The organism is Flavobacterium glycogeni, from assembly GCF_048286775.1.
Taxonomy (GTDB): domain Bacteria; phylum Bacteroidota; class Bacteroidia; order Flavobacteriales; family Flavobacteriaceae; genus Flavobacterium.
On sequence record NZ_JBLVPV010000016.1, the window covers coordinates 1 to 86,255 of the forward strand.

At 36.9% G+C, this 86,255-nt stretch carries 60 protein-coding genes; 48 read left to right on the forward strand and 12 right to left on the reverse strand.

From position 1 onward, the window contains the following. Positions 1-244: 244 nt before the first annotated feature. From ACNQGX_RS12780 to ACNQGX_RS12815, 8 genes are all read right to left on the reverse strand, one after another. Positions 245-2,233, reverse strand: coding sequence for a heavy metal translocating P-type ATPase (locus ACNQGX_RS12780; RefSeq protein WP_417976804.1), 1,989 nt, complete (start codon positions 2,231-2,233; stop codon positions 245-247). Between the two features lie 35 nt (positions 2,234-2,268). Continuing rightward, positions 2,269-2,622 (reverse strand): hypothetical protein, encoded by a 354-nt coding sequence (locus ACNQGX_RS12785; RefSeq protein ID WP_417976806.1) that lies wholly within the window; start codon positions 2,620-2,622, stop codon positions 2,269-2,271. Positions 2,623-2,645: 23 nt separating this feature from the next. Next, the gene (locus tag ACNQGX_RS12790; RefSeq protein ID WP_417976808.1) at positions 2,646-3,863 is read right to left on the reverse strand and encodes an efflux RND transporter periplasmic adaptor subunit; all 1,218 of its coding nucleotides are present in this window, start codon (positions 3,861-3,863) and stop codon (positions 2,646-2,648) included. A gap of 11 nt (positions 3,864-3,874) precedes the next feature. Then, positions 3,875-5,197 carry a TolC family protein gene (locus ACNQGX_RS12795; RefSeq protein WP_417976810.1) on the reverse strand — a complete coding sequence of 441 codons (1,323 nt, stop codon included), beginning with the start codon at positions 5,195-5,197 and terminating at the stop codon, positions 3,875-3,877. Between the two features lie 3 nt (positions 5,198-5,200). Next, a complete protein-coding gene (locus tag ACNQGX_RS12800) occupies positions 5,201-5,566 on the reverse strand; it encodes a four helix bundle protein (RefSeq protein ID WP_417976812.1) in 366 nt (121 codons plus the stop codon). Positions 5,567-5,642: 76 nt separating this feature from the next. Further along, on the reverse strand, positions 5,643-8,867 hold the full coding sequence (locus ACNQGX_RS12805; protein ID WP_417976814.1) for an efflux RND transporter permease subunit: 3,225 nt from the start codon (positions 8,865-8,867) through the stop codon (positions 5,643-5,645). A 107-nt stretch (positions 8,868-8,974) separates the two neighbouring features. Then, positions 8,975-9,301: a DUF6660 family protein gene (locus tag ACNQGX_RS12810; RefSeq protein WP_417976816.1), complete on the reverse strand. Its 327-nt coding sequence runs from the start codon at positions 9,299-9,301 to the stop codon at positions 8,975-8,977. A gap of 242 nt (positions 9,302-9,543) precedes the next feature. After that, entirely contained in the window at positions 9,544-10,410 is an 867-nt protein-coding gene (locus tag ACNQGX_RS12815; RefSeq protein WP_417976818.1) for an AraC family transcriptional regulator, read from the reverse strand. A gap of 102 nt (positions 10,411-10,512) precedes the next feature. Between ACNQGX_RS12815 and fucP the strand changes: the two genes are divergently transcribed. From fucP to ACNQGX_RS12950, 27 genes are all read left to right on the forward strand, one after another. Next, the gene (gene fucP / locus ACNQGX_RS12820; protein ID WP_417976919.1) at positions 10,513-11,811 is read left to right on the forward strand and encodes an L-fucose:H+ symporter permease; all 1,299 of its coding nucleotides are present in this window, start codon (positions 10,513-10,515) and stop codon (positions 11,809-11,811) included. A 15-nt stretch (positions 11,812-11,826) separates the two neighbouring features. Continuing rightward, a complete protein-coding gene (locus ACNQGX_RS12825; protein ID WP_417976820.1) occupies positions 11,827-13,482 on the forward strand; it encodes a UxaA family hydrolase in 1,656 nt (551 codons plus the stop codon). A gap of 128 nt (positions 13,483-13,610) precedes the next feature. Next, entirely contained in the window at positions 13,611-14,375 is a 765-nt protein-coding gene (locus ACNQGX_RS12830; protein WP_417976822.1) for an SDR family NAD(P)-dependent oxidoreductase, read from the forward strand. Then, on the forward strand, positions 14,375-15,112 hold the full coding sequence (locus ACNQGX_RS12835; RefSeq protein ID WP_417976824.1) for a (Fe-S)-binding protein: 738 nt from the start codon (positions 14,375-14,377) through the stop codon (positions 15,110-15,112). Before ACNQGX_RS12830 ends, ACNQGX_RS12835 begins: the two co-directional genes overlap by 1 nt. Positions 15,113-15,224: 112 nt before the next feature. After that, positions 15,225-16,601: a lactate utilization protein B gene (locus ACNQGX_RS12840; RefSeq protein ID WP_417976826.1), complete on the forward strand. Its 1,377-nt coding sequence runs from the start codon at positions 15,225-15,227 to the stop codon at positions 16,599-16,601. Positions 16,602-16,615: 14 nt separating this feature from the next. Beyond that, positions 16,616-17,200, forward strand: a complete 585-nt coding sequence (locus ACNQGX_RS12845; RefSeq protein ID WP_417976828.1) for a LutC/YkgG family protein — start codon at positions 16,616-16,618, stop codon at positions 17,198-17,200. A 35-nt stretch (positions 17,201-17,235) separates the two neighbouring features. Beyond that, positions 17,236-18,738, forward strand: a complete 1,503-nt coding sequence (locus ACNQGX_RS12850; protein ID WP_417976829.1) for an alpha-L-fucosidase — start codon at positions 17,236-17,238, stop codon at positions 18,736-18,738. 2 nt (positions 18,739-18,740) lie between these two features. Beyond that, positions 18,741-21,128 carry a family 20 glycosylhydrolase gene (locus ACNQGX_RS12855; RefSeq protein WP_417976831.1) on the forward strand — a complete coding sequence of 796 codons (2,388 nt, stop codon included), beginning with the start codon at positions 18,741-18,743 and terminating at the stop codon, positions 21,126-21,128. Positions 21,129-21,179: 51 nt separating this feature from the next. Continuing rightward, a complete protein-coding gene (locus ACNQGX_RS12860; RefSeq protein ID WP_417976833.1) occupies positions 21,180-22,691 on the forward strand; it encodes an alpha-L-fucosidase in 1,512 nt (503 codons plus the stop codon). Between the two features lie 152 nt (positions 22,692-22,843). After that, the gene (locus ACNQGX_RS12865) at positions 22,844-24,175 is read left to right on the forward strand and encodes an alpha-L-fucosidase (protein ID WP_417976835.1); all 1,332 of its coding nucleotides are present in this window, start codon (positions 22,844-22,846) and stop codon (positions 24,173-24,175) included. Between the two features lie 17 nt (positions 24,176-24,192). Next, a complete protein-coding gene (locus ACNQGX_RS12870; RefSeq protein ID WP_417976836.1) occupies positions 24,193-25,644 on the forward strand; it encodes an alpha-L-fucosidase in 1,452 nt (483 codons plus the stop codon). A 90-nt stretch (positions 25,645-25,734) separates the two neighbouring features. Further along, positions 25,735-26,589 (forward strand): fumarylacetoacetate hydrolase family protein, encoded by an 855-nt coding sequence (locus ACNQGX_RS12875; protein ID WP_417976838.1) that lies wholly within the window; start codon positions 25,735-25,737, stop codon positions 26,587-26,589. Between the two features lie 3 nt (positions 26,590-26,592). Beyond that, a complete protein-coding gene (locus tag ACNQGX_RS12880; RefSeq protein ID WP_417976840.1) occupies positions 26,593-26,937 on the forward strand; it encodes an L-rhamnose mutarotase in 345 nt (114 codons plus the stop codon). Further along, complete coding sequence (locus ACNQGX_RS12885; protein WP_417976842.1) at positions 26,928-27,755, forward strand: amidohydrolase family protein; 828 nt, start codon at positions 26,928-26,930, stop codon at positions 27,753-27,755. The genes ACNQGX_RS12880 and ACNQGX_RS12885 overlap by 10 nt, the downstream gene beginning before the upstream one ends. Before the next feature lie 10 nt (positions 27,756-27,765). Then, positions 27,766-28,545 carry an SDR family oxidoreductase gene (locus tag ACNQGX_RS12890; protein ID WP_417976844.1) on the forward strand — a complete coding sequence of 260 codons (780 nt, stop codon included), beginning with the start codon at positions 27,766-27,768 and terminating at the stop codon, positions 28,543-28,545. 25 nt (positions 28,546-28,570) lie between these two features. Next, positions 28,571-29,614, forward strand: a complete 1,044-nt coding sequence (locus ACNQGX_RS12895; RefSeq protein ID WP_417976846.1) for an alpha-L-fucosidase — start codon at positions 28,571-28,573, stop codon at positions 29,612-29,614. 107 nt (positions 29,615-29,721) lie between these two features. Then, positions 29,722-31,542 (forward strand): right-handed parallel beta-helix repeat-containing protein, encoded by a 1,821-nt coding sequence (locus ACNQGX_RS12900; RefSeq protein WP_417976848.1) that lies wholly within the window; start codon positions 29,722-29,724, stop codon positions 31,540-31,542. Positions 31,543-31,549: 7 nt separating this feature from the next. Next, positions 31,550-33,010, forward strand: coding sequence for an alpha-L-fucosidase (locus tag ACNQGX_RS12905; RefSeq protein ID WP_417976850.1), 1,461 nt, complete (start codon positions 31,550-31,552; stop codon positions 33,008-33,010). A 32-nt stretch (positions 33,011-33,042) separates the two neighbouring features. After that, positions 33,043-34,488, forward strand: coding sequence for an alpha-L-fucosidase (locus ACNQGX_RS12910; RefSeq protein WP_417976852.1), 1,446 nt, complete (start codon positions 33,043-33,045; stop codon positions 34,486-34,488). Between the two features lie 177 nt (positions 34,489-34,665). Further along, the gene (gene galB / locus ACNQGX_RS12915) at positions 34,666-37,116 is read left to right on the forward strand and encodes a beta-galactosidase GalB (protein WP_417976854.1); all 2,451 of its coding nucleotides are present in this window, start codon (positions 34,666-34,668) and stop codon (positions 37,114-37,116) included. A gap of 167 nt (positions 37,117-37,283) precedes the next feature. Beyond that, a complete protein-coding gene (locus ACNQGX_RS12920) occupies positions 37,284-38,024 on the forward strand; it encodes a GntR family transcriptional regulator (RefSeq protein ID WP_417976856.1) in 741 nt (246 codons plus the stop codon). Positions 38,025-38,027: 3 nt separating this feature from the next. Then, positions 38,028-40,700 (forward strand): ROK family protein, encoded by a 2,673-nt coding sequence (locus tag ACNQGX_RS12925; protein WP_417976858.1) that lies wholly within the window; start codon positions 38,028-38,030, stop codon positions 40,698-40,700. Positions 40,701-40,757: 57 nt separating this feature from the next. After that, complete coding sequence (locus ACNQGX_RS12930) at positions 40,758-42,152, forward strand: sugar porter family MFS transporter (RefSeq protein ID WP_417976860.1); 1,395 nt, start codon at positions 40,758-40,760, stop codon at positions 42,150-42,152. A gap of 22 nt (positions 42,153-42,174) precedes the next feature. Next, a complete protein-coding gene (locus tag ACNQGX_RS12935; protein WP_417976862.1) occupies positions 42,175-45,525 on the forward strand; it encodes a glycoside hydrolase family 38 N-terminal domain-containing protein in 3,351 nt (1,116 codons plus the stop codon). A gap of 143 nt (positions 45,526-45,668) precedes the next feature. Continuing rightward, on the forward strand, positions 45,669-47,921 hold the full coding sequence (locus ACNQGX_RS12940) for a DUF4838 domain-containing protein (RefSeq protein ID WP_417976864.1): 2,253 nt from the start codon (positions 45,669-45,671) through the stop codon (positions 47,919-47,921). 104 nt (positions 47,922-48,025) lie between these two features. After that, positions 48,026-50,692 carry a glycoside hydrolase family 3 C-terminal domain-containing protein gene (locus ACNQGX_RS12945; RefSeq protein ID WP_417976866.1) on the forward strand — a complete coding sequence of 889 codons (2,667 nt, stop codon included), beginning with the start codon at positions 48,026-48,028 and terminating at the stop codon, positions 50,690-50,692. A 279-nt stretch (positions 50,693-50,971) separates the two neighbouring features. After that, positions 50,972-51,877, forward strand: a complete 906-nt coding sequence (locus ACNQGX_RS12950) for a metallophosphoesterase family protein (RefSeq protein ID WP_417976868.1) — start codon at positions 50,972-50,974, stop codon at positions 51,875-51,877. A 65-nt stretch (positions 51,878-51,942) separates the two neighbouring features. Here the strand turns inward: ACNQGX_RS12950 and ACNQGX_RS12955 are convergent, their stop codons facing one another. Further along, the gene (locus ACNQGX_RS12955) at positions 51,943-52,872 is read right to left on the reverse strand and encodes an AraC family transcriptional regulator (RefSeq protein WP_417976870.1); all 930 of its coding nucleotides are present in this window, start codon (positions 52,870-52,872) and stop codon (positions 51,943-51,945) included. Between the two features lie 324 nt (positions 52,873-53,196). On the opposite strand from ACNQGX_RS12955, the gene ACNQGX_RS12960 reads away from it, so the two are divergent. From ACNQGX_RS12960 to ACNQGX_RS13045, 18 genes are all read left to right on the forward strand, one after another. Then, the gene (locus tag ACNQGX_RS12960) at positions 53,197-54,540 is read left to right on the forward strand and encodes a sugar porter family MFS transporter (RefSeq protein ID WP_417976872.1); all 1,344 of its coding nucleotides are present in this window, start codon (positions 53,197-53,199) and stop codon (positions 54,538-54,540) included. Positions 54,541-54,624: 84 nt separating this feature from the next. Beyond that, complete coding sequence (locus tag ACNQGX_RS12965; RefSeq protein ID WP_417976874.1) at positions 54,625-57,834, forward strand: glycoside hydrolase family 2 TIM barrel-domain containing protein; 3,210 nt, start codon at positions 54,625-54,627, stop codon at positions 57,832-57,834. A gap of 62 nt (positions 57,835-57,896) precedes the next feature. Continuing rightward, positions 57,897-61,235 (forward strand): DUF5107 domain-containing protein, encoded by a 3,339-nt coding sequence (locus ACNQGX_RS12970; protein WP_417976876.1) that lies wholly within the window; start codon positions 57,897-57,899, stop codon positions 61,233-61,235. Between the two features lie 239 nt (positions 61,236-61,474). Continuing rightward, entirely contained in the window at positions 61,475-63,826 is a 2,352-nt protein-coding gene (locus ACNQGX_RS12975; protein ID WP_417976877.1) for a beta-galactosidase, read from the forward strand. Positions 63,827-64,043: 217 nt separating this feature from the next. Continuing rightward, positions 64,044-65,381, forward strand: coding sequence for an alpha-L-fucosidase (locus tag ACNQGX_RS12980; RefSeq protein ID WP_417976879.1), 1,338 nt, complete (start codon positions 64,044-64,046; stop codon positions 65,379-65,381). Positions 65,382-65,593: 212 nt separating this feature from the next. After that, positions 65,594-67,228 (forward strand): beta-N-acetylhexosaminidase, encoded by a 1,635-nt coding sequence (locus ACNQGX_RS12985; RefSeq protein WP_417976881.1) that lies wholly within the window; start codon positions 65,594-65,596, stop codon positions 67,226-67,228. Positions 67,229-67,838: 610 nt separating this feature from the next. After that, positions 67,839-68,027: a hypothetical protein gene (locus ACNQGX_RS12990; protein WP_417976883.1), complete on the forward strand. Its 189-nt coding sequence runs from the start codon at positions 67,839-67,841 to the stop codon at positions 68,025-68,027. A 196-nt stretch (positions 68,028-68,223) separates the two neighbouring features. Beyond that, a complete protein-coding gene (locus ACNQGX_RS12995) occupies positions 68,224-70,113 on the forward strand; it encodes an endonuclease/exonuclease/phosphatase family protein (RefSeq protein WP_417976885.1) in 1,890 nt (629 codons plus the stop codon). An 82-nt stretch (positions 70,114-70,195) separates the two neighbouring features. After that, positions 70,196-71,974, forward strand: coding sequence for a BNR-repeat neuraminidase N-terminal domain-containing protein (locus tag ACNQGX_RS13000; RefSeq protein ID WP_417976887.1), 1,779 nt, complete (start codon positions 70,196-70,198; stop codon positions 71,972-71,974). A 45-nt stretch (positions 71,975-72,019) separates the two neighbouring features. Beyond that, complete coding sequence (locus ACNQGX_RS13005) at positions 72,020-72,493, forward strand: endonuclease/exonuclease/phosphatase family protein (RefSeq protein ID WP_417976889.1); 474 nt, start codon at positions 72,020-72,022, stop codon at positions 72,491-72,493. Positions 72,494-72,634: 141 nt separating this feature from the next. Beyond that, a complete protein-coding gene (locus tag ACNQGX_RS13010; RefSeq protein ID WP_417976891.1) occupies positions 72,635-73,132 on the forward strand; it encodes a c-type cytochrome in 498 nt (165 codons plus the stop codon). A 162-nt stretch (positions 73,133-73,294) separates the two neighbouring features. Next, on the forward strand, positions 73,295-75,274 hold the full coding sequence (nosZ, locus tag ACNQGX_RS13015) for a Sec-dependent nitrous-oxide reductase (protein ID WP_417976893.1): 1,980 nt from the start codon (positions 73,295-73,297) through the stop codon (positions 75,272-75,274). A 61-nt stretch (positions 75,275-75,335) separates the two neighbouring features. Next, complete coding sequence (locus ACNQGX_RS13020; protein ID WP_417976895.1) at positions 75,336-76,355, forward strand: nitrous oxide reductase accessory protein NosL; 1,020 nt, start codon at positions 75,336-75,338, stop codon at positions 76,353-76,355. A gap of 36 nt (positions 76,356-76,391) precedes the next feature. After that, the gene (locus ACNQGX_RS13025) at positions 76,392-77,621 is read left to right on the forward strand and encodes a nitrous oxide reductase family maturation protein NosD (RefSeq protein WP_417976897.1); all 1,230 of its coding nucleotides are present in this window, start codon (positions 76,392-76,394) and stop codon (positions 77,619-77,621) included. Then, on the forward strand, positions 77,618-78,331 hold the full coding sequence (locus ACNQGX_RS13030; RefSeq protein ID WP_417976899.1) for an ABC transporter ATP-binding protein: 714 nt from the start codon (positions 77,618-77,620) through the stop codon (positions 78,329-78,331). The genes ACNQGX_RS13025 and ACNQGX_RS13030 overlap by 4 nt, the downstream gene beginning before the upstream one ends. Beyond that, positions 78,324-79,091 carry an ABC transporter permease subunit gene (locus ACNQGX_RS13035; protein ID WP_417976901.1) on the forward strand — a complete coding sequence of 256 codons (768 nt, stop codon included), beginning with the start codon at positions 78,324-78,326 and terminating at the stop codon, positions 79,089-79,091. Before ACNQGX_RS13030 ends, ACNQGX_RS13035 begins: the two co-directional genes overlap by 8 nt. Beyond that, entirely contained in the window at positions 79,091-79,384 is a 294-nt protein-coding gene (locus tag ACNQGX_RS13040) for a cupin domain-containing protein (RefSeq protein ID WP_417976903.1), read from the forward strand. Before ACNQGX_RS13035 ends, ACNQGX_RS13040 begins: the two co-directional genes overlap by 1 nt. A 9-nt stretch (positions 79,385-79,393) precedes the next feature. Continuing rightward, positions 79,394-79,765 (forward strand): group III truncated hemoglobin, encoded by a 372-nt coding sequence (locus tag ACNQGX_RS13045; RefSeq protein WP_417976905.1) that lies wholly within the window; start codon positions 79,394-79,396, stop codon positions 79,763-79,765. 74 nt (positions 79,766-79,839) lie between these two features. Here the strand turns inward: ACNQGX_RS13045 and ACNQGX_RS13050 are convergent, their stop codons facing one another. The 3 genes from ACNQGX_RS13050 to ACNQGX_RS13060 form a co-directional block, all read right to left on the reverse strand. Next, a complete protein-coding gene (locus ACNQGX_RS13050) occupies positions 79,840-80,394 on the reverse strand; it encodes a fasciclin domain-containing protein (protein WP_417976907.1) in 555 nt (184 codons plus the stop codon). A gap of 66 nt (positions 80,395-80,460) precedes the next feature. Beyond that, a complete protein-coding gene (locus tag ACNQGX_RS13055) occupies positions 80,461-81,693 on the reverse strand; it encodes a hypothetical protein (protein WP_417976909.1) in 1,233 nt (410 codons plus the stop codon). Between the two features lies 1 nt (position 81,694). Continuing rightward, positions 81,695-82,288, reverse strand: coding sequence for a Crp/Fnr family transcriptional regulator (locus tag ACNQGX_RS13060; RefSeq protein ID WP_417976911.1), 594 nt, complete (start codon positions 82,286-82,288; stop codon positions 81,695-81,697). Positions 82,289-82,429: 141 nt separating this feature from the next. Between ACNQGX_RS13060 and ACNQGX_RS13065 the strand changes: the two genes are divergently transcribed. From ACNQGX_RS13065 to ACNQGX_RS13075, 3 genes are all read left to right on the forward strand, one after another. Continuing rightward, positions 82,430-82,804 (forward strand): hypothetical protein, encoded by a 375-nt coding sequence (locus ACNQGX_RS13065; protein WP_417976913.1) that lies wholly within the window; start codon positions 82,430-82,432, stop codon positions 82,802-82,804. A 124-nt stretch (positions 82,805-82,928) separates the two neighbouring features. Further along, a complete protein-coding gene (locus ACNQGX_RS13070) occupies positions 82,929-83,780 on the forward strand; it encodes a hypothetical protein (RefSeq protein WP_417976915.1) in 852 nt (283 codons plus the stop codon). Positions 83,781-83,988: 208 nt separating this feature from the next. Further along, positions 83,989-85,986, forward strand: coding sequence for a TonB-copper family protein (locus ACNQGX_RS13075; protein WP_417976917.1), 1,998 nt, complete (start codon positions 83,989-83,991; stop codon positions 85,984-85,986). Positions 85,987-86,255: the final 269 nt, after the last annotated feature.

The window sequence follows — 86,255 nt, forward strand, 5'->3', positions numbered from 1 at the left end:
AAGGCTATGGAGAAAGCCAATTGGTAAATACATGTTCTGATGGTGAGAAATGCAGTGAAGCAGAACACCAAGCCAACAGACGCAGCGAATTTGTTGTTGTTTCGATGGAATAAATAACCAGTTTGACTATGAAATAGTCTTTCCTTATGGAGAGGCTGTTTTTAGTTAACACAATAATTCGTTTCTTTGGATAAGACCAACAATCTTCCGAAGGACTTCAAGTACTCCCAATAATATCTCAGATTTAAAACTTCATTCGCTGTATTCTCACCGCATTCAAAATCGCCAATAAAGCTACACCAACATCGGCAAAGACGGCTTCCCACATGGTGGCTAATCCTCCGGCTCCAAGAATTAAAACAATGCCTTTAACCACAAATGCCATTGTAATGTTTTGCCACACTATTTTCTTGGTTTGTTTTCCAATGTTTATGGCTGTGAAAATCTTTACAGGCTGGTCGTTTTGAATGACAATGTCCGCAGTTTCAATAGTGGCGTCACTTCCTAAACCGCCCATTGCAATTCCGGCATCGGCAAGGGCAACTACTGGTGCATCGTTTACACCATCGCCAACAAATGCAATTTTTAGGTTTTGTAATTTCAATTCCTCGACTTTCTCTACCTTGTTTTCGGGTAATAAATCACCATAAGCTTGGTCAATGTCTAATTCTTTTGCCACTGCATCTACAACGGCTTGTTTATCGCCTGAAAGCATTACAGTTTTTACGTTTATTTTATGCAAACTCTGAATCGCTTCTTTTGCATCTTCTTTGATTTCATCGGCAATTAAAAAATACCCTGCATATTTTTGATTGATTGCAATGACGATAATCGTGAAAGGTGAATTATTGATTTCGACATCATAACTGATATTGAATTTTTTCATCAATTTGACGTTTCCTGCCAAGATTTCATTTCCGTCCACTTTTCCTTTAAGACCATGACCTGCAATTTCTTCTACATCAGTAACGGTTGCATTTTTCTCTGCCCCTTTTGCATATTCAATAATAGCATTCCCAACGGGATGGGTCGATTTGGTTTCGAGCGCGGCTGTGTATTTTACTAAGTCGGCTTCCGGAATATCCACAGCAACCACTTTTTGAACTTTGAAAACACCTTTGGTCAGCGTTCCTGTTTTGTCCATAACCACCACTTGAATGGATGCCATTAGATCCAGAAAATTAGATCCTTTGAATAAAATCCCATTTTTACTCGCTGCGCCAATTCCGCCAAAATAGCCTAATGGAATAGAAATAACCAAGGCGCAAGGGCAGGAGATAACCAGAAAAATTAAGGCTCTGTACAACCAATCATTGAAATTGTAGTTTTCGACAAATAGCATTGGAAGCAAACAAATTCCGATTGCCAGAAACACGACTACTGGCGTATATATTTTAGCAAATTTTCTAATGAATAATTCGGTTGGTGCTTTTTTGGCTGTTGCTTCCTGCACCATTTCTAAAATTTTAGATAATTTACTATCGGTGTAGGCAGTTGTCACTTCGACCAGAACAACCGTATTCAGATTAATCATTCCGGCAAGAACGGTTTCGTCTTTTTGTTTGGTATCTGGTTTGCTTTCTCCTGTTAGCGCTGCGGTGTTGAACGAAGCCGTATCAGAAAGTAGTTTTCCGTCTAATGCTAATTTTTCTCCTGGTTTTAATTGAATAATTTCTCCAATGGTGATTTCGGATGCTTTTTTTATAGTCGCATTTTCTCCATTCATTACTGTTGCTTCATCAGGTCTTTGGTCTAATAATAATTTGATGTTTGTTTTTGCTCTTTGAACTGCCAAGGTTTGAAACACTTCTCCAACGGCATAAAAAAGCATAACCGCAACACCTTCAGGATATTCGCCAATAGCGAATGCGCCAATGGTAGCAATACTCATCAATAAAAATTCCGAAAACACTTCTCCTTTGCGAATGCTTTCCAATGCTTCTTTTAAAACAGGGAAGCCTACCGGAAAATAGGCAACTACATACCAAATTATCCTTGTCCAACCTGTAAACCAAGTTTGCGCTAAATAGTTGTCGAATGCAATCGCTATAAGTAATAAAGCAAAGCTTATTAGTGCCGGAAGAAACATTTTGAAAGTACTTTCATTTCCGCTTGAATGGTCGTGGTCGTGACCGTCATCGTGGGAATGATTTTCATTTTTTTGATTAATTTTTTCCTCTAATGTGCAACACAGTTGTTTACCTTCGTTATCGTATTTATGCTGATGTTCCATATTCTTTGCTATTTAATTCGTTTACACTTTCATTTTTAGGCTTTACAACAGTCGTCTAATTTTTCATATCCTGCAGGATCTGCTTTTACTTCGTCGGCATCATAGCCTAATTTTGAAATGGCCACTTTTATGGTTTGCAAAGTGGTCTTTTTAGGATTAAAATATACTGTAAATGCCATTGCTTTATCATCGAGTTCATACATTTTCACCCCTTTGATTTTCAGCATTTCTGTTTTGAATTTTAAGCCGCAAGTTTCACATTCCTTGCAATGATCGCAATTCAAAACTGTTTTTATCACCGCTTTTTGATTGTTTTTTTGGGCCACAGCCGTATTTGAAATAAAGAATACGGCGATTAGCAGGATTGTTGTTTTTAATAATTTTCTCATTTTTAGTGTTTTTAAAATTTATGTTAATGTTCGTGTCCGCCTCCGCCTTTCATAGCAGATAATAGATAGAATGCTCCTTTTACCACAATTTTTGCATCGGCAGGAATTTCCGCTACAAATTTGACTTCGGTGTAGCCTAAATCAGTTGTGCCCGGTATTACTTCAATGGCTTTAAAATGTATTTCGTTGTGCTCTTCTTCCCCTTCTTCTTTGTCAATTGCCTTTTGCTTATTGCTTTTTGATTCTTCGTGATTTTCTTCCTGAATAAAGATAAAATATTTATCACCATTTTTTACAATTGCCTCTTTTGGCAAGGAAGGAACCGTTGTATTGTGAATGTTGATATTAGCCGAAACATACATTCCGGAAATTAAACCCTTGGCATCGCCCGGATTAATTTTAGCATGCACCGCTACGGTTTTACTCTCATTAGAAAACGATTTATTGATGCCGAATATTTTTCCTTTGATCGATTTATTCGATTGGTTGGTTAAAACAAAATCTATTTCCTGACCTACTGAAATAGTACCTAAATCTTTTTCATATACATTCAAATCCAAGTGCATTTGGCTGTTATCGACTACTTCAAAAAGTGTAATTCCAGTAGCAGCAAATGCTCCTTTTGATATGTTGATTTTTCCGACGTAACCGCTAATTGGCGATACAATTGGCACTAAAGAACTGCTGTTGTTTGGGCTTACATTCAATGCGGCTAATTTGGTTTTAGCGGCTTGCGCTCTGGCTCTCTCAACAGCTAATTTTGATTTTACTTCTTGAAATACTTTTCGGGGATTTACGTTTTCATCGCTTAATGTTTTTTGACGATTGAACTCTAATTGCAAATATTCTATAGTGGCTGTTGCCGATTTATAATCTTCCTGCATTTCAACAATATCAAGATTTTGTATGGTGGCGAGTACTTTTCCTTTGTTTACAAAAGTGCCTTCCAGTATATAAATATCTTTTACAACACCACTAATTAAGGTTGAAATATTAGCTGCATTCTGTGGCGGAACTGTAGTATAGCCGTTGGCTTTTATGACTGTATTTAAATTGCGATTTTCCACAATACCATATTGAACGCCGACTGTTTTGAATTGTGTTGCTGTTAAAGCGACTTCATTTTCGGATTTTTCTTCTTCTTTTGTTTCTTCCGTTTTTTTATCGTTACAAGAGGTTACTATTAAGCAGAAGGCAATAAGCAATAGGCAATAAGCAAATATTTTTTTTATATTTTTCATTTTTTAGATTATTAATTGTTAGAAATGGATGGGAATTGCAGCTGAATAGCACTTTGATTGAATGAGTTTAGCGTTTCAGCATGTTGCTTTTTAATATCAATTGCCTGGTTTAGAAAACTAATGTAAGTCCAATACGTCATATCACCGTTGGCATAACTTTTTTGAGCCGTTGTAATAATTTGTTCGGCATACTGCAGACCTTCATTCTGGTAATATTCTAATCCTTTTTGTTGCTTTTCAAACTCGTTTTGCAATTCCTGCATTTGTAATCGTAACGAAAGTTTGTTTTTATCTAATTCTAATTGCGATTGCGAAATACTAATTGCTGATGCTTTGGCTTTAGCGGTATTCACACCACCAAACAATGGAATTTGTAAACCTGCCGTAAATCCTTGAAAATAGGATTTTGTATCAATTGTTTGCGCAAAATAACCCAATCCTAATTTTGGCGTTCTTTGTGCTTTAAATGTATTTGCTTCTTTTTGGTACACCGAAATTTGTTGTTGATAATACTCGGTCACTAAACTTTCGGCTTTTGATTTATTCGTATCCGTTAGGGATGAAAACTGGACTGGTGTTCCACTGTCCGGAATAATATTTAGTTCCGTTTGAACAAAAAACTGTAATTGTTTTTGATAAATAGCCAAGTTATATTCTAATTGTACTTTTTGGGTTTCAATTTCTTTAACCTTTGCTTTTGCACTAATGACCTCGATATTTCCACTTTCGCCAGTATTGAAACGAAGGGTTGCATTTTTGAGGAATTTGGTATAAATAACGTTCAATTCATTGTTTAATTTTTGAATTGAAACACCAAATAAATATTGATAATAGGATAGTGTTACGGCTTTCTCTATTTCATATTCCGATAATGCTTTACGCTTTTCGGCCAATTTGACCAATTCTTCCTGTAGTTGTCGATTGGCTTTGGTAATTTTTCCGACAGGAAAATATTGTTGTACCGAAATATTATGGTCGTAGTCCTTGCTGTTAAACTGTCCACCTTGATACTGAATCTGTAAAGGATCAGCTTGAAAAGCAGTTTTTTTGAGAACGGTCTGTTTTTCAATTGCTGCATCGGCAATTTTTAAATCGATATTGTTTGATTTAGCCATTTCGATAGCCTTTTCTAAAGAAATAGGCAATTGGCAATAAGCAAAATTGCAAGTTAAAAACAATAGACAATAAGCAAATTTGCTTCGCAAGGAATTAGCAATAAGCAAATTTACTTTGCAAGAAATGGGCAATGGGTAATTAGCAAATCTTCTTCGGGGGTAATTGGCAATTTTGCACATTGCATATTGCCAATTGCCAGTTTTTTTATATTTTTTCATTGCTTAATATTTTTCAGGATTGTTTATCATATGAAATAATAATTTTCCAACTTCTTCATTTTGAGAAATAAGATTTTGTTTTATTTCAACATTTATATACTCACACGCAAATGCAAACTCAATCCAAACTCCTGTTTCAGAATTTTTAGCATCGCAATCGGTTAATTTTGATATGAAATGTGCCGGATATCTTTTTTTGCGGTAGGCTTCAGCAAGGTTTGCAGATACACTTCTTGAACTTCGATGTACTTGGTCAGTTAAAGAATATTTTTCTTCTTTTGGAAATAATTTACTTATTTCAAAAACTTGCATTGCTAACGAAAACGATTTTTTAAAAACTGTTGTCTCTTTAAAACTATATACACTCATTTTTTTATTGTTTTTTTTAATTATAATAACCCTTGGAATCTCTATCAGTAAAAACTAATTATTTATTCCAAATTGCTTATTTCAAATTGCTTGTTTCAAATTGCTTATTGCTAAATTTTTCAAATAATAAATACAAAATCGGTAAAACAATTAGCGTTAATAATGTTGCCGAAAATAATCCGCCAATAACAACAGTGGCTAATGGTTTTTGGACTTCGGCACCGCCACTGGTGGATAAAGCCATAGGTAAAAATCCTAACGAGGCAACCGCAGCAGTCATTAAAACAGGTCGAAGTCTTACTTTTGTTCCTATTAAAACACGTTGTAAGGGGTCGGTTATTCCTTCCGCTTTAAGTTGGTTGAAATAAGAAATCAATACAATTCCGTTTAATACTGCGATTCCAAACAAAGCAATAAAGCCAATTCCTGCCGAAATACTAAATGGCATGCCTCGCAACCACAAAGCAAATACGCCACCAATAGCTGATAATGGAATGGCTGTAAAAATTAATCCTGCTTGTTTGAAACTATTGAAGGTAAAAAATAACAATACTAAAATTAATCCCAAAGCAATAGGTAAGGCTACTGAGAGTCTTTTTGTTGCTTCAATCAAGTTTTCGAACTGACCACCATAAGTAACATAATAACCCGCAGGAAGCTTAAAATCTGTATCTAGTTTTTGTTGAATTTCTTCGACTACACTTTTGATATCACGACCACGAACATTTAATCCAATTGTAATTCTTCGTTTACCATCTTCACGGCTCACTTGCACCGGACCTTGTTCATAATCGATTGTGGCTACTTGTGAAAGCGGTACTTGTTGCCCGTTTGGCAACGGAATAAATAAATTGCTAACATCGGTAATATCCGTTCTGTTGGCTGCATCCATGCGAACGACTATATCAAATCGCTTGCTTTCTTCATAAATTTTTCCGGCTGTTTCCCCTGCAAAAGAAGAACGAATAATTTGGTTTATATCCGAAATGTTTAGACCATATAAAGCGATTTTGCTGTAATCATATTTTACCGTTATTTGAGGTAACCCCGTTACTTTATCCGCTTTCAAATCCCCAATACCTTCTATACTATTAACTTTCGAAATAAGTTCCGTCGCCTTTGTATCTAAAACTTCCAAGTCATCTCCAAAAATCTTAATAGCAATATCACTTCGGCTTCCTGTCATTAATTCATTGAAACGCATTTGAATGGGTTGCGAAATTTCTATTGTTGCACCAGGAATGGCTTCCATTGCTGACTTCATCAAATTGGCTAAATCTTCCCAATTGTCGGCAGAAGTCCATTCGCTTTTGTCTTTAAGCACAATAATTAAATCACCACTTTCAATAGGCATTGGATCGGTTGGGATTTCCCCACTACCAATTTTTGTTACTATTGTTTTTATTTCGGGGAATTTTGCTTTTAGGATTTTTTCGTATTCCGTAGTGGTTTTTACCATTTGCGAAAGCGAACTTCCAGTCATAATAGTGGCATTAATGGCTAAATCACCTTCTTCGATGGTGGGGATAAATTCGCCTCCCATATTTTGAAAGATAACAATAGCCAGTACAAACAGCCCTAAAGCAATCGCTAAAACGGCTTTCTTAAATTGTAACGCTTTATCTAAAAATGGAGCGTATATTTTTTCAAACCAAGCCATCATTTTGTCACTAAAATTGGGTTCATGTTCGGTGTTTTTTGATAAAAACATCGCGCTCATCATTGGCACATAAGTCAATGACAAAATAAATGCTCCAATTACTGCAAAGCCTACGGTCATTGCCATCGGTTTGAACATTTTTCCTTCGGTACCCACTAATGCTAAAATGGGCAGGTAAACGATCAAAATTATAATTTCTCCAAAAGCGGCACTGTTCCTGATTTTTGAAGCCGATTTATAAACTTCGCTATCCATTTGCTTCTGAGAATATTTTGAATTGACAATAGGCAAAGTTCTTTCAGAAGCAATTGGTAATTTTCCTTCATTGCCAATTGCCAATTGTCCATTGCTAATTTCTAATTTATCATTATTTTTTTTCTTATACAAATGATGCATCGTTGCTTCGACAATGATTACCGCGCCGTCGACAATGATCCCAAAATCGATGGCGCCCAAACTCATCAGGTTTCCGCTTACGCCAAAATAATTCATCAGTATCACTGCAAAAAGCATTGCTAACGGAATTACAGAAGCAACAATTAATCCGGCACGAAGATTTCCAAGAAATAAGATCAATACAAAAATCACTATTAAGGCCCCTTCGAGCAAGTTTTTAGTAACGGTACCGATGGCACTATTGACTAATTTTCCTCTGTCGATAAAAGCTTCGGCAACCACCCCTTCGGGTAATGTTTTGTTAATCTGGATCATTTTTTCATTAATCCGATCGACTACAGCACTAGAGTTTTCTCCTTTGAGCATTAAAGCTAAACCACAAACAATTTCGCCTTTTCCGTCTTTTGTGGCAGCTCCGTATCTTAATGATATTCCTTCATTTACGGTGGCTACATCTCTCACGAGTACTGGCGAACCATTTCGGTTTTTGACTACCACATTTTCTAAATCTCTAATGCCGGTAGCCATACCAACACCTCGAATAAAATAGGCATATTGGTCTTTTTCTATGTATGCACCTCCGGTATTTTGATTGTTTTTTTCTAAGGCATCAAAAATTTCAGTTATGGTTACGCCCAGACTATTTAAAGTGTTGGGATTTACCGCAATTTCATATTGTTTTAGTTTTCCACCCCATGTACTGACTTCTGCAATGCCTTCAATCCCTTGCAATTGAGGTATGATAATCCAGTCCTGAATGGTTCTTAATTGGACTGCATCATATTTATCTTCATAGCCTTTTTTGGCATATACGTCGTATTGATATATTTCTCCAAGTCCGGTTGTTATAGGTGCTAATTCTGGTGAACCTGCATATTTTGGGATGTTTTCTTCAGCTTGCTTTAGACGTTGAAAAATTTGTTCTCTTGCCCAATAAATATCCACTTCATCTTTAAAAACAACTGTAACTACTGAAAGTCCGAAACGAGAAATACTACAAAGCTCTATTACTTTTGGAATTGTTTTGACAGCTTGTTCCAGTGGATACGTAATTAATTGTTCTACTTCCTGACTGGCCAATGTAGGGGCGGTAGTAATGATTTGTACCTGATTGTTAGTTACATCGGGTAGTGCGTCCAGCGGTAAATTTTTAAGGGAATAACTGCCCCAAGCTATAAGTACAAGGGTAAATAAAAGTATAATGAACTTGTTCTTTATACTAAATTGTATGATTTTATCTAACATTTTTATATTATAATGAATGAGAAAAAGGGACAACTAATTGTCCTTTAAATACTGTGGAAAAACCACAACTTTTTAACCCGAATCCCGAAGTGTCGGGACGGACATCATTATGCTATTTGTGGCGGTTGCCAAATGCTTCCGTAGAAACTGGAAGCAAAAACGGATTTGTAAGTAGGTAGTTGTATTGTAATGACAGCCGAAACTACTGAAAAACTAAAAGAAATGCTTGGCTGATAACTTAATATTTGTGCGCCACAACAATTGCAAAAACAAAAGGGTGAACAAGAATCTTTCTCTTTATCGTGGGAATGTTCCTCATTATTTGACGTAAGTTCTGTCAAAGCATGTGCAGGACTATTTACTTCCATATCTGCGCAAGGCAAACAAGAAAGTGCTATTAGGTAAATTGATACTATAGTTGTAATCCATTTCACGAATGTAAAAGTAGGAATAAAAATTAAATGATTTTAATACTTTAAAAGTAAAAAAGTTGTAATCAAAAAAAATTGAAGTTATGGCTGTCGAACTCCTAATTACATTAAAATTAAATACTTTAAAGGTAGCTTTAAAAAGCTAGCATCTTAACTTGTTCTCTAATATGACCCTTACAGGAAATTTACAAATCATTTCATACAAGATTTGAATTTTAAGACACTTACTAAGTAACCTTGAATACTTAGTTTCCTGAATTTTTCTTGTATTCTTTTGGAGTGGTTCCAGTTAATTTTTTGAATAGTTTATTGAAATTGGAAGCGGTTTTGTAACCACATTCATAAGCGATTTCAGACATGCCCATATCGGTTTCAATAAGAAATTTGCAGGCATTGGAAACTCGAATTTCGTTGAGGTATTCCACAAAATGTTTTTTGGTTTTTAATTTAAACATTCTGCAAAACGAAGTTGGAGTAAGATTGGCAATTTTTGCAATTGCAATAAGTGAAATGTCTTCCTTATAATTTTCTTTTACATATTCAAAAACGTCCGAAAGACGATCCTTTTTGGTTTGATCATTTACCGTGGTATAAGCCTCATTGTTTACAAAAGAGAGATCGGTACTTTCTGAAAGAATAGACAATATCTCGAAAAGACCAATGATAATTTCGAAGTCCTTTTTTTTAACTAGTTTCTCTAGTTTTTTTGCAATAAGTTCATTCGTTTTCCCGGATATAGACAAACCTCTAACGCCTTGGTTGAAAAGAGTATTTATTTTTTGGGTTTCTTTCAATTCATAAAAAGTAGGTCCAAATAAATCTTTATTAAAATAAACTACTATGGCTTTTGCTTTTAACTTATTGATCCCTTGGTAATAGATTTCGTCATTAAGCCATACATGAGGGATATCTGAACCCAAAAAAACCATATCGCCAGACTCAAAAGGTTCTACAGAATTTCCGACAATTCTTTTGCCGTGACTTTCTTTAATGTAGACTAATTCAAGTTCAGGATGGGAATGGAATGGGGATTGAAAAAACGATTCTTCACGAGAAATAACAGAAATGGAACTGTTTAGGTAGGATGTTATTTTTGTTTTTTCAATTTTCATTTATGTGTAAAGATAATTAATAATTAAACAAAGATAATAATGAATTAATAAATATACTTTAGTCATTATATCTTTCGAATTCCAAAACAGTATAAATTTAATATAATAAGTATGGCATTAACATCTGAGTCGGTTTTGCAAAATAAAGCATTTTCTAATGAAAAAAAAAGCTGGGTATTACCATTTATATTGGTTACAAGTTTATTTTTTTTCTGGGGATTCGTGCACAATCTGGATCCTATTCTGATTCCTCATTTGAGAAAAGCATTCAATCTTTCGGATTTACAATCGTCCTTGATTGACTCTTCTGTTTTTATAGCTTATTTCGTTATGGCTTTGCCTGCGGGTTATATCATGCGGAAGTATGGTTATAAATCGGGGATCATGATTGGATTGGTCTTGTTTGGTATCGGATCCATTTTATTTGTGCCTGCGGCCAATTCATTGCAATATATCTATTTTCTGGGGGCTTTGTTTGTCATTGCCTGTGGATTGACATTTCTGGAAACCGCTGCCAATCCGTATGTAACCATATTGGGACCGGCTGAAACGGCAACCAAAAGGTTGAATTTTTCACAGTCTTTCAACGGATTGGCTGCTTTTATAGCTCCAACGGTTGTAGGACCAATGATCTTATCAGGTAAAAATTTGACCGAATTAGAGATGGCAAGTATGTCGTCAACGGAATTAAACACTTACTTGGCTTCAGAAGCGGCAAGCGTTAAAATGCCGTATCTTATTTTAGGTTTGATTATTCTGGCAGTGGCGGTGGTATTTTATTTTACCAATATGCCGGACGTTAAAGACGAAGATAAAGAAGGAAGCGAAGGAGCCAGTTTTGGAGGTGCCCTAAAATCGATGAAACTAAGATGGGGGATTTTAGCCCAATTTTTTTATGTGGGAGCGCAGGTTTGCGTGGGAAGTTTTTTTATCAAAATGGCCACCACTACAGCCGGTCTTGAAGAGGATACCGCAGCTAAATATTTAGGTTTTTTCGGATTGGCATTCATGTTAGGACGTTTTGCAGGAACTTTTTTGATGCAATACATCCAGCCACGAAAATTACTGATAGCGTATGCGACCATCAATATTCTTTTGTCATTGTTGGCTATAATGGGAACAGGAATGGTAGTGGTTTATACTTTAATAGCCATTGCATTTTTTATGAGTATCATGTTTCCAACTATCTTTTCTATGGGAATTGACGGGCTGGGGCATAATACTAAAATTGGATCATCATTAATCGTGATGTCTATTGTTGGAGGTGCATTATTGCCTCCAGTATTAGGACTGATTTCAGATATTACAGGTAATATTCAATATGGTTATATAGTTCCCTTAAGCTGTTTTGCAGTAATACTGTTGTTTGCATTTAATGGACATAAAACAAATAAAGCATAATTCTATTTATATAAGATGTTAGAAAAGGAAGTTAAAAGATTGGTGGTTAAAATGCACCCGGAGGATAATGTACTGGTGGCTTTAACCGATTTGGCAAAAGATGAAAAGGTGGTTTTTGGAGAAGAAACTTATGTTCTTCAGGAAGCCATTAAGGCAAAACATAAATTTTACACAACTGATTTAAGTTTGGGTGATGAAGTGATTATGTATGGTGTTTTGGTGGGTAAAGTGCAGAATGATGTTGCCAAAGGCAGCCTGATGACAACGGCAAATCTGAAGCATGCTGCTGAACCTTATGGCTATCGTCATGTTGATTTTGCATGGCAGGCACCTGATGTTTCCAAATATAAAGACAGAACTTTTAAAGGATATAAAAGAAAAGACGGCCGTGTAGGAACTGCCAATTATTGGCTGTTTGTACCAACGGTATTTTGCGAAAACCGAAACCTTGATGTAATAAAGGAAGCCCTGCATAACGAATTAGGCTATTCAGTGACCGATAAGTACACTCAGTATACGCATCAGTTGTTGGAAGCTTACCAAAAAGGGGAAGATGTTGATTCGGTTGACATGCAGCTTACGCCAACTTCCAGCACGAATCGCGTGTTTAAAAATGTTGATGGGATTAAATTTCTGAATCACCAAGGAGGTTGTGGCGGTACGCGTCAGGATTCCGCTACCTTAAGTTCGTTGTTGGCTTCTTATGCCAATCACCCAAATGTGGGGGGGATTACGCTGTTGAGTTTAGGCTGTCAGCATTTACAAGTGCAGAACTTTATAGACGATGTCAAAAAACAAAACCCCTCTTTTGACAAACCATTACTTGTTTTTGAGCAACAGCAATCGATAAGCGAAGAACAATTGGTGGCAGATGCCATTAAAAAAACATTTGAAGGGCTGATAGAAATAAACAAACAGCAAAGAACATCGGCGCCATTGAGCGAATTGTGTTTAGGCGTTAAATGTGGTGGGAGTGACGGTTTTAGCGGGGTTTCAGCGAATCCGGCTGTGGGTTATACTTCAGATTTGTTGGTGGCCTTGGGCGGTAAAGTACTGCTGGCAGAATTTCCGGAATTGTGTGGAGTGGAACAGAATCTGATTGATCGTTGCACAACCGAAGGGTCGGCGAAAAAATTCATCGATCTTATGCAGTCTTACGATGCTTTGGCACATAAAGTAGGTTCTGGTTTTCACATGAATCCGTCACCAGGAAACATTAAAGACGGATTGATTACGGATGCCATAAAAAGCGCTGGTGCTGCCAAAAAAGGCGGAACAGCCCCTGTGGTAGATGTACTCGATTATACGGAACCAGCAGCAAAACCGGGATTAAATTTAGTTTGTACCCCCGGAAACGATGTAGAAGCTACTACAGGACAAGCGGCCTCAGGAGCAACTTTGATTTTATTTACCACGGGATTGGGGACGCCAACGGGTAATCCTGTTTGTCCAGTCATAAAAGTGGCCACTAACTCTGTGTTAGCCAAAAAAATGAGCGATATCATTGATATTGATTGTGGTCCGGTCATTAGTGGTGAAAAGACCATTGAAGAAATGGGAGAAGACATTTTGGAATATTGTATTAAAGCGGCCAGTGGCGAAATTATCCCGAAAGCGGTGTTACTAAATCAAGATGATTTTATTCCGTGGAAACGAGGAGTGTCTTTGTAGGAATTATGCGTTATGAGTTATAGATTATGATATAGGTTAAGAGGTATGAGTTGTAACTCTTAACTCTTAACTTATAACTTTTAACTTCTAACACCTAACTCCAATATCTAACTTTTAAACTAAAAAAAATGTTTTCATTACAAAATAAAATAGCCGTAGTCACTGGTGGTGGTAGCGGAATCGGAAAAGCAATTGCTGCTTTATTTGCAAAACAAGGTGCCGAAGTGCATATTGTGGAATTAACAGCTGAAAGTGCCAAAGGCGCAGTGGATGAAATAAGTGCTAATGGAGGGAAAGTGTTTTCGCATGCCTGTAATGTAGCCAATCAACAAGAGGTATTAGCGACATTCGAAAAAATTGGGAACATTCATATCCTTGTAAACAATGCTGGAATTGCGCATGTTGGCAAAGTAGATACTACTCCTGAAGCAGACTTTGACCGCATTATGAATGTGAATGTAAAAGGGGTTTACAATTGTTTATATGCTGCCATACCACAATTGCGACATTCCGGAGGTGGAGTTATCGTAAACATGGCATCCATTGCGGCTTGGGTGGGTATTCCGGACCGATTTGCTTATTCTACGGCCAAAGGGGCAGTAATGGCGATGACATTATCGGTTGCCAAAGATTATATAGGCGAGAATATTCGTTGTAATTCTATTTCTCCGGCAAGAGTACATACGCCGTTTGTAGATGGTTTTATTTCCAAAAATTATCCGGGAAAGGAAGCCGAAATGTTTGATAAGTTATCTCAATCACAACCTATTGGACGTATGGGAAAACCGGAAGAAATTGCCGCTTTGGCCTTATTTCTATGCAGTGATGAATCCGGTTTTATTACGGGCTCTGATTACCCTATTGATGGTGGTTTTATAAAATTAAATAACTAATGAAAGTAGCCTTATTCATACCCTGCTATATAGATCAGTTTTATCCACAGGTGGGTATTGCTACTTTGGAACTATTAGAGAAATTGGAATGTGAAGTTACTTTTCCGTTACAGCAAACCTGTTGTGGACAGCCTATGGCCAATAGTGGTTTTGCAAGTTTAAGCAAAGGCTGTGATATCAATTTTGTTGATAATTTTTCAGGGTTTGATTATATAGTGGCTCCTTCAGGCAGTTGCGTGTTGCACGTAAAAGAACATTTACGGGATGAGAAGCGTCCTGAAGTGGCTCAAAAAATACGTATCGGAATTTATGAGCTCACCGAGTTTTTGACTGATATTTTGAAAGTGGAAAGCATCGATGCCAGTTTCCCATACAAAGTAGGTTTACACAACAGTTGTCATGGTCAGAGAGGATTACAACTTTCTTCAATGTCGGAAAGGATGTTGCCAGAATTTTCAAAACCAGACCAATTGTTGTCGATGGTAAAAGGCATACAGTTGACTAAGCCAAAACGCAACGATGAATGCTGTGGTTTTGGTGGGACTTTTTGTGTATTCGAAGAAGCCGTGAGTGTAAAGATGGGCAAGGATAGGATCAAAGAACATGATGCAAATGAAATTGAATATATCACAGGTGGTGATACCAGTTGCCTGATGCACTTGGAAGGAATTCTGAAACGACAAGGGAGCAAAGTAAAAACCATTCATATTGCTGAGATATTGAATAGTTCTCTATAAATTATAGTTAGGAAGTTAAAGGTTAGAGAATAAAGAAAAGAGAATAAGTAAACGAATAAAACTCCGTCAAGTCTCCCTCTCCTTCGGAGAGGGCCGGGGAGAGGAAAAAACGATGAAAACAACTCATGCTGCATTAGCGGAAAAATTTATAGCTGACGAGCCTAGAACCAACTGGCACGACGAAACCCTGTGGTTTGTTCGTGAGAAGCGGGACAAGGCCGCGCATGGTTTGCCGGAATGGGAGAAACTAAGGGAATGGGGTTCACAGATAAAAAACCACACGCTCTCCAATCTTTATAATTATTTAAAAGAATTTGAAGAAAAGGCTGTTGCCAATGAAATAAAAGTGCATTGGGCAGCTGATGGAGACGAGCACAATAAAATTATCCACGAGATTATCCGCAAACACAATATTCAAAAAATTGTGAAGAGCAAAAGCATGCTCACCGAAGAATGTCATCTGAATGAATATTTACAGGAGCATGGTATTGAGGTGGTCGATACGGATCTGGGGGAACGGATTGTTCAATTCAGAAAGGAACCGCCCAGTCATATTGTATTGCCGGCTATTCACTTAAAAAAAGAAGATGTAAGCGCGACTTTTCACGAGCATCTTGGAACAGAAAAAGGAAATAACGATCCACAATATTTAACCGAAGCTGCCAGACAACATTTACGGGATAAGTTTATTCAATCCGAGTTAGCGATTACCGGTGTCAATTTTGCTGTTGCCGAAACGGGAGGTTTTGTGGTTTGCACCAATGAAGGAAATGCCGATATGGGTGCACATACAGCTCCCGTACATATTGCCTGCATGGGTTTTGAAAAAATTATTCCAAAGGCAGAACATCTTTCGATATTCTTACGTTTATTGGCACGAAGTGCCACCGGACAACCTATCACGACTTATTCTAGCCATTTTCATAAACCCAGACCCAATCAGGAAATGCATATTGTACTAGTTGATAACGGTCGTAGCCGACAGTTGGGTCGGGAAGATTTCAGGAATTCATTAAAATGCATCCGTTGTGCCGCTTGTTTCAACACTTGCCCGGTGTACCGTCGTAGCGGAGGGCATAGTTACCATACCGCCGTGGCGGGTCCTATTGGTGCTATTCTGAATCCAAATTTGGATATGAAAGCCAATGCTGATTTGCCATTTGCATCAACCTTATGTGGTAGTTGCACTAATGTTTGTCCCGTGAAAATCAATATCCATGAGCAGCTATGGAAATGGAGACAAGTCATTGTTGCCGAAGGTTATGTTGCCACAAGCAAAAAAATAGGAATGAAGGGAATGGATTTTCTATTGTCAAAACCAAAAGTGTATCGTTTTGCAGGAAAAATGGGAAGATGGATGATGCGAATAGTTCCTTTTGTGGCAAACAATAAATTGAATGCGTGGTACAAACAAAGAGAAATGCCTGAACCACCAAAGGAATCATTCCGGGATTGGTATTTAAAAAACGGGAAAACGAACAAAAAATAAAGCCACAGCTAAGCATGAGTGCAAGAGAAAAAATATTAAATGCCATAGCGATTAATCAACCGGAATTGGTAGCGCTTCCTGTGATTGATAAGAATGTACTAATTCGTTATGAGGATGTTTATGCGCAGTTTAAAACAGTGCTGGAAAGCATTGGAGGAAAAGTGGAATTGGTACAGAACATAACGGAATTAAAAAATAAATTAATTGCTGATAAAGCAAGTGGCAATTTTGTTGTTAATGCCATAGCGGCTTTGGGTGCTGTTGATGATCAAGTGGCTTCATTTACGGCATCGGAATTAGAAAAAGTAGAAAGAGCATATATCAAGGGAACCGTTGGCGTGGCCGAAAATGGTGCGGTATGGATCTATGAAAGTCAAATGGTAAACAGGTTATTGCCTTTTATTTGCCAGCATTTGATAGTAGTAATTGATAAAAAAGATATTGTGTCCACGATGCATCACGCTTATGATAGCATTGATGTGGCACAAGAAGGGTTTGGGGTTTTCATCGCCGGACCATCAAAAACAGCTGATATTGAACAGTCCTTGGTAATTGGGGCACACGGAGCAAGAAGTGCCACTATTTATGTTGTTGAGTAAAATTTTAATTTTTAAATAATTCAATAAAATATAAAATGAAAAACAGATTAGCGTTAGTGTTTTTAATGACAATGCTTGCAACAGTAGGTGTTGCGCAAACAAAAAATTTTGTGCCTATAACAAAGTCAATGTCAGACGATGATTTGGTAAAGATAGCGGCAAACATTACACCATCACCACAGCAATTGCGTTGGCAACGTTTAGAACTAACGGCATTTTTTCATTTTGGTATCAACACCTTTACCGGACGCGAATGGGGAGATGGGAAAGAGGATCCGAAATTGTTCAACCCAACCGCATTGAATGCAAAACAATGGGTAAAGGCCTGTAAAGATGCGGGAATCAAACAGGTTATTCTTACCGCAAAGCATCACGATGGGTTTTGTTTGTGGCCAAGTAAATTCACGGAACATTCTGTAAAAAATAGCCCTTGGAAAGATGGAAAAGGAGATGTTGTAAAAGAGGTGGCCGATGCCTGTAAAGAATTGGGTGTGGGTTTTGGGGTGTATTTATCACCTTGGGACAGAAATAATGCTTCCTATGGAACGGAGGCTTACAATGATTTTTTTATCAATCAGTTAACGGAATTGCTTACCCAATATGGGAAAGTTGATGAGGTTTGGTTTGATGGAGCCAATGGAGAAGGCCCTAACGGCAAGAAACAGGTATATGATTTTGAAAGATGGTATGCCCATATTCGAAAATTACAACCACAAGCGGTTATTGCAGTCTCGGGTCCTGACGTGCGTTGGGTAGGAACTGAGAGCGGACATGGCCGTGAGGAAGAATGGAGTGTGGTGCCGGTTGGGAAAAAGAATAATTCAAACGAAGGTTCACAAACCAAAGTAGATGCACCGCCCGCTGGAGATATGATGGGCAATGTTCTCGGAAGTCGCAGTCAATTAAGAGATGGAGATGCCTTAAAATGGTATCCTGCCGAAACAGATGTATCGATCCGTCCGGGTTGGTTTTATCATGAATCGGAAGATAAAAAAGTAAAAACACCAGAATATCTGAAAGAGATTTATTTTCATTCGGTAGGAAGAAACGGAGTCTTGTTATTGAATATTCCACCAGATAAAAGAGGATTGCTTACTGATTTTGACATAGCTGCCTTAAAAACCTGGAAAGAAAAATTGGATACTATATTCAAAGTGAATTTTCTGAAAGACGCAAAACCTGTTGGTTCTGTTAAAAAAATAAAAACCTTGTTGGATAGCAATGATGCTACACATCTTTCATTTTCTATGAAAGGGAATGATAATGTAGTCGAAATGAATTTGAATGGGGAAAAAACATTTAATGTTTTAATGCTTCAGGAAAACATTCGCATTGGGCAAAGAGTGGAAAAATTTGTGCTTGAATATTGGGATAAGAAGGAATGGAAAAAGGCAACCGAAGGAACTACTATTGGATTCAAACGTTTGTTGGAGTTTCCGACTGTAACCACATCTAAAGTAAGGTTACGTATTGTATCAGCCAGATTACAGCCGGCATTGGCGGAAATCGGATTGTATTTTAACAAAGAAAAAAAATAATAATGATTGCGAATTACAAACAACATTTGGTTTTGATGGGTTTTCTTTTGGTGTCAATGCATGGATTTACACAATCCAAAATGACGAAGTCGGACTCGATTTACTTGGCAGAAAAAGTGGTGATGGAATCCTTCATTTCAAAAGGGACTTCAACTTATAAGATGCCGGCTAGTCCTGAAGGATATAGCGTGCAACTAATAGGATCGGATAATCTTTCGACAATAACCAAATCGGGAACCATTTTTACTCCGTTAAATAATATGACGGTTAATTTGTTGTTCAAAGCAATTAAAATAAATGATGGCTCCTCTATCGAGATCCCCTATTCTGTAAAGGTAGAAGGAACCTATAAAGATCAAGGAGAGAATATAAAACCCTTTGTGATCCCTTCATTGAGAGAGTGGTATGGAGATAAAGGCAATTTTGTATTGACAGCTAAATCAAGAATTGTGGTGGATGCAAAATATGCATCGGTCCTGATGCAGGCTGCAAAAGTTTTTCAAAATGATCTGGTTGAACAATGCAAAATAAAACCAGTTGTTCTTGCGGGTACTCCCAAAGCCGGTGATATTTTTATCTCGTTAAATGGCAATAAAGAAGAATTGGGAACGGAAGGTTATTCTCTTTCGATCAAAGATTATGTTTCTATCCATGCGGCCGAATATAAAGGAGCTTTTTGGGGAACGCGTACTATTTTGCAAATATTGGATAAGGATGTGCAGCACCGTTCTTTGGCTAAGGGAATTTCAAGGGATTATCCTAAATATGAGGTAAGAGGTTTTCTGCTGGATGTGGGAAGAAAATATTTCAAAATTGATTTTTTACGTGATTATGTAAAGATGATGTCCTATTATAAGATGGGTGACTTTCAGTTGCATCTTAGCGATAATGCTTTTGTAAAACATTTCAATAATGACTGGGATAGTACGTATAGTGGGTTTAGGCTGGAGAATGAGAAATACCCAGAGTTGCCTACCAAAGAGGAATTTTATACCAAGAAAGAGTTTATTGATTTGCAATTGCTTGCCGAAAGTTATGGAATAAATATTATTCCTGAGATTGACGTGCCTGCCCATTCCTTGGCTATCTCCAAAGCATTTCCGCAAATTGCAAGTAAAGAATTTGGCAAAGACCATTTGGACATAAAAAATCCAGAAACCTATACCATTGTAGAAAACATATTTAAAGAATATCTGGAAGGAAAAAATCCGGTGTTTCGTTTTAAAGAAGTTCATATTGGAACAGATGAATACGATAAAAAAGAAGCAGAACCTTTTAGAAAGTTCACCGATCATTTTATAAAATACGTGCAAAGTTTTGGTAAAGATGTACGAATTTGGGGTGCTTTAACGCATGCTGAAGGCATTACTCCAGTTACCTCAAAAGGAGTTACCATGAATGCGTGGTACAACGGCTATGCAGATCCCTTGAAAATGAAGGAATTGGGTTATCCCCTTATCAGCACGCCCGACGGTTTACTTTATATTGTACCCGCGGCAGGCTATTACTACGATTATTTAAACCTAAAATCTTTATATGATAAATGGGAGCCGGTAGTCATTGGCGATGTGGTTTTCAAGATGGGGGATCCCTTTATTAGAGGTGGCATGTTTGCTGTATGGAATGATGTTGCTAAAAATGGAATTACCGCTCAGGATGTTACCGACAGAGTGTTTCCGGCAATTCAAGTGTTGAGTGAAAAAATGTGGACTGGTACAGATACGACGGTAAATTTTGATGAGTTTTCCAGTAAAGCCAAAGGTACAACTGAAGGCCCGGGGCTGAATTTAAGAGGGAAAATTATCGGTAAGGATTCTTTAGTTGTTAATTTTGCCCTGAAAGGCAATGATGAGATAAAAAAACTGCAACATGCAAGCTATGTAACCGAGGGAAACAGAAAAGTATTAAGTCTTAAGAACAGTAATAGTTATGTGAAACTTCCGTACAATGAAATTGGATATAATTATACGGTTAGTTTTAAAATAAATCCTTCGGAAAATAATGCTGCTAATGCAGTCCTTTTTCAATCGAATCATGCGATAGTAAAACTAAAACAGGGTAATACATCTAATCTTGGTTTTTCTCACGAAGGAAAGGATTATGATTTTGGTGTTGCTATTCCTCAAAATGTATGGAGCACCATTGCGATTTCGGGTGATAATAACTCAACGACATTATATCTGAACGGAGAATTGGTTAAAAAGCTCACTAGGGAAAAAATCCCAACAGGCTATAAAAACGATTCGATTTGGGTTATGAAAACGCTGTTCTTTCCTCTAAATACAATTGGAGACAGCAACAATTCTTTTATTGGAAAAATGAAAGATTTGAAAGTATTCAATCAAATTTTATCGGAAACACAAATTCAAGCCATAAAGGAAGAGGATTAAATTACACGCCTAATTTTTTTAAAAAATAACCTTAAAAAAACTATGACCAATATGAGAAAATTATTATTGAGTTTGTTATTTATTTGTGGTTGGATGCAAGTCGTACAATCGCAAAATATAACTTCTTCGAAATCAGAAAAGGATATGGGAACGCTATCACCATCTCCATTGCAAAAGCAAATTATTAACCGTGGATACGGCATGTTCATACATTTTGGGGTGAACACATTTAATCAAGTTGAATGGAGTGATGGCAACTTGCCTGCATCAACTTACAATCCTACTGATTTAGATCCTGACCAATGGGTTGCCACAGCTAAAGAAGCAGGGTTCAGACATATTGTATTAGTTACCAAACATCATGATGGTTTTTGCTTATGGGATAGTAAATACACTGACTATGATGTGGCAGCATCGCCAGTAAAAACGGATGTAATAAAGGCAGTTGCTACAGCTTGTAAAAAATATGGTGTTAAGTTGGGTTTGTACTATTCTTTATGGGATAGGCATGAATCATCGTATAAAGACAAAGACCCTCAAAAATATATTAGTTTCATGAAAGGACAGTTGACAGAATTGCTTTCCAACAACGGTCCAATTTGTGAAATATGGTTTGATGGAGCTTGGGATAGAAAAGCCGAAGACTGGGATATTCTAGGCGTGTATTCCCTGATAAAAAAATTACAACCCGATTGTGCCGTTACGGTGAACCATACAATTGGTGTTGGCAAAGAAAACGCCAATGGAATCGGTCAGCCTAGAAATTTTCAACAAGGCGATATTATTCGATTTTGGCCGGTTGATTTTAGAACCAAAGACCCTAATCTTGCCCGTTACGATGACCCTAAATTATACAATTATGGAGGTCAATTGCGTTATTTGCCTTTTGAACATACTCTTTGTATTTCTGACAGATGGAACTGGTTTCAGAAAAAAGATATTTTACCTGCAAGACCGTTGGATGAATTAGAACAATTGTTTTACTGGTGTACAGCAAATGATAATGTGATGTTGTTAAATGTTCCACCCGACCAAACTGGTAGACTTCGGGAGAATGAACAACAACGTTTATTTGAGCTTGCGGATAGGCTAGGTATTAGAAAGGGGAAAAAACCTTTGCCGGCAGGTCCAAAAAATAGTGCGCTCAAAAGGCCTGTTGTAGCAAATAATACGGCAAAAGATTCGGACGCTAATAATGCCGTAGATTATGATATGGAAAGTTATTGGTTGGCTAAGGATGCTATATCTGCCATAGAAATTAGTTTAGATAAGAACAAACTATTTAATTGCATTTCATTGTTTGAATATGCTGAAATGAAAGACTTAGGCGATGGTTTTTCTTCTATCCGAAATTTTGGTGTCAGTCAATTCAGCATTGAAGTATTTGACGGAAAATCATGGAAGGAAATTTATAAAGGAAAGGAGATAGGCGCATGTCTTACGATTAAATTAAATAAAAAATATCAAGCTGAAAAATTGAGAATAACTATTTTGGATGCTTCAAGGCCAGCGGGGTTTTATCATATCATCGTGGCTGATGGAAAAAAGAATGTACTACGATAACAAATCGCAGGAAAATCTAACGATTGAGGTTTTGCCACAAACGGAAAAGGGATGGCTGAGAATAGTTATCAAAATCAAAGAAAGCCAAGTTGTAAAGTGGCAATAAAATTTAAAAACTAAAAGTATTAACCTTAAAAAAAACTATAACCAATATGAAAAAAATACTATCGAGCCTGTTATTTAGCTGTGTGGCTACAATGGCTTTACAAGCGCAAACTTATACACCCTCTGCTGAAAACTTGGAGGCAAGGAAAGAATTCCAGGATATGAAACTGGGAATGTTCATCCATTGGGGCGCATCGAGCGTTTTGGGAGATGGGGAATGGGTAATGAATAACAGGAAAATCGGTGTCAAAGAGTATGGGCGCCTGATAAATATTTTTAATCCACAAAACTTTGACGCCAAGAAATGGGTGGCGACAGCAAAGGCCGGCGGTATGAAATACATCACTTTCATCACCCGTCATCATGATAGTTTCAGCAATTGGGACACTAAACAATCCGATTGGAAAATTACCAATACGCCTTACGGAAAGGATGCCTTGAAACAATTGGCGGATGAATGTCATAAGGAAGGAATTAAATTGTTTTGTTATTATTCCTTGTTGGATTGGTACCGAAGCGATTACCAATACGAAACGGGAAAAACCGGAAAAGGAACCGGCAGGACACAGAAGAGCGATTGGGAAAGTTACATCCGTTTCATGAAAGCACAATTGACGGAGTTGTTGACCAATTATGGGAAAATTGACGGGATTTGGTTTGACGGACATTGGGATCAATTGGATAATGACCATGATAAAGCGTTGCAATCGAAAGTAAACTGGCACTACGATGAAATTTATAAACTCATTCACTCTTTACAGCCACAATGTTTGATTTCAAACAACCATCATTTAACGCCTTTGCCTGGAGAAGATTTTCAAGCATTCGAAAAAGATTTGCCGGGAGGCAATTCAACTGGTTTCGGTGGACAATCCGTTTCTCAGTTGCCATTAGAAACTTGCGAAACCATGAATGATTCTTGGGGATTTAATATCACAGATAAAAAATACAAATCGACTAAGGATTTAATACATTACATGGTTAATGCAGCCAGCCTTAATGCTAATTTTCTGTTGAATGTTGGTCCAATGCCTGACGGAACCATTCAGCCTGAATTTGTTTCCACCCTAAAAGAAATGGGGGATTGGATGAAAATAAACGGTCAAAGTATTTATGGAACCAGAGGAGCTGTTATGAAAGGGCAGGAATGGGGAGTGGTTACGGCCAAAGACAAAATATGGTACGCACACATCATCAAAACGCCTAAACAATCCTCTTATATTTTTATTCCAAAAGTGAAGAATAAAATTGCGAAGTGCGCCTTGTTCAATGGCAAATTACCATTGAAATTCAAACAGCAACCAGAAGGAGTGTTTGTATATTTGGATGGGGTACAGTTAGATGCAATTGATACGATTTTGGAAATACACTTTAATTAAATTTAAAAAGGAATACGATGAACTTAAAGCTGATTTTATTGTTTATAGTGTGCTGTTTTGCTAAGATATCTTGTGTTCAAGCACAAAATGATTTTAGTATGGCCGCTGATAAAACAGAGGTTGATACTTATGTATGGCCCAAAGACCCAAAGGTAAAAGAGAATCTGGTAACTTGGCAGGGGAACAAATTCGGGATAATTATTCATATGGGGTTATATTCTGAATTAGGTACAATTGAATCGTGGGGTTTATGTCCGGAAGATTGGGTTACACGAGACGGATATGATGATTATTATAAATATGCCACTGATTACAGAAACACCAAATTAAAATTCAATCCAGTCAATTTAGACTCTAAGAAATGGGCTAAAATGTTTAAAGATGCCGGGGCGAAATATATGATATTCACCTCTAAACATCATGAAGGTTTCTGTATGTATGATTCAAAATATACCGATTTTAAAGTGACGGACAAAAGTGTGCCTTATTCTACTAATCCAAAATCGGATATATTGAAAGATGTATTGGATGCTACCAGAAAAGAAGGTTTAGGTGTTGGAGTCTATTTCTCTAAACCAGACTGGTCGACACAAAATTTTTGGTGGTCCTATTATCCTCCAAAAGATAGAAATCCAACATACGACATTACCAAATTTCCGGAAAGATGGAAAAGCTATGTTGAATATACTCAAAACCAAATCAATGAATTAACTACAAATTATGGCAAAATTGACATGTTGTGGTTAGATGGGTGTTGGGTATTGCCTAAGTCATCCATAACCAAAAGGATTGAAGAGTATTGCAAATACCCATATGATATGGATATTAATATGAAATTGATTGCCGAAAAAGCGCGCCAAAAACAGCCGGGAATGCTTGTTGTTGATCGTTGGGTTGCAGGAGAATTCGAGAACTATTTGACACCGGAACAAAAAATGCCCGAAAAAGCTTTACCGGTACCTTGGGAAAGTTGTATCACGATGGGCGGTGCCTGGGGATGGGTTCCAAATGATAGTTATAAATCCTCAAAGGAAATAGTACAACTGTTGGTAAATATTGTGGCAAAGGGAGGTAATTTGCTTCTGGGTATTGGGCCTAATGGCAAAGGGGAGTTCGAGCCCAAAGTGTATCAAAATCTTGCAGAGGTTGGTAAATGGCTTGGTGCAAACGGAGAAGCCATATATGAAACCAAGCCTATTGAACCCTATCTTGATGGGAAAGTGGCATATACCGCAAAAGGGGATGATGTGATTTATGCGATTTATATGCCTGCAAAAGAGGAGAAGGAATTGCCTTCTGAAATTATCGTAAAGACAAAGTTAAAAGGAAAAATTAAAGTTAGCCTACTGGCTTCAAATCAAAAGTTGAGCAGCAAAAATAATGGCGGAGAAATAAAAATTTCAATTCCCCAATCTTTAAGAACAACTTTGGTTAAGCAAGAAGCGGTTGTTATTAAAATCAGTGGATAAAATTGTTTAATTTACAGGACGAATTTTTTCAATGAAATAGCTAGGCTAACATTTATTGGAAAAAAGTAGTAATAAAATAAAAATAGAAAAATGAAACTAATACGTTTTGGAGAAGCCGGTAAAGAGAAACCGGGTATTTTAATTGGTGAAAAAAGATTTGATGTATCTTCAATTGTTACAGATTACAATGAAGCATTTTTTGAAGAAAATGGATTGGAAAAATTAAAAACAGCCTTAGACGAAAATCCATCATTACCGGAAGTGGACGCTTCTGTTCGTTTGGGATCTCCTGTGGCGAGGCCATCAAAAATAATTTGCATTGGCTTAAATTATGTGGATCATTGTCTAGAAACCAATGCGCCAATTCCCGAAGAACCGATTATTTTCTTTAAATCGACCACTGCTTTGTGTGGACCAAATGATGATTTGATCATTCCAAAAAACAGCACGAAAACAGATTGGGAAATAGAATTAGCGTTTGTTGTAGGAAAGAAAGCCAGTTATGTGGAAGAAGCCGATGCGATGGATTATGTGGCAGGCTATTGTTTACATAACGATTACAGCGAAAGAGCGTATCAATTGGAACGTGGTGGTCAATGGGCAAAAGGAAAAGGTTGCGATACATTCGCACCACTTGGCCCCTTCATGGCTACAACAGATGAGATTGCGGATGTAGATAATTTAAAAATGTGGTTGACCGTAAATGGTAAAACCTATCAATGCAGTAATACGTTAAATCTGGTTTTTAAAATACCATTTTTGGTTCATTACCTGAGCCAGTTCATGACTTTGCTTCCAGGTGATATTATCAGTACAGGTACGCCTCCGGGAGTTGGTTTAGGAATTAAACCCGAACCGGTTTATATTAAAGTGGGTGATGTGATTGAATTAGGATTGGAAGGATTAGGATCAAGCAAGCAGGTTGCGGTAGCTTATAAAAAATAAATTATGTCAGTACAAAAATATTGTTTGGCTTTAGACTTAAAAGATGATCCACAGTTGATGGCCGAGTACAAAGCCTATCATCAAAATGTTTGGCCGGAGATTATCAAAAGTATTAAAGATTCTGGAATTGAAGTATTGGATATTTATTGTGTCGGCAACAGAATGTTTATGATTATTGAAGCCAATGAAGGATTTTCTTTCGATGAAAAGTCAAAAAATGATGCTAATAATCCTAAAGTGCAGGAATGGGAAGAATTAATGTGGAAGTTTCAACAGGCGCTGCCATTTGCAAAGTCAGGAGAAAAATGGATGCTAATGGAAAAAATATTTGAATTGAAATGCGAATAGACAGCCACCAGCATTTTTGGAAATACCATCCGGTAAAAGACGCTTGGATTAGTGATGAGATGAAGGTGATTCAGCGGGATTTTTTGCCGGCTGATTTATATCCTTTATTGGAGAAAAATAATATTGATGGCTGTATCGCTGTTCAAGCCGATCAAAGCGAATATGAAACTCATTTTTTGTTGTTATTGGCAAAAGAAAATGATTTCATAAAGGGAGTTGTAGGTTGGATTGATTTAAGGGCAGCTAATCTGGAAGCAAGGTTGGAGCATTTTTTCCAATTTAAAAAATTAAAAGGTTTTCGGCATATAGTACAGGGGGAACCAGAAGTGGATTTCTTGTTACAGGATGATTTTTGCAAAGGAATAGCAAAACTGGCGCAGTATAATTTTACGTATGATCTTTTGATTTTTCCAAAGCATTTACCAGTTGCTGTCGAGTTTGTGAAAAGATTTACCAATCAAAAGTTTGTAATAGACCATTTGGCAAAACCAGATTTCAAGCAAACGGATTTTACAGAATGGGAAAAAGGAATACGGGAGATTGCAACATGTCCCAATGTGATGTGTAAGGTTTCGGGTTTAGTGACCGAAGCGGATTGGAATAATTGGGCAGCAACTGACTTTACCTATTGCTTGGATGTGGTTACAGAGGCTTTTGGAGTTGATCGACTGATGTTTGGCAGTGATTGGCCGGTGAGTTTGCTGGCGGCATCCTATGGAGAATCATGTGATATTGTCGAGCATTATTTTTCGAAATTTTCGAAAGTGGAGCAGGACAAATTCTGGGGTGGGAATGCAATAGAATTTTATCATTTATAAAAAAACGGAAATGAACTTAGATTTAAATAACAAAATAATTATCGTAACCGGAGGAGCCAAAGGAATAGGTTTGGGAATCTGCAAAGTCTTGGCTTCTGAGGGAGCAATCCCTTTTATCATCGGAAGAAGTGAAGAAGATAATAAGGCTGCCGTGAAAGAAATTGAGGCTGCGGGAGGAAAAGCAAAAGCCGTTGTTGCCGAATTGACAAACCCTCAAGACTGTGAAAGAGCCGTAAAACAAGTCGTGGCCGAATGTGGCCGCATCGATGGATTGATCAATAATGCGGGAGTAAACGACGGTGTTGGATTGGAAAATGGCAATTACGAATCTTTCATGGCATCGTTGCATAAAAATCTGGTGCATTATTATTTAATGGCGCATCATGCTTTGCCGGAATTGAAGAAATCCAAAGGAAGTATCGTAAATATTGGTTCAAAAACTGCCGAAACCGGTCAGGGAAATACTTCGGCTTATGCGGCTTCCAATGGCGGTCGCAATGCCTTAACCCGGGAATGGGCGGTGGAATTGTTGCAATACGGCATCCGCGTAAATGCGGTAATTGTGGCGGAGTGTTTTACGCCTTTGTATGAAACATGGATTAAAACATTTGATAATCCCGAGGAGAAATTAAAAGAAATCACGGATAAAATTCCGTTTGAAAAAAGAATGACCACAACAGAGGAAATAGCCAACATGGTTGCCTTTCTTTTATCCGAAAGATCCAGCCATACCACGGGACAGTTGATTCATGTGGATGGCGGGTATACCCATTTGGATAGGGCGTTATAAATTTAAAAACTATAAATATCAATACATGAAATATATTTTTTTAATCTTCTTTGCAACATGTTCAATAACAATTTTTGCCCAAAAAAATAACATAGTTCCTACTCCTTCAAAGGTTCCCAATGAAGCACAAAAGAAAATGATTGCTCGTAAGTATGGTATGTTCATTCATTTTGGGATCAATACTTTTGTGAATCAGGAATGGACAGATGGTTCAATAGCAGCCTCATCTTATAATCCAACAATGATAGATGCTGAGCAATGGGTAAAAACTGCGAAAAATGCAGGGATGAAGTATGTAATTTTAATTACAAAACACCACGATGGTTTTTGCTTATGGGATAGTAAGTATACCGAGTATGATGTAGCCAATTCTGGTAACAAAACCAATGTAGTGGAAGCAGTAGCTAAAGCCTGTAAAAAATATAATATCGGATTGGGTTTATATTATTCGCTTTGGGATAGAAATAAAAATGCCGATACGAAAGACAGCACTTTAGATGCTAAATACAATCAATACATGATTAATCAATTGGATGAATTAATTTCCATAGCAAAAAAACACACAGATATTGTGGAATTTTGGTTTGATGGTGGGTGGGAAAAACCAAATTACAGATGGCCAACACAAGATATTTACAATACAATAAAGTCGAGGGAACCAAATTGCCAAGTAGGAATAAATTGGACTATTGGTTTGCCCGAAAACCCCGATTACCATTTGGTAGAGCCTAAAGATCAAAAAGAAGGTTACCCTTTTCGTTATTTTCCAAGCGATTTTAGATTGGGTGACCCCTATTTGCCTAAAGAAAATGACCCGAAAATATTTACACATGATGGAAAGGAGTATTATTTACCATGGGAATCGACTGTATGTATGAGCAAAAAATGGTTTTTTAATACAACAGACACAACTTACAAGTCAGTAGATGAATTATATGACTTGTATAAAAAAGCCACTGCACAGGACAATGTTTTAATTCTTAATTGTCCGCCCAATACTGAAGGTAAAATGAGAAAAAAGGACATTGACTTATTACTGGCTCTTAAAAAGAAAATAGAGGAGAAGTAAAAGTTGATGAATTGAACATGCTAAAAAGAGTTCGTGTTTAATCATTTGATTATAAGCGCCATACGTTCAATAGGTTACTTTGTTTTTGGTAAAATGAGAAAATTAAAATGAATAAAATAAGTATAATATTTATCTCCATGTTTTGTACCTGCCTGACTGTTGCTGGACAGGCACAAAACATGATTCAGGCAAGTAGTTTTGGTATAAGGTCCAATAGTTTTGAAAACGCAAGTCAAGGAATTAAAAAGACTATTGAATTTTGTAAAGGCAAGCCAAATGTAACTTTAGTACTGCCTGGAGGTCGTATTGACTTATGGCCGGAAGGAGCCTATAAACGCGAACTTTATATTTCCAACACAACTGAGGATGATACATTATCGAAGGTTAAAAATATCGGATTTTTATTAGAAAATTTTAAGAACCTGACTATAGAAGGGAACAATACTTTGATTGTTCTTCATGGAAAAATGGTGTCGTTTGCTATTTTGAACAGTGAAAATGTTCAATTAAAAAATATTCGATTTGACTATGAACGGCCAACAATGTCGGAATTAACGATTAGTTCCGTGTCTCCTAATTCAATTGAAACGGTAATTCATCCGGATTCGAAATATCTTATTGATAACGGTCAAATTAGTTTTTATGGAGAAGGATGGAAGAGTAAATCCTATCACGCGATACTTTTTGAGGCTGATAAAAGTCTGATGAAATATAGTTCATTTGAGCCATTTAGTAAAAGCAAGGCTATTCAAACCAGTCCTTTACATGTAACCTTTCAAGGACATTTTTCAAAATCAAGTTTTCGTCCCGGAGACATTTTAACTATTCGCGAAGCTTATCGTGATAATTGCGGAGGTTTTATCCACTTGAGTAAAAACATTAAGCTTGAAAATGTGAAAATGCACTTCATGCATGGGTTGGGAATCATTTCTCAATTTACCGAAAATATTTCATTTTCAAAAGTTATCGTAGCTCCACAGGAAAATTCGGGAAGGATCATTGCATCGTTTGCCGATTGTTTCCATTTTTCGGGATGCAAAGGCAAAATTTTAATTGACGGTTGCCTTACTTCAGGTTCGCACGATGATCCGATCAATGTTCATGGAACTCACATGAAGATCATGGCTGTTGCCAAAGACAAAAAAATAACAGTTCGTTTTATGCACCATCAGACCTATGGATTTGAAGCTTTTTTTGCAAAAGACAGTATTGTTTTTGTAAATCCTCAAACGCTTATGCCGGTAGGGTATGCTAAACTTAAAACCGCAAAGCTGATAAATAAACGAGAAATGGAACTGGAGTTAGACGGAGAGTTACCGGTAAATCTGAAAATAGGCGATTGTATAGAGAATATTACTTGGACTCCGGAAGTGACCATTCGAAATTCCCGTTTCGAAAGAACCAATACCAGAGGATTGCTACTAACAACCCGCAGGAAAATTTTAATAGAGAATAATACTTTTTACCGTACAGGTATGCACGCTATACTGATAGCCAATGACGCATCAAGTTGGTTCGAATCCGGATCTGTACAGGACGTAACTATTCGGAATAATACTTTTGAAGAATGTGCCTATAATTCGGCACCGGATAATTATATAATCGCCATTGCACCGGAAAATCACCAATTGGTAAATGGATATTATGTGCACAGAAATATTCGCATAGAGAACAACACGTTTAAGGTATATGATCGTCCCATTATGACGGCGCGTTCTACCGATGGATTGGTATTTAGTAACAACACCATAAATCAATCAAATTTACTGAATGCCGGGACAAATGAATCGGTATTTAGATTAACTGCCTGCAAAAATGTGGTCATTCAGAAAAACAAGTTCAATACAACTTGGTTGCCGAAAATCACATTAGATCAAATGTCCGAAAAGGAACTGAAGACCGATGTTAAGACCTTGAAAAATAAGTAAACATACTATGGGATCAATAAAAATTACCATTAAAAAATTTGCAGTTATGCTGTTTTTGGGATTTGGGATGAATCAGATTCTGGCCCAAGAAAAAGAATATTATCCAGATCCTAATCCTGTTATTCAACAAAGATTGGAGGAATGGAAAGATTTGAAATTTGGTCTGCTGATGCATTGGGGAACCTACAGCCAGTGGGGTATTGTGGAAAGTTGGAGTATTTGTCCGGAAGATCTTAGTTGGGCTACGGGCGGGCGGAAACCAGGCGTGGCCGATAATTATAATGATTATTTAAATACCTATGAAAACCTGAAAACCATTTTCAATCCAGTGAAATTTAATCCCGAAAAATGGGCTGCAGCTGCCAAGAATGCCGGAATGAAATACATGGTGTTTACCACCAAGCACCACGACGGATTTTGTATGTTCGACAGTAAATATACCGACTATAAGATTACTGATAAAGGTTCTCCGTTTTCAACCAATCCGAGGAGTGATGTGACCAAAGAAATTTTTTCGGCCTTTAGGAAGGAGAATTTTTGGATCGGGGCTTATTTTTCCAAGCCCGACTGGCACAGTGATTATTATTGGTGGAAACAATTTCCGCCAAGTGACCGCAATGCTAACTATTCGATTCAGAAGTATCCTGAACAATGGAAAAAATTCGTTGATTTTACCCATAACCAAATTAATGAATTGGCGAGCAATTATGGTAAGCTTGATATTCTTTGGCTTGATGGCGGTTGGGTGCGTAAGAAAACAGATCTGGAAATAAAGGATGCATTATCGGAAGTTTCCGAAGGCAGTCGTTGGGCTCGTAATCCTCAAAGCCAGGATATCGATATGCCACGATTGGTTAAAGAAGTGAGAGCAAAACAACCTAAGTTGATCGTTGTAGACAGAGCTGTTCCGGGAGAACAACAAAATTATCTTACTCCCGAACAGCATATACCGGATACCGGTTTGCCTTATCCATGGGAGACTTGCATGACTATGGGAAATAGCTGGAGTTATGTACCTAATGATGTTTACAAACCGGCTAACGAAATCATCGAGAAATTAGTTGACGTGGTAAGTAAAGGAGGAAACTATTTGTTGAATATTGGTCCGGGGCCAGATGGCGAGCTGGATCCGGTGGCTTACCAGCGTTTGAAAGAGGTAGGGAATTGGATAAAAACAAATGGAGAGGCGATATACGGTAGTCGAATGTTTACCGTTTTTGGGGAAGGCGAAAAAACTCGTTACACCCAAACCAAGGATGGCCATGCAAAATATATTTTTCTGTTTGATTTTCCGAAAGGGAAACAGCTGTTAACGAAAATCACATTTTCTAAAAACACTAAACTGGAATTGTTGGGAAGTAAATCCAAACTTTCTTGGAAGCAGAATGGAAATGCTGTTGAGGTAAGTATTCCGGCCTCTCTTAAATCAGTTACCGACCACGTGTGGGTGATTAAAGTTTCCAACTAATTTTTATGTTAATGATCAATAAAAGTAAAATCATGAGACCAATAATTATAGCTTTTCTATTAGGCGTTTTTCTCAATACCCATGCTCAAGAGAGTATAAGACCTCCGTCGGCCGTTCTGCCTGTTCCTTCTGCCGAACAACTGGCTTGGCATGAAATGGAGATGAACGCATTTATTCACTTTACCACGAATACTTTTACGGGTAAAGAATGGGGTTTAGGTGATGAAAAACCTGCTGTATTCAACCCTAGTGCTGCAAATCCGGAGCAATGGATAACGGTTCTTAAGGATTCTGGTTTTAAGGGTGTTATATTGACCACTAAGCATCATGATGGTTTTTGTTTGTGGCCTTCTAAATACACCGAACATTCGGTTAAAAATAGTCCTTATAAAAATGGTAAAGGCGATATTGTCAAAGAGGTATCAGATGCCTGTAAAAAGAATGATTTAAAATTTGGAATTTACTTATCACCCTGGGATAGGAATCATGCGCAATATGGGAAACCCGCCTATATTGAATATTACCGAAATCAACTGAAGGAACTTATAGCTAATTATGGACCCGTATTTGAAATTTGGTTTGATGGAGCAAATGGAGGTAGTGGTTTTTATGGTGGCGCAAATGAAAACAGGAAAATTAACGGAGCAACTTATTATGACTGGCCAGGCACTATTTCTCTTGTCCGTAACATGTTGCCCAATGTGATTTTTTTTAGCGATGCAGGACCAAGTATTCGTTGGGTTGGCAATGAAAGAGGCAGTGCCGGTAAAACAAATTGGAATACTATTTCAATAGATACACTTTATGCCGGGAAGCCAGGAATAGACGATTTGTTGAATAAAGGTTCGGAAGACGGAACAAGTTGGGTACCGGCTGAAACGGATGTTTCTATCAGACCCGGTTGGTTTTACCATAAGGAAGAAGATGCACTTGTTAAGACACCGGAACAATTGTTTGAAATTTATCTTAGCTCGGTTGGAAGAGGCTCTACCTTGTTACTCAACATGCCGCCAGACCGACGTGGATTGATTCATGAAAATGATGTCAAGTCACTGAAAGGATTTCGTAAATTATTGGACAGTGAATTTAAAAATAATCTGGCAGTAAAAGCAGCTATAAAAGCAAGCAGTTATCGTGGAAATAGTAAAATATATGCAGCTGAAAAAATGTTGGATAACAATACCGAAACCTATTGGGCAACAAATGGCGCTGTAACAACAGCCACTATTGATATTGATTTAAAGGGGGTAAAGGCAATTAAATATATCGTTCTTCAGGAGTATATCAAATTAGGGCAAAGGGTGAAGTCATTCACAGTAGAAGCCTTGATTGACAATAAGTGGCAAACTGTTGAACAGGCAACCACAATTGGGTACAAACGCATTTTGAAACTCAATAATTTGAAAACAAATAAGATAAGGATTTCCATTTTAGATTCAAAATCCTGTCCGCTAATCTCTTCGCTTAAAATATATTAATCGATAATCACAATAATTGCTAACCCTGCCTGCTGGGGTAATAAAGTTTCAAATTAATAGCCATAAATAAAGATGAATAGTCCCAAACGCTTGTTTTTTCGTAATGCAATCCTCATTTTTTTACTGAGTATGGTGATTACTCCTGCAATGTTCTCACAAAATAAATCGATCATAAGAATGGGGTCAACAGATACCCGTTCTTTTGACGAAAATTGGTTATTTTCCCGTTTCGGATTGCAAGCCGACGGTTCAAGAATTGAGGAGTCACAGCATTTGGAAAGTGAAACATTCAATGACAGCGCTTGGCAAAAACTAAATTTACCACATGATTGGGCCATTACCGGTCCATTTCGTAGCGAGTTGACTGGTGAAACGGGTAAATTGCCATGGAAAGCAATTGGCTGGTACAGAAAACATTTTACAGTTCCCGCAAGCGATGCAGGTAAGCTGATTTTTGTAGATTTTGATGGTGCTATGGCTTACGCCAAAATCTGGCTCAACGGGAAATATGTTGGAACTTGGCCTTATGGCTATAATTCTTTCCGAATGGATTTAACGCCATTCATCAAACCGGGTCAGGAAAACATATTGGCCGTGCGACTGGATACTGAAAGTTGGGATTCCCGTTGGTATCCTGGCGGAGGGATTTACCGTCATGTGTGGTTAGTAAAAACCAATCCCGTGCATGTGGGTCATTGGGGAACTTATATCACGACTCCTAAAATAACCAACAAAAGCGCATTGGTAAAATTGGCTGTTACGGTTGATAATGCGACCAATAAAAAAGTGAATGCCATAGTGCGTACTTCATTGTTTGAATTGGACGTAAACAACAAACCAAAAACAAAAGTAGCCACTACAAAGGAATCAATCTTGGAATTGAAACCCGGAACCAGTACGGTGACGGAATCAGAGGTTGCTATTGCCAATCCGAAGCGTTGGGATATTAAAAGCCCGAATCGTTATGTGGCGCAAACCAGCATTAGCATTAACGGAAAAATTGTGGATACCTACAACACTCCTTTTGGAATCCGTACGATAGAATTTACGGCAACAAAAGGTTTCTTGTTGAATGGCAAAAGGGTGGAAATTAAGGGAACTTGTAATCATCATGATTTAGGAGCTCTCGGTGCCGCCATCAACACCAGCGCCTTAAGAAGACAGTTGAAAATGTTGCAGGATATGGGATGTAATTCGTTGAGAACTTCGCATAATCCACCTGCACCTGAGTTGTTAGAATTAGCTGATCAGATGGGTTTCTTGGTTTGGGATGAAGCTTTTGATGCTTGGAAGACAGGGAAAAAGAAAAATGACTACAATAAATTGTATGACGAATGGCATGAAAAAGATTTAAAGGCTTTAGTCCACAGGGATCGCAACCATCCTTCGGTATTCATTTGGTCGATAGGGAATGAGGTTATGAACCAACGCGATGTGGAAATGACCAAACATTTGGCCGATATTATGCGTAAAGAAGATCCGACAAGGCCAGTTTCCAACGGATACAATGACCCGGACGGTGGCCGAGATGTGGGAGCAGTGGTAAGCCTGGATATTATGGGGGTCAATTATTTTTTCAGTCAGCAACCCAAATGGGATGCAGATCCCCGCTATAAAGACAAACCGACCATAGGTAGCGAAACGGCTTCGACCGTGAGTTCTCGTGGCGAGTATTTCTTTGATGACAAATACAACAAAAAGACCTGGCAAATTTCGTCTTATGACGATGCGTTCCCAGGTTGGGGTTGTTCGCCTGACGAACAATTTCGTACCAACGCTAAATTCCCGAATTTATTAGGCGAATACGTTTGGACCGGTTTTGATTATTTAGGCGAACCAACTCCTTATAATTCGGATGAAACCAACCTGCTTAATTTTAGATCAGATCCTTCCAAAAAAGCGGAGTTGGAGAAAAAACTGGAAGAACTTAGAAAATCTAATCCACCATCAAGAAGCAGTTATTTCGGAATCATTGATTTGGCAGGTTTCCCAAAAGACCGTTTCTATAGTTACCAATCACACTGGAGGCCTGAATTGCCTGTGGCCCATATTTTTCCGCATTGGAACTGGAGCGAACGAATTGGACTTGTAACTCCGGTGCATGTGTATACTTCCGGCGATGAAGCCGAATTGTTTTTGAATGGCAAAAGCCTTGGACGAAAAAAAATGACTCCGGGCAAAGACTTCCGTTTAATTTGGGAGGATGTCAAATATATTCCGGGTGAATTGAAAGTGGTTTGTTATAAAAACGGAAAACAATGGGCAACTGATGTGGTAAAAACAACGGGAGAGTCAGCAAAGCTTATCCTTTCAGCAGATCGTTCCGTTATCATGGCAGATGGAAGCGATTTGTCTTTCATTACTGTGAAAGTAACCGATAAAGAAGGACTAACCGTTCCGCGTTCGCATTCATTAATCAAATTTTCTATAGAAGGACCAGGAGAAATTGTGGCAACGGACAATGGTGATGCCACCAGTTTCGTGCCTTTTCAAAGTCACGAACGACAAGCTTTTAATGGAATGGCCTTGGTTATCGTAAAAGCAAAGAAAGGACAGAAAGGTTTATTTACGGTTAAAGCGGAGAGTGATGGTTTGGACGCAAGAAAAATAAATGTATCGATAAAATAAAACAGCTAATGTAGTTTAAGAAAGCTCGCAATTCCAATCGTATGTGTTGGGATTGCGAACCTTTTTGGGGTATTTTTTTTAGCATTGGGTTAAGAATCAGTAAAATATCTTTAGTTTGTTTTTGGCAATGTAAAAAAAATAAATATATTTGTAATATGTATGAACATATGAACAAAATACCTTTGCTGGATCATGACAGCAAAGTGCCTTTGCATAAACAGGCCGAAGAGAAATTAAGGGAACTTATTAAACATCCTGATTTCAGTACAGGGGAATTGTTTCCAAAAGAAACAGATCTCGCCCAACGCTGGGGAATTTCCAGAAATACGCTTCGTCAGGCTATTAGTATCTTGGTGAGTGAAAATCTATTGGAGCGGAAAAAAAGATCTGGTACGAGGGTTTCCCAACATCGAATCACGACCAACCTGAACAACTGGATGAGTTTTACCCGTGAAATGGAAGACATGGGATTGGCCTTTAAAAATCTAATGATTAAGGTCCAAAAGATCAAAGCCAGTTTAGAGGTTGCTAAGAGTTTACAGATAGAAGAAGGCGATGAAGTGATTCTTTTACAGCGTACCCGTAGCATGGACGATAGTCCGATGGTATATTTTGAATCCTATTTGCATCCTCGAACTGGGGTTGCTGAAAATGAGGATTTTGAGAAACCGCTTTATGAGTTATTGGATCGTGACCATAACATTGTTCCGGTATACTCCCAAGAAGAACTAAAAGCCATTGCGGCAACCAAGAAAATTTCCGGGTTACTTAAAATAGAAAAAGGGCAACCGGTTCTTGAAAGAAAGAGGACTGTTCTGGATGCGGGAAGAAGACCCATTGAATATAACATCTGTTATTATCGTAACGATTGGTTTACGTATAGTATCGAAATAAAACGTTCAATTTGAGTGATGGAAAATAAGAAAAAAATTGGGGTCGATGTAGGAGGAAGCCATGTTACGGTGAGTGTTATTGATACAAATAAAGTTGAGTCACAGTCTTTGCGTATGATAAGAAAGGATATCAACGCCATAGATAAGGCATTTGATATTATAGCAACTATTGGCAATTGTATCAAAGAAGTATTGGTTGATGAAAGAGCTGTTGATGTCGTTGGGGTTGCTTTTCCGGGGCCTTTTGATTATGAAAAAGGAGTCAGTACCATAGCTAATGTTGGAGGGAAATTTGAAAAGACTTTCGGGATTCATATGCAACAAGCCCTGATGGATTATACAGGGGTAGCAAATACAGCATTTGTTTTTTCCAATGACGCCCATTGTTTTGCCGAAGGATCTTATTATCGTCATCAATTGAATAGTAAAAAAACGGTATTCTTGACATTGGGAACGGGTTTCGGTTCCGCATTTATGGTGAACGGAGCGTTGATCACTAAACATCCTGAATTGCCTGCCATCGGAGCTTTTTATAAGGAACCTTTTTTGGATGTAAAAGCCGACGATTATTTTTCTACACGTTGGTTTTTAGCCGAATACAAAAAGTTAACTGGTATTGAAACAACATCCGTTAAAGCTATTGTTGCAACAAATTCTGATATTTCGGTTTCCATTTTCAAACAATTTGGCGCGAACCTAGGTTCTTTTTTGTATCCATGGTTGCAACGGTTTGAATGTGATGAATTGGTAATTGGAGGAAATATTTCTAAAGCAAGTGCATTGTTTAGTACATCATTAAAAGAAAACTTAGCACAACTAAGTACAGCTGTAAACATCATTTTCTGTGATGATACGGAGGAATGCATTTTAACGGGAGCGGCTATTATTGCAGATAAGAAGAATATTAAAATTGCCAATAACAATCAACCCAAAAGAAAAACAACCCAACCGGTTTTACCACTAAAATCCATTGTAACGAGCAATTCGGGTTATGATGTTTTTCCGTCATTTCATTCGGATTCTCCAGTTTACGTTGGTTTTGATACTCTGGCAGATAAAATTGTCCAAGAGAAAATTATAATACTTGATGGATTTGGAGGCGTGTTATGGGAGAGTTTTAGGGAACAATTGCATAAATCATTACTTGCAAAAAACAGAAAAGTATTTTGGTATGATATAAATTCTTGTCTTAAATCAACCGAAGAAGTTAGTGCTATGGTAAGTGCTAATTTAAACGGAGACGATCCTGTTTTTGGAAAAAAATACATGGGTAACTTATCCGATTTTTTTGATGAACAAAAATTGAAAATGCTGCAACCCGATCCATCCGTTGATTTGTGTATTCTCTACGGGACCGGCGCCGAACTGGCCAATTGGAAGGGACAACTACTATATATTGATGTACCCAAAAATGAAATCCAATACAGGATGAGGGCTGGTGCGGTGAAAAATATTGGATGCGCCGATTTGTTCGACAATACCCAAATGTATAAACGGTTATATTTTGTAGATTGGCCTGTGTTGAATAAACATAAAGACCAAGTACTTCCCAAAATAGATTTGATAGTTGATGAGCAGCGTATCAATGAGATTACATGGATGTCCGGGGATGATTTCAGAAATACTATGGATGAAATGTTAGAACAGCCCCTGCGTGCACGACCTTGGTTCGAAGCCGGAATTTGGGGCGGGAATTGGATGAAAAAGCATATAAAAGGACTCAACGAAGAAGAAATAAACTACGCTTGGTCTTTTGAATTAATCACGCCCGAAAATGGAATTGTCATCGAGGGCAACCACTATTTACTTGAGGTGTCATTTGATTTCCTTTTGTTCTACAATAACAAAAAGCTTTTGGGGAAAGCTGCCCAAAGATTTGGAACGGAATTTCCAATCCGTTTTGATTTCTTGGATACCTATGATGGAGGGAATCTTTCGATTCAATGCCATCCACGTACGGAATATATCAAAGAGAATTTTGGTGAAAATTTCACTCAAGACGAGACTTACTATATTCTCGATTGTGAACCGGATGCCGAAGTTTATCTTGGCTTTCAGGAAGATATCAATCTGGAAGAATTCAAAACGGCCTTATTGGACGCACAAAATAAGGGTATCAAAATGGATGCGGAACAATACGTTCAGAAATTTGAAGCACATAAACATGATTTATTCCTAATTCCAAACGGAACGATTCACGCTTCGGGAAAAAACAATATGGTACTGGAAATTAGCAGTACGCCATACATTTTTACTTTCAAAATGTATGATTGGCTACGACTTGGCTTAAATGGCCAGCCCCGACCGATCAATATAGAACACGCTTTTAAGAATCTTTATTTTGACTACAAAGGCGATTATGTCCCGCAAGAATTAATTTCGAAACAAGAAGTAGCTACCCAATGGGATAACGGAAAGAAACTGTCACTTTCGACACATGAAGAGCATTTTTACGCTGTTGACCGATATGAGTTTACTGGAGAAACTGTTATTACAACAAATGGGCAATGTCATATCTGTATGTTGGTTGAAGGGGAATCGGTAGGGATCATTGTCGGGAATAAAACCAGTGTGTTTAAATACGCTGAAACATTCGTAATACCTGCGGCCGTTGAGCAATACACAGTTCGTTATCAAGGGGATAAAAAAGCCTTTTTGGTAGTCGCTTACGTAAAGGAGAATTGTTGTTAAAATTGAACCAAATAATCTATTAAAAAACCAAGCACATTAACTATCAAAAAAACTATTATGGAAAAAAAAGGAACCAATTATTTTATTTTTCTAATAACGCTTATTGCCGCCCTAGGAGGTTTTTTATTCGGTTTTGATATGGCCGTAGTCAGTGGTATTATTGAACCATTAAAATTAGAATACGGATTGTCATCAGCAGAGGAAGGATTATTTGTGTCCTGCGCTTTATTGGGTTGTATTGTCGGTGTGGCTTTTTCGGGTTATCTCAGCGATAAAATTGGCAGAAGAAAAGTATTGTTTGTTTCAGCCGTATTGTTTTTGATTAGTGCCGTTGGTTTTGCTTTTTCCGAGGATTATTCGATGTTGATTTTCTTCCGTGTTCTTGCCGGTATGGGGGTAGGTGTGGCTTCTAATGTATCACCGCTTTATATTTCCGAAGTAGCGCCTTCGCAAAAAAGAGGGCAGTTGGTTGTTTTTTATCAATTGGCTATTACGGTAGGAATTTTAGTGGCTTATATCAGCAATTTGTTTTTACAACGTTATGCGACAGCCAATGCTGGAGACGGTGATGGTTTATTGCATTGGTTATTTATTGAAAATGTTTGGCGCGGAATGTTTATTGTGGGAGTTATTCCGGCTGCGGCATTTTGCTTGTTATTGCTAATAGTACCTGAAAGCCCGCGCTGGTTGGTACAATATGGAAGAAATGAGGAAGCCTTAAATATCCTTACTAAAATAAATGGAGAAGAAACTGGGCGTTTAGAGTTGGATTCCATTAAAGAAATGGCCAGTCAAAAATCAGGAGGTTATAAAGAATTGATGCGTTTGCCATTAAGCAAATTATTGACATTGGCCATGGTGCTTACAGCTTTGTCGCAGTTTAGCGGAATTAATGGGGTTATTTTTTACGGGCCTACCATTTTAAAATCTGCGGGAATTGTTACCAGCGATGCATTATTTTATCAGGTAATATTGGGATCGGCCAATGTGCTTTTTACATTTATCGCTATTTCAAAAGTCGATACTTGGGGACGCAGACCTTTATATATTGTTGGTTCGCTGTGTGCTGCTTTCGCATTGGCTCTGACAGGTTTTTGTTTCTTAATGAATATAACAGGATGGTTCATGTTATTCAGCATTATTTTGTTTCTTTTTTTCTTTGCGTTTTCTCTTGGCCCATTAAAATTTGTCATTTCAACAGAAATATTTCCTACGCATATCAGAGGAACCGCTTTGTCGATCTGTATTATGACCATGTGGGTTTCTGATTGGCTTGTAAACTTATTGTTCCCGATGATGAGAGACGGATTGGGAATAGCAACCACCTTCTTTATATTCTCTTTCTTTTGTATTGTCTCATTTGTTTATGCAAAAAAGAACTTGTTTGAAACAAAAGGGAAAAGCCTTGAAGAGATTGAAGGATTATTGAATTCACAAAAAGTATCAAAGTAATTATTCTTAAAACTATTTAGAAATGGGATCAAAATTTTTTTACAGCACAATTAAAAACAGTTTTTTACTATTGGTAATTTTGGTGCTTTCGCAAAAAGCATTGGCGCAAAAAGAGGTTCCTTATTTTGGGAAAATAAATTGGATTAATGGTTTTGCAAAAGAAATCAGTGGTGAAAATATCACCTATTTCTCGGCTTTTCCGGATTACGCGACAACGGCTTTGTTAACCAGAAGTACGAATGGCAAGAAAACCATCGAATGGGAAACAGCTCCAGTTCCCCAAAACAGTAAAGGAGATTATGTGTATTTTAGTTGGGTAGCGGGACATTCGACGGCTACAAGCGGAGGAAACCGTAATTTCGATTTATATGTTGATAATCAAAAATTGTTAACGTTTACGACAATACCCGAAAACAAAACGCCCGATTGGACTTTTACGGCGGCTGATGGTTCGGCATTAGTATTTCAGCAAACCAAAAGAGATGGTGCCAATGATGCGCACGGATTGGCTTTTCTTCGTTTGCCTATGAGCAAAGTAAAACCAGGTCAGGCGGTTCGGCTTAAAGTGGTGGGGCAAGCCCAAAACAGCAATGATTGGTACATGACTTTCAAATTTTCATTCGAAGAAAAAGTAGATGTAAATCCGATGCCTTTTCTTTTGAAAAACGGAAAACAACCTATTGTATTAACGGCTTTGCATTTTGGAAAAGACGAAGAGTTGAAAGTTAAAGTCAACAATAAAGAATCCTATTTATTTGTCATGAAAGATGGTGTAAACAATTTTGATATACCCGTAAATGCAGTAAAAAAAGTCGACAGTGTTCAATTTTTTGCTTCTTCCGGCGGAAAAACATTGGTCAATAAATTTATACGTTTAAAACCAGTTGTATATCGTGAATTGAATTTTATCCATCATTCGCATACTGATATTGGCTACTCTCATCTTCAACCTGAGGTTTTGAGAATTCATCTTAAAAATATCGATGATGCTTTGGAAATGATTGAAAAGACAAAAAAATTTCCAGCCGAAGCAAAATTCAAATGGAATATTGAATCGCTTTGGGCAGTTGAAAATTATTTGAAACAGGCTTCTCCAACCCAAAAAGAGAGATTTGTTACAGTAGTAAAAGAAGGAAGTATTTGCCTCTCGGCTTTGTATGCCAATATACTTACCGGTATGAGTCAGCCCGAAGAAATGTTTCATTATACGGATTATGCGGAACAGCTCAGAAAAGAATTTGGACTCAAGATTAACAGTGCCATGATTTCGGATATTCCGGGATTTGCCTGGACTACCGTGACAGCTTTGTCTAAAGGGGGTGTGAAATATTTTTCAAGCGGTCCTAATTTTATGGGGAATGACCATCCCTATTTGGGGGACAGAGTGGGGCATTTTGTAAAGGCTTGGGGAGATAAACCTGTGTGGTGGGTTTCGCCTTCCGGAGAGGAAAAAGTACTATTTTGGGCTGGAGCCAAAGGATATTCCTCTTGGCACGGAACTGCAGTAGGGCAAGTATTTGAACGTGGGCCTAAAAAAATAGCCGCTTATTTGAATGAACTTACAGAGAAGAATTATCCCTATGAAATGGTGCAATGGCGCTATAATGTTGTTGCCGATAATGGGCCGATTGACACCGGGATTTCAGATTTTGTGAAACAATGGAATGAAAAATATGCATCTCCAAAAATTGTATTGAATACAACTGACAAACTTTTTGAAACTTTTGAGCAGAAGCATGGAGCCCAGATTGCAACAGTAAAAGGAGATATTACTCCGTATTGGGAAGACGGTGCCATTTCTACCGCTTTTGAAGAAGGTAAAAACAGGGTCAACAGTTTGCGCCTGCAACAATTGACAACGCTTTATTCGATGCTGAATCCAAAGCAATTCAGTAAACAAAAGTTTTATGAAGCATGGACAAATATCATTTTGTTTCATGAACATACCTGGGGAGCGCATAACAGCACTACGCAACCGGATATCCCATTTGTAACCGAACAATGGCGTATAAAAAAACAATTCATGCTCGATGGGGATGAACAGATCAATGCTTTAGAGAAAAACCTGTTGCAACCATTAAGCAATCCACAATCCAAAAAAATTGCTGTATTCAATACTTCTTCTTGGAAACGAACCGGGCCAGTAGTAATACCTGCGACAGTTATAGGGAAATCAGTCAAAGACGATGCAGGGAATAAAATACCATTACAAAAATTAAGCAACGGGAATTATGTTTTTATGGCTACTGATGTACCGGCTTTGGGAACGGCAACCTATGAAGTTGTCAATGAAGCACCTTCTTCGTCAGCAAATAAATTTGCTCTTACCGAGAATTCGGTGTCAAATGGAAAAATAGGATTCAGTTGGGATAAAATCAACGGTAGTATTACCGGTTTGAATGCGGATAGTAATTTTAATTATGCAGGAAGTTTTAATAATCAGGGATTGAATAGCTATTGGTATGTTCCTGGGCTAAATCCTGCTGATGCGGTGACAAATGGTATTGTGAAGATAAAAGTGATCGAGAATGGACCGGTAGTTACTACAATCTCTGTTATTTCTGATGCACCCGGTGCCAATAAATTAGAAAGAATACTGTCATTGTATGCAGGTAGCGATGCCATACTGGTTGAAAATATTTTAGATAAAAAATCAGTTCGAACTAAGGAAGCGGTACACTTTGGGTATCCTTTCAACTCCTTACTTACCAAAACAACTTTGGATGCAGGGTATGGAACTATTCAACATCTTGCCGACCAATTGCCTGGTTCTAATATGGATTATCTCTACGGTCGCAGATGGGTAGATGTTTCGGCAGCAGATAAAGGAATACAATGGATGTTACTCGAAATGCCTTTGGTGGAACCAGGTAATATGATTGATGAAAGACTGACCGTGTTACCAAGCCATAAGGAATGGAAAAAAGAGGGAAAGCCTACTTCGACTTGGTTCAGTTATGTCATGAATAATTATTGGCATACCAATTATAAGGCTGATCAGGAAGGAGTGGTTCATTTTAGATATGCCCTGCGTCCGCATGGAATGGTTAACGGTTCTGAAATGGAGAAAGCCGCTTCAGAATTTACACAGCCATTGATAGCATTGCCAATTAAGAATGATATAGCACTTCCAAAGGAGCTTTTTGAATTGACCAACTCCCGTATTGTGGTTACCAGTATTACGCCAAATGCAGACGGGACTTACTTGATTCGTTTGTTCAATCCGGAACAGTCTGTACAGCAAACTCAATTTGCATGGAAAGCATTGCAACCAGCTTCTTTCATCGAGATGAAATCAGGAGAAAATAAACCAGATACTGCCGAAGTGAAACTGGCAGCTATGGGAGTGTCTGAATTCTTGTTGAAATTGTAATTTTTGAGTTGTGTGATATTGCTAATAAAAAAGAAATTACGATGAAATGAGCATAGCGAAAAGTCGATACTAACATGAAAAGATATATGCGATTACTCCCGATAGCTATCGAGAGACCGATAAAAAACAATAAATATCAACATATGAAGCAAAAATTAATAAGTTGTTTATCGAGAGCTGTAAAATGGAAACTGCTTTTATGCTTTCTTTTTTTGAGTTTAGTGCTAAGAGCAGGAAACAGAACTATTTCTTTGGTTTCTAATGGAAGAAGTAATTATTCGATAGTTATTCCCTCTAATGCAAATGCTGTAGAACAAAGAGCAGCATCGCTGTTACAAGACCATATTACTAAAATATCGGGTTGTAAACTGCCAACGACAACTGCAGTGCAGTCGGGTAAGTATGTTGTTTTTATCAAAGTAAACAGCAAAATATCACATCCCGATGGTTTTACGATAAAGACAAAAGGCAAAAATATTTATATAGAAGGAGGGATTCAAAAAGGCTGTGTGTATGCGGTGGTGAGTTTACTCGAAAAATACTTGGGATGTCATTATTACAGTCCGACTTATAAAATAATTCCTTTGTCAAAAAACATTAATTTACCTCAAATAAATGTTTCAGATGTACCCAAAAACGATTGCCGAATTGTCAATATTTCTGACCATGTTGATGCCGATTTTGTCGATTGGAACCGATTACACACCATTGATGATTTTTTTGCAAAAGGCTATTATGTACACACCTTTAATCGACTGCTTCCTTGGCAAGACTATTTTAAAACGCATCCTGAATATTTTTCAGAGATGAATGGCAAGCGCAACATTGATCAATTGTGTCTTTCTAATCCGGAAGTGTTGCAGCTGGTCATTCAAAAATTAGAAAAAGACATGGTAGATCAGCCGGACAAATTGTATTGGTCAGTCAGCCAAAATGATAATTTCTCCTATTGTCAATGTGAGAATTGTAAAAAAATAATTTCGGAAGAGAAAAGCCCATCAGGTCCTGTTATTCGATTTGTGAATGAAGTAGCCAAACATTTTCCGTCAAAAATCATTTCGACATTGGCTTATCAATACAGCCGTCAAGCCCCGGCAATTACTAAGCCAGAGGGAAATGTACAGGTCATGCTTTGTACGATTGAGTTAAACCGAAGCAAATCTATTGAGCAGGAAAAAAGCAGTGAATCTTTTAAGAAGGATATTGTTGATTGGGGGAAAATATGTCGTCATATCTATTTATGGGATTATACTATTGATTTTGATCATTCGGTTAGTCCATTTCCTAATTTGCACGTATTGCAACCCAATATTCAATTTTTCAACAAAAATAATGTTAGGGCCCATTTTCAACAATCTAATATTGCTGTGGGACAGGAATTTTCAGAATTAAAATTGTATTTGATTTCTCGCTTGTTGTGGAATCCCGATTGTGATGTCAATACTATAATGACCGAATTTTTGGAAGGCTATTATGGCAAAGCGGCTCCATGGATAAAAAAATATATCGACCAACTGGAAAAAGAGTTAATCAAGAGTGGTGATGGCTTGGATATTTATGGACACCCTGTAAGTCATCAAAACAGTTTTCTTTCAACCAATAATATTAGGGACTACAATACTTATTTTGATAATGCTGTAAAGGCAGTCGAAAAGGATTCAGCTCAATTAATGCACATGAAAATTTCCCGTTTACCGCTTCAGTACGCGATTATGGAAATCGGGAAAAATGATATGTTTGGGCCAAGAGGATGGTACGTAGAACATGAAGGAGATTTCAAGGTCGTAAAAGAAATGTCAGCAATGCTGGAAGATTTCTACACGGTTTGCCAACAGGCTAAAGTATATCGTTTGAATGAATCGGGACTTTCGCCCAAAGATTATTACGAAAGCACCAAACGATTTATTGACGTTCAAGTAAAAGGAAATTATGCTTTCAGGAAAAAAGTGACCACTGCTATAGCACCTTCGGATAAATACAGTAATGGAGATTTGACCTACCTCACCAATGGAGTTAGAGGGGCAAGTGATTACAAAGTACACTGGCTTGGCTGGAGCGGGAAAGATTTTAGTTTGGTGTTGGATCTGGAGAAATCAGTTAATGCGAATGCTATTGAAATTAGCTCCCTTTGGGATCCCAAAAGTTGGATACTACATCCATCATCTGTTTCTTGCCTTGTTTCAGAAGATGGAAAGAATTTTGTTCCAATAGGTAAAATTGACACCGAAGGGAATCAGAAAAAAAGTGAGGTCACCAAAGTATTTACTTTCAAAGCGCCAAAGTCATCCATTCGTTACGTGAAATTTGAAGTAAAAGGAACCATTCATTTGTTTGATTGGCATCCCTCAGCCGGTGGCGATTCTTGGGTGTTTATAGATGAAATCGTGGTACGGTAATTTGATGATTTTTTTAAAGAGATAATTTTTGAAAATAACTGTACTATAAAATAAATTATTGTGTAATATATCAAAGTTGCATTTGCAGCATAAATTTTTATTCTATGAAAAAATATTTAATTCTTATCAGTCTGATATTGTCATTTCAGACTATTTTCTCGCAGTCCATACCAAACTATAAAAACCCAAAATTATCCGTTGAAGAAAGGGTTAAGGATCTTATTGCAAGGATGACTCCTGAGGAAAAATTCTGGCAGCTCTTTATGATACCCGGTGATTTGACTGATGGAAAAGAGAAATATAAAAACGGCATATTCGGTTTTCAGGTAAGTGCCAAAGGGAGTACAGATGCGGGTGCTCAAATATTGGATTATAGTGCTGCTAGTAACGCCAAAGAAACAGCCAAATTGATCAATAGTATTCAGAAATATTTTGTGGAGGAAACCAGGCTGGGTATCCCCATTATTGCATTTGATGAAGTATTGCACGGCCTAGTAAGGGATGGTGCCACAGCATTTCCTCAATCTATTGCATTATCTTCTAGCTGGGATACTTCTTTAATGAAACGTGTATCTACCGCTATTGCATTGGAAACAAAAAGCCGTGGCATTCGCCAAGTATTATCTCCGGTTGTTAATGTTGCTACCGATGTGCGTTGGGGACGTGTAGAAGAAACCTATGGGGAAGACCCTTTTCTTTCTTCCGAGATGGGGGTAGCTTTTGTTTCTCCGTTCGAAAAAATGGGAGTGATTACCACACCCAAACATTTTCTGGCCAATAGCGGTGATGGCGGTAGGGATAGTTATCCTATAGATTTAAATGAACGACTATTGGAAGAAATCTATTTTCCGCCGTTCAGAGCTTGTTTTAAAAGAGGTGGAAGCCGAAGTGTAATGACCTCTTACAACACAATCAGCGGAAGTCCTAGTACTGCAAATAATTGGTTGTTGAACGAGAAATTGAAAAAAGAGATGAATTTTTCGGGTTTTATAATTTCTGATGCAAATGCTGTAGGCGGAGCCAATGCATTACATTATACTGCCAAAGATTACCCCGAGGCATCTGCAAATGCAATAAATAATGGATTAGATGTTATTTTTCAAACGGCGCATGATCATTATAAGTTATTTCAACCTCCTTTCTTGGATGGCAGGATAGCCGATAAAACAACTGATGAAGCTGTTGCCAGAGTATTAAGATTGAAATTTGAATTGGGGCTTTTTGAAAATCCTTACGTTAACGAAGAAGAAGTGAATAAGTGGAATGGAAATCCCGCTCATAAACTGTTAGCCAGAGAAGCAGCACAAAAAGGGATGGTATTGTTGAAAAACGAAAACCATGTATTGCCGCTTAAAAAAACAACAAAATCAATAGCTGTTATTGGTACTGACGCAACAGAAGCTAGGCTGGGAGGATACAGTGGTCCCGGTAATGGCAAGGTGAATATTCTTGAAGGAATCAAAAATAAGTTGGGCAAATCAGCCGATATATCTTATGCAGTTGGTTGTGGACGTAACTCACCTGAATGGACAACAGTGCCAGCCACAAATTTGTTTACAAGTGCAAATGGCAAAAAAGAAAATGGTTTGCTGGGTGAATATTTCAATAATATTCAATTAAACGGTAAACCAGTGATTACAAGAGTAGATGATAAAATAGATTTTGGATGGACATTGTATGCTCCTGATCCCGCAATTAATTATGATTTCTATTCGGTAAAATGGACAGGTAAGATAAAATCTCCTGTTACGGGAACATTTAAAATTGGCATAGAAGGGAATGATGGTTATAGGCTTTACCTCAATGGAAAATTAATTGTTGATAACTGGAAAAGCCAAACTTTTACAACTCAACTAGCCGATTATCATTTTGAAAAAGACAAAGAATATGATATAAGAGTAGAATTTTTTGAATCGCAGGGTTATGCAAGATTCAAACTGGTTTGGAATGTTGGTGTTGCCAATGATTGGCAGAAAAAAATAGATGAAGCGGTAGCGATTGCTAAAAAATCGGATGTGGCGATAGTCGTTGTGGGTATTGAAGAAGGAGAATCGCTGGACAGGGCCTATTTGAATTTACCTGGGCATCAGGAAGAAATGATAAATCAGGTTGCAGCAACAGGAAAGCCTGTAGTAGTAGTTCTAATAGGAGGGAGTGCCATTACTATGAGCAAGTGGATAAATAATGTTTCCTCTGTTCTCGACGCTTGGTATCCGGGTGAAGATGGAGGTCATGCTGTGGCCAATGTGCTATTTGGAGATTACAATCCCGCCGGTCGTTTGCCTATTACGTTCCCGGTTTTTGAAGGACAATTGCCCTTGGTATACAATCACAAACCAACTGGACGTACCGATGATTACGTAAATCTCAATGGGCAACCCTTGTTTCCTTTTGGATTCGGATTGAGTTATTCCAATTTTGAATACAGTAATTTAAGATTTGAGAAGAAACAATTTGGAAAAGGGGATTCTACAACGGTTTATTGCACGATTAAAAACACAAGTTCCCGTGATGGAGACGAAGTAGTTCAATTATATGTCAGAGATTTGCTTTCTTCGATAGCGCAGCCAATCAAACAGTTAAAAGGATTTCAGCGAATTTCATTGAAAGGAGGCGAAGAAAAAGAGATTTCATTTGCCATCACACCCGAAACATTGCAAATGTTAAACAATGAAATGAAATGGGTTGTTGAACCAGGAAAGTTCAGAATAATGATTGGTGCCTCATCAAAGGATATCAGGCTAAGGGATGTGGTGACTGTTGTTGAATAGTTATCTATTTGTGACTTTAATATTAAAATAATTTTGGTTTAGTATTAGAAATAAGCTAAAGTGTTTTTAACCAGTTTGGTATGTTACAATAAGTTTAGCATAATACTTACAAACTGGTAGGTGCCGTTATGTGATTTGAAAAATATATTCTATTTTCGGAATCTATTTTTGAACGGGAATTTAATCAATTGATGCGAAACAACGTTCGATGACCCCCAAAAAAGCAATATAGAATGTCATCAATTCCATATTTCGATAAAAAACAAATACTATCTACAAATGAAAAGAAGAGATTTATTAAAATATATTGGATTGACTGTTGGTACCGTGGCATTGAGCGGAACAACATCGATTGTTTCTGCGGCGGAACAAAGGGATAAACGTAAAAGAGTATTGCGTATCGCGCATATCACCGATGTGCATATCCGACCGGAAGAAAATGCCCCCAACCGGTTTGTAAAATGTTTGGAAGAAATAAAGAAACACAAAGTCGACTTCTTCCTGAATGGAGGAGATACAATATTTGCGGCAGACTACGATACTATTACTCGTGAGAGAGTGAATGAATTATGGAAGGTGTGGAACGAAACTACCAGAGGGATAAACGACTTTGAGATTCACAGTTGCCTTGGGAATCATGATATGTGGTGGGCAGCACCGGATAAAAAGGATCCAATGTATGGGAAAGACTATGTGGTGAAACAATTGGGAATTCCCAATCGGTATTACAGTTTTGATAAGAAAGGCTGGCATTTTGTAATATTGGACAGTAATAACGGCGGAGGTTCATTGGATGATGAACAACGTCTATGGTTGGAAAAGGATTTACAAGCTATTCCTACTGGTACGCCAGTTATTTGCATGAGCCATTATCCGATTCTTGCCGCATGTACTCATGTTGATGGAGGAAATCATACCGATTCAAAGTATATCAGCGACCTTTTTTATAAACATAAGGACAAAAAAATTAACTGCTTTAGCGGGCATATTCATTTATTGGACAACGCCGTTTACAATAATATACATTATTATTGTAATGGTGCCTTAAGTGGTTTCTGGTGGGAAGCTGGAGACAAAGACTCGGCAGGGAAAACGTATTATAAACAAACGCCTCCGGGCTATGCCATTGTCGATTTGTTTGAAGATGGTTCTGTAGATAATCAATATTTTCCGCATTCTTTTTAACACAGAATCCATATTTAGCTTTTTTAGGAGGCTGGATTTATATAACTATTGAAATAGAAAAGGAATTATTGATTCAGTAATTCCTTTTCTATTTCAGGTTGTGAAAATCGTAATCGATATTGTGTTGGGGAAACGCCCATCAACGAATTAAAGACCCGAGAAAAATAGTAAGGATCTTCTATGCCGGAAAGTTCCGCAATTTCTTTGATGCGCAAATTTGTAAATTGAAGATTTTGGCAAGCAATCTGTATTTTGAGATGATTTACATATTCTACTGGGGTATAGCCTGTCTTATTTTTAAATAGCATAGAGAAATGAGATACGGATAAGTTTGCTTGACCGCTTATCATTTCCAGTGTTAAACGGCGTTGAATATTTTCGCTGATGTAGGCTATAGCTTTTTCAATGGGATCAGACTGTTGTTGCATCATGCTTGCGCCAAAACGTTCGTCATAAAGAAAAGACCCCAAAATTTGCCATAATAGGATGGAGGCATAGCCTGTAGTCGATTTTCCATAACCAAGCTGTAGGTTTTTGTATAATTCATCAAAAAGGTTATTTCGTACTTCACTGATGTAAATCATATTATCACCTGCAATTAGTTTCTCATACAAGCTTCTGGCTAAATGAAAGCCGCCCTCTCCTTTGAAATGAATCCAATAAATAGTCCATGGATCATCCTTATCAGCAGAGTAGGTATGGGCCAGCCCCAATGGTATTACCAAGAATTGATTAGGCATGATTGTATAAAGTTTATTCTCAATTTTGCACCAGCCCTTTCCGGCGATACAATAAATCAATATGTTTCCCGGGGAACCTTGTTTTCTTTGTCGGTAATGATTAGTCGCATTAGGATAGAATCCTAAGTCGGTAGCATATAAAAATCTATTGATTGGATTAGAGGAAAGACGATCTATCACTAAATTAGGGAGAACAATGCTCTTTTGACCCGTAAAACCTTCCTTTTTTCGTACTGATGTTTCCTTTCGTTTCATTTTTACTTAAATCAGATAATTGTCCATCAAAATAGTAAATTTTTCCATTTCATTTCACCAGTTTCAGTATTAATTTTATTTTTTGAAAGCAGTTTAATTTCCTTGTGGACGTTGGACAATTAAAATGCCTCTTTTTACTTATAAGTTAACTTCGTAGGAATTTAAATAAAAACAATTTTTCTGGGGATGAAACTCTCGGTGAGACTTTTCTGAGGTAAGTGTAAAAGTGCAATGATGTAAATAAAGTGCACAAGATTAAGTAGTGTTATTAGACTTAATTGTAATATTAGATAAAGCTATAAACAATAAAATAAAAGATAAAACATGGAAGAGCTAAATACGGGCGAAAAATTTAACACAGGATACATAATTGGTATTTCATTTATTTCGGCACTTGGAGGCTATTTATTTGGATTTGATTTTGCGGTTATTTCCGGCGCATTACCCTTTTTGCAAAACCAATTTGGCTTGGATTCTTACTGGGAAGGATTCGCCACGGGCAGCTTGGCATTGGGGGCAATTATTGGATGCCTGATTGCAGGGAAAGTATCCGATCGATATGGACGTAAACCCGGATTACTTGTAGCCGCGATTATCTTTGCCCTTTCATCACTTGCCATGGCATTTGCATCGGGCAGGGATGTTTTTATTGTCGCAAGATTTGTGGCTGGAATTGGAGTGGGTATGGCTTCGATGCTTTCGCCGATGTATATTGCTGAGATTGCTCCCGCAAAATGGAGGGGTAGGTTGGTGGCTATCAATCAACTTAACATCGTACTGGGAATATTGGTTACAAATATTGTCAATTATTCGCTGCGAAACTATGGTGATGATGCTTGGCGCATCATGTTTGGTTTGGGTGCAGTTCCATCTGTCTTATTTTTATTTGGGTTATTGATTTTGCCTGAAAGTCCCAGATGGCTGGTACAAAATGGTAAAACGGAAGCTGCGTACAAAATACTAATGAAAATTGGGAACAAGCAATTTGCGGATAATGCTCTTGTTACTATCGAAAAATCAGTAGAGGGAGTAAATAAAATCAGTTTCAAAATGGCATTTAATAAGGTTTTTTTTCCAGCTGTTATGATTGGGATTGGACTTGCTGTTTTTCAACAACTATGTGGTATCAATACAGTATTTAATTACACCGCTAAAATTTTTAAAAGTATAGGAGCTTCACAAGATGATCAGTTGCAGCAAACTGTTTTTATAGGTTGCGTGAACTTGGTTTGTACATTGCTGGCGATGTTTTTGGTAGACAAATTAGGACGAAAGCCATTGATGCTAATTGGCTCAGGTGGATTAGCTATCCTTTATGTTGTCGTGGTAAATATGCTTGAAGCAAATTCCCCAAATGTTTCTTGGTTTTTGCTTATGGCAATCGGAATCTATGCCATGACACTAGCTCCCGTTACTTGGGTGTTGATTTCCGAAATTTTCCCGAACAAGGTTAGAGGAGCCGCGACTTCTATAGCGGTGCTTTGTTTATGGGCTGCTTACTTCGTATTGGTTTTTACATTTCCCATATTGTTTGAAAAATTTAAAGATGACACATTTTATATTTATTCCGGGATTTGCGTACTAGGCTTCATTTTTATATGGAAGAAGGTGAATGAAACTAAAGGAAAAACATTGGAAGAAATGGAAGATGTTTTTATAGGACATTAAAGAAAGTGGTTTTTTAAAATTTGAAAATTTTATTAATACATCAGATAATTAGTTGTCAATCAGACAATTTTAAATTTAATTAAAATGAAAATTAAACTAATACTTGTAGCCTGCCTTTTTCTCTTATCGGCAGATCTTGCTTTTTCTCAAAATAAAATAGGGCTGAGTGGTTCTTGGAACTTTCGGTTAGATCCAGATAATAGTGGAGAAAAACAAAATTGGTCAATGGGTAAATTTTCGGAGACGATTCAATTGCCAGGTACTACAGATCAAGGGCATAAAGGAGCCAAAACAATCGGACCCGATTATGGCATTCTTTCCCGAGAATACAAATACGTTGGGCCAGCTTGGTATAGCCGAGAAATAAATATACCTGCCAAATGGAACGGAAAAGATATTGAACTTTTTCTGGAAAGAGTAATGTGGGAATCGAAAGTTTGGATTGACGGAAAATTGTTGACCAAGGAAGACGCATTGGCCGTGCCGCATGTACACCGTTTGGGAAAGTTAACGCCTGGGAAACATATTATTACGCTTAGAATAAACAATGATTTGATTTATAACATAGGAGACAAAGGTCATGTTTATACGGAATACACGCAAAGTATCTGGAATGGAGCGGTTGGTAAAATGGAGTTGCGTGCGATAGAAGCGGTGCATATTGTAAATATGCAATTGTTTCCAGATGCAGATAAAAAGAAGCTTGACATAAAATTAAAACTTCGAAACCCTGAACCAATTAAAGTTATATATACGATTACGGATTTGCAAACTGGAAAAAAAGTATTTACGGAACAAAAAACAGTATCCAATACCGAAGAACAGACGCAAACATTGAAGATGAATTTCCCAATCAAATTGTGGGATGAATTCACTCCAAATCGGTATCGATTTACGGCCACACTTCAGAATGGAGATAAACAAAGTGCCAATTTTGGTTTTAGAAGTGTTAGTACTTCTGCTTCAAAGATTCTAATCAACAAGGCTCCTGTATTTATGCGCGGGAATTTAGATTGTGTACATTTTCCGCTTACTGGTTACCCTTCTTGTGATGTCAAAGAATGGGAGCGAATTTTTAAAATTTATAAATCGTATGGGCTTAACCATGTACGATTCCATTCCTGGTGTCCACCCGAAGCAGCTTTTGAAGCAGCCGATAAATTAGGTATTTACATTCAAGCCGAAACCATTTGGATTGATTGGTGGATGACATCAACGCCCAAAGATCGACCAGATATGTTGACAAAAGGACTGCCGGAAGGTTTAGGTAAAAATCCATCAGCCGATAAGTTTGTTCAGGATGAGTTGCAACGCATTTTGGATGCTTATGGTAATCACCCATCTTTTGTGATGCTTTGTATTGGCAATGAGTTGGGTAATTCAAATTTTGATGTGATGCAGCAATGGATTAAAAAGCTAAAAGAAAAAGATAGCAGAAGATTGTATTCTGTATCAACGGCAAGAAAAATTATGCCTGTGGACGATTTTAGCGTAACCCATAACATTCCTGGAGTGGGAGGAACTTATGGAATCCAGGGGCCACATACTGATTATGATTCGGAGAAGAATTACTCCAAAAGCAATATTCCCATCATTGGCCATGAGGTGGGACAATTTCCCGTTTATCCTTTATGGAGTGAAATAGATAAATATAAGGGAGTTTTGAAAGCCCGAAATCTGGAAAAATGTCGTGAATCAGCGATATCAAACGGACTCGTGGATAAAGATGCCGAATTTCATGCGGCAAGTGGTGCCCAACAAAGAGAATTATATAAGGCTCTGATTGAAAATTTTTACAGAACTCCATCTTGTGCGGGTTTTGAAATGCTCAGTATGCAGGATTACCAAGGACAGGGAGAAGCATTGGTGGGTTGGCTTGATGTTTTTTATGATGATAAAGGGACTACTTCCCCGGAATATTTTAGACAATATAACAATGCGGTAGTACCATTGGCAAGATTTAAGAAATTTGTTTGGGAAAATAATGAAAATTTTACGGGAACAATTCAGATAGCAAATTATAGCTCGGGTGATTTGAGGAATGATGTACAATGGGAATTAATAACAACCGATGGGAAACCAATCGATAAAGGAATAATCCAGAAAGTAACGATAAAAAGAGGGGAGCTAAAAACAATTCAGGAGATCAATGTACCGCTAGATGCTGTTCAGCAAGCCGTAGAAGCAAAACTTAAAATCAAGATTCCCGGTACTTCCTATCGTAATGAATGGTCCATATGGATTTACCCGTCAAGTCTTCCTGAAACAGCTTCTGCAACAGTTCTGGAGACCAATGTGATGGATGACAAAACAATGAAAGCATTACAAAACGGAGAGACTGTCGTACTATATGCTGCCAAATTGGGTAAGCAGGAATCCTTTAGACCCTTGTTTTTTGAGCCTCTATTTTGGTCCAATATTTTTTTTCCAGGACAGGAAAATACAACCCTTGGTCTAAGTGTAAACGAAAAGCATCCTGCATTTAAAAATTTCCCTTCCGCTTCCTATGGGGATTGGCAATGGGAATCAATCAGCAAGGGCAGGGCTTTTAAATTAGGAAATTGGCCAGCATCCATACAACCTTTTGCGCAACCCATCAGTGATTTTCATATAAACGAAAAACTAGGTTCCCTGTTTGAATGTCGTGTGGGTAAAGGGAGATTGTTGGTCTGTGGATACGACATTGAGAATAATAAGGCTGTTGTGGCAAAACAACTTCGATATAGTCTTTTGCAATATGTTAACAGCAGTGATTTTAATCCAATAATTGATGTAGAAATACCCCTTTTGCAAGCGACATTTCCTTTAATAAAAGAAGCCGAAAGTAAAGTTCCGGTCCCGGAAGAATTTGCCAATGCGTTGCTTTATGTAAAAGCAGGAATCAATGTTCCAAAAGAAACGGGTGAATATCCTTGGAAAAAAGAAATGGATGCTTCGGTGTTAAAACGGAACATGCAATACAATTTTAAAAATAATGAAAACCCTTCAATCTGGCGATGGGATGATAAAGCGGCTTGGTTTGCGAAAGAAATAGAAATAGAAATGAATGTGCCTCAAGGGGTAATTGGGGATTTGTATGTGCATTTTTCTGATTGGAATAAGGAGGGAAGAGAGGCTAAAATCTGGCTGGAAGGAAGAGAATCGGTTACCGGTATATTGGATAAGAAAGGGAAGTGGGTCAAGTTATTTGTGATGCGGGAAGATACCAACGATGGTAAAGTGATTCTGCGTACCAATACTCTATCTGGCAGCAATGTGATGATTGATGAGTTGATTTTTGTGGAAAATAAATAATAATAATTTAAGTGCAGATATGATCTGGCAGTAATACTGTTTTAATAATAAAAAATTAGTTTATGGACATAGTAAAAGTTTGGCAGGAAGAAATAATTATTCCGACTTACCCAGTTGGTAAACCCGAAAAAAATCCAGTCTTTTTAGAGAAAAGAGTATACCAAGGCAGTAGTGGTTCGGTATATCCGTATCCTGTGATTGAAAAAATACACAATAAAAAAATAGATAAAAAATATACGGCCTGTTTCTTAGAGAATGAATATTTGAAAATAATGATTTTGCCTGAATTGGGCGGAAGGGTACAGATGGCTTTTGATAAAGTAAAGCAACGCCATTTTGTATACTATAACCAAGTAATTAAACCTGCATTGGTTGGACTTGCCGGCCCATGGATTAGTGGAGGGATTGAATTCAACTGGCCGCAACACCATCGTCCCAGTACGTTTGATCCAGTTGATTTTAAACTGGAAGAAAACGCCGATGGCAGTGCTACGGTTTGGGTGAATGAAGTCGAACGAATGTTTCGTACCAAAGGGATGGCTGGGTTTACATTGCATCCGGGGAAAGCTTTTCTTGAAATAAAAGCACAATTGTATAATCGGACCACTTTGCCACAAACTTTCTTGTGGTGGGCGAACCCGGCAGTTAAAGTAAATGATGCCTATCAGTCGGTTTTTCCACCGGATGTAAATGCGGTTTTTGATCATGGGAAAAGAGACGTTTCGGATTTTCCGATTGCTACAGGAACCTATTACAAAGTGGATTATTCTCCGGGTACCGACATATCCTGTTATAAAAATATACCCGTACCCACATCATATATGGCCGTAAATAGTGACTATGATTTTGTTGGTGGCTATGAAAATGACAGTCGTGGTGGTTTGTTGCATGTGGCCAACCATCATATATCTCCGGGTAAAAAACAATGGACATGGGGTGATGGTGATTTTGGCTGGGCATGGGATCGTAACCTGACAGATGAAGACGGGCCTTATATCGAATTAATGACGGGTGTGTTTACGGATAATCAACCTGATTTTTCTTGGTTGCAACCACACGAAGAGAAATCTTTCACCCAATATTTCATGCCTTATAGTGAGGTTGGTATGGTGAAAAATGCGACAAAAGAGGCATTGGTACACTTATCGTTAAAAGAGGACGAAATTAAATTGATTGCCTACACAACGTCACTATTTTCAGATGCCAAATTGATTTTAAAAGCTGGAGAGGATATTTTATTTGAAACAACAATAGATATTTCTCCAACGAATGTTTTTCAAACAACCCTCCCAATCCAAAACAGAACCATTTATGAGTTGAAGGTTATTTTGAAAGATTCGGCTGGGAAAATATTAGTGCAGTATCAGGAAGAAACGCTTAAAGAAAAAGCCATGCCTGAAGCGGCAAAACCTGCCAAAATGCCTTCGGAATATGAAAGTGTTGAACAATTGTATTTGACAGGATTGCATCTGGAGCAATACCGTCATGCTACTTATAATCCGATGGATTATTATACAGAGGCACTTCGCAGAGATGAAAATGATGTTCGGTCTAATAATGCAGTAGGGCTTTTGTTGCTACGCAAAGGACAATTTGTTGAGGCAGAATCCTTTTTTAGAAAAGCAATTGAAACATTAATAAGTCGTAATCCTAATCCTTATGATGGAGAAGCGTATTATAATTTAGGGCGTTGTTTGCAATTGCAACAACGATATGATGAAGCGTACCGAATGTTTTATAAATCCTGCTGGAATGCGGCATGGCAAGATAATGGCTATTTTGGTTTGGCTCAAATTTCATGTTCACAGCAACGTTATGAAGATGCCTTAGAAGAAGTGGAACGTTCATTGATACGCAACAGTCACAATCATAAAGCAAGACATCTAAAAACTGCTTTGTTGCGTGTCTTAGGTAAAGAGGATGAGGCCATTGCCTATGCAACTGAATCCTTGAAGATAGACCGTTTTAATATTGGTTGTTTGCAAGAGTTGTATTTGATTACCAAAGAGGAAAATTGGATAGACACATTGAAGCAATTGCAACGAAATAGCTTGTTTAATTATTTAGAATATGCAACGGATTATGCGTGGGCAGGTTTGTATGAAGAGGCTATTTCACTTTTAAATACGGGTCTGGAATGTCCGCCTGATCTGCAGTCCAGTTATGGTGCGGGGGCAAAACCTTTGGCCTTGTATTATATGGGTTGGTTTCATGCTTTGTCTGGAAATAGTACCATTGCAAAGGAATACTACATAAAAGCATCAGTTATAGAGGGAAGCTATTGTTTTCCTAATGAATTGGAATCGGTATTGGTATTGCAGGCAGCGATAGCCTCAGATCCTTCCGATGCTAAAGCTCAGTATTATCTAGGAAATTTTTGGTATGCCAAAAGACAATATCAGCAAGCCATTCAGTGCTGGGAGACTTCGGTGGATTTAGACAGTAGTTTTGCCACAGTACATCGCAATTTGGCTTTAGCTTATTATAACAAAAGCAATCAGCCTAAGAAAGCGATTCAGTCTTTAGAAAAAGGTTTTGCATTAGATAAGTCGGATGCTCGTGTACTGATGGAACTGGATCAATTGTATAAAAAATTAAATTACAAACCGGAAAAGCGTTTGGAATTCCTTGAACAGCATCTGCCATTGGTATTAGATAGAGATGATTTGTATCTGGAAAGAATTACATTATATAACTTATTAGGCCGTTTTACTGAAGCAAAAGAACTCATCAGCGAACGAAAATTTCATCCTTGGGAAGGTGGTGAAGGAAAAGTAACTGGAGAATACCTGTTTTGTCATATCGAACTGGCTAAGCTCGCTTTGGAAGAAAGTAAATTTGAAATGACTTTGAAATTGCTGGCTGAAACTGACAGTTATCCACACAACCTGGGAGAAGGAAAACTTTCCGGCGCTCAGGAAAATCATATCAATTATTATAAAGGCTGCGCGCATCAAGGGCTTGGTCAATCGGTAGAAGCCAAACATTATTTTATGATGGCAACTCATGGTTTAAGTAAACCCTCGCAAGCTTTCTTTTATAATGATCAACAACCTGATACCATTTTTTACCAAGGTCTTGCATTGATAAAATTAGGTAGGCAGGAAGAGGCTAATAAGCGCTTTTCTAATTTGGTTGAATATGCAAAAGAGCACCAGAATGACCATATTAAATTAGATTATTTTGCTGTATCGCTTCCTGATCTTTTAATATTTGACGAAGACTTAGATATTCGCAATAAGATACATTGTTATTATTTGATGGGTTTAGGTTATACGGGATTGCAACTGCAAAATGAAGCAAAGGATTCTTTGCAAAAAGTATTAGAACTAAATGGAAGTCATCAGGGAGCAACGGCACTTGGTAAAGAAAGAAGTGTTCTAAGTAGTAAATTATATTAAATGCGGATTATACGGTTTGATCTTATGTTTTTGAAACTTTTTTGCCTTTAAATTCAAATGTTTTATAATTTTTCACTTAAAATTCAAGATAATATGCACAAACTGGTAGGTACTGATATGTAATATAAAGGATATGTTTTATTTTCGGATTTTTATTTGCAGACGAAAAATTTAATCAATTTGAATGCTTGAATTAAGTTGTATTTATAACTTAGTCAGCGACACTTAAAATAAAATTCATGAAAAAAACAATTGCACTTCTATCCTTGCTTTTTATTGTCGGCAAGGCATTATCTCAAGACTTGCCTGCCACTGGACGGGCTCTTGTTACGTCAACAGATTTTAAAATAGGGGAAAATGATTTTCTGCTAAATGGAAAACCCTATGTGATTCGCTGCGGAGAAATGCATTTTGCCCGCATTCCCAAAGAATATTGGGTACACCGCTTGAAGATGGCCAAAGCAATGGGCTTGAATACAGTCTGTGCGTATTTGTTCTGGAATATGCATGAACCACAGCCGGGACAGTTTAATTGGTCCGGAATGGCAGATGCCGCTGAGTTTTGTAAGCTTGCCCAAAAAGAAGGTCTGTTTGTAATCCTGCGCCCAGGACCCTATGCCTGTGCTGAATGGGATTTTGGTGGTTTTCCTTGGTGGCTGCTTAAAAAGAAAGATATTAAACTGCGTACGCAGGATCCTTATTATTTAGAGCGTTGCCGTATTTATTTAAACCAAGTGGGAAAAATATTAGCGCCCTTACAAGTTACCAATGGCGGTCCCATTATTATGACCCAAGTGGAAAATGAATATGGTTCCTATGGAGATGACAAGGAATATATAGGTAAGATTCGGGATTATTTGGTGGAAGCAGGTTTTAAAGTTCCTCTTTTTACCTGTGATGGCCCATCACAATTAAAAAATGATGTACGTGATGATATCTTTAGTGTAGTCAATTTTGGAGGTAATCCCGAGTCTGGTTTTAAGGCATTACGTGATATTCGACCTAAAGGACCTTTAATGTGCGGCGAATATTATCCGGGTTGGTTTGATTCATGGGGGACAAAACACCATACCGGTTCCATTGCCAATGTGGTTAAGGAAATCGGTTATATGTTAGATCACAAAGCTTCTTTTAGTATTTATATGGCCCACGGAGGAACGACATTTGGACAATGGACAGGAGCCAACAGCCCTCCTTATTTACCCCAGACATCCAGTTATGATTATGATGCACCAATAAGCGAAGCAGGTTGGGATACAGAGAAATTTTATGCTTTGCGTACCCTCTTTTCGAAATATTTACAGGAAGGGGAAACTTTACCGACAGTGCCTGCAAGAAATCCAATCATAAAAATTCCGGCATTTACCACTACTGAAATTGCTCCTTTATTATCTAATCTTCCAGCATTTGTTAATGATATGAAGGTAAGAAATATGGAAGAATACGACCAAAGTTATGGAAGCATCCTTTATCGTACAAAATTGTCAGGCGGAGCGGCCGCCACTTTAAATATCCAGGAAGTACATGATTTCGCATTGGTATTTATTAACGGAAAAAAGATTGCCACGCTTGACCGAAGAAAAAATGAAAACAGTTGCAAATTACCGGCGACAAAAGCTGGGGATGTATTGGATATTTTAGTGGAAGCCATGGGACGGGTAAACTATGGCGGGGCATTGCACGACAGGAAAGGTATAACTGATAAAGTTTTATTAAGCGGATCTAATGGCAATGTCACAGAGTTAACTAATTGGCAAGTATATCCAATTGCATTAAGCAATGATGGGGCTCCTTCGTATTTGAAATTTAAACTTGGCAAATCTACGATGCCTTCCTATCACAAAGGAACTTTTTCTCTTAGTGAAATAGGTGATACGTTTCTTGATATGAGCACTTGGGGTAAAGGATTGGTTTGGATAAACGGGCATTGTCTGGGAAGGTTTTGGAACATTGGTCCAACACAAACAATGTATGTTCCGGCTCCTTGGTTAAAAAAAGGCAGCAATGAAATTATTATTCTGGATTATACTGGTCCAATAAAAAATATATTGGCTGGTTTGGAAATTCCTAAACTGGATGAACTGGCTCAAAAGGCAAAAAATGAGAAGCACCGCAAAGATGGTCAAACAATCCAATTGGCAGGCATTGCGCCAATACATCAAGGGACTTTTAATCCGGGGATCGAATGGCAAACAGTAAAATTCAATAGTAATAAAGGGCGGTACTTTTGTTTAGAGGCATTGAGTTCCCAAAAGGATAATGATCCTTATACCTCCATCGCCGAATTGTATTTATTGGATGAAAATGGAAAAGAGATTCCCCGAAATAAATGGAAAGTCGTTTATGCTGACAGTGAAGAAATGGATGGGGATGACGGTAAGGCGGATAATGTTTTTGATCTTCAAAGCACTTCTATCTGGCATACGGAATGGCAAGGAAAATCACCCAAACACCCGCATCAGATTGTAATTGATCTTGGAACAGAAACAAATATCAGCGGTTTAAAATATTTACCTCGCCAAGATGGTCCCAACGGAAGAATCAAAGATTTTAAAGTATATATAAGCAAAAGCAATTTCACTGGTTTATAAAGTATATTAGGAGTTTTTTCTTTTGAAAGACAATTAATGATTAAACAAAGATAATATTGAATTAATATTTAAACAGCAGACATTATATCTTTCGATTTCTAAAAGTGTATGAATTTAATAAAAAGACTGAGAGGATGACTGCTGTATTTAAGTAGGGAATGAAATCATCTTTTTTAGTAAATTGTTATGGTTTTCATTAATATTTTATGTTATTAAAATGATAAAAAAAGTAATGTTGTTAGCTCTCTTTAGCGGAGCAGTATTTTGCGGGAATGCGCAATCCAAAATTGATCCTACAACCATTAAAGAAAAAATGCAATGGTTTGAAGATGCTAAGCTAGGAATCTTCATCCATGCCGGAATTTATTCGGTGGCCGATGTTTCGGAATCTTGGAGTTTTCATAACGGAAATATTTCGGTTGAAGATTACATGAAACAGCAAAAAAGTTTCACTTTAAGCAATTACGATCCTGCTGCTTGGGCAGAAATGATCAAAGACTGTGGGGCCAGATATGCGGTAATCACAACCAAACACCACGACGGTGTAGCGATGTACGACACCAAATTGGGGAAACTGAGTTCGGTAAAAACATGTCCTGCCAAAAAAGACATGATAAAACCTTTATTTGAAGAATTGCGTAAAAGAGATGTGAAATGCGGAGCCTATTTCTCATTAATTGACTGGACACACAATGATTATCCTGATTTTTTGAAGGATAAAAAGCGTTATGATATCAAAAAAGAACCGGCTCGATGGGAACGTTTCCAGAAATTCTTTCAGGGACAAATCAAAGAAATCTCTGACTGGTACAATCCTGATTTGTGGTGGTTTGATGGTGACTGGGAGCACAGTGCCGATGAATGGCAGGCCGAAAAAACACGTAAAATGATGTTAGACAGAAACCCAAATACGATTATCAACGGTCGTTTGCAGGGGTATGGTGATTACGATACTCCAGAACAAAATTTCCCTGTGGTGCGTCCTGCATCCAAATGGTGGGAATTGTGTATGACCATGAATGAAAACTGGGGTTACCGTGTGAGCGACACCAACTGGAAGACACCTTATGAAATAATAACTATATTTGTGGATGCGGTTTCAAACGGAGGAAATTTATTGTTGGACATTGGACCAAAACCTGACGGAACCTATCCGGAAACTGTTGTTTCTACATTGAAAGAATTAGGCGATTGGAACAGAAGAAACGGAGAAGGTATTTTCGGAACCATTCCAGGAATTCCACAAGGGCATTTCTACGGACCAACGACACTGTCGAAAGATTCGAAAACACTTTACTTATTTGTTCACGGAAAAACTTCTGGACAAGTAATGTTGAAAGGGCTAGATAACAAAATTCAGGATATTACTGTTTTGGGTTCAAATAAGAAGCTGACTCATAAAGTAGTGGGTAAAATCTCTTGGAGTGCTGTTCCTGGATTGGTTTACATCGATTTACCGGAAAATGCTATCGATAAATATGTGACTTGTATCAAAGTAACATTAGACGCACCAATCAAATTATACAGAGGTCATGGTGGTTTCTTGACAAATTAAAAAAAAAATGAAAATGTCATCTTCATTTTCCGGAGATGACATTTTTTTATTAAATTTACTTAAACGATTTAGTATTAAATCTACATGATTTGTAAACGAATCACTAATGAAGATTTTATTGCTTTTTTTTAGAAAAAAATGACTAGAATTAGACAATAGACCTGTAGAATTAAATATAAAAATAAATATATAAACAAATAAATTAGTTAAATATGGTAAAGTCATTTTTCTTTTCACTTCTTTTATGTAGTGCATTATCATTTGCCCAGGAAGTGAAAATCATTCCTCAGCCAGCCGAAGTCATTACAAATACAGGCAATTTTGTTATTAGCCCGAAAACAAGTTTGGTGGTTGCTAACAAAAAGGACAAAGCTACAGCTACCTTTTTTAATAAATATTTATTGGAGTATTATGGATTTGAATTACCCGTAGTTCAAAAAGCCTCTAAAAACAGTATTAAATTTAAAAGCCTTAAAAATATTGATGGGCTTAAAGGAGAAGGTTATACTTTAAAATCGGATAAAGAAGGTGTGTTGATTGAAGGAAATTCAAATCAAGGAACTTTTTATGGAATGCAAACTCTGATTCAATTGCTTCCAATAGAAAAAAGTAGTAGTTTGAAAATTGCTTCTGTTAATGTAAAAGATGGACCACGTTTTGCCTATAGAGGTTCGATGTTGGATGTAAGTCGTCATTTTTTTCCGGTTTCATTCGTTAAAAAATATATCGATTACCTAGCGTTGCACAAACTAAATTATTTTCATTGGCATTTAACCGAAGATCAGGGGTGGAGAATCGAAATAAAAAAATATCCTAGACTAACTGAAATAGGTTCTAAAAGAAATGGATCTATCATAGGCAGATATCCAGGTAAAGGAAGTGATAATACACCTGAGGAAGGTTTTTATACTCAAGAACAAGTAAAAGAGATTGTTAAATATGCTTCAGACCGATTTATTACGGTAATTCCGGAAATTGAAATGCCGGGTCATAGTAGTGCCGCAATTGCAGCCTATCCGATGTTAAGTTGTTTTCCAAACGAAAAAACAGTTATACCTGCCAATATGATTTCTGAAAAAAGTAAACAGCAATTAGCAAGCGGTAAGATAAAACTGGTTCAGGAAACATGGGGAGTTTTTACGGACGTATATGCTCCAACCGAGTATACTTTTAAATTTTTGGAAGATGTTCTTGATGAGGTAATGGCTTTATTTCCATCAAAATATATCCATGTTGGAGGAGATGAATCTCCTAAAGACGCTTGGAAAAGAAGTGAATTTTGTCAGCAACTAATAAAAGAGAAAGGCTTGAAAGACGAGCACGGACTTCAAAGCTATTTTATTCAACGCATGGAGAAATACATTAATAAAAATGGGAGAACACTAATAGGATGGGATGAAATTCTTGAAGGTGGTCTTGCTCCAAATGCCATAGTGATGAGTTGGAGAGGCGAAGAAGGCGGAATAGCTGCGGCCAAAGAAAATCATAAAGTGATAATGACTCCGGGAAGTCACGTATACTTGGACCATTCTCAAACTAAGGATGAAAAAGAAGTTACTATTGGAGGGTTTACAAACTTAGAGAAAATATACAGTTACGAGCCTATTCCTAAAGAATTGAATGAGCAACAGGCAAAATTTGTATTAGGTGCTCAAGGAAATATTTGGACAGAATATATGGTTAATCCTGCCAAAGTGGAGTATATGATTTTTCCTCGTTTGAGTGCATTAAGTGAAGTGTTGTGGTCACCAAAGGAAAAGAAAGACTGGCCTGTTTTTCAGACCAAAATTGAAACGATGAAAAAAAGATATGATATGTGGGGAGCTAATTATTTTAAAGAAAAATAATATTCTTTTCAATTTGAATATCGCATAATTAAAATGCCCTCCAATTTTTATTGAGAGGGCTTTTTTATATGATAATGTTATTTATGGTTCGGGTTTTAAGGCTTGAATTTATTTTACCGTTACCTTAATGATTTATTTGATTGTAACTTTTAAAGAACTTTTTGAAAAAAATCAGAATAAAGGGAAAGGTTATTTGATTGTTTTTTAATGATTTAAAGCGTTCAACTTCCGTTGGGTATGAGCCAAATTCAGAATTATAAGTTTTTTCGTAGTTATATACTATTTAATGATTAATTAAATTAAAAATAGATTGAATGATCAATTAAATTATTAATATTGCCTTGCTATTTATAAGAAAATTTCAAAAAACAAGAAAAATATTAACTGTATAGTAATTTTTTGGATAATAAGGAATCAATATCAAATCAGTTGCCAAATGAGGAAACATTGTTTTCTCTAATGGATAGGTATTATAACGAACTGTTTCGTTATGGTGTTAAATTTACGGCTGATGTGGAGATGACTAAAGATGCCCTGAATCAATTTTTCATTCATTTATGGGACAATCGGGATAAATTTCAGCATGTTGATAACCTAAAAGCATATTTGTTTGTTTCTTACAAAAGGAGTTCATCCTCCTACAGCAGATCATTCGTATCCTATTATAATTGGCGGTGGACCAAAAGAAGGCAACCGTACTTTAATAAAAGTACAAGCAGATATGGAAAGCCTGAATGTAAGCATGCTAAAAGATGATGGAACTGAAGTAGGGAACTGTTTTATAAATAGTAAAAGATAGCAGGCGAATCTTTTATGTAAACGATTGATAGAACATAAGTTTAATTCAAGTTAATTATAAAGGATGTTTTAACCCTTGATTCGTATTAAATATTAATAAATTGATTAAACAATTTACTTATTGCATTTTTTTCTAGCTGTTGCGTTAAAAAACAGAAACCGCATATAATTTGTAACATATAACCAATTAAAATACTATGAAAAAATTATTATTAATTTTGATTGCCTTTGGATTTTTATCGAATGTTTCTGCGCAAACAGTGACAACAAATAAAGCGTCTTACACTATAGGAGAAGCAATAACAGTAAATTTCACCGGTTCAACAACCGCAAAGGATTGGATTGGATTGTTCCTGCAAACCACAACACCGGCCTCAGATACTAATGTAGGTTGGCTTTACACTAGCGGAACACAAACAGCCTCCAAAAAAAATATTGCAAGCGGAACAATTACTTTTTCCGCCGGTATTGCAACAGCCGGTAATTACAAAGTATGCCTTTTAGCAAATAATGGTTATACCATCAAGGCTGCGGTTAATTTTACCGTTACAGCTGCTTCTGCAGTTCCGGTTGCCGCTTTTACGGCTAGCCCAACTTCAGTAGTAACAGGTGGTTCAGTGACATTTTCAGATCAATCAACTGGCACACCAACTTCATGGTCGTGGTCATTTATTGGTGGAACTCCATCAACAAGTACAGCAAAAAATCCCACGGTAACGTATAGCACAAATGGTACTTATGCGGTTACACTTACGGCTACTAATGCTAATGGAACAAACACATTAACTAAAAATGGCTATATTACAGTTGCTGCACAAGGAGCAAATATTAGCCTAAAAGTGATGCAATTTAATGTTTGGCAAGAAGGAACATCAGTAGCAAATGGGATGACTTATATTAGGGATGTAATCAATTCGGTAAATCCTGATATCGTTTGTTTTTCGGAAGTTCGCAATTATACTGGCGATTGGACAACAAAAATTGTAAATGATCTTGCGGCTGTTGGTAAAACCTATTATAGAGGATATGTAGCTGGTTCTGATGTTTCCATAATCAGTAAATATCCTATTTCTTTATCGGGACCAGTGTTGGCAGGTGCTTTAGTAGTTTATAATGTGAATGTAAATGGAACAACTGTTGTTGTTTGTCCATCGCATTTAGATTACACCTATTATGCGACCTATTTACCTCGTGGATATGCTTGCGGTGGTTCAGGAAGATATGCCGGATGGAATGCATTATCTCCTTTTGCACCAGAAACTGGTTTAACGGCAATTTCAGGTCAAAATCTAGGTTCTCAAAGAGACGAACAAATCGCAGCTTTTATTTCGTACATGCAAACAGAAACGCGTCCGATCCTATTATTGGGTGATTTCAATGAGCCTTCTTACTTAGATTGGACTTCAAGACAAGCAAATTTATACGATCATCATGGTGTGGTTTACCAATGGGACACAACTCTTTCCCTTAAAAATAATGGCTTTACCGATGCGTACCGTCAAGTGTATCCTGACGAGGTGTTAAACCCGGGAATTTCGTGGCCAGCAGTTGCAACAGGAGTAGGAAGTACCAGTTGGACCCCATTGAGCGATGAACGAGATCGTATCGATTATATCTTCTATAAAGGTGCGGGTGTAACGGCTACTGCAGCAGCTTTAGTAGGACCAGTAGGCTCCTATGCTTATAACCTTGCAACAACTGCAGGTAATGGAAGTGATATTTTCGAAGCATCAACCTTGCCTTGGCCATCTGATCATAAAGCGGTGGTTGCAACTATCTCTATACCTGCTACTATTCCTGCCACACTACGCGAAAAAAATAGCGAAAAATCTTTAAAAAATTCTTTTTTAGAAATTAAAGCCTATCCAAATCCATCAAATGGATTTATAACTTTAGTTTCATCAGAGAATGCTTCTACACAAATTATGGTTTCAGATTTAGCAGGAAGAGAAATTTTTAATAAGACCATTAATTTAACCGCGAATGATCAAAACAGATTGGATTTAACCGCATTTTCAAATGGAGTTTACTTCATAAAAGTTGACTCGCAGAATAAAACACAAACGATAAAAATTATAAAAGAATAATTGAAAATCTATTATAAAAGAGTAACGGTCTTTCATCATTTTGGAAGACCGTTTTTATAATTCATATTAATGTAAAAAAACTATGAAAAAAAAAATCCTATTTCTATTAATGATTTTTGTGCTTTCGTTTCAAGTAAATGCACAGACATCATTAAATCCGAGCTTAGTTGCAGGCTGCAAAGGTTCGTGGTCATTTGATAATACGGGTAGTCTTTGGGTAGACGGTTCAAGTACTCATCCCTTAGTCCCAAAGGGAACTGCACCCACAACAAGCTCCTTGCAAAACCCTACTGTGACTTACAATACGCCAGGGACTTACGCTGTTACTTTAACAGACACCAATTTAATGGGCTCTGGTACCCTTACAAAAACCGGATATACCACAGTTCAGGATAATTTGAATTTAGCTTTGAATTTGGATGGTAATGATAACAATTGCCGTATTGGTATGGATATAATCAAAAGTAACTGGACACTAGAAGCCTGGATAAAAGGAGATGCTTCTGCATGGAGAGCTACTGAAGCAATTATTGGATGTGGCGGAGAATATGGAGACATTAATACCATTACTCAATTGCCATTGGCAGTTGTAGGAGGGAAATTATCCTGTTCAGGTGGCAATCTGCTTTCTCCAAACGTGTTGGATAATAATTGGCATCACGTTGCTTCTTCTTGTGATGGTACTACTACAAAACTTTATTTGGATGGAGTTATGGTGGCCAGTATTGCTGCTAAATACGATATTCTTCCCGGCGCAATAGGGGTGAAAATTCAAGACGCTACCACTTTTGGCGGTATGATTGACGAAGTAAGGATCTGGACAACGGCTATTCCTATAGCTACTTTAAACACTTGGAAGGGAAAACCGATTAACAAAACGCATCCAGATTATGCCAATTTAAAAGGATACTATACTTTTGAAGACATGACCGATGAGACAGCCATTAATCTAGTAGGAAAAGGACATTTGCCTTTTCACATGAGAAACGGTCGTACTTTGCAATATGGTACTTTGCCATTGGCTTATCCAGCAGTAAATAACAATCCAGCATTTGTAACTCCTGTTGATCAAGAAATTTGTAGTGCAACAACCATTCAAAGTGAGTGGGATGCAGATAAAGGCGCCTTGAATAATCAGGCTTTAAAGTTACGCATCGCGATAAATGGAAATGTAAATCCATTTAAGCTAACTGAACTTAATCTTAATTTTGCAAACACCACTAACTTATCGGATATCTCAAAAGTGCATGTTTATTATACTGGTCAAACCGCACGCTCGACAACTAAAGTTGAATTATTTGGTACTGGAACAACCCCTTCAACTCTAATCACTCTAACAGAACCATTAGCTTCTGCACAGACTTTGAAATCGGGTGTGAATTATTTTTTGGTGACCTTCGACGTAAGTAGCACAGCCACATTGGGGAATACGCTTATGGCCTCTGTTCCCTCTTTTAAATTGAATGGAAGCTCATATATCCCTGAAGAAAACACTTCGAATGTTCGAAAAACGGTAACAACCAACAGTACCAATGATCCAAACGTTCTAAAAGTTTTGCAAACGAATATCTGGCACGGTGGTGTTCATGTAGGATTGGACGGTATAGCAAGAATTAAAGACATGATCATGGCAACCAACGCAGATGTTATTACTATGCAAGAAGGGTATGGGGCACAACAAAGAATAGCTACTGAGTTGGGTTATAATCTGCAAACTGAAAGTTCAGGTGATAATTTGGCACTTTTTTCTAGATATCCAATGACTAAAATAACTTCGGCAAAAACATTTAATTCAAACCTTGCAAAGATTGCAATGCCAAATGGAAGGAAAGTGCTTATTAACGACTGGTGGTTGCGTTAGGCTTCGGAGGAGAATGATTATGCCGATTATTACCCCAATACAGGAATGACACCTGATAAATGGGTTTCTGCCGATGAAACATTATCAAAAGCTGATGCTACCGCTAATATTACGGATGATGTTAATCCAGCTCTTGCGGCTGATCCAACCTTGGCCGTAATTATTGGTGGAGATTTTAACTCAGGAAGTCATTTAGATTGGACCGCGGCTGCAGCATCATTGCATTATGGGTATTCGGCGGCATTACCAACGTCGCAATATATGATAACAACATTGGTATACAAAGATTCGTTCAGGGAATTATATCCAAATGAAGTTACCTACCCTCAAGGTACATGGGCTCCAATTTATGGGCATTTGCAAACGTGCAGAATAGATTATATCTACTACAAAGGCGCAAACATTCAGGCAACTTCAACAAAGATTGTAAGAACGCCTGCCGAAATTGATTTTGTATGGGCTTCTGATCATGCTTCGGTGTTGACAACTTTCAACATTCCAAATAGTGCAATGAGATAAGGTTTAGCTGTTAAAAAAAGGGTATCGTTTGCTTTTTTATTTTTAAAAATAGAAAAAAAAGATATTTAAGTATGATTGAAGTCATAACCGATACGTTAATATAATAGGAAATTTGTTAAAGAAATTTTAAAACCAATTCTTATGTACAAATTATCTTTTTTTGTAGTTGCATTAGTAATGCTAACTTCGTGTGGCGATAAAAAAAACAAATCCGAAGAGGATTCTTCAACAATCACTTCATCTGAAGAAGGAATGCCTGCGGCGGCTGAAGCGGCTCCAGATGCTTCCACTTATGATCCAAACAGGGGAATTGGAAAGCACACTTCAGTAGATTTAGGAGCGAAACTGGATGTGGCTATGGCCGCCGAAGGGGAAAAAATCCAATCAGTTAAATGTTCTTCTTGTCACAAGATGACAGATGAAAAACTAGTTGGTCCAGGCTGGAAAGGGGTTACCACTCGAAACAAACCGGAATGGATTATGAATTTTATTACCAATCCTGACCCTATGATTGATAAAGATCCAAAACTTCAAGCGCAGTTAGAAATTTGTTTGGTTCGTATGCCAAATCAAGCATTATCTGATACTGATGCAAGAAGTTTGTTAGAGTATATGCGCAAAAATGATGGTGTAAAGTAGTATCTGATAAATAATCTAATTTATAAAGTAGTATGAAATGAGCATGACCGTAAATTGGTCGCAAAAACTAATGCAACTATGCGAATTCCATATTCCATTAAAAAACAAATAGTATCTACATATGAAATCAATGATTTGCGGATGCAAACAACAATAGAAATTATGAGTAAAAATAAATTTTCAAAAGCAATCTTTGCTTTTGTATTGGTAAGCGCTTTCTTTAGTTCTTGTAAGCCAAAAGATTCCAGTGACGCCGTAAGTGGTGATGCTGCACAAAAAGTATACGTTGCTCCAGGTAAATATGACGAGTTTTATAATTTTGTTTCAGGAGGTTTTAGCGGACAAATGAGTGTGTATGGTTTGCCTAGCGCGCGACTTTTAAGGGTTGTTCCCATTTTTTCTGTAGATCCTCAAAGTGGTTATGGGTACAGTGAGGAAACAAAGCCTATGCTGAATACTTCAAATGGATTTGTGCCTTGGGACGATCAACATCATTTAGAATTGTCTCAAACCAAAGGAGAAGTGGATGGTCGTTGGATTTTTGCCAATGCCAATAATACGCCCAGAATTGCACGTGTTGATTTAAAAACGTTCAAGACAGTTGAAATAATTGAATTGCCAAACAGTGCCGGAAATCACTCCTCTCCATTTATTACCGAAAACACGGAATATGTAGTAGCAGGAACCCGTTTTAGTGTTCCTCCGGATAATGCTAATGGGGATGTTCCTATTAATACGTATAAGAAAAATTTTAAAGGCTATTTAAGCTTTGTAAAAGTTGGTGCAGCAGGTGAAATGGATATTGCTTTCCAAATAGAAGCCCCTGGTGTAAACTTTGATTTAAGTCATGCTGGAAAAGGAAAGTCTCACGGTTGGTTTTTCTTCTCTTGTTACAATACCGAACAAGCCAATACTTTGCTTGAAGTGAATGCTTCACAAAAAGATAAAGATTTTATCATGGCAGTAAACTGGAAAAAAGCCGAAGAATATATTAAAGCAGGTAAAGGTAAAAAAGTAGCTGTAAAATATGCTCACAATACTTGGGATGAAAAAACGCATACCGCAAAATCAGAGATAAGAACTGAAGTTTTGGTACTTGATTCAAAAGTGTTGAAAGACATTTGCTACATGATTCCATGTCCTAAATCTCCTCATGGCTGTGATGTTGATCCTACAGGTGAATATATTGTAGGCAGTGGAAAATTAGCCGCTTTAATTCCTGTATTTAGTTTTGATAAAATGCAAAAAGCGATTGCCGCTAAACAATTTGATGGTAATTATGAAGGAATTCCAGTCATTAAATATGAAGCCGCTTTACATGGTGAAGTTAAAAAACCAGGTTTAGGTCCATTGCACACCGAGTTTGACGGAAAAGGAAATGCTTATACTACTTTCTTTGTTTCTTCAGAAGTGGTGAAATGGGATATTAAAACATTGAAGGTTTTAGACCGTGCACCAACCTATTATTCTCCTGGACACCTTTCTATTCCAGGTGGAGACAGTAAAAAACCATTTGGTAAATACATGGTAATTTATAATAAAATCACCAAAGACAGATACCTGCCAACTGGACCGGAATTAGCTCAAAGTGCGCAGTTATTTGATATTAGTGGTGATAAAATGAAACTTTTGTTGGATTATCCAACTATTGGAGAACCACATTATGCTCAATCTGCTCCAGCTGATTTAATCAGAAACAATGGTCAGTTGAAATTTTATAAAATTGAAGAAAACAATCACCCTTATGTTGCCAAGGGAGAGAAAGAAGCAAAAGTAGTTAGACAAGGGAATAGAATAGATGTATATATGACTTCCATCCGTTCTCACTTTGCCTCTGATAATATTGAAGGAATAAAATTGGGTGACGAAGTCTATTTCCATGTTACTAATTTAGAACAAGATTGGGATGTTCCCCATGGATTTGCCATAAAAGGGGCTGATAATGCAGAACTTTTAATCATGCCAGGAGAAACGGCCACTTTAAAATGGATCCCTAAAAAAATTGGAATTTTCCCATTCTATTGTACTGATTTCTGTAGTGCATTGCACCAGGAAATGCAAGGATATGTCAGAGTATCTCCGGCTGGAAGCAGCGTTCCATTAACTTTTAGTTTGGGAACAAATCTACCCGCCACCAAGTAATTATAAATCTTAAATAAAAAGGGAACACTATTATTTTGTTCCCTTTTTTAAATCAACAATCATGAACAATTCAAAAATTTCAACACTTTCAAAAGGCGTACTTTTGTTAGTGATGGTGCTATTGGTGTCTTCTATTTTTGTTCCAATGTGGCGAATTGAGTTATCTGCACCACAATATCCGGAAGGATTAGTACTTAAATTGCATGCCAATAAAATTGCCGGGGATGTTGATATTATCAATGGGTTAAATCATTATATAGGAATGAAAACCCTACATAAAGAAGATTTTGTTGAGTTTACAGTATTACCCTATATATTTATATTTTTTGCACTTTTTGCTTTGGCAACAGCAATTATTGCAAAGAAAAAAACACTTTATGTTTTATTCATTTCACTTGTTCTTTTTGGAGTTTTAGCAGCTGCCGATTTTTACAGATGGAATTATGAATATGGACATAATTTAGATCCAAATGCGGCGATACAAGTGCCCGGAATGTCTTATCAACCACCATTAATAGGATACAAGCAGCTACTTAATTTTGGTGCGTATTCTATTCCTGATATTGGCGGATGGCTGTTGATTGCTTCAGGATTTTTGTTGTTTATTATTGTTATTAAAGAATCCAATCTTTTGCAAAAATTTAAAAAACCTAAAACTGCAGCAGTTCTGCTATTCTTTTTGTCTTTGTCCTTTTTGTCCTGTTCGAATAATACCAAAGCAGTTCCCATAAAATTAAATGTAGACAATTGCGATTTTTGTAAAATGAGCATTGCCGACGGCAAATATGGAGCAGAAGTTCTGACCGAAAAAGGAAGAACTTATAAATTTGACGATATTATGTGCATGACGAACTATTGTAAAGAAAATTCAAACACAAAAATCAGTTGGTATTATGTTCATGATTTTGCTAAGGATAATGTTTTAATTCCTGCTTTAACGGCTCATTTTATTTCAGGAGGTACAATTCAGAGTCCAATGAGAGGGGGGATTATTGCTTTTTCATCAGAAAAGGATGCTGAGGAATTCGGCACTAAATTCGGCGCCAAACTCATTACCTGGGATGCTATTTTGAAACAATAAAGGCATTATTATTAATACAATTTTCGACAAGAAATAATGAAAATAGTACTCTATATATGTTTGTTGTTTTCTTCTTTGCTTCAAGCCAATGTGATCGAAGTGGGGCCCAACAAGCCTATAAAATCAATTAAAAAAGCCATTGCTTTAGCCAAAGCTGGTGATACGGTAATGGTTCATAAAGGATTGTATAAAGAAGGAAATATAATCATCAATAAAAGAATTGTCTTTCTGGGTAAAAACTTACCTGTTTTAGACGGCCAAAAAAAGTATGAAGTACTTTCCATAAAAGCTGACAGCGTAGTTGTCAGTGGTTTTAAAGTTATAAAATCGGGTTATGCCACACTCGAAGATCCTTGCGGAATAAAAGTGTACAACAAGAATTATGTAGTCATCCAAAACAATGTTCTGGATGATAATTTCTTTGGAATTTACATCCAAAATGGAAGTCATTGTATCATCAAAAACAATAGACTTCTTGCTTATGGAAAAGAAGAACAAAGTATAGGAAACGGAATTCATTGTTGGAAAAGTGACAGCCTGCAAATTATTGGGAACACTGTTTCTGGGCATCGGGATGGAATTTATTTTGAATTTGTAACCAATTCGGTAATCTGGAGAAATATTTCGACCAGAAATGTTCGCTACGGTTTGCATTTTATGTTTTCCAATGATGATGCTTATATTTCTAATATCTTTAAGAATAATGGAGCCGGTGTTGCTGTAATGTTTACCAAAAACGTGAAGATGTTCAATAATTTTTTTGAAGAAAACTGGGGCGATGCTGCCTATGGATTGTTCCTTAAAGAAATCTCGGACAGTTATATTATTGGAAATAAATTCAGCAAAAATACGTCAGGAATTCACATGGAAGGAACCAACCGAATTCAAGTTGAAAAAAATGTTTTTGAAGCGAACGGTTGGGGAATGAAAATCCTGGCAAGCTGCTCCGATAATGTAATAAAAAATAATAATTTTTTAGGGAATACTTTTGATATTAGCACTAACGGAAGTTTAGTACTCAATACATTCAACAATAATTATTGGGATAAATATGAAGGCTATGATTTAGACAAAAATGGAGTGGGAGATGTCCCTTTTCATCCCTTGAGCTTATTTGCCGTGCTTACCGAAAGAAATCCTTCGGCCATGTTGCTTTTTCGGAGTTTCATGATTACACTTCTAGATAAATCAGAAAGGATTTTGCCCAGTATCACTCCCGATAATTTCGTTGATAATTCGCCTTTAATGCATTCTTTACCTTTATGATTGAAATAAAAAATTTAAACAAAAAATTCGGAAAATTAGAAGTTTTAAGCGATGTCAATCTTACTTTCAAAAAAGGAGAATGCATTGCGCTAATTGGACCTAATGGTTGTGGAAAAACGACCTTGATAAAAAGTATTTTAGGAATGGTAATCCCAACTAAAGGTGATGTTTTATTTAATCAAAAATCCATTCTAAAAGAGTATCTATATCGGGAACAAATAGGGTATATGCCCCAAATTGGGCGTTATCCGGATTATATGACTATTGGTCAAATCATTGAAATGATTAAAAAAATTCGAAATTCGAACCAGACTTTAGATGAAGATTTATTGAAGGCGTTTGATCTCGAAAAAATATTCGACAAGCAAATGCGGACACTTTCTGGCGGAACAACCCAAAAAGTGAGTGCTACACTGGCTTTTTTATTTAATCCCGATGTGCTGATTTTAGATGAACCAACTGCGGGTTTAGATCCTCTGGCGTCAGAAATATTGAAAGATAAAATTATAAAAGAGAAAGAAAAAGGCAAACTTATTTTAATTACGTCCCATCTCCTAAGCGAATTAGACGATATGGTTACGCAGATTATTTTCATGCAAGACGGAAAAGTATATTTTCATAAAACGATTGCTGATTTATTGCAATCAACAAAAGAGGAGAGAATATCCAAAGCAATTGCAAAAATTCTAAAAAGCCAAAGCAATGAATAGAATTATAAGAATTATATTTTTAGACATTTTAAAAAACAAAATTGTATTGGCTTACACTATCATTTTGGCCATACTTTCCTGGAGTTCATTTGGATTGGAAGACAATTCTGCCAAAGGATTGCTTACCATTTTAAACATAATTTTATTTACCGTTCCCTTAGTTTCTATCCTTTTTGCGACAATCTATCTATACAACAGTTCGGAGTTTATAGAACTTCTGTTGAGCCAGCCAATCAAGCGAAAAAAGATATGGTTGAGTTTGTTTCTGGGATTATCTTTGTCAATGGTTTTGGCCTTTTTTATTGGTGCCGGAATACCGTTATTAGTTTATGCGCCAGATTCCGTTGGGATAATGATGCTGGTTGTAGGATGTTTGATTTCATTGGTTTTTGTGGCTTTGGCCTTCTTGAGTTCTATTCTTACCCGAGACAAATCAAAAGGAATCGGAATTGCCATAATGAGCTGGTTGTATTTTGCTTTGCTTTTTGATGGAATTGTATTGTTTTTATTGTTTCAGTTTTCGGATTATCCCATAGAAAAAGCAATGGTTGCCGTTACGGCGCTAAGTCCAATTGATTTAGCCCGAATTCAAATTCTGTTACAGCTAGACGCATCAGCAATGATGGGCTATACAGGAGCTATTTTTAAGGATTTTTTTGGTACTTCATTGGGATTGTTAATTTCATTTCTGCTATTGTGTTTATGGGTAGTTGTTCCGTTTTTCATTTCACTAATAAAATTTAAAAACAAAGATTTATAATGTTTAAAGAAATTTTCCAGAAGTTAGAAAATGCAGTAAATCCGGTAGCACAAGTAGTACAGAACACCACTTGCGGTAAAGTGATGGTTATCGCTTTCAAAAAAGGAATGATACTCAAAGAGCATAAGACTGATGTTTCCGCTAAATTATTGGTGATAAAAGGAAGCGTGATTTATAAAGAGCAAAATCAACAAGAAGAACTCTTTTTATACGATGAAAAAAATATTCCGGTAGCAGTTCTTCATTCCGTTGAAGCTATCGAAGACAGTTTGTGTTTATTGTTTAAAGGATAAAATCTCCAAATGAAAACAGATATAAAGAACAGAGCCGACATTGAAAAACTCATAAATGCCTTTTATGATAAAATAAAAATAGATTCCCAAATTGGTTATTTTTTTAATGATGTTGCTAAAGTGAATTGGGAAAAACATTTGCCCAGAATGTACGATTTTTGGGAGAATATTATATTTTCTACAGGTGATTTTGTTGGAAATCCGATGGCTAAACACAAGGAATTACATCAAAAAAGCACAATGACCGAAGCTCATTTTCAGCATTGGAATGACTTGTTTAACGAAACGGTTGATGAGTTGTTTACGGGAGAAAAAGCCGAAGAAATTAAACAAAGAGCGGCGAATATTGCAATGGCAATGATGTATAAAACATTAGGTTAAAAAAAATTTCACACAAAAAAAGCGTAAACTAAATTAGTTTACGCTTTTTTCAATTTAGTAATTTGAATTAATAATTATTTTGGAAGCAATACATCATTTATTACATGGATAATCCCATTTGATGTTGGGATTGAAGCGACAATTTCGGAACCATTTACATATACTTTGTCTCCTTTTTTTGTGATTTTTACTTTACCGCCATTCACTTGTTCAAACTCTTGGCCGTCTTGCATGTATTCTGTTTTTAGCACACCTACATAAGTATGGTATTCTAATATATTTTTCAAATCATCTTTTTTCTCCGGTTTTAATAATCCTTCAACCGTCCCGGCAGGAAGTTTGTCAAAAGCAGCATTTGTTGGAGCAAAAACGGTAAATGGACCAGCATTGCTTAAAACATCAACCAATCCGGCTGCTTTTACTGCCGTTACAAGAGTAGTGTGATCTTTGCTTCCGGAAGCAGTTTGAACGATGTTTGGACTGGACGATTCGTCTTTTACAGCAGATTGTCCAGCACTTTCAGTTGAAGTGTTTTCTGTAGTTTTTTCAGAGGGAGCTTCGCTATTTTGTTTACAGCTAAAAGCGGTAAAGAAACTAACGACTAATAATACTTGAATAGATTTTTTCATGATAAGAATACTTAGGTTTTGTTTGTCAAAGAACTTAAGTATTAGTGTTTTATTTTATGAGCGCAATCATAAAGGAGGGTTATTTTTAACTTTTTTTATGGAGTAATACGCAGTAAATCCTATCCCGAAAAGCAAAATTAGTGCTACCGCAAAAAGAAGTTCATTTACATAAGGGATTATTGTGTAACTAAACGATGCAACTCCTTGAACAGCCAGTACAATTTCATTTAATAAAACGCCAAAAGTGAATAAGAGCAATCCAATTTTTATTCTTTTGCTAATAAAAATTAAATGGCGAGCATAGATATAGAACAGCAAAAACAGGGTGATTACTGCCAGTAAAACTAGGTGCAGGTAAGCAATTACAATTGGTCGAAAGCCGAAAGCCAAATCACTCAAGACAGGAATGGTTGATCCCAATTGAAGTACTAATTTGATGCTTAAAGCAAGACTTACAAATAATAAAATGTAACGCAATAATGGCGAGAAGTTTTTCAAAAATTCTTTTCTGGCTTGTATTAAAATAAAAAGAAGTTTAAACCAGGCAAAAACCTGAACTATTGCCGCAATTACAGTAACTACATAAAGCCAAACAGGTAAGTCCAGCCATAATGTGGATAAAAAATAAGCAGGAATACAGGAAAATGCAAACAGTTTGAATGCCGTTTCATAAAAGGAATTCTCGGTCTTTTTTAGGTTTAAAAAACCAAAAAGCAAACCCATGCAGGCAAAGAAAAACCAGCCGTTGTATTGAAAATGAAGAAAATAATAAATGGAAGACAAATAGTAATCTTGAACAATATTTTTACTCGCCATCATATAAGCCAAGTAAAATGTGCCAAATGAGGAGATGATATTAAATACAATAGCTGCTTTAAACCAGTTTATGGATAATAAATCGCAATCAATTTTTCTTAAATCTTTAATGTAATAATAGCCAAAAACATAAGAAATTAGAATAGAAGCTGTAGAGGCTGTTATAGAAAACAGTCCGTAACCCTCAATAATAAAAGAGACCAGCATTACATAAGAAACAATCAAGTTGGCAATAATTATTTTCCGGTATTTGTCTACTTGAAAATCAGCTGTTTTGTTTTGAAGATAATAGACCATTAAAGTCATCAGAGTATGACTGATCCAACCAGAAAAAGCAAAATGAGAATGGGAATGTTGAAGGTGTTTTTGGTCTAAATAAGGAAATTCAAAACCTATTTTATAGCGCATCAAAACACCTAGTGTGGCAACAATACATAGATTCAACAAGGATAATTTTAACCAAAACTTCACATTTAATTTCATTCTAATAATATATTTTATGATTCACAATCTCTAGTTTCTCACAAGTATTCATCTTGCATAAAACACGAATGACTGTTTCTACTCTCAAACCGGTGAAATTTGCGATTTCCTGACGCGTATAAGGAATTAATACTTTCTCGGTACAGCATTCCGAATTTTTTTTGTGGGTATTCAAAAAAGCGACAATTCTAAACTCGGGCTTTTGGTTTATGATTTCTTTTGAAGTGTTTGACTTTGAGTGGATTTTGTTGGCCAGTAAAATCATAAAAGATTTTTGAATGGACGGATATTCGTCAAGGATTTTCAAGAATTTGTCTTTTGATAACTTTATAATTGTACTGTCCTGGATGGTAATCGCTTTTGATGGATAGGGCTGATCGATAAACAATGGAGGTTCTCCAAAACTATTTCCTTTACAAAAAAGACCTTGTGTAAACTCTTTCCCTTCATCATTTGAATTAAACATTCTTACGCTTCCGTCAATGATTTGGTAATAAAAATGAGCTACTTCATCTTCATCAAAAATGACTTCATTTTTTTTGTATTTTTTGGCTACCGCGCCCCAAGAGAAAAGTAAATCTAAATCGATCTGCATAAAATAACTGATTTTGAATTAGCAACGTTTTTTTTGCGAATGACATGACAACTAATTAAGTACAAAGTAATTATTATAAAAGTAATGAAAATATGATATAAATCATACAAATTCTGGTTAATGTAGTTATATCTTTGCTTTGTGAAAAAAGGAATACTCATAATAGCGTTACTTATACTTCTAAAACCAATATTTCCGGTTTTAGAATATGCAGTTAAATATGATTATATTTCAAAAGTACTTTGCATTAATAAAGACAAACCAAAATTGCAATGCAACGGAAAATGTCATTTAATGAAAGAATTGGCAAAAGCTTCCGAGAGCGACAGTCCAATTTCGTCTAATAAAAAAACAACTTCACATGAAGTAGAAGTTTTATTTTTTCAAGAAATTAATCCGTTTAACGTTTTACCGGTTTATTTTCAGAAGACTGAAAAAATAAATAGCAACTATTCTAATTTATATTCTCACAGTATTAGTTGTGCTGTTTTTCATCCGCCCACAGTTATTTCTTAAAGTTTTACATGAAAATGTACGTTTTCGTTTGATTTTTTCAAATGGAGGAGACCTTATGGTTTCAAATGTTTGAAAGATAAAATCTTCTCAAGCAGATTCCCTATAAACTTTAATAAAATACAAAATGAAATTTCCATTAAAAAATATAATAGCTGTAATGGCTATGGCGTTAGCTTTTTCTTCCTGTTCAAATGATGAAAATCCATCAATTACAGCAAATGAATTAGAAGGATTGAATAAAATACAAGAAATTACAAATGATACCCACATTGTAGAACTTTTTTCTCCTACTGGAACTTTGCAGCAGGGACACAACGCAATTTCTTTGAGAATCAAAAACAAAACAACGAATGAGTACGAAAAAAATGCGACAATCACTTGGGCGCCATTAATGCAAATGACAACAATGTCGCACGCTTGCCCGTTTTCGGCAGTTACAAAAATCACAGGAAAAGAAACGTTATACAATGGTTATATTGTTTTTCAAATGGCCGAAAATGCCATGGAGCATTGGACTCTAACCATAAATTATACTATTAATGGTATTGCATATACTGCAAATAACCAAATTAGTGTTCCAGCTTCCGCCAAAAAGAGAGTAACTTCTTTTACAGGAACCGACGGGACAAAATATCTTTTGGCGTTAATTGAACCAATAAACCCAAAAGTGGCTACAAACGAGATGACTGTTGGTGTTTTTAAAATGCAATCTATGATGGTGTTCCCAGTTGTTGATAATTTTAAAGTTAAAATTGACCCGAGAATGCCGAGCATGGGAAATCATGGATCTCCTAATAATGTCGATTTAGCACAGTCAGTTTCAGATAAATTGTACCACGGAAAATTATCGTTAACCATGACCGGTTATTGGAAAATTAACTTGCAACTTTTGAATGCCGCTAACGAAGTTTTAAAAGGCGAAGCAGTTACAGATGCCGTTCCTGTAAGCAGTATTTACTTTGAAGTAGAATTCTAGAAATATTTATTTTCTTAAAATGATTTAAAAAACATTTTACATGATTTTTAGATTTATTTCAGTAAATTTTTGACACAGATTTCACAAATTAGCACAAATTAATCTGTGAGAATTTGTGAAATCTGTGTCAAATTTTATTCAATGTAAACTCATGCGTTTGCCCTGGGTCAAGAATTCATTTTTTGGCCTTTTTTTAAACTATTTCATTATGAAAAAGATAATAATTATTTTATCGTTACAATTTATTGCCACAATCTCACTTTCGGCCCAAGAACAATCTAAAGACACCCTTGCTCCTAAAATTCTAAACGAAGTTATTGTCATAGGTAAAAAAGCACAATTATATCAAAAACAATCTAAACCATTAGCCACTATTGACGAATATTTGCAACAGTCCGGCAAAGTCGAAATGATTAAAAGAGGCGGTTATGCCTGGGAGCCAATGATCAATAGTATGGCAACCGAGAGAACAGTAATAACCATAGACGGAATGCGTATTTTTGGCGCTTGTACCGATAAAATGGACCCCGTAACGTCCTATGTTGAAGTTTCTAATTTATCGGAAGCAACCATAAAATCCGGGCAACAAGGAAGCTGTCATGGAGCAACGATTGGCGGTGCTATTGATTTAAAAAGAAACCGAAGCAAATTTAGCGATTTAGGCTGGGAAACGGCTGTAAATACCGGTTTTGAAACCAATAGCAAACAGAAAATTATTGGAACTGCGATTAATTATGTCGATAGTTTGTTTTATGTGGATACCGACTTTATGTATCGGGATGCCGAGAATTATAGTTCTGGAAACAATCAGGAAGTTTTGTTTTCACAGTTCAAAAAATTTAATGTTTCCACAACTTCCGGTTTTATTTTCAATAAAAATAAACTCATAGAGGCATCGCTGATCTATGATAAAGCAACCGATGTTGGTTATCCGGCACTCCCGATGGATGTTTCTTTGGCGGAAGCCTTAATAACTTCTTTAAAATTTGAATATGCTCCAAAATTGTCGAAAATAGAAAATTGGGAAACCAAAATATATTACAATAGCGTTACGCATAGAATGGATGACACGAAACGGCCTTTGGTTCTCATTCACATGGATATGCCCGGTTGGAGTGATACGTATGGATTTTATTCGAAAGCAAAAGGAGTTTATAAAAACCATCATTTTATGGCCGATTTGAACTCTTTTTATAATCGTTCCATTGCCGAAATGACCATGTATCCGAGTAATCCGAACGAGAATGTGATGTTTATGTTTACTTGGCCTGATGTGAGGACTTTGTATGGAGGATTGTTTTTAGAAGACAATATAGTTTTGAATCCGTATTCCAGTTTGAAATTTTCGGCAAGCCTGGCAAACCATTTCAATAAAGTTGCCAATGAGTTGGGTTTAGAAAGTTTACAGATTTTTTATCCCAATATGAAAGATAGTAAAAACCGAATTTTAAAAAGCGTTTCATCTAATTATTTTCATAACAAAAATGGTTTTGAATATGGTTTCGGTTTAGCGTATGGAGAGCGAGCCTCTTCGGTTTCAGAAGGATACGGGTTTTATTTGTTCAATAGTTTTGACCGTTTTGATTACATTGGAAACCCGGAATTAAAAAACGAAAAATCAGTTGAAGGAAACGTTTCTTTGGGATATGCGACAAAAAAATTGAGTGCTAAAATAACGTCTTCTTATTTTCATATTTCCGATTTTATTGTTGGAAAACCAGACCCAATTCTTATCCCAATGACTATTGGTGCCAGCGGCGTAAAAATTTATACGGCGCTGGAGTATGCCGCTATTTTCAACACCGATTTGAATATTGAATACCAGATTACTGCCAATTTTAAAGGGAAAGGCCAGTTAGTTTACAATTACGGAAAAGACTTTGAAAAGAGAAATTTGCCATTTATAAGTCCGTTGCGATATTCAGCGTCTTTAAATTATAAAGTGAATAAATTTTCTGCCGAAATTATGGTTCAAGGAAATGCTACGCAAACCCAGTTTAGCCCTTTTTATGGCGAAGACAGAACGCCAGATTATGCGATTTTGAACCTTGCTTCGGGTTATTCGTTTACTATTGAAAAAAGCAAATGGAATATAAGAGCGGGTATTGAAAATATACTGGACACCTATTATTCCACTTTTTCAGATTGGAACAATATCCCCAGAAAAGGAAGAAATTTCTTTTTGAATATTAATTTTGGGTATTAACAACCTGAATTCAATTAGTAAAGTATTGAATATTAATATTTTGTTTTTTCGTGTTTATTGTCCTGCAAGGTTTTTTTTAACCTTGTAGGTATTATAATATATCCAAAACCTACAAGGTTTAAAAAAACCTTGCAGGAAATGTATTATTGCGTCAGGTCAAACGTATTAAAAATTGAACCACATAGATTCTGTGTTGATTTCCAAATAAATCTATATTTTTTTTATACTTTTGTTTTTAAGTCAGTCATAGAACTAGACTCTATAGCGTG

Coding starts and splice junctions, on each gene's coding strand:
- ACNQGX_RS12780 (WP_417976804.1), bottom strand. CDS start 2,233: ATGGAACATCAGCATAAATACGATAACGAAGGTAAACAACTGTGTTGC.
- ACNQGX_RS12785 (WP_417976806.1), bottom strand. CDS start 2,622: ATGAGAAAATTATTAAAAACAACAATCCTGCTAATCGCCGTATTCTTT.
- ACNQGX_RS12790 (WP_417976808.1), bottom strand. CDS start 3,863: ATGAAAAATATAAAAAAAATATTTGCTTATTGCCTATTGCTTATTGCC.
- ACNQGX_RS12795 (WP_417976810.1), bottom strand. CDS start 5,197: ATGAAAAAATATAAAAAAACTGGCAATTGGCAATATGCAATGTGCAAA.
- ACNQGX_RS12800 (WP_417976812.1), bottom strand. CDS start 5,566: ATGAGTGTATATAGTTTTAAAGAGACAACAGTTTTTAAAAAATCGTTT.
- ACNQGX_RS12805 (WP_417976814.1), bottom strand. CDS start 8,867: ATGTTAGATAAAATCATACAATTTAGTATAAAGAACAAGTTCATTATA.
- ACNQGX_RS12815 (WP_417976818.1), bottom strand. CDS start 10,410: ATGAAAATTGAAAAAACAAAAATAACATCCTACCTAAACAGTTCCATT.
- ACNQGX_RS12825 (WP_417976820.1), top strand. CDS start 11,827: ATGTTAGAAAAGGAAGTTAAAAGATTGGTGGTTAAAATGCACCCGGAG.
- ACNQGX_RS12830 (WP_417976822.1), top strand. CDS start 13,611: ATGTTTTCATTACAAAATAAAATAGCCGTAGTCACTGGTGGTGGTAGC.
- ACNQGX_RS12835 (WP_417976824.1), top strand. CDS start 14,375: ATGAAAGTAGCCTTATTCATACCCTGCTATATAGATCAGTTTTATCCA.
- ACNQGX_RS12840 (WP_417976826.1), top strand. CDS start 15,225: ATGAAAACAACTCATGCTGCATTAGCGGAAAAATTTATAGCTGACGAG.
- ACNQGX_RS12845 (WP_417976828.1), top strand. CDS start 16,616: ATGAGTGCAAGAGAAAAAATATTAAATGCCATAGCGATTAATCAACCG.
- ACNQGX_RS12850 (WP_417976829.1), top strand. CDS start 17,236: ATGAAAAACAGATTAGCGTTAGTGTTTTTAATGACAATGCTTGCAACA.
- ACNQGX_RS12855 (WP_417976831.1), top strand. CDS start 18,741: ATGATTGCGAATTACAAACAACATTTGGTTTTGATGGGTTTTCTTTTG.
- ACNQGX_RS12860 (WP_417976833.1), top strand. CDS start 21,180: ATGAGAAAATTATTATTGAGTTTGTTATTTATTTGTGGTTGGATGCAA.
- ACNQGX_RS12865 (WP_417976835.1), top strand. CDS start 22,844: ATGAAAAAAATACTATCGAGCCTGTTATTTAGCTGTGTGGCTACAATG.
- ACNQGX_RS12870 (WP_417976836.1), top strand. CDS start 24,193: ATGAACTTAAAGCTGATTTTATTGTTTATAGTGTGCTGTTTTGCTAAG.
- ACNQGX_RS12875 (WP_417976838.1), top strand. CDS start 25,735: ATGAAACTAATACGTTTTGGAGAAGCCGGTAAAGAGAAACCGGGTATT.
- ACNQGX_RS12880 (WP_417976840.1), top strand. CDS start 26,593: ATGTCAGTACAAAAATATTGTTTGGCTTTAGACTTAAAAGATGATCCA.
- ACNQGX_RS12885 (WP_417976842.1), top strand. CDS start 26,928: ATGCGAATAGACAGCCACCAGCATTTTTGGAAATACCATCCGGTAAAA.
- ACNQGX_RS12890 (WP_417976844.1), top strand. CDS start 27,766: ATGAACTTAGATTTAAATAACAAAATAATTATCGTAACCGGAGGAGCC.
- ACNQGX_RS12895 (WP_417976846.1), top strand. CDS start 28,571: ATGAAATATATTTTTTTAATCTTCTTTGCAACATGTTCAATAACAATT.
- ACNQGX_RS12900 (WP_417976848.1), top strand. CDS start 29,722: ATGAATAAAATAAGTATAATATTTATCTCCATGTTTTGTACCTGCCTG.
- ACNQGX_RS12905 (WP_417976850.1), top strand. CDS start 31,550: ATGGGATCAATAAAAATTACCATTAAAAAATTTGCAGTTATGCTGTTT.
- ACNQGX_RS12910 (WP_417976852.1), top strand. CDS start 33,043: ATGAGACCAATAATTATAGCTTTTCTATTAGGCGTTTTTCTCAATACC.
- galB (WP_417976854.1), top strand. CDS start 34,666: ATGGGGTCAACAGATACCCGTTCTTTTGACGAAAATTGGTTATTTTCC.
- ACNQGX_RS12920 (WP_417976856.1), top strand. CDS start 37,284: ATGAACAAAATACCTTTGCTGGATCATGACAGCAAAGTGCCTTTGCAT.
- ACNQGX_RS12925 (WP_417976858.1), top strand. CDS start 38,028: ATGGAAAATAAGAAAAAAATTGGGGTCGATGTAGGAGGAAGCCATGTT.
- ACNQGX_RS12930 (WP_417976860.1), top strand. CDS start 40,758: ATGGAAAAAAAAGGAACCAATTATTTTATTTTTCTAATAACGCTTATT.
- ACNQGX_RS12935 (WP_417976862.1), top strand. CDS start 42,175: ATGGGATCAAAATTTTTTTACAGCACAATTAAAAACAGTTTTTTACTA.
- ACNQGX_RS12940 (WP_417976864.1), top strand. CDS start 45,669: ATGAAGCAAAAATTAATAAGTTGTTTATCGAGAGCTGTAAAATGGAAA.
- ACNQGX_RS12945 (WP_417976866.1), top strand. CDS start 48,026: ATGAAAAAATATTTAATTCTTATCAGTCTGATATTGTCATTTCAGACT.
- ACNQGX_RS12950 (WP_417976868.1), top strand. CDS start 50,972: ATGAAAAGAAGAGATTTATTAAAATATATTGGATTGACTGTTGGTACC.
- ACNQGX_RS12955 (WP_417976870.1), bottom strand. CDS start 52,872: ATGAAACGAAAGGAAACATCAGTACGAAAAAAGGAAGGTTTTACGGGT.
- ACNQGX_RS12960 (WP_417976872.1), top strand. CDS start 53,197: ATGGAAGAGCTAAATACGGGCGAAAAATTTAACACAGGATACATAATT.
- ACNQGX_RS12965 (WP_417976874.1), top strand. CDS start 54,625: ATGAAAATTAAACTAATACTTGTAGCCTGCCTTTTTCTCTTATCGGCA.
- ACNQGX_RS12970 (WP_417976876.1), top strand. CDS start 57,897: ATGGACATAGTAAAAGTTTGGCAGGAAGAAATAATTATTCCGACTTAC.
- ACNQGX_RS12975 (WP_417976877.1), top strand. CDS start 61,475: ATGAAAAAAACAATTGCACTTCTATCCTTGCTTTTTATTGTCGGCAAG.
- ACNQGX_RS12980 (WP_417976879.1), top strand. CDS start 64,044: ATGATAAAAAAAGTAATGTTGTTAGCTCTCTTTAGCGGAGCAGTATTT.
- ACNQGX_RS12985 (WP_417976881.1), top strand. CDS start 65,594: ATGGTAAAGTCATTTTTCTTTTCACTTCTTTTATGTAGTGCATTATCA.
- ACNQGX_RS12995 (WP_417976885.1), top strand. CDS start 68,224: ATGAAAAAATTATTATTAATTTTGATTGCCTTTGGATTTTTATCGAAT.
- ACNQGX_RS13000 (WP_417976887.1), top strand. CDS start 70,196: ATGAAAAAAAAAATCCTATTTCTATTAATGATTTTTGTGCTTTCGTTT.
- ACNQGX_RS13005 (WP_417976889.1), top strand. CDS start 72,020: ATGACACCTGATAAATGGGTTTCTGCCGATGAAACATTATCAAAAGCT.
- ACNQGX_RS13010 (WP_417976891.1), top strand. CDS start 72,635: ATGTACAAATTATCTTTTTTTGTAGTTGCATTAGTAATGCTAACTTCG.
- nosZ (WP_417976893.1), top strand. CDS start 73,295: ATGAGTAAAAATAAATTTTCAAAAGCAATCTTTGCTTTTGTATTGGTA.
- ACNQGX_RS13020 (WP_417976895.1), top strand. CDS start 75,336: ATGAACAATTCAAAAATTTCAACACTTTCAAAAGGCGTACTTTTGTTA.
- ACNQGX_RS13025 (WP_417976897.1), top strand. CDS start 76,392: ATGAAAATAGTACTCTATATATGTTTGTTGTTTTCTTCTTTGCTTCAA.
- ACNQGX_RS13030 (WP_417976899.1), top strand. CDS start 77,618: ATGATTGAAATAAAAAATTTAAACAAAAAATTCGGAAAATTAGAAGTT.
- ACNQGX_RS13035 (WP_417976901.1), top strand. CDS start 78,324: ATGAATAGAATTATAAGAATTATATTTTTAGACATTTTAAAAAACAAA.
- ACNQGX_RS13040 (WP_417976903.1), top strand. CDS start 79,091: ATGTTTAAAGAAATTTTCCAGAAGTTAGAAAATGCAGTAAATCCGGTA.
- ACNQGX_RS13045 (WP_417976905.1), top strand. CDS start 79,394: ATGAAAACAGATATAAAGAACAGAGCCGACATTGAAAAACTCATAAAT.
- ACNQGX_RS13050 (WP_417976907.1), bottom strand. CDS start 80,394: ATGAAAAAATCTATTCAAGTATTATTAGTCGTTAGTTTCTTTACCGCT.
- ACNQGX_RS13055 (WP_417976909.1), bottom strand. CDS start 81,693: ATGAAATTAAATGTGAAGTTTTGGTTAAAATTATCCTTGTTGAATCTA.
- ACNQGX_RS13060 (WP_417976911.1), bottom strand. CDS start 82,288: ATGCAGATCGATTTAGATTTACTTTTCTCTTGGGGCGCGGTAGCCAAA.
- ACNQGX_RS13070 (WP_417976915.1), top strand. CDS start 82,929: ATGAAATTTCCATTAAAAAATATAATAGCTGTAATGGCTATGGCGTTA.
- ACNQGX_RS13075 (WP_417976917.1), top strand. CDS start 83,989: ATGAAAAAGATAATAATTATTTTATCGTTACAATTTATTGCCACAATC.